General features: G+C 65.0%; 102 protein-coding genes and 2 tRNA genes (2 of these 104 cut by a window edge). 48 read left to right on the forward strand and 56 right to left on the reverse strand.

The window, feature by feature from the left end; all coding sequences use genetic code 11:
- Window positions 1-584: the 5' portion of a LysR family transcriptional regulator gene (locus HV766_RS02350; RefSeq protein WP_175180468.1), read on the reverse strand. 295 nt of this gene lie to the left of the window's left edge; 584 of the gene's 879 nt are visible here — the first part of the coding sequence; its start codon is at window positions 582-584; its stop codon lies off the left edge, out of view.
- A gap of 103 nt (window positions 585-687) precedes the next feature.
- On the opposite strand from HV766_RS02350, the gene HV766_RS02355 reads away from it, so the two are divergent.
- A complete protein-coding gene (locus HV766_RS02355; protein ID WP_175180469.1) occupies window positions 688-1,548 on the forward strand; it encodes an isocitrate lyase/PEP mutase family protein in 861 nt (286 codons plus the stop codon).
- Between the two features lie 10 nt (window positions 1,549-1,558).
- On the opposite strand, the gene HV766_RS02360 is transcribed toward HV766_RS02355, so the two are convergent.
- Together HV766_RS02360 and HV766_RS02365 are read right to left on the reverse strand one after the other, a co-directional pair.
- Window positions 1,559-4,429: a WG repeat-containing protein gene (locus HV766_RS02360; RefSeq protein ID WP_175180470.1), complete on the reverse strand. Its 2,871-nt coding sequence runs from the start codon at window positions 4,427-4,429 to the stop codon at window positions 1,559-1,561.
- Entirely contained in the window at window positions 4,426-7,515 is a 3,090-nt protein-coding gene (locus tag HV766_RS02365; protein ID WP_175180471.1) for a WG repeat-containing protein, read from the reverse strand. The genes HV766_RS02360 and HV766_RS02365 overlap by 4 nt, the downstream gene beginning before the upstream one ends.
- A gap of 314 nt (window positions 7,516-7,829) precedes the next feature.
- Here HV766_RS02365 and HV766_RS02370 point away from each other — a divergent pair, with 314 nt between their 5' ends.
- Window positions 7,830-9,071, forward strand: coding sequence for an MFS transporter (locus tag HV766_RS02370; RefSeq protein WP_175180472.1), 1,242 nt, complete (start codon window positions 7,830-7,832; stop codon window positions 9,069-9,071).
- An 8-nt stretch (window positions 9,072-9,079) separates the two neighbouring features.
- On the opposite strand, the gene HV766_RS02375 is transcribed toward HV766_RS02370, so the two are convergent.
- Window positions 9,080-9,460 carry a cupin domain-containing protein gene (locus tag HV766_RS02375; protein ID WP_054458825.1) on the reverse strand — a complete coding sequence of 127 codons (381 nt, stop codon included), beginning with the start codon at window positions 9,458-9,460 and terminating at the stop codon, window positions 9,080-9,082.
- A gap of 83 nt (window positions 9,461-9,543) precedes the next feature.
- On the opposite strand from HV766_RS02375, the gene HV766_RS02380 reads away from it, so the two are divergent.
- From HV766_RS02380 to HV766_RS02390, 3 genes are all read left to right on the forward strand, one after another.
- Entirely contained in the window at window positions 9,544-9,783 is a 240-nt protein-coding gene (locus tag HV766_RS02380; protein WP_054458828.1) for an Arm DNA-binding domain-containing protein, read from the forward strand.
- The gene (locus HV766_RS02385; protein WP_054458830.1) at window positions 9,780-10,328 is read left to right on the forward strand and encodes an ureidoglycolate lyase; all 549 of its coding nucleotides are present in this window, start codon (window positions 9,780-9,782) and stop codon (window positions 10,326-10,328) included. The genes HV766_RS02380 and HV766_RS02385 overlap by 4 nt, the downstream gene beginning before the upstream one ends.
- 101 nt (window positions 10,329-10,429) lie before the next feature.
- Complete coding sequence (locus HV766_RS02390; protein ID WP_175180473.1) at window positions 10,430-12,091, forward strand: hypothetical protein; 1,662 nt, start codon at window positions 10,430-10,432, stop codon at window positions 12,089-12,091.
- Window positions 12,092-12,112: 21 nt separating this feature from the next.
- On the opposite strand, the gene HV766_RS02395 is transcribed toward HV766_RS02390, so the two are convergent.
- Window positions 12,113-12,700 carry a hypothetical protein gene (locus HV766_RS02395; RefSeq protein WP_125470304.1) on the reverse strand — a complete coding sequence of 196 codons (588 nt, stop codon included), beginning with the start codon at window positions 12,698-12,700 and terminating at the stop codon, window positions 12,113-12,115.
- A 144-nt stretch (window positions 12,701-12,844) separates the two neighbouring features.
- Here HV766_RS02395 and HV766_RS02400 point away from each other — a divergent pair, with 144 nt between their 5' ends.
- Window positions 12,845-14,374 carry a DUF1254 domain-containing protein gene (locus tag HV766_RS02400; RefSeq protein ID WP_054458837.1) on the forward strand — a complete coding sequence of 510 codons (1,530 nt, stop codon included), beginning with the start codon at window positions 12,845-12,847 and terminating at the stop codon, window positions 14,372-14,374.
- Between the two features lie 97 nt (window positions 14,375-14,471).
- Complete coding sequence (locus tag HV766_RS02405; RefSeq protein WP_054458840.1) at window positions 14,472-15,401, forward strand: LysR family transcriptional regulator; 930 nt, start codon at window positions 14,472-14,474, stop codon at window positions 15,399-15,401.
- A gap of 9 nt (window positions 15,402-15,410) precedes the next feature.
- Here HV766_RS02405 and HV766_RS02410 read toward each other — a convergent pair whose 3' ends face one another.
- The 3 genes from HV766_RS02410 to kce are packed head-to-tail and all read right to left on the reverse strand — an operon-like array spanning window position 15,411 to window position 18,415.
- Complete coding sequence (locus tag HV766_RS02410; protein ID WP_119451694.1) at window positions 15,411-16,229, reverse strand: SDR family oxidoreductase; 819 nt, start codon at window positions 16,227-16,229, stop codon at window positions 15,411-15,413.
- A 22-nt stretch (window positions 16,230-16,251) separates the two neighbouring features.
- A complete protein-coding gene (locus tag HV766_RS02415; RefSeq protein WP_054458845.1) occupies window positions 16,252-17,451 on the reverse strand; it encodes an ABC transporter substrate-binding protein in 1,200 nt (399 codons plus the stop codon).
- 28 nt (window positions 17,452-17,479) lie between these two features.
- Window positions 17,480-18,415: a 3,5-dioxohexanoate:acetyl-CoA acetone transferase gene (gene kce, locus HV766_RS02420; protein ID WP_054458847.1), complete on the reverse strand. Its 936-nt coding sequence runs from the start codon at window positions 18,413-18,415 to the stop codon at window positions 17,480-17,482.
- A 338-nt stretch (window positions 18,416-18,753) separates the two neighbouring features.
- On the opposite strand from kce, the gene HV766_RS02425 reads away from it, so the two are divergent.
- The 4 genes from HV766_RS02425 to HV766_RS02440 all read left to right on the forward strand — a co-directional run bounded on the left by HV766_RS02425 (window position 18,754) and on the right by HV766_RS02440 (window position 23,023).
- Window positions 18,754-20,262, forward strand: a complete 1,509-nt coding sequence (locus tag HV766_RS02425; protein WP_175180474.1) for a xylulokinase — start codon at window positions 18,754-18,756, stop codon at window positions 20,260-20,262.
- An 84-nt stretch (window positions 20,263-20,346) separates the two neighbouring features.
- The gene (locus tag HV766_RS02430; protein WP_054458851.1) at window positions 20,347-21,288 is read left to right on the forward strand and encodes an ABC transporter permease; all 942 of its coding nucleotides are present in this window, start codon (window positions 20,347-20,349) and stop codon (window positions 21,286-21,288) included.
- A 19-nt stretch (window positions 21,289-21,307) separates the two neighbouring features.
- Window positions 21,308-22,270, forward strand: a complete 963-nt coding sequence (locus HV766_RS02435) for a sugar ABC transporter substrate-binding protein (protein WP_175180475.1) — start codon at window positions 21,308-21,310, stop codon at window positions 22,268-22,270.
- Window positions 22,271-22,282: 12 nt separating this feature from the next.
- On the forward strand, window positions 22,283-23,023 hold the full coding sequence (locus HV766_RS02440) for an ATP-binding cassette domain-containing protein (RefSeq protein ID WP_175180476.1): 741 nt from the start codon (window positions 22,283-22,285) through the stop codon (window positions 23,021-23,023).
- A gap of 91 nt (window positions 23,024-23,114) precedes the next feature.
- Here the strand turns inward: HV766_RS02440 and HV766_RS02445 are convergent, their stop codons facing one another.
- Window positions 23,115-24,320, reverse strand: a complete 1,206-nt coding sequence (locus HV766_RS02445) for an FAD-dependent monooxygenase (RefSeq protein WP_054458857.1) — start codon at window positions 24,318-24,320, stop codon at window positions 23,115-23,117.
- Between the two features lie 18 nt (window positions 24,321-24,338).
- Window positions 24,339-25,316 carry a Bug family tripartite tricarboxylate transporter substrate binding protein gene (locus HV766_RS02450; RefSeq protein ID WP_054458858.1) on the reverse strand — a complete coding sequence of 326 codons (978 nt, stop codon included), beginning with the start codon at window positions 25,314-25,316 and terminating at the stop codon, window positions 24,339-24,341.
- Window positions 25,317-25,472: 156 nt separating this feature from the next.
- Between HV766_RS02450 and HV766_RS02455 the strand changes: the two genes are divergently transcribed.
- A complete protein-coding gene (locus tag HV766_RS02455) occupies window positions 25,473-26,378 on the forward strand; it encodes a LysR family transcriptional regulator (RefSeq protein WP_175180477.1) in 906 nt (301 codons plus the stop codon).
- A 54-nt stretch (window positions 26,379-26,432) separates the two neighbouring features.
- Here the strand turns inward: HV766_RS02455 and HV766_RS02460 are convergent, their stop codons facing one another.
- The 3 genes from HV766_RS02460 to HV766_RS02470 all read right to left on the reverse strand — a co-directional run bounded on the left by HV766_RS02460 (window position 26,433) and on the right by HV766_RS02470 (window position 29,306).
- On the reverse strand, window positions 26,433-26,714 hold the full coding sequence (locus tag HV766_RS02460; protein WP_006385706.1) for a peptidylprolyl isomerase: 282 nt from the start codon (window positions 26,712-26,714) through the stop codon (window positions 26,433-26,435).
- Between the two features lie 160 nt (window positions 26,715-26,874).
- Window positions 26,875-28,320 (reverse strand): M81 family metallopeptidase, encoded by a 1,446-nt coding sequence (locus tag HV766_RS02465; protein ID WP_175180478.1) that lies wholly within the window; start codon window positions 28,318-28,320, stop codon window positions 26,875-26,877.
- Window positions 28,321-28,331: 11 nt separating this feature from the next.
- Entirely contained in the window at window positions 28,332-29,306 is a 975-nt protein-coding gene (locus HV766_RS02470) for a tripartite tricarboxylate transporter substrate binding protein (RefSeq protein WP_054458863.1), read from the reverse strand.
- Window positions 29,307-29,499: 193 nt separating this feature from the next.
- On the opposite strand from HV766_RS02470, the gene HV766_RS02475 reads away from it, so the two are divergent.
- The gene (locus tag HV766_RS02475; RefSeq protein ID WP_175180479.1) at window positions 29,500-30,420 is read left to right on the forward strand and encodes a LysR family transcriptional regulator; all 921 of its coding nucleotides are present in this window, start codon (window positions 29,500-29,502) and stop codon (window positions 30,418-30,420) included.
- Between the two features lie 32 nt (window positions 30,421-30,452).
- Here the strand turns inward: HV766_RS02475 and HV766_RS02480 are convergent, their stop codons facing one another.
- From HV766_RS02480 to HV766_RS02500, 5 genes are all read right to left on the reverse strand, one after another.
- Entirely contained in the window at window positions 30,453-31,469 is a 1,017-nt protein-coding gene (locus HV766_RS02480; RefSeq protein ID WP_175180480.1) for an amino acid ABC transporter substrate-binding protein, read from the reverse strand.
- Window positions 31,470-31,592: 123 nt separating this feature from the next.
- Window positions 31,593-33,902, reverse strand: coding sequence for a xanthine dehydrogenase family protein molybdopterin-binding subunit (locus tag HV766_RS02485; protein ID WP_175180481.1), 2,310 nt, complete (start codon window positions 33,900-33,902; stop codon window positions 31,593-31,595).
- Window positions 33,903-33,972: 70 nt separating this feature from the next.
- Entirely contained in the window at window positions 33,973-34,629 is a 657-nt protein-coding gene (locus HV766_RS02490; protein WP_175180482.1) for an isochorismatase family protein, read from the reverse strand.
- Complete coding sequence (locus HV766_RS02495; protein WP_054458875.1) at window positions 34,626-35,699, reverse strand: 2,5-dihydroxypyridine 5,6-dioxygenase NicX family protein; 1,074 nt, start codon at window positions 35,697-35,699, stop codon at window positions 34,626-34,628. The genes HV766_RS02490 and HV766_RS02495 overlap by 4 nt, the downstream gene beginning before the upstream one ends.
- Before the next feature lie 51 nt (window positions 35,700-35,750).
- Entirely contained in the window at window positions 35,751-36,587 is an 837-nt protein-coding gene (locus HV766_RS02500; protein ID WP_175180483.1) for an alpha/beta fold hydrolase, read from the reverse strand.
- Between the two features lie 322 nt (window positions 36,588-36,909).
- Between HV766_RS02500 and HV766_RS02505 the strand changes: the two genes are divergently transcribed.
- The 4 genes from HV766_RS02505 (at window position 36,910) to HV766_RS02520 (ending at window position 43,012) form a co-directional block, all read left to right on the forward strand.
- Window positions 36,910-38,067: an FAD-dependent monooxygenase gene (locus tag HV766_RS02505; RefSeq protein WP_054458878.1), complete on the forward strand. Its 1,158-nt coding sequence runs from the start codon at window positions 36,910-36,912 to the stop codon at window positions 38,065-38,067.
- 92 nt (window positions 38,068-38,159) lie between these two features.
- The gene (locus tag HV766_RS02510) at window positions 38,160-38,681 is read left to right on the forward strand and encodes a (2Fe-2S)-binding protein (protein WP_175180484.1); all 522 of its coding nucleotides are present in this window, start codon (window positions 38,160-38,162) and stop codon (window positions 38,679-38,681) included.
- The gene (locus HV766_RS02515; RefSeq protein WP_175180485.1) at window positions 38,678-41,635 is read left to right on the forward strand and encodes a c-type cytochrome; all 2,958 of its coding nucleotides are present in this window, start codon (window positions 38,678-38,680) and stop codon (window positions 41,633-41,635) included. Before HV766_RS02510 ends, HV766_RS02515 begins: the two co-directional genes overlap by 4 nt.
- Window positions 41,636-41,695: 60 nt before the next feature.
- Complete coding sequence (locus tag HV766_RS02520; RefSeq protein ID WP_119451707.1) at window positions 41,696-43,012, forward strand: MFS transporter; 1,317 nt, start codon at window positions 41,696-41,698, stop codon at window positions 43,010-43,012.
- A 28-nt stretch (window positions 43,013-43,040) separates the two neighbouring features.
- Here the strand turns inward: HV766_RS02520 and HV766_RS02525 are convergent, their stop codons facing one another.
- The gene (locus HV766_RS02525; protein WP_054458885.1) at window positions 43,041-43,508 is read right to left on the reverse strand and encodes a MarR family winged helix-turn-helix transcriptional regulator; all 468 of its coding nucleotides are present in this window, start codon (window positions 43,506-43,508) and stop codon (window positions 43,041-43,043) included.
- Between the two features lie 189 nt (window positions 43,509-43,697).
- Here HV766_RS02525 and HV766_RS02530 point away from each other — a divergent pair, with 189 nt between their 5' ends.
- The 3 genes from HV766_RS02530 (at window position 43,698) to HV766_RS02540 (ending at window position 46,843) form a co-directional block, all read left to right on the forward strand.
- The gene (locus HV766_RS02530) at window positions 43,698-44,828 is read left to right on the forward strand and encodes an FUSC family protein (protein ID WP_054458887.1); all 1,131 of its coding nucleotides are present in this window, start codon (window positions 43,698-43,700) and stop codon (window positions 44,826-44,828) included.
- A 178-nt stretch (window positions 44,829-45,006) separates the two neighbouring features.
- Window positions 45,007-45,582 (forward strand): cupin domain-containing protein, encoded by a 576-nt coding sequence (locus tag HV766_RS02535; protein WP_119451708.1) that lies wholly within the window; start codon window positions 45,007-45,009, stop codon window positions 45,580-45,582.
- A gap of 85 nt (window positions 45,583-45,667) precedes the next feature.
- The gene (locus tag HV766_RS02540) at window positions 45,668-46,843 is read left to right on the forward strand and encodes a serine hydrolase domain-containing protein (RefSeq protein WP_175180486.1); all 1,176 of its coding nucleotides are present in this window, start codon (window positions 45,668-45,670) and stop codon (window positions 46,841-46,843) included.
- 6 nt (window positions 46,844-46,849) lie between these two features.
- Here the strand turns inward: HV766_RS02540 and HV766_RS02545 are convergent, their stop codons facing one another.
- A complete protein-coding gene (locus HV766_RS02545; RefSeq protein WP_175180487.1) occupies window positions 46,850-47,485 on the reverse strand; it encodes a TetR/AcrR family transcriptional regulator in 636 nt (211 codons plus the stop codon).
- Between the two features lie 104 nt (window positions 47,486-47,589).
- On the opposite strand from HV766_RS02545, the gene HV766_RS02550 reads away from it, so the two are divergent.
- On the forward strand, window positions 47,590-48,264 hold the full coding sequence (locus tag HV766_RS02550) for a flavin reductase family protein (RefSeq protein ID WP_125470276.1): 675 nt from the start codon (window positions 47,590-47,592) through the stop codon (window positions 48,262-48,264).
- 15 nt (window positions 48,265-48,279) lie between these two features.
- Here HV766_RS02550 and HV766_RS02555 read toward each other — a convergent pair whose 3' ends face one another.
- Entirely contained in the window at window positions 48,280-49,125 is an 846-nt protein-coding gene (locus tag HV766_RS02555; protein ID WP_175180488.1) for a DMT family transporter, read from the reverse strand.
- A gap of 120 nt (window positions 49,126-49,245) precedes the next feature.
- Complete coding sequence (locus HV766_RS02560; RefSeq protein ID WP_175180489.1) at window positions 49,246-50,154, reverse strand: LysR family transcriptional regulator; 909 nt, start codon at window positions 50,152-50,154, stop codon at window positions 49,246-49,248.
- Between the two features lie 96 nt (window positions 50,155-50,250).
- Between HV766_RS02560 and gstA the strand changes: the two genes are divergently transcribed.
- Entirely contained in the window at window positions 50,251-50,856 is a 606-nt protein-coding gene (gene gstA / locus HV766_RS02565) for a glutathione transferase GstA (protein WP_175159778.1), read from the forward strand.
- Between the two features lie 28 nt (window positions 50,857-50,884).
- On the opposite strand, the gene HV766_RS02570 is transcribed toward gstA, so the two are convergent.
- The gene (locus tag HV766_RS02570) at window positions 50,885-51,610 is read right to left on the reverse strand and encodes an SDR family oxidoreductase (protein ID WP_175159939.1); all 726 of its coding nucleotides are present in this window, start codon (window positions 51,608-51,610) and stop codon (window positions 50,885-50,887) included.
- A 121-nt stretch (window positions 51,611-51,731) separates the two neighbouring features.
- Between HV766_RS02570 and HV766_RS02575 the strand changes: the two genes are divergently transcribed.
- Both HV766_RS02575 and HV766_RS02580 read left to right on the forward strand, forming a co-directional pair.
- Window positions 51,732-52,547, forward strand: coding sequence for a LysR family transcriptional regulator (locus HV766_RS02575; RefSeq protein ID WP_175180490.1), 816 nt, complete (start codon window positions 51,732-51,734; stop codon window positions 52,545-52,547).
- A 121-nt stretch (window positions 52,548-52,668) separates the two neighbouring features.
- Window positions 52,669-53,658: a tripartite tricarboxylate transporter substrate binding protein gene (locus HV766_RS02580; protein WP_175180491.1), complete on the forward strand. Its 990-nt coding sequence runs from the start codon at window positions 52,669-52,671 to the stop codon at window positions 53,656-53,658.
- A gap of 442 nt (window positions 53,659-54,100) precedes the next feature.
- On the opposite strand, the gene HV766_RS02585 is transcribed toward HV766_RS02580, so the two are convergent.
- The 3 genes from HV766_RS02585 to HV766_RS02595 all read right to left on the reverse strand — a co-directional run bounded on the left by HV766_RS02585 (window position 54,101) and on the right by HV766_RS02595 (window position 56,093).
- Complete coding sequence (locus HV766_RS02585) at window positions 54,101-54,922, reverse strand: hypothetical protein (protein ID WP_175180492.1); 822 nt, start codon at window positions 54,920-54,922, stop codon at window positions 54,101-54,103.
- Between the two features lie 75 nt (window positions 54,923-54,997).
- A complete protein-coding gene (locus tag HV766_RS02590; RefSeq protein WP_175180493.1) occupies window positions 54,998-55,729 on the reverse strand; it encodes a type II toxin-antitoxin system death-on-curing family toxin in 732 nt (243 codons plus the stop codon).
- Window positions 55,730-55,889: 160 nt separating this feature from the next.
- A complete protein-coding gene (locus tag HV766_RS02595) occupies window positions 55,890-56,093 on the reverse strand; it encodes an antitoxin VbhA family protein (protein ID WP_175180494.1) in 204 nt (67 codons plus the stop codon).
- A gap of 828 nt (window positions 56,094-56,921) precedes the next feature.
- On the opposite strand from HV766_RS02595, the gene HV766_RS02600 reads away from it, so the two are divergent.
- A complete protein-coding gene (locus HV766_RS02600; RefSeq protein WP_175180495.1) occupies window positions 56,922-57,209 on the forward strand; it encodes a hypothetical protein in 288 nt (95 codons plus the stop codon).
- Between the two features lie 131 nt (window positions 57,210-57,340).
- On the opposite strand, the gene HV766_RS02605 is transcribed toward HV766_RS02600, so the two are convergent.
- From HV766_RS02605 to HV766_RS02615, 3 genes are all read right to left on the reverse strand, one after another.
- Entirely contained in the window at window positions 57,341-57,970 is a 630-nt protein-coding gene (locus tag HV766_RS02605; RefSeq protein WP_175180496.1) for an HAD family hydrolase, read from the reverse strand.
- 254 nt (window positions 57,971-58,224) lie between these two features.
- Window positions 58,225-58,309, reverse strand: a tRNA-Leu gene (locus tag HV766_RS02610).
- Between the two features lie 169 nt (window positions 58,310-58,478).
- Complete coding sequence (locus HV766_RS02615) at window positions 58,479-59,867, reverse strand: uracil-xanthine permease family protein (RefSeq protein WP_054459298.1); 1,389 nt, start codon at window positions 59,865-59,867, stop codon at window positions 58,479-58,481.
- 172 nt (window positions 59,868-60,039) lie between these two features.
- Here HV766_RS02615 and HV766_RS02620 point away from each other — a divergent pair, with 172 nt between their 5' ends.
- From HV766_RS02620 to HV766_RS02635, 4 genes are all read left to right on the forward strand, one after another.
- Window positions 60,040-61,443: a DKNYY domain-containing protein gene (locus HV766_RS02620; protein WP_175180497.1), complete on the forward strand. Its 1,404-nt coding sequence runs from the start codon at window positions 60,040-60,042 to the stop codon at window positions 61,441-61,443.
- Between the two features lie 172 nt (window positions 61,444-61,615).
- Entirely contained in the window at window positions 61,616-63,514 is a 1,899-nt protein-coding gene (gene htpG, locus HV766_RS02625; protein ID WP_125470201.1) for a molecular chaperone HtpG, read from the forward strand.
- A gap of 262 nt (window positions 63,515-63,776) precedes the next feature.
- Window positions 63,777-64,046, forward strand: coding sequence for a helix-turn-helix domain-containing protein (locus HV766_RS02630; protein ID WP_119450477.1), 270 nt, complete (start codon window positions 63,777-63,779; stop codon window positions 64,044-64,046).
- Entirely contained in the window at window positions 64,043-65,308 is a 1,266-nt protein-coding gene (locus tag HV766_RS02635) for a type II toxin-antitoxin system HipA family toxin (protein WP_175180498.1), read from the forward strand. Before HV766_RS02630 ends, HV766_RS02635 begins: the two co-directional genes overlap by 4 nt.
- Window positions 65,309-65,347: 39 nt before the next feature.
- Here HV766_RS02635 and HV766_RS02640 read toward each other — a convergent pair whose 3' ends face one another.
- From HV766_RS02640 to HV766_RS02665, 6 genes are all read right to left on the reverse strand, one after another.
- Window positions 65,348-67,465: an acetate--CoA ligase family protein gene (locus tag HV766_RS02640; protein WP_175180499.1), complete on the reverse strand. Its 2,118-nt coding sequence runs from the start codon at window positions 67,463-67,465 to the stop codon at window positions 65,348-65,350.
- Between the two features lie 17 nt (window positions 67,466-67,482).
- Window positions 67,483-68,478 carry an acrylyl-CoA reductase family protein gene (locus tag HV766_RS02645; RefSeq protein WP_054459308.1) on the reverse strand — a complete coding sequence of 332 codons (996 nt, stop codon included), beginning with the start codon at window positions 68,476-68,478 and terminating at the stop codon, window positions 67,483-67,485.
- Window positions 68,479-68,496: 18 nt separating this feature from the next.
- Window positions 68,497-69,660, reverse strand: a complete 1,164-nt coding sequence (locus tag HV766_RS02650) for an acyl-CoA dehydrogenase family protein (protein ID WP_175180500.1) — start codon at window positions 69,658-69,660, stop codon at window positions 68,497-68,499.
- Between the two features lie 3 nt (window positions 69,661-69,663).
- Window positions 69,664-70,635 (reverse strand): tripartite tricarboxylate transporter substrate binding protein, encoded by a 972-nt coding sequence (locus HV766_RS02655; protein ID WP_175180501.1) that lies wholly within the window; start codon window positions 70,633-70,635, stop codon window positions 69,664-69,666.
- Between the two features lie 18 nt (window positions 70,636-70,653).
- A complete protein-coding gene (locus tag HV766_RS02660) occupies window positions 70,654-71,637 on the reverse strand; it encodes a Bug family tripartite tricarboxylate transporter substrate binding protein (RefSeq protein ID WP_119450472.1) in 984 nt (327 codons plus the stop codon).
- A gap of 63 nt (window positions 71,638-71,700) precedes the next feature.
- Complete coding sequence (locus HV766_RS02665; protein WP_175180502.1) at window positions 71,701-72,867, reverse strand: acyl-CoA dehydrogenase family protein; 1,167 nt, start codon at window positions 72,865-72,867, stop codon at window positions 71,701-71,703.
- Window positions 72,868-73,051: 184 nt separating this feature from the next.
- On the opposite strand from HV766_RS02665, the gene HV766_RS02670 reads away from it, so the two are divergent.
- From HV766_RS02670 to HV766_RS02680, 3 genes are all read left to right on the forward strand, one after another.
- Window positions 73,052-73,849: an IclR family transcriptional regulator gene (locus HV766_RS02670; protein ID WP_119450470.1), complete on the forward strand. Its 798-nt coding sequence runs from the start codon at window positions 73,052-73,054 to the stop codon at window positions 73,847-73,849.
- On the forward strand, window positions 73,839-74,612 hold the full coding sequence (locus HV766_RS02675; protein WP_175180503.1) for an IclR family transcriptional regulator: 774 nt from the start codon (window positions 73,839-73,841) through the stop codon (window positions 74,610-74,612). Before HV766_RS02670 ends, HV766_RS02675 begins: the two co-directional genes overlap by 11 nt.
- A 186-nt stretch (window positions 74,613-74,798) precedes the next feature.
- Window positions 74,799-75,998: an MFS transporter gene (locus HV766_RS02680; protein ID WP_175180504.1), complete on the forward strand. Its 1,200-nt coding sequence runs from the start codon at window positions 74,799-74,801 to the stop codon at window positions 75,996-75,998.
- Between the two features lie 79 nt (window positions 75,999-76,077).
- Here HV766_RS02680 and HV766_RS02685 read toward each other — a convergent pair whose 3' ends face one another.
- From HV766_RS02685 to HV766_RS02700, 4 genes are read right to left on the reverse strand one after another with little or no spacing between them, the layout of a single operon-like run.
- Complete coding sequence (locus HV766_RS02685; protein WP_119450466.1) at window positions 76,078-77,388, reverse strand: MFS transporter; 1,311 nt, start codon at window positions 77,386-77,388, stop codon at window positions 76,078-76,080.
- A gap of 42 nt (window positions 77,389-77,430) precedes the next feature.
- On the reverse strand, window positions 77,431-78,579 hold the full coding sequence (gene dgoD, locus HV766_RS02690; RefSeq protein WP_054459324.1) for a galactonate dehydratase: 1,149 nt from the start codon (window positions 78,577-78,579) through the stop codon (window positions 77,431-77,433).
- On the reverse strand, window positions 78,576-79,229 hold the full coding sequence (locus HV766_RS02695) for a 2-dehydro-3-deoxy-6-phosphogalactonate aldolase (RefSeq protein ID WP_054459326.1): 654 nt from the start codon (window positions 79,227-79,229) through the stop codon (window positions 78,576-78,578). The genes dgoD and HV766_RS02695 overlap by 4 nt, the downstream gene beginning before the upstream one ends.
- Before the next feature lie 9 nt (window positions 79,230-79,238).
- Window positions 79,239-80,240 carry a 2-dehydro-3-deoxygalactonokinase gene (locus HV766_RS02700; protein WP_054459328.1) on the reverse strand — a complete coding sequence of 334 codons (1,002 nt, stop codon included), beginning with the start codon at window positions 80,238-80,240 and terminating at the stop codon, window positions 79,239-79,241.
- A 334-nt stretch (window positions 80,241-80,574) separates the two neighbouring features.
- Here HV766_RS02700 and HV766_RS02705 point away from each other — a divergent pair, with 334 nt between their 5' ends.
- The gene (locus HV766_RS02705) at window positions 80,575-81,393 is read left to right on the forward strand and encodes an IclR family transcriptional regulator (protein ID WP_054459330.1); all 819 of its coding nucleotides are present in this window, start codon (window positions 80,575-80,577) and stop codon (window positions 81,391-81,393) included.
- Window positions 81,394-81,410: 17 nt separating this feature from the next.
- Here the strand turns inward: HV766_RS02705 and HV766_RS02710 are convergent, their stop codons facing one another.
- From HV766_RS02710 to HV766_RS02725, 4 genes are all read right to left on the reverse strand, one after another.
- Window positions 81,411-82,031 (reverse strand): glutathione S-transferase family protein, encoded by a 621-nt coding sequence (locus HV766_RS02710; RefSeq protein ID WP_054459332.1) that lies wholly within the window; start codon window positions 82,029-82,031, stop codon window positions 81,411-81,413.
- 16 nt (window positions 82,032-82,047) lie between these two features.
- Window positions 82,048-82,626: a 1,6-anhydro-N-acetylmuramyl-L-alanine amidase AmpD gene (ampD, locus tag HV766_RS02715; RefSeq protein ID WP_119450465.1), complete on the reverse strand. Its 579-nt coding sequence runs from the start codon at window positions 82,624-82,626 to the stop codon at window positions 82,048-82,050.
- A gap of 72 nt (window positions 82,627-82,698) precedes the next feature.
- Window positions 82,699-82,962: a PP0621 family protein gene (locus HV766_RS02720; RefSeq protein ID WP_054459336.1), complete on the reverse strand. Its 264-nt coding sequence runs from the start codon at window positions 82,960-82,962 to the stop codon at window positions 82,699-82,701.
- 1 nt (window position 82,963) lies between these two features.
- Window positions 82,964-83,806 carry a cytochrome C assembly family protein gene (locus tag HV766_RS02725; RefSeq protein WP_054459338.1) on the reverse strand — a complete coding sequence of 281 codons (843 nt, stop codon included), beginning with the start codon at window positions 83,804-83,806 and terminating at the stop codon, window positions 82,964-82,966.
- A gap of 106 nt (window positions 83,807-83,912) precedes the next feature.
- Between HV766_RS02725 and ffh the strand changes: the two genes are divergently transcribed.
- On the forward strand, window positions 83,913-85,319 hold the full coding sequence (ffh, locus tag HV766_RS02730) for a signal recognition particle protein (RefSeq protein ID WP_054459340.1): 1,407 nt from the start codon (window positions 83,913-83,915) through the stop codon (window positions 85,317-85,319).
- A gap of 262 nt (window positions 85,320-85,581) precedes the next feature.
- On the opposite strand, the gene lysM is transcribed toward ffh, so the two are convergent.
- The 5 genes from lysM to trmB all read right to left on the reverse strand — a co-directional run bounded on the left by lysM (window position 85,582) and on the right by trmB (window position 88,649).
- Window positions 85,582-86,028 carry a peptidoglycan-binding protein LysM gene (lysM, locus tag HV766_RS02735; RefSeq protein WP_054459342.1) on the reverse strand — a complete coding sequence of 149 codons (447 nt, stop codon included), beginning with the start codon at window positions 86,026-86,028 and terminating at the stop codon, window positions 85,582-85,584.
- Window positions 86,029-86,071: 43 nt separating this feature from the next.
- Window positions 86,072-86,389: a hypothetical protein gene (locus HV766_RS02740; RefSeq protein ID WP_054459343.1), complete on the reverse strand. Its 318-nt coding sequence runs from the start codon at window positions 86,387-86,389 to the stop codon at window positions 86,072-86,074.
- A gap of 282 nt (window positions 86,390-86,671) precedes the next feature.
- A complete protein-coding gene (gene thiS, locus HV766_RS02745; RefSeq protein ID WP_054459345.1) occupies window positions 86,672-86,872 on the reverse strand; it encodes a sulfur carrier protein ThiS in 201 nt (66 codons plus the stop codon).
- A 14-nt stretch (window positions 86,873-86,886) separates the two neighbouring features.
- Window positions 86,887-87,825: a prolyl aminopeptidase gene (pip, locus tag HV766_RS02750; RefSeq protein WP_175180505.1), complete on the reverse strand. Its 939-nt coding sequence runs from the start codon at window positions 87,823-87,825 to the stop codon at window positions 86,887-86,889.
- Entirely contained in the window at window positions 87,825-88,649 is an 825-nt protein-coding gene (gene trmB / locus HV766_RS02755; protein ID WP_175180506.1) for a tRNA (guanosine(46)-N7)-methyltransferase TrmB, read from the reverse strand. Before trmB ends, pip begins: the two co-directional genes overlap by 1 nt.
- A gap of 185 nt (window positions 88,650-88,834) precedes the next feature.
- Between trmB and HV766_RS02760 the strand changes: the two genes are divergently transcribed.
- A tRNA-Gly gene (locus HV766_RS02760) sits at window positions 88,835-88,908 on the forward strand.
- 71 nt (window positions 88,909-88,979) lie between these two features.
- Here HV766_RS02760 and HV766_RS02765 read toward each other — a convergent pair.
- The gene (locus tag HV766_RS02765; RefSeq protein WP_054459352.1) at window positions 88,980-89,438 is read right to left on the reverse strand and encodes an Lrp/AsnC family transcriptional regulator; all 459 of its coding nucleotides are present in this window, start codon (window positions 89,436-89,438) and stop codon (window positions 88,980-88,982) included.
- A 180-nt stretch (window positions 89,439-89,618) separates the two neighbouring features.
- Between HV766_RS02765 and HV766_RS02770 the strand changes: the two genes are divergently transcribed.
- The 5 genes from HV766_RS02770 to HV766_RS02790 all read left to right on the forward strand — a co-directional run bounded on the left by HV766_RS02770 (window position 89,619) and on the right by HV766_RS02790 (window position 95,032).
- Window positions 89,619-90,578: a LysR family transcriptional regulator gene (locus HV766_RS02770; protein WP_054459354.1), complete on the forward strand. Its 960-nt coding sequence runs from the start codon at window positions 89,619-89,621 to the stop codon at window positions 90,576-90,578.
- 217 nt (window positions 90,579-90,795) lie between these two features.
- Window positions 90,796-92,016 carry a cystathionine beta-lyase gene (metC, locus tag HV766_RS02775; RefSeq protein WP_175180760.1) on the forward strand — a complete coding sequence of 407 codons (1,221 nt, stop codon included), beginning with the start codon at window positions 90,796-90,798 and terminating at the stop codon, window positions 92,014-92,016.
- 40 nt (window positions 92,017-92,056) lie between these two features.
- Complete coding sequence (locus HV766_RS02780) at window positions 92,057-92,992, forward strand: 4-hydroxy-tetrahydrodipicolinate synthase family protein (protein WP_119450446.1); 936 nt, start codon at window positions 92,057-92,059, stop codon at window positions 92,990-92,992.
- Window positions 92,993-93,122: 130 nt separating this feature from the next.
- Window positions 93,123-93,902, forward strand: a complete 780-nt coding sequence (locus HV766_RS02785) for an SDR family NAD(P)-dependent oxidoreductase (RefSeq protein WP_054452198.1) — start codon at window positions 93,123-93,125, stop codon at window positions 93,900-93,902.
- 110 nt (window positions 93,903-94,012) lie between these two features.
- Window positions 94,013-95,032: a Bug family tripartite tricarboxylate transporter substrate binding protein gene (locus tag HV766_RS02790; protein ID WP_225588872.1), complete on the forward strand. Its 1,020-nt coding sequence runs from the start codon at window positions 94,013-94,015 to the stop codon at window positions 95,030-95,032.
- Window positions 95,033-95,116: 84 nt separating this feature from the next.
- Here the strand turns inward: HV766_RS02790 and HV766_RS02795 are convergent, their stop codons facing one another.
- Entirely contained in the window at window positions 95,117-97,435 is a 2,319-nt protein-coding gene (locus HV766_RS02795) for a molybdopterin-dependent oxidoreductase (protein WP_175180507.1), read from the reverse strand.
- Between the two features lie 250 nt (window positions 97,436-97,685).
- Between HV766_RS02795 and HV766_RS02800 the strand changes: the two genes are divergently transcribed.
- Window positions 97,686-98,942 (forward strand): D-amino acid dehydrogenase, encoded by a 1,257-nt coding sequence (locus HV766_RS02800; RefSeq protein ID WP_175180508.1) that lies wholly within the window; start codon window positions 97,686-97,688, stop codon window positions 98,940-98,942.
- A gap of 67 nt (window positions 98,943-99,009) precedes the next feature.
- Here HV766_RS02800 and HV766_RS02805 read toward each other — a convergent pair whose 3' ends face one another.
- The 3 genes from HV766_RS02805 to HV766_RS02815 all read right to left on the reverse strand — a co-directional run bounded on the left by HV766_RS02805 (window position 99,010) and on the right by HV766_RS02815 (window position 101,726).
- On the reverse strand, window positions 99,010-99,972 hold the full coding sequence (locus HV766_RS02805) for a bifunctional GNAT family N-acetyltransferase/nucleoside diphosphate kinase regulator (RefSeq protein WP_175180509.1): 963 nt from the start codon (window positions 99,970-99,972) through the stop codon (window positions 99,010-99,012).
- Between the two features lie 96 nt (window positions 99,973-100,068).
- Window positions 100,069-100,587 (reverse strand): hypothetical protein, encoded by a 519-nt coding sequence (locus HV766_RS02810; protein ID WP_125471274.1) that lies wholly within the window; start codon window positions 100,585-100,587, stop codon window positions 100,069-100,071.
- A gap of 74 nt (window positions 100,588-100,661) precedes the next feature.
- Window positions 100,662-101,726, reverse strand: a complete 1,065-nt coding sequence (locus HV766_RS02815; protein WP_175180510.1) for a GlxA family transcriptional regulator — start codon at window positions 101,724-101,726, stop codon at window positions 100,662-100,664.
- A 91-nt stretch (window positions 101,727-101,817) separates the two neighbouring features.
- On the opposite strand from HV766_RS02815, the gene HV766_RS02820 reads away from it, so the two are divergent.
- The 7 genes from HV766_RS02820 to HV766_RS02850 all read left to right on the forward strand — a co-directional run bounded on the left by HV766_RS02820 (window position 101,818) and on the right by HV766_RS02850 (window position 109,004).
- Window positions 101,818-102,603 carry an alpha/beta fold hydrolase gene (locus tag HV766_RS02820; RefSeq protein ID WP_054452183.1) on the forward strand — a complete coding sequence of 262 codons (786 nt, stop codon included), beginning with the start codon at window positions 101,818-101,820 and terminating at the stop codon, window positions 102,601-102,603.
- Window positions 102,604-102,630: 27 nt separating this feature from the next.
- Window positions 102,631-103,614: a Bug family tripartite tricarboxylate transporter substrate binding protein gene (locus HV766_RS02825; RefSeq protein WP_175180511.1), complete on the forward strand. Its 984-nt coding sequence runs from the start codon at window positions 102,631-102,633 to the stop codon at window positions 103,612-103,614.
- 176 nt (window positions 103,615-103,790) lie between these two features.
- Window positions 103,791-104,771 carry a Bug family tripartite tricarboxylate transporter substrate binding protein gene (locus HV766_RS02830; protein ID WP_054452179.1) on the forward strand — a complete coding sequence of 327 codons (981 nt, stop codon included), beginning with the start codon at window positions 103,791-103,793 and terminating at the stop codon, window positions 104,769-104,771.
- Complete coding sequence (locus HV766_RS02835) at window positions 104,768-106,015, forward strand: CaiB/BaiF CoA transferase family protein (protein WP_175159804.1); 1,248 nt, start codon at window positions 104,768-104,770, stop codon at window positions 106,013-106,015. The genes HV766_RS02830 and HV766_RS02835 overlap by 4 nt, the downstream gene beginning before the upstream one ends.
- Entirely contained in the window at window positions 106,012-107,175 is a 1,164-nt protein-coding gene (locus tag HV766_RS02840; protein WP_175180512.1) for an acyl-CoA dehydrogenase family protein, read from the forward strand. Before HV766_RS02835 ends, HV766_RS02840 begins: the two co-directional genes overlap by 4 nt.
- An 11-nt stretch (window positions 107,176-107,186) precedes the next feature.
- Window positions 107,187-108,194: an acyl-CoA dehydrogenase family protein gene (locus HV766_RS02845; protein ID WP_175180513.1), complete on the forward strand. Its 1,008-nt coding sequence runs from the start codon at window positions 107,187-107,189 to the stop codon at window positions 108,192-108,194.
- A gap of 24 nt (window positions 108,195-108,218) precedes the next feature.
- Entirely contained in the window at window positions 108,219-109,004 is a 786-nt protein-coding gene (locus HV766_RS02850; RefSeq protein ID WP_175180514.1) for a crotonase/enoyl-CoA hydratase family protein, read from the forward strand.
- A gap of 47 nt (window positions 109,005-109,051) precedes the next feature.
- Here the strand turns inward: HV766_RS02850 and HV766_RS02855 are convergent, their stop codons facing one another.
- The 3 genes in view from HV766_RS02855 to HV766_RS02865 are tightly spaced (at most 23 nt apart) and all read right to left on the reverse strand, a layout consistent with a single transcriptional unit that may run on beyond the window.
- Window positions 109,052-109,864: an SDR family NAD(P)-dependent oxidoreductase gene (locus HV766_RS02855; RefSeq protein WP_082400839.1), complete on the reverse strand. Its 813-nt coding sequence runs from the start codon at window positions 109,862-109,864 to the stop codon at window positions 109,052-109,054.
- Window positions 109,865-109,887: 23 nt separating this feature from the next.
- Window positions 109,888-110,973 (reverse strand): CoA transferase, encoded by a 1,086-nt coding sequence (locus HV766_RS02860; protein ID WP_119450433.1) that lies wholly within the window; start codon window positions 110,971-110,973, stop codon window positions 109,888-109,890.
- Window positions 110,966-111,163, reverse strand: partial view of a phenylacetate--CoA ligase family protein gene (locus HV766_RS02865; protein WP_175180515.1) — the 3' end only. The gene runs 1,137 nt beyond the window's last position; the window shows 198 of its 1,335 coding nt (coding positions 1,138-1,335); its start codon lies beyond the right edge, outside the window; its stop codon occupies window positions 110,966-110,968. Before HV766_RS02865 ends, HV766_RS02860 begins: the two co-directional genes overlap by 8 nt.

Below are 111,163 nucleotides of genomic sequence, written 5' to 3' on the forward strand. Positions count from 1 at the left end.
AGGATGAAGCGCTCCTGCTCCAGATCGGCGGGCGCCAGCCTTTTTCGGCGAGCCAACGCGTGCCCCAGCGGCAGCGCCACCACCAGCGGTTCCTGCGCCAGTTGCGTGAACGCCAGGCCGCCATCCAGCGCGAAGGGCGGCCGCACGAAGGCCGCGTCGATCGCGCCGCTGCGTAGTTGCGCCACCAGCGTTTCGCTATCGCCCTGCGACAGCGTCATCTCCACGTCCGGATAGCGCTGCCGGTACTGCCGTATCAGTTCCGTCACCACGCCGCTAAAGGACGCGGATTCCGTGAATCCCAATGTCAGTTCGCCGACTTCGCCGCGCGCGGCCCGCTGCGCCGTGCGCACAGCGGCGTCTGCCCGCTGCAGGATGTCTTGCGCGCAGACCAGGAATGCGCGTCCGGCATCGTTCAGCGCAACGCCACGCCCGGTGCGATCGAACAGCGGCGTGCCGACTTCCTGCTCCAGTTGGCGGATCTGCTGCGACAGCGGCGGCTGCGCCATGCCCAGCTGCTCGGCCGCGCGTGTGAAGTGCTGGGCCTCGGCGGTGGCGACGAAGTAACGCAGGTGGCGCAGTTCCATATTGGTACTTTGAAAGTATTGATTATGAATTTTCCATATATTGGACATTCTATTGCGACGGGCCGATCATGCACACATCGACGACACCCGCAAAGGAATCCGCATGACTGCCCCCATCAAACCCAGCACCCTGTTGCGCCAGCACCTGGCCCGCGACATCGTCGTGGCGCCCGGCGCCTATGACGGCATGTCGGCCCGGCTGGTGGCCGCGGCCGGCTTTTCCGCCGTCTACGCCAGCGGCGGCGCCATCGCGCGCGCAGCCGGCTATCCGGACATCGGCCTGCTCAGCTTCACCGAGGTCATGGATCGCGTGGAAAAGATCGTGGACGCCAGCGGCCTGCCGGTGGTGGCCGATGCCGACACCGGCTTTGGCGGTTCGGCCAACGTGGAGCGCACCGTGCGCATCATGGAACGCGCCGGCGTGGCGGCCTTCCATATCGAAGACCAGTCCTTCCCCAAGCGCTGCGGCCACCTGGACGACAAGAGCCTGGTGGACGCCGAGGAAATGTGCCGCAAGGTGCACATCGCGCGCCAGACGCTGAGCGACCCCGATGCGCTGGTGATCGCGCGCACCGACGCCATTGCGGTCGAAGGTTTCGAGGCCGCGCTTTCGCGCGCCGAGCGCTATCTGAAGGCGGGCGCGGACATGATCTTCGTGGAAGCGCCCGAGACGCTGGAGCAGATCCGCGCCATCGCCGAACGCCTGCCGGGCCTGAAGCTCATCAACATGTTCTACGGCGGCAAGACGCCGCTCACGCCGCTGGCCGACCTGGCGGCCATGGGCTACCGCCTGGCGATCATCCCATCGGACCTGCAGCGCGCCGCCATCCACGCCATGCAGGCCACGCTTGCGGCCATCAAGCAGACAGGCGACAGCAGCGCGCTGGCCGATCAGCTCACCAGCTTCAAGGAGCGGGAGGAGATCGTGCAGACGCGCCGCTACCTGGCGCTGGACACGCAGTAAGCGCGCGGCGCTATCGGGGGCAGCGGCTGGGCAGGCTCAGCGGCCACAGCCGCTGGTTGTGCGAGCCGTACAGCGTGCGAATGCCGCATTCCATTTCCACGCGCGCCACCTGCTTGCCGGTGGGATCGATGATCATCGACTGCTCCAGCGTGGATACCACCGCGCGGCCCTTGCTGAATGGCGCGACCACCCGGTAATCCGCGGCGATCGCGAGCTTGCCCTGCGCATCCACGTAGCCGTAGCCGCTATCGATGCCGACCGGCGCCAGGCCTTCGCGCAGCGGGCCCAGCGCGTCGAATGCCGGGCCGGACAGCGCGCCCTTGCCGTCCAGCGCGCGCATGCCGCGGTTGGACACGCGCGTTACCGCGCGCCCTTCGGAATAGGCTGACGCAAGGCCTTCGACGGAAAGCCGCTTCTTGCCGTCCAGGCCGGTGTAGTCGGTCATCTCCCGGTTGCCCGCGTAGTAATGCCGCAGCAGCATGTCGGAGCCCAGCGGCCAGCGCCATTCGCCGGCGGGCAACGCGGTCACGGTCTTGCCTTGGTCGTCGATCAGGCGCGGACCGTCTTCGCCCGTCAGCAGGGCGCGGGCGGGGGCGCCGCGGAAGGCGCCGGCGACGGCCGAGGACGGCGCGATCTGCCATTGCCCCTGGCTGTCCAGATAGCCTTGGCGCGGCTGGCGGCGCAGCACCGTCCAGTCGCCCATGCGCACGTAGTCCGCATCTTCCATGTCCACCGCTTGCGAGCCGTCAGGCGCAATGGTCCAGCGGTGCTTGTCGTCGCTGGCTGCGATTGAGCCTTCGCTGTCCACGCCGACCGAGAGCTTGGGCCGGAAGGCGGTCAGCGCGCGGCCCTCGGCGTTGAAGACGGCGGCGGGACGTTCGTACTCTTCCTGCTGCGGGCCGGCCTGGCGCAGCTTCCAGATCTTGGCGGTGATGCGTTCCGCGCTGTGGTGGCTGGGCGGCACGATCCACTTGCCCTTAAGGTCGATGATCCCGACGCGATCCTGGCCCAGCGAGGCGACCGCCTGGCCGTCCTGGAAGAGGCCGATGTCCTGGAACGCGGGCGCGGCGATTTCCTTGCCGGCGACGAAGTCGTACAGGCCCCAGGGCGAGCCCTCGGCTGCGGTCTTGAGGAAACGGACCACGCCGGGGGCGACGATCTGCGCTTCGAAGAAGTCGCGGGGCAGGTCGTAGGTCTTGCCGCTGCGGTCCAGCATGCGGCTCACGCCATCGGCGTAGGCCGGTGCGTAACCATGGCGGAACGGCCCGATGTGCTGCTGCGCGGGCAGATCCATGGGTTTGCCCACGGCATCGAGCAGCAGCAGGCCTGCGGCGGTCTGGGCTGCGTAGCGCAGCTGCTCCGCCTTGAGTCCGGCGGCTTCCGCATCCGCCTGCACGCCGTAATCCTCGTCGGATCCGTCCAGCGGGATGATGCTGCGCCAGGCCGGGTCGGACGCAATGCCGCCGTCGGCCAGCAGCAGGCCGGCGCCGTCCTCGGTGCATTGGCAGTGGTCCTGGGCCAGCAGGCCCAGTGCGCTGCCGGGTATGTCCAGCGGCAGCTCCTTGAGCGAGCGGCTCTTGGCGGCTTCCACCGTTTCGGGCTTGAGCAGCAGGCGGCCTTCATCGTCCAGCACGTTGAGCAGTTCGCCTTCCTGCTTGAAGAGCCACAGCTTGCCCTGGCTGACCACCATCCTGCCGGTGTCCTTGAGCCAGGCGGGCGCCGTTTCGCCGTGCAGCCAGTTGCCCATCGGCGTCAACAGGCCAACCGGTACGCGTTCCTCGTTCGAGAACAGCACGTAGCCGTTCTGGTCCTCGGCCACGAACAGGCCCGCGCCCAGCGTCAGCGGCTCCGCGCGCCCCGGAACCAGCGCCATCTGCTTGCCGCCCGAGGGGTAGACGATGGCGTCGCCGTGGCGCTGCGATTCCTGCGCTTCGGCGGACTTGAGCGTAACGACGGGCTTGCCGCCGCTATCCAGCACCACATAGGAACCGCGGCCGAGCTCGGCGCTCCAGAATGCCTTGGTCACGGGCATCAGGCTGCGATAGCCCTGGTCAGCGCCCACGGGCTTGCCATCGAGGTCCAGCAGCAGCGCATCGCCGTCGCCATAGGCGACGGCCATCGAGCCGTCTTCACCCGGCACCGAGATGTCCTGATAGTCGGGCTCGAGCACCCACTTCCAGTCCCGGTCCACCAGACCGTACCGGCCTTCCTTGTTGGTGGCGATGTACAGGCCATTGCCATAGGACTTGATGATGCTGACGCCGGCATCGCTGTAACGGCGTTCGCCGGTGCTGGAGCGGTACTCCGGCTTGTATTCCACCGTCGCCAGCGCCGGCACGCCCGCGCCCACGTGCAAGGACTGCACGCCTGCGTCCAACGGTGCGCCCACCGGCTGGCCCTTGCGGTCTATCAATAGATAGCGGCCGTCCAGTATGGCCACGGTCAGGCCGATCTCGGCGTAGTCCTGCACGGCGTCATAGCGCGGCGGCACCGCCATCCGGCCTTTGGTGTCGATGAAGCCCCACTTGCCTTTCCATTTCACCGCGGCCAGGCCGTGACGGAAATCGCCCACCGCTTCGAAGATGGGCGAAATCGCCAGCCGGCCGTTCTGGTCCAGGAAACCCCAGGCATGGCGGCGCAGCGAATGATCGCGCGGCACGCGGTCGATGTTCACCAGCGCGGACGGCAGCAGCACTGCGGCGCGTTGGTCCGCCAGCGTGCGGATGCAGCCGTTGGCGTAGGGACTGATGTCGTCGTCGGCTGCGACGCTGTAGGGCTTTTCCTCGATGCAGTACGAGTATTGCGCATGCGCCGACAGGGACGCGCCCAGCGCGGCCAGGGCGCAGGCAAGGCGGGTGGTGCGTATCGCGCGTGACTTCATGGTTGTTTCGCTTTGGCGTTGTCGGGGGCGAGTTCGAACTTGTCGGCCACGGGGCAATCCATTTTCTGCTGCGGCCAGGTGATCCTGCCCTGGTCGTCCAGGATGGTCACCGTGTCGCATACCTCGGTGAACGTGGCGATGGGCACGCCCTTGGTATCGATGTACTGCGTGTTCCGGCCCTGATGGTTGCTGCGGACCAGCGCGCGTTCTTCGCTGAAGTTTCCGGCCCAGGTAAAGACGGGCGGAATCGCATAGCGTCCCGTCAGGTCGATGTAGCCATATAGCGTGCCGGAATACTGCAGGCGGCGCGCCACCGCCAGGCCGTTGTTCAGCGGGCCCAGCGTGTCGAAGTGCGGTCCCACGATGCGCTTGCCGTTGGCATCGATGAAGCCGTGCCTGCCGTTGCCCGAGCGGCTGCGATAGGGGGCTACGCCTTCGTTGGCGCTGCGGTCTTCCACGCTGTAGGTGCCGTCGATGCGCGTGATCTCGCGGCCCTGCAGGTCCGTCATGATGCTGACGGAATTTTCCGAGTCGTGGAACACGATGCGCTGCATGGTTGCCAGCGGCGAGCCGTCGCCCAGCTTGCCCAGCACGGTCTTGCCTTCCTGGTCGATCACGCGGTAGTCGGAGCCGTTGTAGGCGCGCGCCAGTCCCTCGGGCTGCGCGAAGAAGGGATTGAACTCGCCGTAGATGGCGGGAACCTTCATGTTGCCGCGGGCATCGATGGCGCCCTCGCGGTCGTCATGTTCGATGTAGAGCCAGTGCTGGTAGAGCTCCGTGCGCTTGGCTCGGCCGTCGGAGACTCGCGTGGCGCCGCCCTTGGCGTCGAACAACATGGTTCCGCCGCCCGCCAGCGCGGCCAGGTAGCGTCCGTCCTTCAGGCGCTCAGGTTTGCCGGTCACGGGCTCGCTGGGCTTGCCGGTGCGCAGGTTCACCAGGCGGTAGGTGGTGTCGAAAGAGCTGCGGGAGCGTTGTCCGGGAGCGTTGTCCTCGACCAGCATGAGGCCGTTGCCCAGGTATTCGAGTTTGTACGAGCTGTCCTGCGTGGCGGGCACCACCCATTTGCCCTCGCGGTTCATGACGCCCCAGCGGTCCTGGTGCTGGACCTTGGTCCAATCGTCTTCGAACTTCTCCATGCTTTCGTACACCGGCTTGACGGCGGGCGCACCCTTGGCGACATTCCAGATGCCCCAGCGGTTCTCGCGGTTTTCGTCCGGCGCGCGGTACTGGATTAGTTCGCCGTCGAAATACCTGGCGCCGTCCAGTATCTCGGCAGGGACCGCGACGGCCTTGCCTCGGGCGTCGATCAACTGGTCGCCGTCGCTGCGGCTGCGCCCCGCGCCCGCCTGCGCGTAGCCGCCGCGGAACGGATGGATGACGCTGTAGCGCGGCTGCACAGCCCAGTTGCCGTCGGCGTCGATGGCGCCATACTTGCCGTTGGCGGCGCGCACCGGCAAGGGCATGGTCACGTCGTAGCTGGACATGTCCTCCCAGTCCGGGTTAGTCACGATCTTGCCCTTGGACGTCAGTATGCCGAGAGGCTGCGTATAGTCCAGGGGCCGCAACAGGGCCAGCGGCAAGCTGTCCGCGAAGGCCCGGCCGTGTGCGGACTCGCGCGCGGAAAAGGCCCTGATGTCGTAGTCCTGCAGGCGTGCGACGGTGTCGGCGTCGAGCAGCGGCTTGCCTTCGCGCGTATAGATCTGCAGCAGGCCGCCGCCGGTGTCGGGCGAGGCATCCGCGCTCGTCGCTTGCGCGGCGGCGTCCACTGCGGCGGCGGCCACGTCCATTGCGGCAGGCGTGGCGACGTCGACGGCCACGGTCTCGGCTTCCGAGGCCGCGGCTGCCGCGGCGACCGCCTCCTGCGCCGCAATTGCGGCGTCGGCCGAGGCCTCCACCGCCTCTCCGGGACCGTCGTCAGGGTCCGCGGCGGCGCCGGCCGCTGCGGCATCGGCTGCCACTGCCGCGGCCTCGGCCGCGTCGACCGCCATATCCACGGCGCGCGGCGGCAAGGAAGCCGTCACCCAGGCCAGTCCGTTGCTCAGCTGCACGCGGCCATGGCGCGCGTCTATCTTGCGGAAATTGCCGGCGGGATCGATCAGCAGCACGGCTTCGTCATCGATCATGACGCGCCAGCCCTCGCGTTCATCCAGGCCGATGTAGTTGCCCTTGAATGCATGCTGGACGCCGAGCTTGGCGTTCAACAGCAGCGCCTTGCCCGCGCCTTTCCGCTTGACCAGCCATAGCCCAGGCCCCGCCAGTTGCACGTGCTCATAGCGCTGCTTGTGGATGGTCTTGCCGCGCGGATCCACGAACGTCCAGCCTGCGTCGCGGCTCACCGCCAGCACGTCGCCGTCGCGCAATGCGGGCTCGCGGGCGCGCAACACGTCCGGCGCGATCGCCCAGCGGGCCTGCTCGTCCAGCAGCCCCCACCAGCCGCTGTAGCGCGAATCGCGCAACTGGGCGGGCAGGTAGCCGCCGCTGGGCGCGGCCAGCGCCATGACGCCGGCAGGCAGCGTCGCCGCCTTGCCGGTTGCGGTATTGAACAGGCGCGGCGGCATGGGCATCTCCATCGATGCCAGCTTCTGCCCCCGCTGGAAGCCCCACGAGCGCGTGCCCAGCTCGAAGGTCTTGATGATGTTGCCCTTGCGGTCGATCAGCACATCGTGCCCGTCTTCCTCGGCCAGTGCGGAACCCTCGGCGTTAAAGCCCGTTGCCTCGGAAAAGCGCGGCTTGATCGCCCATTGCCCTTGCGTATCGATATAGCCCCATAGCCCATCCTGGTTCACGGCGGCCAGGCCGTTCTGAAAGGACTTGGCCTCCTGGAAGGACGGCGAGATGGCCATGCGGCCTCGCTTGTCGAGATAGCCCCAGCGGCCGGCGTCGTCATCGGCCGATCCGGTCAGCACGGCGGCCAGCCCTTCGTGGAAGGCCTGCTGGCATTCCAGGTTGGCGCCGTTGTATTCGTTGTAGCCAGGGGCGCACTGGTCGATCCAGTTGGACCTGGCCTGCGCCGCGCCGGGCACGACGGGCAGGGCGGCCAGCGCCACGGCCAGCGCCAGGGGTTTGAGGGCGAGCGGGGTCTTCATTGTGCAGCGGCGCGGGCTGCAACCGCGCAAGCGTAAAGGCCGGGCTGGGCGTGCCACATGGTCGTATGCCTGCCAAGAATGATGGGAAAGGCAGCACTGTAACCAGCGTCAGCGGGCAATTGCGCGGCAAATGTAACTGTAGAAAACAAACCGTTAACAACACTGCCGCCGCTGTCCGGAAAGGGGCAGCGCTGGCATTCCCGCCATGCATGCAGCGGACAAAAAATAATCGGTTGATGCGCGCGTCGTGCGGCCCTGTAATGGACGCCGGTGCCTGCTCGCACGCAGGCGACGTTCCACTGCCGAGGTCCGCCATGCCCGTCCTGCGCAAGTCTTCACTGGATGCTTCTCAGCTATTGCTGCTGGTGCTGGCCGGCGGCGTCATCATGGGCCTGGCGCTGGGCGTGCGCCACGTGCAGGGCCTGTTCCTCCTGCCCGTCACGATGGACCGGGGCTGGAGCCGCGAGACCTTCGCCATGGCGCTGGCGGTGCAGAACCTGACCTGGGGCGTGGTCCAGCCCTTTACCGGCATGATTGCCGACCGCTACGGCTCGGCCAAGGTGATCGCGGGCGGGCTGGTGTTCTATGCGCTGGGGTTGGTAGGCATGGCGCATGCCACTACGCCCGCCGGGTTCCTGTGGACCGCCGGGGTATGCATAGGCATCGCGCTGTCCGGCACTGCGTTTGCCGCGATCTACGGCGCGCTCAGCCGGCTGGTGGCGCCCGAGCGCCGCAGCTGGGCGCTGGGCGTGGCGGGCGCCGTCGGCGGCCTGGGCCAGTTCACCATGGTGCCGGCCGCGCAATGGCTGATCAGCGGCTGGGGCTGGATCGCGGCCCTGCTGTCGTTCGCGCTGGCGTTGGCCGTGCTGCTGCCCCTGGCTTGGCCGCTGCGGGAGTCTCCCGGCCGGGAGCAGGGCGCGTCCGCGGGCGAGGCGGGGCTGTCCATGTCCGCGGCCATACGCGAGGCCTTCGCCCAGCCCGGCTTCTGGTTGCTGAACCTGGGTTTCCTGGCCTGCGGTTTCCAGCTGGCCTTCATCGGGACGCATTTGCCCGCCTACCTGATGGACAAAGGCCTGCGCGCGTCCGACGCGGTGGCGGCGTTGGCCATCATCGCGCTGACCAACGTCATGGGCACTTATGTCTGCGGCGTCCTGGGCGGACGCCACCGCCGCAAGTACCTGCTGGCCGGCATCTACCTGCTGCGCACGGCCGCCATCGCGCTGTTCGTGCTGCTGCCGCTGTCGTCGTGGACCGTATATGTGTTCGCGGCGGTCATGGGCTTTGTCTGGCTGGGCACGGTGCCGCTCACCAACGGGCTGATATCCCAGGTGTTCGGCGTGCGCTACATCACGACCCTGTTCGGCTTCGTGTTCTTCGGCCACCAGCTCGGTTCCTTCCTGGGCGTGTGGCTGGGCGGCGTGGTGTTCGAGGCCACGGGGTCCTACGACCTGATCTGGCTGGGCGCGATGGCGCTGGGCGTGCTGTCGGCGGCGCTGCATTGGCCGATAGACGACCGCGAGATTCCCCGCGTCCACACCGCGGGCGCGCCCGGATAGCGGGTGGCCTACAGCGGCCGGTGCTGCGTGCCCGCGCCCATGGTGATGTGCAGCATGCGGCAGGGACCGGCCACCTTGAGCGTGTGCCAGATGCCCTTGGGGACCACATAGGCGTCGCCCGCCTGCATCCGCACGGCCTGCTCGCCCGTCGGCCATTCCAGCCGCAATTCCGCGGCGCCTTCGATCAGGCGCAAGACCTCGTCGGCCTGCGGGTGCATTTCCCATTGCGGCCAGTCCTTTTCGAAGGCGTATTCGGACACCAGCCAGCCGCGGCCGAACCGCTCCAGTTCCTCTTCGGGCTGCGACCAGAAGGCGTTGCCGCCTTCGACGGCACTACAGGCGCCTGAGGCGTCCAGCAGGAGATAGTGCGACGACAGATTGGTAGTCATGTTGCGCTTCCTGGGGTGAGAAGTGTCGGGCCAGTGTAAAGCGATATCATGTGCATCTTCATCGGCTATAACAGGAGAGGGCGATGCGCCAGGGATTCGACGGGGTCAGGCCCGCGTCCGAGTCTTCCATCGAGATCGGCTTCTTCTATGAAGGCCGGCATTGCGTCGAACGCATCCGGGCCAAGCCCACCGCCGCCAACCTCAAGCGCGCCGCCGACAGGCGGGCCGCCATTCTCGAGGCCATCGCGCGCGGCGAATTCGACTACGACGCCGAGTTTCCCAAGCGCGGCGGCGCGACCAAGCCACCACAGGGTTCCGCATGACGAGCGACAAGCAGCTGGACATCAACGATCTGACGCCGGACGCCTTCAGGGCCTACGGTTGGATGCTGGGCAAGCCCATGCCGGACGGCAATGGCGTGCCGCTGTTCTCCAATCCGGATACTGACTTCTGGCAGGAGCATCTGTTCAACACCGGCGCCGGCGGCGACGCCGAGCTGCTGTGGGTCAACTACCGCAGCCAGTCCTTTGAAATCTCCAGCCTGGAAAAGCATCTGCTGACGCAGCAGGCCATCGTGCCGCTGACGGGCGAGATCATCCAGGTCGTGGCGCGCAGCGCGGCTGACGGCAGTCCGGACCTGGCCACGCTCGCGGCATTCCGCGTGCCGCAGGGGCAGGGCGTCTGCATGCGCCCGGGCTGCTGGCACGCCACGCGCGTCACGGACGAGGAAGTCACCTGCCTGATGCTGACCCGCCGTTCCACCACAGTGGACCTGATCCAGCACCTGACCACGGATGCTTCCGCCAGCGAAAGCGCCATTGTCGCGATTCCGGTCCAACGGCTCGAAGCCCAGGCCCAGGCCGCCTAAACGCTGATCTTCGCCGCTAGTCGCGGCGTATTCCCGCTTACCGGCAGGCAGGCGGGATGGCAGACTGCCGCCTCCGGTCATAGCAACCCAAGAATTCCCCCATGAGTGAAGTATCGATCGAGGCGCTGAGACGAAATCTCGCAGCCAAGATAAAGCAGGCCACCCAAACACCCAATCCGCCGCCCACCCGCTGGCAGCGCCTGCGCCAGCGCTTCCTGACTCGCGATCCCAAGGCCCGCGGCCTGCGTGTCCTGACCGTGGTCACGCTGCTGTATCTCTACATCGAATTCAGCTTCAGCGCCTGGCTGCTGGACGTGATGTCTGAAAACGCCAGCAACCGCGTGGACACGGCCGAGGCATGGGGACGCCTGATTTCGGGCTTTGCCGTGGCCCTGCTGGTCTGGCCCGTCATTTTCGCGCGCACCCGCCGATGGCGGATCACGGTGCCGTTGTTGATCGTTGTGTCGCTGGCCATCATCACCGCGGTGTATCAGGGGGAGCGCAAGCTGATCGACTCCCTGGTGGACAGCTCCACCGCTGAAAGCCGCGCCGCCGCCGTCACTGGCGCCTTGCTGCGTCAAGGGCTGGCCACCGGCACCGTAAGCGCCAGCATGCTCGATGGGCTATGGGCCGACGAGAACGCACAGTCGGTGGCCGGCAAGGCTTTCGTGGGCGTGGTGTCCTACATGGCCGCGCAATCCGACGCGGCGCGCCGGCAGACCATGGCGATCGCGCCCGAGGTGGTGCGCGCCGTGATCGAACAGAACGTGGGCGGGCGGGACGCGGAGTACCAGCGTTTCGTCGACAGCCAGGAAGATATCCGCGGCCGCCACAAATACTTCTACGAGCGCGGCATCCAGAACCACCAGAAAGAACTGGCGCGAATCCCGGCGCGCGCCGAGCGCGATTGGGAACACTACCTGGACCGGCTGGACGCCAAGAACCGCAAGTGGGGCCGCGCCCGCCTGCGCGACCGCAGCGGCGAGCTGGTACCCGGCTTCGTGGCGCCGCGCGTGCGGGACGAAGTGCGCAAGATGGGGCTGGACGTGCCCGATTCCTGGCGCACCGGCGACAAAGCCTACTTCGTGCGCCTGGCGCAGCAGAAGTACCGCAAGCAGATGGACGAGGCGCTGCAACGCGAACTGGAAGGCATGCCGCCCAACCTGGGGCTGGAGGCGTTTGCCGCGCATCCGGTCGTGCAGAAGAAATGGCGCATAAGCCTGGGCTATCCGGACAAGGTGGCGCGCCTGACGCTGGCCGTGATCTCGGCGGACGAATTCAACAAGCGCTACTACCAGCCGGTGCTCGCCGGCCGCACCATGGACCGCCTGCAGGACTACCGCAGCCAGGCCCGCGACTACGGCGCCGGCGGCAAGCGCGAGGCCGAAGGAAAAAAGGCCTATGAAGCCATGATCGCGCCCGTGTTTGCCCTGACGCTGTCGCTGCTGGGCGCCCTGGTCCACATCGGCAAGATCAGCCTGCTGCTGGCGCAGCTTGCGAGCGGCTGGCGCTTCAGGAGTCCGCTGGTCAAGGCGGGGGCGCTATTGGCCGCGGTGCTGCTGGTCTGCCTGCTGGCGCGCGCGGCCATCAGCACGCCGCTGACCTCGCATCCCACCTACCAGGCGTGGACGCAAGCCGCGGGCGGGCAGCCGGTGTTGACGGCGGTGCTGGACACCATGATCAAGATGCAGTCGCTGGCCTACCCCGTGTTCGACGTGGCCAGGCAGGGGCTGGAATTCGTGGCGGGCAAGGCGTCCCGCTAGAGTGCGGAGCCGCCCTCGCCGTCAATCCGCTTCGCTGTATTCGTAGCCCAGGCGGGCGAACAGCGGCCACTTGTTGCGGTAGTTGGCTGTCCAGCACATGCCGTAGTAGGCCCCGAATGGCTCTTCCACCTTGTGGACCTGGATTCGCGCGGCCGCCTCGGCGTCCGCGGGGCTGAAAGCCTGGCCCGGTGTCGGGTATAGATCGCCCTCCCATATCGGCTTGCCGCAGTGGGCGCAAAAGTTGGTCCATTGCCCTTGGTTGTCGGGGTTCTGGCGGTAGTGGGGAGACAGTGCCTGCATGGCCTGCGCCACCGCGGGCGACAGCAGCCCGGTCTGGGAAATCAGCGCGGGATCGGCAATATCCAGCCATTGCGGCGGGCTGAACAGCCACGTGCTGAAATCCGTGGGGCTCAGCCCGGGGCTGTCGGCATCGGCTTCGTCCAGCTCGATGTCGGCTTCCGTGCATTGATGGCCGGGCGGCACCGCCAGGGCGTGCACCGGCGTTTCTTCGCCGCAGCGCGTGCACGCATGCGTCGCCTGCAGCACGAAGTAAGAGGACGCGCGTATGTTCATCTGCGGGTATTCCGCGGCCGGATCTTGCGTATGCATGGGCTGGTGCTGTTCCTGTTCTGGCTCGCTGTTTCTTCTACATCGCCAGGAAATATGCCAGAATTCCCCGGACTTTACGCTTTGAATGCGATGCCGGCCGCATGGGCGTCGCCAACCTCACGCAGTGTTGTGTTGGAGCACCGGATGCGCGATAGCCAGAGTAGCACTGGATTTTCCTCCAAGGTCCGCGGCAGCGGTCCCGCGCTGATGGCGGCGCGCCTGATGGTCGCGGCCGCGCTGGCGGGCGGACTGGCGGGATGCGCCTTCAACTCCCATGATTCGAGCGGTTCGCAATCGGTAGGCATCGACGGCGTCACCGCGCAGCAGGCGCGCGCCATCGCCCGCGAAGCCTATCTCTACGGCACGCCCATGGTCGCAAGCTACCAGACCATGCATGCCTTCAGCATCGACAAGAACAACCCCCAGTACAAAGGTCCGTTCAATACGGTCAACAACGTCGCGCGCGTCTTCACGCCCGAAGACACCGCCTTCGTCACGCCCAACGCCGACACGCCGTACACCTTCGCGGTGCTGGACCTGCGCGCCGAACCCGTAGTCATCACCGTGCCCGCCATGGAGCCGCGCCGCTACTTCGTGCTGCAGCTGATGGACCTGTACACCTACAACTTCGCCTACATCGGCAGCCGCAGCACGGGCAATGGCGGCGGCCGGTTCCTGGTGGCCGGCCCGCGCTGGAAGGGCAAGGCGCCGGCAGGCATCACCAAGGTAATCCGGTCGGAGACCGATCTGGTCAATCTGGTCGGGCGCACCCAGCTCTTTAATGCGGGCGACCTGCCCAACGTCAAGCGCATCCAGTCACGCTACAAGATCCAGACGCTGTCCGCCTACCGCAAGCAGCGCGCGCCGGAACCGGCGCCGGCGGTGGACTGGATAGCGCCCGAGCCGCCCGCGCAGATGCGCAGTTCGCTGGAGTTCTACAACCAGCTTGCCTTCCTGCTGCAGTTCGCGCCGACCCATTCTTCGGAACAATCATTGCGCGAACGCTTTGCCAGCATCGGCCTGGAACCCGGCCGGGAGTTCGACTTCAACAGCATGAACCCCGCGTTGCGCCGCGCCTTGCAGGAAGGCATGCACGACGGCCAGAACGATATCGACAAGAACCGCGAGGCCCTGAATGGCAAGACCGATCGGCTCTTCGGGGACCGCAATACGCTGAAGAACGATTACCTCGCGCGCGCCACGGGCACACAGGTCGGCATCGGCGGCAACAGCCGCGAGGAAGCGCTCTATCCCGTGTTGGAAAACGACAGCACAGGCCAGCCGCTGGACGGCCGCAACAAATACACCTTGCGCTTCGCCCCGCGCAGCCTGCCGCCCGTCAACGCATTCTGGTCCATGACCATGTATCGCCTGCCCGAACAGCTGCTGGCGTCCAATCCGCTCAAGCGGTACCTGATCAATTCGTCCATGCTGCCGTCGCTCAAACGCGATCGCGATGGCGGCATCACGATCTACATCCAGTCGGAGTCGCCCGGCAAGGGCAAGGAGTCCAACTGGCTGCCCGCGCCGGCGGGGCCCTTCATGGTCACGTTGCGGTACTACTGGCCCAAGCCCGCGCTGCTGGAAGGCAAGTGGACTTCGCCGCAGATTGAACGGGCCAGACAGGCGCCGCAGGCGCGGTCCGCGCCTTCCCCGCTCCAGGTTCGACACTAGCGGCGGTCTGGGCTACAAGAAGGCCTCGCGCAGGCCGGCCATCGACGTCCGGCCGGGCGCAGTCGGGCAACCGACCACCCAGGGAGGCTCGCGCCGCATGAAGCGCAATTTCAATATTCACGACCTGCGCATTTTCTACGCGGTGGTCATGACCGGATCGACCCGGCAGGCCGCGCAGTCCATGCACCTGACGCAGCCGGCGGTCAGCCACGCGATATCCCGCCTGGAAGGCGCGACCGGCGTGCAGCTGTTTGACCGGTCCCACAAGACCTTGCGTCCGACCGAGGCCGGGCAGTACCTGTACAGCGAGGCCAAGTTCGTGCTGGACGAGCTGGTCCGCATCGACGAGGCCCTGCACAGCATCGAACAATTCGGCGGGCGCGGCCTGCGCATCGCGTCTTCGCCCGCGCTGGCGCTGGGCTACGCGCCCGACGCGGTGCGGCGCTATCTGGACGCCAACGGCACGCGGCCTTTTTCCATCGACATCGAATCATCCGTGCAGGCCATCAGCGCGGTCGAAACCATGCGCGCGGACTTCGGCCTGGGCGCGGTGGAGCGCGACAGCGCCCGCCTGGCGTTCACGCCGTTTCTGCGCGCCGACGTCATGGCCATCGCGCATCGCGACCACCCCTTGGCTGGGCGCGACACCATCGCGGCGGCCGATATACCGCCAGACACCTATGTGAAGCCCTTGTGGTCCGACTATGTAGTGGCCCAGGGCGACATCGCGGACACGCTGTTGCTGAGTTCCGGCATGCGGGCGCACATGTCGCTGCTGCCCGGCACGGTGCGGGCGGTCCGGGGCATCAGCCTGGTCAATGCGCTCTCCGCCTGGGACATCGTGGCGGCCTATCCCGATCTGGTCGCCCGGCCCCTGGCGTCGCGGCAGTGGTTCGATTTCTATCTCATCACCCGCAAAGAAGAGCGCGGCCAGGACCTGGCCGAGCGGCTGCTGGACGCCCTGCGCGCCACGGCTCAGGACCGCCGCCAGGGCGTCTATGCGCATACGGTCCAGTTGCTGGAGTAGACGGCGGCCTTACTCCGCCGGCGGCTGCCAGGGCAGCGATTGCAGGTCGCCGTCTATGCTGATCGCCTGCCCGCTGATCATCGCTCCGAACGGGCTGGCCAGGAACAAAGCCATGTTGGCGATGTCGGCGGCCCGCACGAACTGCCGCAGGCTGACGCCGGCCAACTCCAGCCGGGTCTCTTCTTCCACGGTCAGGCCCATGTTCCGGGCACGCGCCTCGATCACGCGGTCGATCCGCGGCCCCGCCACCAGTCCGGGCAGCAGCGCGTTGACGCGGATGCCATGGCCGCCCAGTTCGACCGCGAGCGAACGCGTCAAGCCCACCACGCCCCATTTGGTCGCTGCGTAGGGCGTGCGCATGGGGATGCCCATGCGGCCCGCCACCGAACTGATGTTGATGATGCTGCCGCCGCCCGACGTACGCAGCGCCGGCAGCGCATGCCGCACCGTGTGGAATTGCGATGCCAGGTTGATGTCCAGCGTGGCGTCCAGTTCCTGCGGCTGGATGTCCGCGATCCCTGCCGTGGGGCCGGCGATGCCGGCGTTGTTGACCAGCACGTCCAGGCCGCCCAGCTGCGCCAGCGCTTCCTGCATATAGCGGTCGATCTCTTCGCGCCGGCTCACGTCGGCGCGCGACCAGGGGTGAGGGCAGGCCGCCAGCGCCTGCCCATCCACATCGCAGACGTGCACCTTGGCGCCGCGGTCCGCGAATGCGGCGGCGATTGCCGCGCCGATACCGGCGGCGCCCGCGGTCACGATGACGCGCTTGCCGGACAGATCCACGGGCAACGCGGAAATGTCCCCCGGAACAACGTTCTTCATAGTCATGCCAGATCCTTGTCGCTACGGCTCAGGGCTTCATCAAACGGCAGGTCGATTCCGCCGGCGAGGTATAGACCTGATCGCCCGGCACGCGGGCCACCAGCTTGTAGTAGTCCCAGGGCGCCTTCGACTCCGACGGGCTCTTCACCTGCATCAGGAACATGTCGTGCACCATCAGGCCGTCGGCGCGGATCTTTCCGTCCTTTACGAAGAAGTCGTTGACCGGATTCGCCTTCAGCCATTTCATGATGGTGTCGCCATCGGTGCTCTTGGTGGCTTCCACTGCCTTCAGATAGGTCGTGGCGGCGGAATAGTCGCCGGCTTGCAGCATCGACGGCTTTTTCTTCATGGTGGCTTCGAAGCGCGCGGCCCACTTGCGCGAGGCGTCGTCCTGGTCCCAGTACCAGGCCGTGGTCAGATACATGTTCTGCGCGGCTTGCAGTCCCAGCGCGTGCACGTCCGTAATCAATACCAGCAGGCCCGCGATCTTCATCTTGGGCGTCAGGCCGAATTCATTGGCTGCCTTGACGGCATTGCTGGTGTCGCTGGCCGAGTTCGCCAGCCCCAGCACCGATGCGCCGGATGCCTGCGCCTGCAGGATGAAGGAAGAGAAATCCGCCGCGTTCAGCGGGTGCCGGACCCGCCCCTTGACGTTGCCGCCGTCGGCCTGCACCACCGCTGAGGCATCGCGCTCCAGCGCGTGTCCGAAGGCGTGGTCCACCGTCAGGAAGTACCAGTCCTTGTTGCCTTCCTTCATCATCGCGCGGGCCGTGCCGCGCGCCAGCGAAACCGTGTCGTACACATAGTGCACGGTGTAGGGCGTGCATTGCGAATTCGTCAGCTCGGAGGCGCCCGCGCTCACCACGAAGAACGGCGTCTTCTTTTCTTCGGCCACTTTCGCCATCGCCAGCGCTGCCGCGGAATTGGCGCCCGCAATCAGCATGTTCACGCCCTTCTGGTCCAGCCATTCGCGCGCCCTGGACGAGGCGATGTCGGCCCGGTTCTGGTGGTCTGCCACCAGCACCTCGACCTTTTTCCCCGCCACCACGCCGCCCAGGTCCGCCACCGCCATTTTGATCGCCTCGGCTCCGCCCGGGCCGTCGGCATCCGCCGACAGGCCGGACATGTCGGTGATGAAGCCGATGCGGATCACGCCGTCGTCTGCCTGCGCCATGCCGGCCGTCCCCAACAGCGTCGCGAGCGCGGCTGCGCACAATGTCTTTTTCATGTCTGTCTCCCCACTGAATGGATCTGGTTCAGAACGCGACGTTGTCGCGGCCCTTCAATTGCAGCGTTTCGCGCGCCTCGTCGGGCGTGGCAATCTGTAGCGAAAGGTCTTCCAGGATGCGGCGGATGCGCCGCACCTGGTCCGCGTTCGAGTGCGCCAATTCTCCCGGCCCGTCCCAAAGCGAGTCCTCCAAGCCCACGCGCACGTTGCCGCCCAGGGTGGCCGCCATGGTCGCCAGCGGCGTCTGCTTGCGTCCGGCGGCCAGCACCGACCAGATGTAGTCGTCGCCGAACAGGCGGTCCGCGGTGCGCTTCATCATCATCACGTCTTCGGGATGCGTGCCGATGCCGCCGCGTATGCCGAACACGGACTGGATCAGGAAGGGCGGCTTGAGCAGCTTGCGGTCGACGAAATGCGCCGCCGTGTACAAGTGCCCGATGTCGTAGCACTCGATCTCGAAGCGCGTGCCGTTGTCGCCGCACGAGGTCAGGATGCGCTCGATGTCCTTGAAGGTGTTCTTGAAGATCAGGTCATTGCTGCCTTCGAGATACGGACGTTCCCAGGCGTGCTTGAACTCCTTGAATCGCTCCAGCAGTTCATACATGCCGAAGTTCATCGAACCCATGTTCAGCGAGGCTACCTCGGGCTTGAATTGCAGCGCGGGCGCCATTCGGTCGGCAAGCGGCAGCACGGGCGAGCCGCCCGTGGTGATGTTGATCACCACGTCCGAAGCGTTCTTGATGCGGGGCAGGAACTGCGCATACAGCGCGGGGTCCTGGGTAGGCTGCCCGGTATCGGGCTGGCGCGCATGCAGATGCACGATGGCGGCGCCGGCCTTGGCTGCATCCAACGCGGACTGCGCGATCTCATCGGGCGTGACGGGCAGATGGGGCGACATCGACGGCGTATGGACCGATCCGGTGATGGCGCAGGTAATGATGACCTTGTTCCTGGACTTTTTCATGGGCCTCGGGCTGCGCGCTTGCGCATGCGTTCTTGATGGTTTTCATGGCCCCGGTTGTCTCCTCCGGGTGTGGGCCATTCTGTCCCACGCCCGCGGCCCGTGTCACCTGAACAGAAATAATCAATTGATAGGATTTCCGGTGCTGCGGTGCAGCGACGCTGGATGCCAGCGCTGCGCGCGAGCCCTGACAGGACTACAATTTGCCTATGCCGGAACGCCCGTTCCGACGGCCATCCGATCACGCAGAAGCCGCCTCCCATGCTTGATATCCAGACCCTCCGCCCGCTGCGGGCCATGCAGCCCGGGCGCGGCCAGATCCGCCTGATGCAGGTGCCGGCATGAGCTACGTCCTGGCGGTGGATCTGGGTGGCACGCGCTTTCGCGCCGCGTTGGTGGACGATCGCGGCGGCATCGCGCATTCGTGTTTCATCGAAAGTCCGGCGCGTGCCAACCCCGCCGCTCATCCTGGCTGGGACGAGATCGACGCCGATGCCTGGTGGAACGGGCTGCAAGCCCTGACCGATGCGCTGGCGGCGCAGGCGGACGCCGCTTTCAGTGCGGTAGAGGCCATCGCGATCTGCGGCGTCACGCGCACGCAGGTCTTCATCGATGCGCACGGCGCTGCCATCCGGCCGGCGATCACCTGGCGCGATACGCGCGCGGCGGCGGACGTGGGCGCGTGGCTCGCGTCCATGCCGTCCTCCCATCCCGAGCATGGACAGATCAACGCCTTCCATCCCTGGGCGCGCGTGGCCTGGCTGTTGCACGCAGAGCCAGAGCACGCGGCGCGGGTGCGGCTGGTGCTGGAACCCAAGGATTATCTGAATTTCCGCCTGACCGGACGCACCGTGAGCGACACCGTGTCGATGGCGCGCCTGGCGGCGGCCGCCACGGCCGGACCGGACTGTGCCGACCTGCTGACGGCGGTGGGGGCCAATCCGGCCTGGGTACCGCGTCTGCTCGATCCGCTGGAGGTCGTCGGCGTCGTGCAAAAGGGTCTATCGGGCGCGTTGGCGCGTCTGTCGGGACGTCCTGTCGTGGCTTGCGCCAACGACACCTGGGCGGCCGTGGCCGGCCTGGGCGCACTGCGGCCGGGTTACGCCTACAACATCTCCGGCACCACCGAAGTTTTCGGCGCCGTGGGCGCCGAGCCGGTGCAGGCGCAAGGCCTGATGACGGTGGACTGGGGCGGCGGACATCATCAGATCGGCGGGCCAGGCCAGAATGGCGCGGATACGGTGGCGTGGCTCTTGCCGCTGCTGGGCCGCCTGGGCGACGAAGGCATGGCCGGGGTGGGCGAGGCCATGGACGCCTTGCTCGATGCGCCGCGCGATCCGCAACCGGCGCTGTTCCTGCCCTATCTGCAAGGCGAACGGGTGCCGTATTGGGATCCGCACCTGCGCGGCGCTTTTCTGGGCTTGAACCGTCGCCACGGCCCCGGCGACTTGGCCTGGGCCGTGCTGGAAGGCGTGGCCTTTCTCAACCGCATCGTGCTGGAGCGCGCCGAAAGCGCACTGGGCAGTCCTGTGGAAGAGATCCGCTTCGGCGGCGGCGCGGCGTCCAATGCCCAGTGGTGCCAGGTCAAGGCCGATATCTGCGAACGCGCTCTGGTGGTCGGCCAGGCCGAACAGCCCGGCGTACTGGGCGCGGCGGTCGCCGCCTGGACGGGCCTGGGACGCTACGGCAGCTTCGCGGCCGCCCAGGACGCGCTGGTGCGCGTGGCGCAACGCTACGAGCCCCAGGCCGAGCGGGCGCACGCCTATCGCCGCATGTACCGCCAGTTCCGCGCCGCGGAAGCCGCGCTGGCGCCAGTATCGCGCGCGCTGGCCGGCATCGACATGGGCTGATGGCCCAGGTATAAACTACCTCGCCATCAGCGGGGCGCAGCGACGCGCCCACATAACAAGCAAAACGCAGCAAGGGTTGAGTCGATGCGCGGCATCCTGGAAAAGTACGGCACGGCAATCGCGGGATTGGTCCTGGTGGTTTTCTTCGCGTTGGCAGCCCCGAATTTCGCGGCGCCCAATAATCTTCTGAACATCGCCAAGGAAACCAGCTTCCTGGCCATCATTGCCATCGGCTTCACGCTGGCGCTGGTCACGGCCGAACTGGACCTGTCGGTGGCCGACGTCGCCAGCCTCGCGGCGGTCGTCACGGGCGCCCTGGTACATACCGGCCAGCCGGTGCTCCTGGCCATAGGCGCGGGCCTGGGCGTAGGCCTGCTGTGCGGCCTCGTGAACGGCATCGCCGTCACGCGGCTGCGCGTGCCCTCGCTGATCGCGACGCTGGGCATGGCAGCCATGGCGCGCGGTTTCGCCTTCATGCTGACCGACGGCGTGTCCTATGTGGGCCGCTGGCCCGCCGCCTTCACCGACCTGGCGCGCGGCAAGCCCTTCGGCATTCCTGCCCTGGTGCTGTGGATGCTGGGCGCCGTGCTGCTGGCGTTCTTCCTGGTGAAATGGACCCGCACCGGGGCCCGCATGACCGCCACCGGCGAGGCCGGCGAATCCGCGCGGCTGGCCGGCATCAACATACGTGCCATGAAAAGCATAGGCCTGGCGCTTTCCGGCCTGTGCGCGGGGCTGGCGGCCGTGCTGCTCACGTCCAGCCTGTCTTCGGCCGCGCCGAATATGGCCGGCGACTACTTCCTGTACGCCATCGCCGCGGTGCTGCTGGGCATGACCATGTTCAACCCCGGCCATGCCAACATACCCGGCACGCTGGTCGCCGCGCTGATCCTCAAGGTGCTGGGCAACGGCCTGGTCCTCATGGGTGCGCCGTATTACGTGCAGGACATCGTTTTGGGCTTCATCATCATCGCGTCCGTCGCGGTGTCATCGGCCGTGCTGAAGAAAGCGGCCTTCAAATTCTGATCGGAAGGGGAAGAGAACCATGCGTAAATCCTTGATGCGCAATCTGCTGTTGGCCGTGTTTTCGGTGCCGGCCCTGGCCATGGGCGCGGCGGCGCACGCCTTCGACGTGGGCATCGTCGCGTTCCAGATGTCTTCGGAAACCCACGCGCGCGTCGCCAACGCCGCTGCCGAAGCCGCCCGCTCCAAGGGCTGGACCGTAACCCAGCTGAACGCCGAAGGCTCGCTGCCCAAGCTGGCCGAACAGCTGGACACCCTGGTCAACAAGAAGGTCGACGCCATCGTCATCGCCATGGGCAAGCCCGTGGAAACCGACGCGCAGCTGCAGGCCGCCAAGGAGAAGGGCATACCCGTCGTCGGCGTGATGTCCGGCGCCAGCCCCCACATGCTGTTCGACGTCGAGGTCAACGAATACGCCACTGGCGCCCAGTCCGTCCTCTATATGCTGGGCAAGATGGGCTACCAGGGCAACATTCTGTCCGCCCGCTTCGACGGCAACTCCGGCACCCGCATCCGCGGCAAGATGCTGGACGCCGTCCTGACCGAGAACACCGCCGTCAAGGACCTGGCCAAGTTCAGCATGGCCCGCACCCAGAGCTGGCGCGACGATGTGCGCAACGGCATGCAGGCGCTGCTGCTGCGCCATCAGGGCCAGTTCAAGGGTATCTGGGCCTCGTTCGACGGCCAGGCCTATGTCATCGACGATCTGTTGCAGGCCCAGGGCATGAAAAAGGGCGACATCACGCTCGTGTCCGTCGACGGCAGCCCGGAGACCTACCGCCGCATCGCCGATCCCAACAGTCTCATCACCGCGACCATGATGATTCCCTTCGAGCAGATGGGCACCAAGGCCATCTACGCCATCGACCGGATCGTCGTAAAGAAGGAACCCAGGGAAAGCATCGCCGCCGGGCCCTACCTCTTCATGGACTCCGTCCTGGTCGACGCCAGCAATGTCCAGAAATTCCTGCAAACCGCCAAGTAAGAGCCAAGAGCCATGACCGCCGCGTTGTCGCTACGCCAGATCAAGAAGTCGTATGGCGCCGTCGAAGCCCTGAAGGGCGTGGACCTGGACGTGCCCCAGGGCAAGGTCATGGCCATCTGCGGAGACAACGGCGCGGGCAAGTCCACGCTCATCCGCATCATCTCAGGCGCGCAGGAACCCAGCGCCGGCGCGATGAGCCTGAACGGGCAGCAGATCGCGTTCGGATCGCCCCACGACGCCCTGGTGCAAGGCATCGCCACCATCTACCAGGATCTGGCGCTGGCTCCGCGCTTGTCGATCTGGGAAAACATCTTCATGGGCGCCGAACTGGTGCGGCGCGTGGGGCCGCTCAGCATCCTGGATAAACGCCGCATGGCGGAGGATGCGCGCGGCTACCTGCAACGCCTGTCCGTGCCCATCGATGACATGGACCGGCCCGTGGAGCGCATGTCCGGCGGCCAGCGCCAGGCCGTCGCCATCGCCCGCGCCCTGCGCTGGGACGCCCGCGTCGTCATCATGGATGAACCCACCGCCGCGCTGGGCGTCAAGGAAACGGCGCTGGTGCTGAACCTGGTGCGCAAGCTGCGCGAAGAGGGCCGCACTGTGATCCTCATCAGTCACAACATGGCCGACGTGGTGGCGCTGGCGGACAGGGTGGCGATCCTGAAGAGCGGAACCAAGGTCATCGAGCGCGACGTGGCCGGGCTGGATGCGGACGCGTTGGCGCATATGGTGATGACGGGCAAAGAGTAAGGCCGCGCTTGGCCCCAGCGGCCATGCGAATGAAAAAGGCCGCCGCCAGCGATAGACCGGGCGGCGGCCTTTTTTTCATGTGGCGGCAGAGTCAGACCGGCGCTTCATCCGCGTTATAGCTGAACAGCCATTCATAGCGTTCACGCACGCGCGTTTCGTTCCACTCGCGGTCCACGTAGTCGGCGGCGCCTTGCGCGTGTGCCAGTGCCGGATTATGGAAGCGCCGAGCGTTCTCGGCCGAGCCGCGCACCACGCGCGATGCCCGTTCCACGCGCGCCGCTTCGTAGCGTTTGAATGCCTGGGGAACATCGTCCGGCTGCGCCTCCAATGCGCGCGCCAGTACATAGCCGTCCTCGATTGCCATTGCCGCGCCCGAGGCCAGCATGGGCAGCGTCGGATGGCAGGCGTCTCCCAGCAGGGTCACGCGGCCCTGCGACCACTCAGGCAGCGGTTCGCGCAGCATCAACGCCCATTTGTAGGGTTCGTCCAGCGCCTGGATCAGTGTCTGCACATCCTCATGCCAGCCCGCGAAATCCCGCGCGCATTCCGCTACGCTACCGCGCTCGGTCCAGGACTCCACCTGCCAATCGTCGCGCTCCAGGATGCCCACGAAGTTCACCAGTTTTCCCTGCCGCAGCGGATAGTGGATGACGTGGGCGCCCGGGCCTACCCAGTTGCAGGCATAGGGCTCGCGCAGATGCGCGGGCAACTTTTCGGCCGGGATCACGCCGCGCCAGGCGACGGTGCCAGAAAACGCCGCGGCGTCCGCGCCGAACAGCGCGGCGCGCACGCGCGAGTGCACGCCGTCGGCGCCGATGAGCGCCGCGCCTTCGATTTTTTCGCCCGACTCCAGTACGGCGGTGACGCCTGTGTCGTCCTGCGTGAACCTGGTGACCTTGGCGCCCAGCGTGATGGCTCGCGGGTCATTGGCCTGCACCGCCTGCGCCAGAATCCGGTGCAGGTCGGCGCGATAGATCGTCAGGTACGGATAACCATAGCGGGCCACCGATTCCGCACCCAGGTCGAACAGTGGCCAGGTTCGTCCGCTGGACCACAAGCGGATACGCTTTCCGGCCGTCGGGCGTGCGACCTCCGTCAGGGCGTGTTCCAGACCCAGTTGATACAGCACGCGGTTGGCGTTGGCGCTAAGTTGGATGCCCGCGCCGACTTCGCGCAGCTCCTGTGCCTGCTCCAGCACGCGCACGCGCAAGCCGCGCCGCTGCAGGGCCAGCGCGGCGGTCAGGCCGCCCAGGCCCGCGCCGGCGATGAGATATAGGGGGGAGGCGTTGTGAGACATATGTTGCGGGGGTGTGGGTTAGTCAGGCTTGATGCCGGCTTGCTTGACGACCTGGGTCCATTTGTCCAGGTCCGTGCGGATCGATTGCGCGAATTGCTCCGGCGTATCGCCCACAGGCTCCAGGCCCAGGTCGGCCAGCTGGCGCTTGACCTCGGGATCGCGCGCTGCGGCGGCCAGCGCCTTGGTCAGGCGCTCGATGACGGGCTGCGGCGTGTGGGCGGGCGCCATGAGACCGAACCAGGAATAGGCTTCGAAAGGTTTGCCCAGCACTTCAGCCACGGTGGGAACGTTGGGCAGTTGCGGGTAGCGCTGCGCGCCGGTAACGGCATAGGCGCGTAGCTTCTGCGCCGCGATCTGCGGATACAGCAGAGTCACCGTGTCGAACAACAGATCAACTTGGCCGCCCAGCACGTCGCTGAGCGCCGGCGCGCCGCCGCGGTAAGGAATGTGCAGAATGTCCACGTTCGCGCTGCGATCGAACAGTTCGGCCGTGAGATGGCCGACCGAACCCGTGCCGGCCGAGGCCACCGTCAGCGGCTGGCGCCGAGCAAGGTCGAGCAGCGCCTTGAGGTCAGCACTGGGCAGGGCGGGGCGGCTCACCAGGATTAGCGGGCCGCGCACCGCCATGCCGATAGGGGTGAAGGAGGCGATGGGGTCATAGTCCAGCTTGGGATAGAGCGCGGGCGCCACCACCATGCTGCTGGTGCCGCCCCATAGCAGCGTGTAGCCGTCAGGCTGCTCGCGCGTTACCGACGTGGTGCCCACCGAGCCGCCCGCGCCTGCACGGTTCTCCACGATGACCGGCTGGCCCAGCTGTTCTGCCATGGTCTTGCTGAAGAGGCGCGCGCTCGTGTCGGTCGGGCCACCGGGCGGAAATGGCACCACTAGCCGGATCGGCTTCTCGGGGAAGTCCGCAGCCTGGACGGCGGGCGCCGGCGCAAGGGCCGCGCACGCGATGGCGAATGCCGAGGCAATTCGCAGGGGGAATCGGAACATGCTTGTCTCCTGTAGGCGCATTTGCGCTTTTGTTCTGGGCCCATCCGGACGGAAGGCAGCGCATTTCGCAATTGCAACGCAAACGGATAAACAAGTAAAACTGCGTTATCTTGTCTATTAACAAAGAAGTTTTATTAATTATCTGGTAGTCCACGCGTGAATTTCTCCCTGCGCCAACTGCGCGGCTTCCTTGCCGTAGCCGAACATGCCAGCTTCACCAAGGCCGCGGCCCAACTGCACCTGACGCAGGCCGGCCTGAGCGCCATGGTGCGCGAATTCGAACAGAGCATAGGCAGTCGCCTGTTCGAACGCAGCACCCGCGCCGTGTTGCTCACCGATGCGGGACGAACGCTCCTGCCCGTCGCCCAGCGCATGGTCGATGAACTGGGCGGCACGCTGCGTCAACTGGCCGCCGCTAGTACGCCGCAGGCGCGCGTGCTGCGCGTGGGCGTCACCCCGCTCATCGCCAGCAGCATCCTGCCGCAGGTGCTGCGCGCCTGCTCGGCAGCACAGCCGGAATGGCGTGTCGAAGTGGCCGACATGGACCGCAGCCTGATCCAACAGGGTGTCGAAGACGGAACCCTGGACGCCGGTTTCGGCGCCTTCTTCCAGAAGGCGGCTGGCCTGCGCCGCCGCGGGTTGTTCCCCGCCGAACTGGTGCTGGCGCAATCGGCCGAACATGCCGCCCGGACCCGCCGCGCTCCCTTGCCCTGGCAGCGGCTCGATCCCGCCAGTCTCATCGTGCTGCCTTCCAGCAACCCCATCCAGCAACTGATAGACCGGCACGTTCCTCGCATGCCCGTTGTCGCGAACCTCCCGCCGCGCCGCGTCTACAGCCACCTGGAAACTATCCTGGCCATGGTCGAGTCCGGGCTGGGCCAAGCCGTCGTACCCTCGTTTGCCGCCTTGACCGGCACGCGCTGGCGCGTGCAGCTCCGGGCCCTTACGCCCCGCGTCGCGCTGGACTACGCCATCGTCACCCGCAGTGGCCGCCGTGACAGCGCCGGATTGACCGCGTTCGTGGACTGCCTGAGAGCGGCGGCCCAGATGCGCGAGCCATAAAGAAAGCCGCCGCCAGTTGCCTGGCGGCGGCTTTCTTTGAGACTGCTGCTGGACTTAGTCCTTGCGGCTGGTCACTTCAACCAGGTGGTAGCCGAACTGGGTCTTCACCGGACCCTGGACCTCGCCGACCGGGGCGCTGAACACCACGGTGTCGAATTCCTTGACCATCTGGCCCGGACCGAACGTACCCAGGTTGCCGCCGTCGCGCGAGGACGGGCAGCTGGAGTTTTCCTTGGCCAGCTGAGCGAAGTCGGCGCCGTTCTCGATGGCGGTCTTCAGTTCGTTGGCCTTGGCTTCGGTGGAGACGAGGATGTGGCGGGCGGAGGCTTGTGCCATTTGGGGCTCCTTGCGGACTTGAATTGGGGAGGGGGAGAGTAACGCATTCAGCGGACTGGCGCTGGCTAGGCTAGGGTAACTCGCGGATGATGAACCACTGACGACTGTTGTGTATCCCTTCAATACAAGACGTCCGGGGGCCAGTGTTCCGGAAATTTTGTCACATATCGATCGGCCACTTTGGCCTATGAATATGCTTATACGGCAGGTTCCTCTGGTCCAGCGTCGCCGACCCCGGCGCATCCGCAAAGATCACATGCCGCGCTACTTTCGAGAACGACGCCTGGAAATGCTGCGCCGACTTCACCACGATCAGCGCTTTCTCCTCCAGCCGGCACCCCAACTGCGTGAACACATCGATATCCATGGCCTGGGCCCGCACCGTGATCAGCACGATCTCGATACCATCTGCTTCGACCAGCGCGGAGTTCCCCACGACAGCCGGCGATCCGGACAACCCCGTCATGACCATGTCCGGCACCAGCGCCTTGACCGTACACATCAAGTCCAGCGGTTCCCCTGACAGGGGGCTGATCTTGCCCCCGATGCGCAAGGGCAAGCGCGCGCCGACGCCAGCGCTGAAAGCGATGCGGACGGCGATGGGATCCCACATGGGGCCTATCGCCGCATTGCGCACGCCCCGTTCCAGCAGGCGCCGCAGCAGGAAGGTGGAGTCGCCCGCACCCCCGCCGCCGGGATTGTCAGCGGCATCGGCAATGACGACAGGCGTTGCGCCATATGCCAGAGCCTGGTCGATGGCTTCGTCCGGTTTGGGGTAGACGGGCATCAACACTTCGCGCATGCCTATGAGCTCGTCAGCCAGGCGCCGCGCAAGCTGCTGGGCGGCCTGGGCGTTGCCGTCGGCATAGACCAGCAGCTTGGTCCCCATGTCGGGCACGTCGCCCCAGGCGAAGCTGTGCACCACGGAAATGGAGAGTATGCCGTTGCTGCCTTCCAGCGCGCTGATGCGGTCGATATAGCTGCGCGCCGGTTCCTGTGGCGTGCGGATGGTGACGACCATCTCGCAGTCGGCCACGGCGGCAACCGGGGCGATGCGCCGATCGACGATTGCCGCGCAGAAGTCCACCAGTTCCAGCGCGCGTTCGCGGATGTCGGTGTGGGGATATTCCTTGTAGGCGACCAGCATGTCGGCGTTGGCGACCATGGCGTCCGACAGATGGCAATGCGGATCCAGCTCCGCGCCGACGACGACCTCGGGACCGACGATGCCGCGGACGCGCGCCAGCAGATCGCCTTCGCAGTCTTCGTAGCCGTCGGCCACCATGGCTCCATGCAGGCCCAGCACCACCATGTCGACGGGCAAGGCCTGTCGCAGGTCGCGCAGCAGTTCATCGCGCAAAGTCTCGTAGGCATGGCGCGTAGTAATGCCGCCGGGTTGGGCGCCGGCGGCCATGCCTTCGATCACGGTCCAGCCGTGTTGCGCGCCGCGCTGGCGCGCTGCCCACAGAGGTCCGCTGAAGATGGTCATCTCGGGAGGATGGGTGCCTGCGGGGTAGTAGCCCCGGTCGGCAAAATCATCCAGCGAGGTGGGCAGCGGAGCGAACGTATTGGTCTCCGTGGACAGCGAACCGGTGAAAACGCGCATGGTACGAGTGCTTAGTCCGCGGTGGCGCCAGAGGCCTTGACGACGTCGGCGTACTTGGCGATTTCGGAAGCGACGTGCTGGCGCAGTTCTTCCGTCGTGCCGCCGCCGGGCGTGGCGACCATGCCGGCGAGCTTCTCCTGGATTTCCTTCTCTGCCAGGATCGCGTTGACTTCCTTGTTCAGCTTTTCCACGATGCCGGCGGGCGTGCCGGCAGGCGTGAACAGCGCGTACCAGGACGTCATCTCGTAACCCTTGACGGTGGCGTCGATGGTGGGGATCTCGGGCGCAAAGGGCTGGACGGTAGCGCTGGTGACGCCCAGTGCGCGCAGCTTGCCGCCCTGGATGAGCTGCATGACCGAAGGCGCGGTGTCGAACATCACCTGGATGCGGCCGGCCATCAGGTCGGTGAGGGCGGGCGCGCTGCCCTTGTACTGCACGTGTTCCATTTCCACGCCCGTCATCATCTTGAACAGTTCAGCCGACAGGCGGGTCGACGAGCCTGCGCCGGACGAGGCGAAGAAAATGTTCTTGGGGTTGGCCTTGGCGTAGGTGATGAACTCCTGCACCGTCTTGGCCGGCACGGTGTTGTTCACCACCATGATGTTGGGAAAGCGCGTCAGCAGCGCCACCGGCGCGAAGTCCTTCTGGAAGTCGAAGGACAGTTCCTTGTACAGCGACACGTTGATGGTGCTGGCGTTCGAGCCCAGCAGGATGGTGTAGCCGTCGTTGGGCGAGCGCGCCACGGTCGCGGCGGCGATGTTGCTGGCGGCGCCGGGACGGTTCTCGACCACGAAGGTCTGGCCCAGCTTGTCCGACAGGCGGCCGGCGATCAGCCGCGCCACGGCGTCGGACGAGCCGCCCGGCGCGTAGCCGACCACGACCTTGACGGGCTTGCTCGGGTAGGCAGCTTCCGGCGAGGCGAAAGCGGCCTGTTGACTGAATACGCTCAGGGTTGCGGCAGCGAGGATCGAAGCGAAGAGTTTCATGCTTAAAGGCTCGAAATGGGCGTTACCTCGCATTGCCGCCGCCGCTGGCTTCCAGCTTGCGGCTCGCAACCGAGCGGATTTGAAAGTACGCGCATTATTCGCAATCGCAGGCCTGTAAATCAATGTAAGCTGCGAGGGAGTTTGTTGCCAAAAAGGCAACGATTTAGAGAAATCGTAGAAAAAGGGGACAAGCATGGACGGGGGGCTGAGCGCGCGGCGCCTGCAATACTTCTTCGAGGCGGTGACGACCGGATCGGTGCGCGGCGCCGCCGAGCGCCTGGGGGTGGAGCCTTCCATCGTCAGCCGTCAGATCCAGTTGCTGGAGACGGAGCTGGGCGTGGCGCTGCTGGAGCGCAAGGGCCGGGGCATCGTGCCCACCGACATGGCCTCGATTGTGATGGACCACTGCCGCGACCGGCAGGCCAGCGAGCAGGCCTTGCGGGCCCGGCTGGACGAGGTCAATGGTTTGCAACGCGGCGATATCCAGATCGTCACCAGCGAGGGCTTCGTCGATATCCTGATGAGCGGCGTGGTGGATGAATTCTGCCGGCGGCATCCTGGCGTGCGGGTTTCGCTGAAAGTGGCCGGCGCTTCCGACGCGGTGCGCGCCGTGGTGCACGACGACGCCCATATTGGCGTGGTGTTCGGCGCGCCGGCGGACCCCGGCATACGCGTGGTTCACACGCGCAACCATCCGCTGTGCGTGATCGCGTGGCCGGATCATCCGCTGGCGCGGCAGCGCAAGCGGCCGACGCTGAAGGACGTGGCGCGCTATCCGATTGCGCTGATGGGGCCGGGCTTCGGCTTGCGCCAGCTGATCGAGATGGCGGAACTATCGGAGAACATCGTGCTGTCGCCCAGCTTCATCGCCAACTCGGTGGTGACGCTCAAGCGCTATGTGGAAAGCCGCCTGGGGCTGACCTTCACGTCGGCGAACTCGGTGGTGAAGGAGGTGGCTCGGGGTGAGTTGGTGGCGCTGCGCACCACCAATCCCATCTTCGAGGCGGCGCAGACGCGGCTGATCGTGCGGGCGAATCGGCCGTTGACCAGCGCGGCTAGAGGCATGCTGGAAAGAATCCAGGCATCGCCGCTGTTCCACGGCGCGAAGCCGTAGCGGGCGATGCCTGGCGTGGTCCTGCTGTGACTTTAACGCACCGGCCAGCCGTACATCAGCCCGCCATCGCGGTACGAAGCGTTCAGGCCGCGCGGCAGCTTCAGCGGGCTGCTGGGGCCGAGGTTCTTCTCAAAGCTTTCGCCGTAGTTGCCGATGTTCTTGATGATGTTGTAGGCCCACTTGTCGTCCACGCCCAGGTTCTTGCCCATGCCCGGCGTCACGCCCAGGAGGCGCTGCACGTTGGGGTTGGTGCTCTTGAGCATTTCGTCGACGTTCTTGGACGTGATGCCGTATTCCTCGGCTTCCAGCATGGCGAACATGGTCCAGCGCACGACGTTGAACCATTGTTCGTCGCCTTGGCGGACCATGGGGCCCAGCGGTTCCTTGGAGAAGTTCTCCGGCAGGATGTCGTACTTTTCCGGGTTCTCCAGGTTGCTGCGCGCCGCGGCCAGCTGCGACTTGTCGCCGGTGAAGGCGTCGCAACGGCCCACTGCGAAAGCGCGGATGATCTCGTCCAGGCGCTCGACGACCACGGGCTTGAAGACGATGTTCTGCGAGCGGAACCAGTCGGCCAGGTTCAGTTCGGTGGTGGTGCCGGGCTGCACGCAGACCGTGGCGCCGTCCAGCTCCTTGGCGCTTTTCACGTTCAGGGACTTGTTCACCATGATGCCCTGGCTGTCGTAGTAGTTCACGCCCACGCCGATCAGGCCCAGCGTGGTGTCGCGGGTCAGCGAGAGCGTGGTGTTGCGGGGCAGCACGTCGACTTCGCCGGACTGCAGGGCGGTGAAGCGTTGCAGCGCGCTGACCGCCATGATCTTGGCCTTGGAGGCGTCGCCGAACATGGTGATGGCCAGTGCGCGGCACAGGTCCACGTCCAGGCCGATCCAGCCGCCCTTGCTGTTGTTCACCGAGAAGCCGGCGACGCCGGTGGACACGCCGCATTGGACGAAGCCCTTGTTCTTGACCGCCTCGAAAGTCGCGCCGGCGTGGGCGGTCAAGGACGAAATGAGTAAGGCGGTGCCTGCCGCGGCCAGTTTGAGTGCTTTCATGGGTGTCTCCGCGCCATCCGGCGCATTTGTAGCGATCAGCCGAAGGCTGAGGTGCGGCGAATGGTAGCCAGCGGGCCGGAGCGGGAGTATCAGGGAATTCCCGTTAAATCCATGAGGCGGAATTTACGCGTCGCGAGCCGCCGGGAATAGCGCGGCATGCACGGCTTCAGGAGTGAAAGGCGCTTCGTAGAAGCGCAGCCCCGTCGCGTCGAATAGCGCATTGGCAATCGCCGCGGGGCCGGGAACCGACGCGGATTCGCCGGCGCCCATGGGCGGCTCGTCCTGGCGCGGCATCAACAGCACGTCGATGGCAGGCAGGTTCTTGAAGCCGATGATGGGGTATCCGCCCCATTCCCGGCAGGCCACGCCGGCGTCGTCGAAAACGACCTTCTCCAACAGGCTGCGGCTTAGCGTCTGATTGACGTTGCCATGGATCTGGTGGCGGACGCCGTCGGGATTGACGACCATGCCGGTATCCTGGCCGACGACGATGCGCTCGACCTCGATGCGCCCGCTTGCCGGATCCACGCTCAGGTCGATGACCCATGCGGCCCAGGCGGCGCCGAAACCGGGGAACTTGCTATGCACGTAGCGCGCATAGGCGACGCCCCGGCCATGCAAGCGGCCATCGGCGCCGGGGCGGCCCCGGCTGCCTGGCGTCATCGGGCGCCACTGCGCGCGGGCGGCCGTGGCTTGCAGCAACGCGATGGCGCGCGGATCCTCCAGATGGCGCAGTCGGTACTCGACAGGATCAGCGCCGGCCGCGTGCGCCAGTTCGTCGATCATGCACTCATGGGCAAAGGAGTTGGGCAGGGCCGACACCCCGCGCAACCACGATGCGCGTACCAGCGGCGCCATGTCGTGGCAGACGATGCGCCGGTTGGGATAGCGATAGGGCGGCGCGGCCGTGCGGTCGCCCATTTCGAGCGTGCGAGGTTCGGCGGGAATGGCGCCAGTCAGCAGCAGGGCCAGCAATGGCGCGTCGTTGGAGGGGTAGCGGACGCCGAAGTCATAGGCCAGCAGTTCGCCGTCGGCATCGATCGCGGCGCTCACGTCCATCAATTGGCCTGTGCCCTTGGGTTCCCACTGATGTTCCTGTTCGCGCGCGAGCTGTACGCGGACCGGGGCGCCGACGGCGATCGACAGCAGCGCTGCGTCGGCGCAGACGTCGTCCGCGCAGTTGCGGCCATAGCAGCCCGCGGCCTCCAGGCGGATCAGGTCTATCCGATCCTCGCCCAGCTTGAGCAAGCGGTTCAAGTCGGCGCGCAGCATGTGGGGATTCTGCGTGCCGGTCCAGACCGTCAGGCGGCCGCCGCTGAAGTCGGCGACAGCGCAAGACGGGCCGATGGAGGCATGCATTTGATAGGGCCAGACGTAGCTGCGGCGCAGATGCGTGGCGGCGCGGGCGCAGGCCGTATCGATGTCGCCTTCCTCGATCAGCGGCCGGGCGGTCGATGGATTGGCGCGGATGGCTTGCTCGAGATCATCCAGGCGCGGCGCGGGCGGAACAGGCTTCCAGCGTACTTTCAGCGCACGCATGGCGGCGATCGCCTGTTCCTCGCGATCCGCGACCACGCCGATGAAATCACCCTGCGCCACCACCTGCACGTTGCCCGGCAGGTGGGCGACGGAGTCGCGGTCCAGATCGGCCAGGCAACGGCCGATGAAGCTGCCGGCGTCGCGCCCCGGATGGGGAGGGCGGATCACGCGGCCATGGCGCATGCCGGGCACGCGCACGTCGTGCACGAAGCTGAGTTCGCCGGTGGCCTTGGCGGGAATGTCGACGCGGGCGACGCCCTGTCCCACGATCTTGTATTCGTGGGCGGGCTTGAGGCGGACCTCCTGGTCAGGGGGCGCCAGGAGCAGCCGTATGTGCTGGCCGCGCAGCAGCTGTCCATAGTGCAGCTGCCGCGGGTCGTTGGCGTCGGCGGGCCGGATGACGCCCTCGCGCACCCGCAAGGCATCGCGCGGGATGTCCCATTGCCGAGCCGCGAGCATCAGCAGATGTTCGCGGGCCTGGGCCGCGGCGCGTCGCAGCGGTACCGCCGATATCTGGATGCTGGCGCTGGCGATGGTGGGCCCCTGGTTCGGAGCGGCATTGGTGTGCCCCAGCACCATCTCCAGGCGCGACAAGGGAACCTCGAGTTCTTCCGCGACGATCTGGGCCAGCGAAGTGCGGATGCCGGTGCCCAGGTCCACGTGGCCGTTGAAGGCGAGCACGCGCCAGCCGGCGGACGCGGTGTCCTGGAATGGCTGGCCGCTGTCGCCCAGCAACGCAATGAAGATCTCCGGCGTAGCCTGGACATAGTCCGACGCGACACCGGGCTGGCCGGGCGCGGGGCGCGGCGGGGCCGTGGGTTCGCGCACGACCAGCAAGGCGTCGGTATGGGCGAGCAGCGCGCCAGGCATTTCTTCAGGTTGAGGCAGGTTCATGGGGCTGACAGAGTCCGGGCCGGTGGATGATTATGCCGGCATTACCGGACGCCAAGGGCTGGGCCGCCGTTCATGGCCGCGTGTCGGTTATCGCCTGGTCCATGGGCATGACGGCGGCGTACTTCTGCGCCATGTCGAACAGGTTGGCCTCGTGCGGCCCCAGCGCGCGGTCGCCGCAGCAATCGGACACGACCAGCGGCCGGAACCCCGCCTGCATGGCGTCCACCACGCTGGCCCGCACGCAGCCGCTGGTGACGCAGCCCGCAACCAGCAGGGTCTGAACGCTGCGCTGCGCCAGCCATGGCGCCAGCATGGTGCCGAAGAAGGCGGACGGGGTGCTCTTGCGCACCACATACTCGCCGGCGGCAGGGGCCAGTTCCGGCACGATGGCGCTGTTGTGGCTGTGTTCTTTCAGCGCCAGCATGGCCGGTACCTTCAGGCAGAAGATATTGCTGTCGGCATCGTCGTCCGAGAACACGATGCGGCTGTGCGCTACCGGCCAGCCTTGCGCGCGGGCGTGGGCCAACAGATGGCGCGTCTGCGAGATGGCTTCGGGGATGTTTCCGCCGCCCAGAACGGCCGGGTCGGCGAAGCCGTTGACGAAGTCGATGATCAGCAGCCCATAGGGGGCTTTGAGCGGCAGCGGAGTGCCGAAACCCTGCCGCGCATAAGCGGAGATGTCGCCGGCTGTGTCATCGATGCGGGCGGGTTGCTGGGGCGCGTTCATTTGAGCTCTCCTCGGCGCGCAGCGCGGGCCAGTCCCGGTGCATCCTGCACGACTCCGTTAATTACGACTGGCTGGCCGTCCAGGGCGACGCTGCAGCGGCGCATCGGGATGTCGATGTGGCAGGCGGTAGTACGGCTGCCGCCAGCTTCGTTGTTGGGGCCCATGGACCACAGGAAATTGCCTTCGAAGGCGCGGGCGTCCATGCCGATATGGGCTTCCTTGTTGTAGTGCGCCAGCATGGACCACTGGGCGCGCGGCTGCAGGCCCCAGCCTATGTGGGATACGGCATAGGCCTCGGGATCTTCATACGCGGCCATGTATTCCTTGAGAATGTCGGCCTGCAGCCCGCCATTGATGCGGGTGACGTAGCCATTTTCGACCACGAGCTCGATCGGATCGGTCACGTAATCCTTCATAGGCAGCAGGATGTCTCCGCGATCCAGTACTACGCGGCCTTGGCTATGGCCCTCGTTGGGCCAGGTCAGCACGAAGCCGCTGGGCCAATGATCCCAACGGCCGGGCTGGTCCACGAAACCATATTCGGAAATGGCGGGGAAGTCGCCCAACTGGCAGCGCAGATCGGTGCCGGCCGCCGACGTGATGTGCATCTGGCGCGATGCTTCGATCAGGCGGGCGGCGGCCTGCACGCGGGCGCGGTCCGCCTCGTTCGGCACCAGCCGGCACAGCACTTCGGGCGGCTCGATCGCCAGCAGGATCTTGGTGCCGGTCTGCAGGATCTCGTGTTGTTCGGGGGAGAACAGCAGTGTCATCAGGTCCAGCACCAGGTCGCTGGCGGTCAGTGCCGCGATGGCCGCGGCATTGCCGGTAAGTGGCGTAGCGCCCAGATACGCCAGGGCGTCGCGGCTGATGGACTTGTCGGCGTTGACGGGCGGCAGGTCCAGCCGGGTGACGCGCGCGCCCATGTCGGTGGCTGCGGCGATGGCGCAACGCAGGGTCTGCGGATGCGTGTCGGCGCCGGTAAGCACGGTGACAATCTGGCCGGCTTCCAGCCGGGAGAGGGTGAGCACCTGTTTCCAGGCATGGATCAGATCGGTATCGCTGACGGACATGAGGGTTCCTTGAAGCGGCTGAATGGAGGCGTGCAGGTCCCGTGCGCGGTATCAGTCCACGGCGTGGCCAAGGAAATCGCCGAAGGCGGCGTAGAAGCCGGCTTCGTTGTCCCACGGAATCATGTGGCCGGCGCCCGACACCCGGACGTGCTGCGTCTGCGGCGCCAGGCCTTGCCATTCGGCGACGTCCTCATCGCTCACGACGCCGCCCCGTTCGGCGGTCATCAGCAGCAGGGGCAAGGCGATGCCAGGCAGGTCGGCGTGTATGTCGTCGCGGCCGAAATCCTCGAAGCTCTGGACGATGGCGGGTTCATGGCAGGTGTGCAGCCACTGGGCGCGCAACTGGCGTTGCGGTTCGGTCCAGGTCGGGCAGAACGCCCGCATGTCTTCGGCGGTCATGCCGCGCGTCGCTTGCCGGATGGAGTCCACGTACCACGCCAGGTTGGCGGGGTAGGCGCGGCGGCCCGGGCCCGAGACGGGCGGGTCGACGATGACCAGGCGCGCCAGCCCCTGCGGCTTCTTGCCCGCCGCGCGCACGGCGATGCGGCCGCCCATGGAATGACCGACCAGCGCATAGCGCTCCAGTCCCAGCGCCTGCGCGAACGCCGTCACGTCGGCCGCTTGCGCGTCCAGGCCATAGTCCAGGTCAGGCCTGGACGCCGACAGCCCGCGTCCGCGCACGTCCAGCACATAGGTGTCGAATTGGCGGCCCAGGCGTTCGGCCACGAAGCCCCAGGTGACGGCGGGGCTGGTGATGCCGGGAATGATGATGACCGCGAGGCGTTCGGCGCGTTCGCCCTCAGGGCCGCCATAGCGCAGGTAGTGCTGGCGGATGCCGTTCGCATGGACCTGGCCGCCGTAGAGATAGGTGCTGGAGTTCGTCGTCATGGGGGTGCCTCGAGAATCGGACCTAGGGTTTCCGATAAATTCAAAATAAAGCGTATACGCTCTATTCTTGCAAAGAGTGAGGCCGGTAGCCAACCTGGTTTTAGTAGTGGTTTTCACCTAATAAGGTGAAAAACATACGATATTTTTGATTTCGATTTTCGGAATTGCGAGCGAGTTGAAATTCTTGATATCAAAAAATGAAGTGTGTACTTCATAAATTTTCAACTCCAGCGCCTGGCGGCAGCATCTTCGTAAGCCGGCCGGCAACGCGTTCGCGCAATCACTTGTCCAGTCATTCATCATTCAGCAAGGAGTAGCCCCCGTGTCCAAATCCCCTCGTATCGCCATTGTTGGCGCCGGTCTTGGCGGCGCCGCAACCGCTGCGCTGCTGCTCAAGGAAGGACTGAACGTCCGTGTCTACGAGCAGGCGTCGGGGTTTTCGCGGCTAGGGGCTGGCATCCATGTGGGGCCGAACGTCATGAAGATCCTGCGGCGGATCGGCGTCGAAGATGCGCTGAATGCCCAAGGCTCCCACCCGGACTACTGGTATAGCCGCCATTGGGAGACGGGCGATATCCTGGCGCAGATCCCGCTGGGCGACTACGCCGTCAAGAACTACGGCGCGTCCTATCTCACCGTGCATCGGGGCGACTTCCACGCGCTGCTGATCGATGCCTTGCCGAAAAGCGCCGTCGCCTATGGCAAATCGCTGACCAAGGTCGAGGACCGGGGCGATGTGGTGGTGATGCACTTTGCCGACGGTACGTCCGAAGAGGCCGATATCGTGATTGGCGCCGACGGCGTGAACTCCCGCATCCGCGAAGAGTTGCTGGGGCCGGAACTGCCTAAGTACGCGGGCTATCTGGCGCACCGCGCGGTGTTCCCCACGCCGCCGGTCAAGAACGGCATGCTGCCCTTCGATTCCTGCGTCAAGTGGTGGAGCGACGACCGCCACATGATGGTCTATTTCGTGACAGGAAAGGCCGACGAGCTCTATTACGTGACCGGCGTGCCGGTAGAACACTGGGACTTGAACGACCGCTGGCTGCCCAGCAGCAAGGATGAAATGCGCGAGGCTTTCAACGGCTGGCATCCCACGGTGCAGGCGCTGATCGACGCCACCGTCGAAGTGACCAAATGGTCGTTGCTGGAACGCGATCCGCTGCCGCTGTGGAGCCGCGGGCGCATGGTGCTGTTGGGCGACGCCTGCCATCCGATGAAGCCGCACATGGCGCAGGGCGCAGCCATGGCGATCGAGGACGGCGCAATGCTGGCGCGCTGCTTCCGGGAAGTAGGCGTAGATAAGCATGAACTGGCGTTTGCACTGTATGAGGCGAACCGCGCGGAACGCGCCAGCAAGGTGCAGCGCATTTCGCACGACAACACCTGGCTGCGCACCAATGAAGACCCTTCGTGGTGCTTCGGCTATGACGTGTTCAACGAACCGTTGGTCGAACCCAAGGCGCGAGCCGTGGCGTAAGGGTTTGCGCTGCGTGGGGAAAAATGGACTTGATCCCCGGCCTGCGTAGCGGCAACCTTCCTACCTTTCAAACTCAGCCACGTGCCACGCCCATGGGATCCACCGTCTATCCAAGCAGCGCCCCGCAGCCGATCCGCCTGGTGGTGAATGGATGCGCGCACGATGTGCCGGCTGCGCCCGGCACGGCGCTGCTGCACGTGCTGCGCAATGATCTCGAACTCAATGGCCCGAAGTACGGCTGTGGCCTGGGCGAGTGCGGGGCCTGCACGGTGTTGATAGATGGCGTGGCGGCGCGGTCCTGCGTGATTCCGGTCAAGGCCGCGCTTGGACGTGCGATCACCACGCTGGAGGGCCTGGGTACGCGGCAACGGCCCGGGCCAACCCAGCAAGCCTTCATCGAGTGTCAGGCGGCGCAATGCGGTTACTGCCTGAACGGGATGATCATGACGGTGGAGGCGCTGCTGCGGCGCAATCCCTGCCCCACTGAAGCAGCATTGCGCAGCGAGTTGCACCACAACCTGTGCCGCTGCGGCACCCATGTAGAGATCATGCAGGCGGCCGTGCGCGCCGTGCAATTGCGCACGGCTGGCGTCGCGGACGATCCCGCCCCATGAGCGCGCACGTTTTCGGGGCCCCGCCGGCAAATGGCGGCCTGCCGACGGTTTTGCCCGCCGACGTATTGCATGGCATTGCGCTGCGGCCGCCTGAACTGGCGTGGGACGGCCTGCGCTACCGCGGGAGCCGGCTGCTGAGCGCGAGACTGGCAGAGGCCGGAGCCCTGGCTGGCGTGGTGGCGACGACGCAGCGTGCGCAGTTCATCGGCGTGGTTGCGGTGACCCTGCTGTATGCCCGGCAAGCCGCGGCAGAGTTGGCCCCCGTGTGGCAATCGGCTGATGCGGGCGAGATACCACGCATGTCCACGTCCGGCTCGGAGCAGATCCGTTACGGCTTGCGCCTGCCGTCGGCCGAGCCGCAAGCCGGCGTTCGCGTCACGGCTTGGAGCGTCGATGGGTATGCAGGCGTATGGCTGCCGGCGTGTGCGCCTGGCGTGCAGCATATTCTGCGGCGTGAGCTCGCGGCCTTGCTACAGCTGCCCGAGGCGGCGATACGGCTGAACATTGTTGACGCCAATGGTGCGACCGCAGTCCACCAGAACATGCCGCATCCGCTGGATCTGATGGATGCGGCTGCGGACGCTGCCTTGCTGTCGCAGGCCGTGGGCCGGCCTGTCTGCGTGGCCTGCCGCGCAGAGGCTGCGGACGAACTGGTGTTGCAAGCCCCTCAACCAGCGGTAGCGCCGGAACCTGCCTCGAACCCGCATGCAACGACGCCTGGCGTCGAGAGCACTCGCGATCAGCCCGCGATCCTTTGGGCGGACGCATCCTGGGCCATGCGCCCGAGCCTGGCGCGCTTGTTGAGCCAGCCCGGGCACGCGCGCGCGTCCGCCCAAGCGACGGTGCGCAGCGATTTCGCCGTGCAGGCCGGTACTCGGGCGGCGCTTCCCCTGCGCGCCAGCGTGGACGAATTGAATGCGGCGCAAGTGTTTGCCCAGGAAAGCCTGTGGCATGAGCAGGCTTTGGCCCGCGGCGAGGAACCGCTCGCGTGGCGCCTGCGGCATTTGCCCGAAGGACCGGGGCTGGAACTCGCGCGCCAGGTGGTGGAGCGGGCGGAGCTGTCCAGGGACGACAACGACGCGCCGCGCATCGGCGCGTTGCGCGGCACAGGCTTCGCCACGGCGCAGGTGCAGTGCGAGGACGAGACGGGCGCCGCGCGGACGGTATGGAGCGCCTGGGTGGCCGAGGTCACCGTACAGCCTCTTACCGGTCAGGTCGATGTGACGCGGGTGGTCGCCGGGCATGACAGCCAGCACTTGCGGCAGGCCCAAGGCGCGCCGATACGTGCGGCGATCGAGCATCAGACGCCCCGGCTGCTGGCCAATGCCCGTCGCCTGCTGGCGGGGCCGCCAGTCTTCGATGACTGGCGCAGTCCAGCGCCGGATGCCGAAGACGAACAGCACGGCGCATTGAGCCTATACGAAGGACACGATGGCCTGTCGCGCCGTGATGCAACCGAGGACGGCGTGTTGGTCCAGGGACAATTGGGCATGGATGGCGTGGTTACGCTGCCCGCCGCAGCCGCCATTGCCAACGCCATCCAGGACGCAACGGGCGTGCGCCTGCGGCAGGCGCCTTTCGATTCCGAGCAGTTGCGGCTGGCGCTCGCCAGCCGTCGCCGCGAGCGCATGCGCAATCCGCTGAGGCGCGGCTGGGTCTGGCTGGCGGCAGGCATGGCGGGCGTCGCCGGCATGGCCGCCGCGCTCTGGCCTGTCAAACCGGCGCTGCCGTTGACGGCCGGTCCCGACGTGTCGCTGTATTCGTCACGCGCGATCGAGCGCGGTCGCCTGGTGGCGGCGGCGGGCGATTGCATTGCCTGCCACACCGCGCCGGGCGGCAAGGCCAATGCCGGCGGCCTGGCGCTGGACACGCCATTCGGCACGATCTACACCACCAACATCACGCCCGACAACGAGACAGGCATCGGCCGGTGGTCATACACGGCGTTCGAGCGCGCCATGCGCCAAGGCGTGCATCAGGACGGGCGCCAGCTGTACCCGGCCTTTCCGTACACGGCCTACGCCAAGCTGAGCGACGCCGACATGCAGGCGCTGTACGGCTATCTGATGTCGCAGCCCGCCGTGCGCGCCGAGCCGCCAAAGACGCAGCTGGCCTTCCCCTTCAGTTTCCGTCCCTTGCTGGCAGGCTGGAATGCGTTGTTTCACGACGCCACGCCGTTCACGCCCGATGCGTCGCGCAGCGCGGAGTGGCTGCGGGGAGCCTATCTGGTGCAGGGGGCCGGACACTGCGCGGCATGCCACTCGCCGCGCAACCGCCTGGGGGCGGAAAAGACGGGCGTGCATTACCTGGCTGGCGGCGAGGCCGAGGGCTGGACCGCGCCCGCGCTGAACCAATTGGCCGCGGGCTCGCGGGCCTGGACGGGAGAGGAACTGTTCCAGTATCTGCGCACGGGGTACTCGCCCCGCCACGGTGTGGCGGCGGGTCCGATGGCGCCGGTGATCCAGGGGTTGGCCGAGCTGCCGGACAGCGACGTAAGGGCCATCACCACGTATTTGCTGGATCTGCCGCAAGCGGCGGGCTCTGCCGGGGCCAAAGCTGCTGAGGCCTCGCCGGCTCCCGCGCCGATCGCAGCCACGATCCAATCCCTACAGGGCCGGCGGGCAAACGGCGAACGCGTCTACCAGAACGCATGCGCGGTCTGCCACGAGGCAGGCAGCGGCCCGACGCTGTTTGGCGTGAAACCCCAATTGAACGCGAACACCAATCTGCACGCCGCTACGCCCGACAACCTGATCCAGGTGATTCTCAACGGCATCCAGAATCCGGCCAATGACGAGCTGGGCTACATGCCGGGATTCAAGGACAGCCTTGACGACAGACAGATCGCGGACCTGGTCGGTTATTTGCGGGAACGCCACGCGCCAGGGAAAGACGCCTGGCCAGACACGACGAACATGATTAGCAAGCTGCGCGAGCACGCGGAGCTGAACTAAAGGAAGCGCGGCCACAACGCGTGCGGCAGTTTGTGTTGATCACAACAAGGGGTTTCATCTATGTCAGCTTCATTGGTTTCAGTGGACAAGGCCATTTTGGTGGCCGGCGTCGGCAAGTTCCAGTATCGGCTATTCGTGATTTTTGGCCTGGTCTGGATGGCCGATGCCATGCAGGTGCTGTCGATCGGCTTCAGCGCGCCGTCGATCGCCAAGACCTTTGGCATTACGGTGCCGCAGGCACTGCAAAGCGGCACGTTCTTCTTCATCGGCATGCTGATTGGCGCGTTCGTGTTCGGACGCATGGCCGACCGCATTGGCCGCCGCCCTGTCCTGATGATTGCGGTGATCATCGACGCTTGCGCCGGCGTGGCGTCGGCCTTTGCGCCTGAATTCACCTGGCTGCTGTTCCTGCGCTTCCTGACCGGCATCGGCGTGGGCGGCACGCTACCGGTGGACTACACGATGATGGCCGAGTTCCTGCCCAGCGACCGCCGCGGCCGCTGGCTGGTGCTGCTGGAATCGTTCTGGGCCGTGGGCACCATTCTTCTCGCGCTGCTGGCGCTGGCGGCGACGTCGTGGGGCGACGACGCATGGCGCGTGATCTTCTTCGTGACCGGCCTGCCGGCGCTGGTCGGGGTGGCCTTGCGCTTCTATATCCCCGAATCTCCCATGTACTTGAACCGCAACGGCAAGTCGGACCGGGCGCGCAAGGTGCTGGAAAGGGTGGCGCGGGTCAACCGCCGCGATGTGGACATGCCCCACTTGCAGCCCGAGACGCCGGTGCATAAGTCCATGTTCGCGCTGTTCTCGGGCAACTATCGGCGCCGCAGTATCGGGCTGTTCCTTGCATGGGCGCTGATCTCCATCGCGTACTACGGCGTTTTTGTCTATCTGCCGGTGAAGCTCAGCACTGAAGGCTTCGCATTCATGCGCGGGCAGGAGTTCCTGGTGGTGCTGGCGCTGGTGCAACTGCCCGGCTTCGCGCTGTCCGCCTACGGCGTGGAGCGCTGGGGACGCAAGCCCACGCTGGTCGGATTCCTGTTGCTGAGCGCGGTGGGATGCATGCTGTACAGCCTGGGCACGTCGCCGTTCGTGGTGATCGGATCTACCCTGCTGATGAGTTTCTCGCTGCTGGGAACGTGGGGCGCCTTGTACGCGTTCACGCCGGAGGTGTATCCGACCGACCTGCGTGCCAGCGGCATGGGCATGGCGGGAGCCGTGGCGCGTTTCGGCGGACTTTTCGCGCCGGCCATCATCGCGCCCATCATGGCCAGTCACTTCACGCTGTCCTTGGCCGTGCTGTCCAGCATGCTGGTCGCAGGCGCCATCGCGATCTGGTCGGTCGACGTGGAATCGCGTAACCGCGCGCTGGACTGACCTTCACCTGACGAACGGCGGCGAACAGTCAACCCTGTTCGTCGCCGTTCAGCATTTTCGTCAATAGATAGTTCAGCGCCAGGCGTTCGGCAGGATTCAGGTTGCCGTACGTGCTTTCCGTGATCTGCTTGGCGAACGGCTCCATCTGCTGCACCAGTTCCTGGCCGATGGGCGTCAGGTTGATGACGACTTTGCGGCGGTCGACGGGGTCATGGTCCACCTGGACCAGTTCACGCTGCTTGAGCCTGTCGACCACGCCGCGCACAGTGGCCTGGTCGATGACCGTGGCCTTGACCAGATCGGCCAGCGAGCTCGCGCCCTTGTCCCGCACCGAACACAGCACGACGAACTGCGCCGCGGTGAGTTGGGAATCGGGAATGTACTGCTGGAATAGGGCGGTATGCCGCTGGTACACGCGCCGCAGCAGGTGACCGACTTGATCAGAAAACAAATAGCCATCCGTATTGGACGAGGACTTGCCTTTTATATTGCGCATAAGCCTATCCGAAGCAATGCAATGAGCATCATGATTTTTGTCAACGGCACACGCATTGGACGTGCTGAACGTACGGACTGAGCACGGATTTTACTGTGATGCCGCCGGTTGGGCGTCCTTGCCGCCTCTATCCACATTGCAGCCCGGCGGCGACAATGGCAAGCATGGAATTTCCGATCGGGCCTGTACATGAACAATAGCGATGAGCCGCAGGGCGGCGGCGGCCGTCCCGATTCCTGGCGTTCATTCGCCTTTGCAAAAGCGCGCCTTTTGGGCGTGTGGCGCGAACTGATCCGGGTCAACGCCAGCGACCGGCCCTGGGAAATGCCCTTGGCCGCGGCCCTGTCCTCTGGGCTGCCCTTGCTGGTGGGTGCCTATTTCGGCCGCATGGACTACGGCCTGATGTCGAGCCTGGGCGGCATGGTGTTCCTAAGCCTGCCCAATTCCTCGCTACAGCACCGCATGATGATGCTGTTGGCGGCGTCCTTCGGCATGGTGGCCTGCTATGCGGTGGGCGCGCTGACGCAGTTCTGGCCTGCCGTCATGCTGGTGGCGTTGACCTTCATCGCCATGGTGGTGAACATGGTCTGCCGCTGCTACCGGCTGGGGCCGCCGGGCAGCCTGTTCTACATCATGGCGACTGCGATCGCGGCCTACACGCCGGGGAGCGTGGAAGAAATCCCCACACGTGTCGGCATGGTGGCCTTGGGCAGCCTGGTCGCGTGCCTGGTGGCGTTTGTGTATTCCCTGCACATGACGCGGGTCGCGCCGCCGCCGCCCGAAACCGCGTTGCCCAGGCCCACGTTCGACTTCGTGGTCTACGACTCCGTAATCATTGGCCTGTTCGTGGGCGTGTCGCTGTTGGTGGCCGAGTTGTTGCAACTGCCCCGGCCTTACTGGGTGCCCGTCAGCTGTTTGGCGATCATTCAGGGCGCGACCCTGATGGCGGCCTGGAACCGTCAGCTGCATCGCATCCTGGGCACCGCCGTGGGCTTGTGCGTGGCATGGGCCTTGTTGAGCCTGCCGCTGAACGTATGGACCCTGAGCCTGGTGATGATGGCGCTGTCGTTCGGCATAGAAACGCTGGTGGTGCGCCATTACGCCAGCGCCGTGGTGCTGATCACGCCCTTGACGATCTTCCTGGCCGAGGCGCCGCACCTGGGACAGGGCTATCCCGCGGCCGTCATCGAGGCCCGCTTCCTGGATACGGTGGTCGGCGCGTTCATCGGCGCCGTGGGCGCCGTGCTGCTGCACAACCAGCGCATCCGGCCGCGCCTGTCGCGCTGGATGCGGGCGGTGCTGCCCAAGCGCGTGAACTGACGGCGCCAGCCGCTACGCCCCGTTTCATCTCCGCCTGATCCACGGATCCGCCCCCGCGCTACGCGAGCCGGGCGAGGGGTCCCGCCTGCGCGTTTTCCCGGGCCGCATTGCTGTTGACACCCGTTGGGCCAGTCCCTATAGTTCGTTTTACACAGTCGTGTAAAAAAGAGGAGACAACATGGCATACATGGACAGCAGGTTCCTGGGTGAAACCGTTCCCGTCGTACCGGTGGAGGCGATGGAACGCGATTGCGTATTCCGCGCGGAAAACGAGGAAGGGTCCGATCTCTGTTTTCTCGATCAGCGCATTCCGCGGTATCAGCGGGAAATCATCAACGTGATCGGAATGGGTGTGACCGAGAACGTCAAGGAGTCCGCCCTGGCGCCGAAACTCGCCGGTGGCGCGCATGGCTTCGCAATCGCCTACGTGCGCGGCGTGCGTCGCGGCGATGGAGCAGCCCTGCATCGCCATCCCACGGAAGAAATATTCGTGGCGATAAGCGGTGCGTGGCGCGTGGTGTGGTTGGAGGGAGATGAGGAGCGATCCATCCTCTTGAACCAGGGCGACCTCGTGGCCGTGCCGCCCGGCGTCTTCCGCGGATTCCGCAGCGCCAACGACGACCAGAATTCGCTGTTGATGGCGATCGTCGGCGGCCCCGATGCCGGGCGCGTGGATTGGCATCCGTCCGTGATCGTCGAGGCGCGGGACACCGGGCTCTCGGTCGATGACCGCGGCAACCTGCTGATCAACTGAGCAGGGGTTCTCGCCGTTTCAATGCCGCCCGAACGCGTGCATCGAGACAGCCTTTGAAACACCGGCAAACAATACTGAGGAAACCATGGCGCGCTGGCCTGAGCTGGATAGTTACATTGAAGATGCCGTCTCCTGGGGAGTGCCGCAACTCGCGGTGGCGGTGGTCGGACCCGACGGGCTCATTTACCGAGGATCCCGGCAACAAGGAGCCGACGGTTCCCCAACCCGGTCGTCCGAGGCGCCAGCGGTTTACTGGCTGGCATCGATGAGCAAGCTGGTGACTGCCATCGCCGTTCTCCAGCTTTGGGAGCGGGACTTGTTGCAATGGGACGCGCCGGTTGCCACATGGTTGCCTGAGCTGGCGTCGCCGAGCGTGCTCGAAGGGTTTAGCGGGCAGGAGCCGGCGCTTCGGCCCGCGGCAAGCCCGATCACGCTACGCCAGTTGATGACGCACCAGTCCGGTCTGGCATATCCCATCTGGCAAAACGATATTGCGCGCTACATAAGTCAGCGCGGCATACCCATGCCGGGCAGCGGCAAGATCGAATCGTTGGCCTTGCCGCTGGTGTTCGATCCAGGAACCAGCTGGATGTATGGGATAGGCCTGGATTGGGCTGGCCAAATCGTCGAGCGCGTTTCCGGGAAAACGCTGGAGGATTACTTTCAGGAAGCGATCTTTCAACCGCTGGAGATGCGCGACACGAGTTTCCTCGTAAACGCCTCCATGCGTGAACGAATGGTCGATCTCATGTCCAGGTATGACACGGGCGCGATGGCTCCAATAGAGCGATCATTCCCCACGCCCGAGACGTTCATGGGCGGATCCGGGCTGTACGGAACCGAAGATGATTTCTCCAAGCTGCTGACGGCGCTGCTGCGAGGCGGCGAGCTGGCAGGGCGGCGGATACTGCGCACTGAAACGGTAGCCCTGTTGCTGCAGCCTCAGGTAAGCGGGACGCACATCGGCATCCTGCGTACTGCGATGCCTCGCGTTGCGGCCGACGTCGACCTGCATGCCGGCGCGGAAAGCGGATGGGCGCTGGGCGGATTGGTCAATTTGCAGGTCGGCGCCGCCGGGCGCTCGGCGGGCAGCGTGGGGTGGGCGGGCGCCGCCAATACGTTCTTCTGGATTGATCAGAAACGAGGCGTGGCCGTGCAGGTGATGATGCAGATTCTGCCATTCGCCAATCCCCTGGCGCTGAAGACCCTGGCGGGCGCGGAGGAACTGATCTGTGGAATTTTGGACAACCTGCCTGGTTGAGTGCCGTCAGCTGGACCGGGACAGCGACTCGAACACGCCCGCCGCAACGAAGTCCACGATATAGGCGACGCGTTGCTCCAGGTTCTTGGCCGCATCGCCTTCGGACAATCTGATGGCTTGCCGTGCGTTCACGCCCAGCGTCAGCAGCAAGGTAATCATCGATTGATAGGCGTAAGCGATGTCCGAATTCGATGCCTGTGGAAACACCTGGCGCAGCTTGCCGATGAACACGCGGGCCGAAGGATCGAAGTACTCCTTGATGATGCCGCGCTGTTCGCTCTCGGGGTCATAGTATTCGCGGGCAAGCAGGCGGATGAAGCGCGCGCCGCCGCGTTTTTTCGTCAGCAGCAGCGAAGGCGCCACCCAGACTTGCACCAGTGCATGAGTCCAGGCCCGCTTGTCTTTATCGGGGGAGATCAGTTCGATTCCGGACAGCCGCTCGTCGGTCACCGAGCGGTAGCGTTGCTCAAAAATGCTTCTGTAAAGAGATTCTTTGGTACCGAAGTAGTACTGGACTAGCGCCGAATTCACGTCAGCCGACTTCGAGATGTCTCGTATGGACACGCCGTTGTATCCGTGGAGGGCAAATAGCGACTCTGCGGCTAGGAATATCCTGTCCCGGCGCCGCGTTTCCTTGGTCAATTGAAGCTCCTCTTTGAGGCTTCAAATTGTAGTGGATTTCCCCAGGGGAACGGCATCGCGCGAGCAAGGGCGACGGGATCGGGATTAAACGATCAGGAGAAAACATGTACTTTCCCATGGCCGAACTCAGCGGCGATCAACGCAGCAAAATCATGCATTCGACCGTGCTTCCGCGGCCGATCGCATGGATCACATCCACCGACCCCGAAGGAAACGTCAACGCCGCGCCCTTTTCCTTCTTTAACGTGATCTCCGGGAACCCGCCGCTGCTTTGCGTCTGCATCGGAAAGAAGGATGGCCGTCCGAAGGACACGGCGCACAACATCGCCACGACCCGCGAGTTTGTGGTGAACCTTGTTTCCGGGGCGTTGGTGCATCGCATGGTGGCCACCTCCATCGAATTCGAACCAAAAGTGGACGAATCCGCCGAGGCCCAGTTGTGTCTGGCTGCGTCGCGGCTGGTGCAGCCGCCTCGTATCGAGGACAGCCCCGCGTCTTTCGAATGCCGGGTGCGCGAGCTGTTCGACATCGATGGGGTGCGCAGCCTGGTGCTTGCAGACGTGCTGGCCGTCCATGTGATGGATGCCGCCGTGCTCAATGCCGAGCGCATGCATTTCGATCCGAATCCCATGGATTTGATCGCGCGGATGCAGAACCCTGGTTGGTATGGCCGTATCGGGTCGGCCTTTCAGGTCGGCACGCCCAGCGTGGAACAATGGGATGCGATGAAGCGCGACGGAGACGCCAGCGCCTACCTGGAACGGCAGGCAGGCGATTAGCGAGGCATCGCGCCGTCAGGCCGGCCGCTTGACCAGCACCACCAACGCGATGCCGAGCAGGATCAGCACCGACGCCGTCACCAGGATTCCGGTCACGGGCTCATCCAGGAACAGGGTCCCGCCAAATGCCGTCAACACTGGCACGCTGAGCTGTACGGTGGCGGCGTGAGTCACTTTCAGGCCTTTGAGCGCGGCATACCAGACGACATAGCCCAGGCCCGAGGTCACCGCGCCGGAAGCCACGGCATATGCCACGCCCGCAGCGTCGTAGCCCACGCGTGAGCTCAGCCCGTGCAGCAGGAATAGCAACAATGCGACAGGCGTGGCGCGGATGAAGTTGCCCGCCGTCGCCGACGCCGCGTCCCTGGCGCTGCGGCCCAGCAGCGAATAGGCGCCCCACGCGACGCCGGCCGCGATCATCAGCAAGGCGTGGAACAACGGCGGGGCGCTGACGCTGGGCAACATCAGGATCACCAGACCGGCCACCGCCAGGCCTATGCCCAGCCCCTGCGTGATGCTCAGCCTCTCGCCGATGAAGAATCCATACAGGATCATGCTGATCTGGATCGACGCGAACAGCAGCAAGGCGCCGGTTCCTGCCGGGATCTGGGTGTAGGCATAGGCGAAGGCCACGGCATAGGCCAGCAGCGCCAACGCACCATGCCAATTGCCTTCCAGCTGTTTGGCCGGCTTGCGCATGCGCAATACCAGCCACAGCACCAATGCGCCGGAAGCGATGCGGATGGCGACGAAGGTGGCCGGATCGATCGCGGTCTGCTTGAGCGCAAGGCGGCACAGCAGCGAGTTGCCGGCGAAGGCAAGCATGGAGAGCAGGGTGAGCGCGTACAGGCGGGGTGTCATGGCGCGGTGTTTCCCTTGGGCAGCGCTTCGGCGATCGTGTCCGGAAAAAGCGGGGTGGATCGATGATCAGATCGTAGCGCGGAGTTTCGGCTGGCGGTTGGGATACGCGTGCGATTCGTCTCAGTGGGTACGTACTTTGGCCGAAGCTTTTGAGCTGAGGGCATGGGCGGCATGCTGCCACAGCGCGCCCACTGCCGCGGATTGCCGTCCAGCGGCAGAGCGCACCAGCCCGAACTCCCGGCGCGCCGCCGGGCTCAGCGGCAAGGCGCGCAACTGGCGCATGTCCGCGGGCAGCGTGGACTCGGGAACCACCGCGACCCCCATGCCCTCGCGCACCAGCGCGCAGGCGCTGGCCCAGTCGCGGACCGTGACGCGGATGTCGTTGAGTTCCAGTCCGGCCTTGCGCGCCAGGCTCAGGCCATTCACGGCGCAGCCGCCGGTCGCGAGAATGAACGGTTCATCGGCCAGCTCGGCCAGTGCGACGCCCCGCGACGACGCGCGGCGGCTGAGCGCATGCATGCCGGGCAGCAGCGCCATCCAGCGATCGCGGCCCAGGATCAGGGCTTGCCTTTGCGTTGCGGGGTTCATCACCACGCCCAGATCGATGGCGCCGCGCGACAGCCATTCCTCGACCTCTTCATCCGTGCCCTCCAAGGCCACCACCTCGATGCCGGGGTGGCGCAGCCGGAAGCCGTGCAGCAGGGGCGGCAGCAGCGTCGAGATGACCGAGGGAAAGCTGCCCAGCCGAATGCGGCCCTGGCTCAGTCCCTGGCTGTCGTCGGCCAGGGCGCGGATGGACTCCAGGTGAGACAGCATCGCGCGGGCGTGATCGATGACCTGTGCGCCCAGCGCCGTTACCGCCACTTCCTTGCGGGAACGGGTGAAGACCTGGAGCCCCAGCGACGCTTCCAGCTGCGCAATGGCCTGGCTGGCGCCGGACTGGGTGATGCCCACGCGCTCGGCGGCGCGGGAGATGTTGCCTGTGTCGGCCGTCGCGACGAGCAGGCGCCAATGTCCCAGGTTCAACATATTAAGTAGCTGAGCTAATGATAAGGAATTAGAGCATTAATTTTACCGGTGCACCGTGGCGCGAGAGACTGCCCTCTGTTGTTTCCCGGAGATGTCATGAAACTCTACTACGCCCCGCATACCTGCTCGCTATCGCCGCATATCGTCTTGCGCGAACTGGAGCTGCCATTCGAACTGGTCAAGGTAAACAACCAGACCAAGCAGACCGCGGACGGCCGCGATTTCCGCACCATCAATCCCAAAGGCTATGTCGCCGCGCTGGAGCTGGTAGATGGCGATGTGCTCACTGAAGGGCCGGCCATCGTCCAGTACCTGGCCGACCTGCGTCCTGGCATGCAGCTGGCGCCACCCAATGGCACGCGCGAACGCACGCGGCTGCAGGAATGGCTGAACTTCCTAACCAGCGAGATCCACGCAGGATCGGCGCCCTTGTTCCAGTCGGCCTTGCCCGAAGCCGCCAAGGCGCATTTCCGCGAACGGCTCTTCAAGCGCTTCGACTACCTGGACGGCATCCTGGCCGAAAGCACCTACTTGATGGGCCAGCAGTTCAGCGTGGCCGATGCCTATCTGTTTACCGTGCTGGGATGGTGCAGGTTCTTTGCGATCGACCTGGATCGCTGGCCATCCCTGGCGGCATACGCGGCCCGCATCGGAGAGCGCCCTGCGGTGCGGGCCGCGCTGCGCGCGGAGGCGCAGGGCTGAACGTCATGCGGCCACGGCAACGGATGCATTAGGCCTGTTGACGCGTGGCCGCCAGCACGATTTCCCGCACGCAAACCCCGTCCGGCTGCGCATAGGCGTAGTGGATGGCGTTGGCCACGTCCTCGGCGGCCAGCACCTTGCCGCCCATCTCGGCCTTCCAGGCCTCGTAGCCCGTCTTGATGTCCGCATCGGTGGTATGGCCCAGCAGCTCGGTTTCCACGGCGCCCGGTGCGATGGTGGTCACGCGCACGTTGTGCGCCGACAGTTCCTCGCGCAGGTTTTCCGACAAGCCGTGCACGGCGAACTTGGTACCCACGTAGGCCACGTGATTGGGGAAGGTCTTGCGCCCGGCCACCGAACTGATGTTGATGATGCTGCCGCGCTTGCGTTGGACCATGCCGGCCGCGACCGCATGCACGCCGTTCAGCACGCCTTTGATGTTCACGTCCAGCATCCGGTCCCATTGGTCCGGGTCCTGGCGCGTGATGTCGCCCAACAGCATGACGCCCGCATTGTTGATGAGCGCATCGGCCGGCCCGAAGCGCGCTTCGCCTTCCTGCACGGCGGCGGCCAGCGCGGCGCGGTCGGTCACGTCCACGGACAGCGCCAGGGTGTCGGGCAGGTTCAGCGCCTGCATTTTTTCCAGCCGGCGGGCCAGCAGCAGTAGCGGGTGGCCGTGAGCCGAGAACAGGCGGGCGGTGGCCAGGCCGATGCCGGAACTGGCGCCCGTGATGATGACCAGCGGTTTCTTCATGGTTGATATGGTGGGCTCCTGATATCGGTTTTATGTATGCTTGAGTGGTCGGAAATCATTCTATTCCCGGGGATTCTCCCTGAGAAATGGTTTATTCCTTTGGAAGAAATCGGAAAATCTTATGGATGGCCGCCAGCTCAAGGCCTTTGTCGCTGTCTTCGAAGAGCGCAACATCACGGCCGCCGCCCGTCGCCTGCACCTGAGCCAGCCGGCTCTGTCCGGCACGATCAAGAGCCTGGAGGACTTGCTGGGCACGCAATTGTTCGCACGCCAGGCGCGGGGCGTGGCCGTGACGGAGGACGCCCGCATCCTGTATCCACAGGCGCGGCGCATCCTGTCGCAGACGGACTCGATGACGCATCAGTTCCGCCATGGTTCGTCTGCGTCGCGCATCGAGATCGGCGTGGAGGCGGATATCGCAGGGCCGGGCATTGCGGCCTTCATGCGCGCGGCACAGGAAGTCGTGCCGGGGCTTTTCGTGAATCTGCTTGAAGGATGCCAGGGCGATGCCCGACTGGCGACCGAAGACGAGCGTTGCGAGGACGAGCTGTTCTTGCCGCTGTCCGTCGACCCCTATGTGCTGGCCCTGCCCGCGGGCAGCGGCGCCGACGCGGCATTGCCGTGGATTGTGTGCCCGAGCCACCCGACGCATCAGCGCCTGCTGCCCTTCTATGGCGCCGGTGCAAATACGCCGGCCGCGCACGCCGGATCGTTGCGCCTGGCCTTGGCGTTGACGGCCGCCGGCGCGGGCATGTGCGTGGCGCCGGAATCCCTCGCCCGTAGCCAGGCCGGCGTGGCGATCAGGCCGCTGGAAGGACTGGAGATGTCGCGGCGCATCGGACTTTGCTATGCAGTGCAATCGTTGGACAAGTCGGTGGTGGCAACGCTGGTGGAGCGGCTCGGGGATCCTGCGGTCCGGGCCAGGCATACAACATAGAGAAACCTTTCAACGCCATCGATAGGCTGGGCCAGCCTGCAACTTCACTCGTTAAGTTGTAGTCTTGCGCCTTTCGCCAATAAACATGGCCGCGCTGCGGCCGATCAGGGAGGAGATAACTATGACAACGCGATCCGGCGCCAAGCTGGGCAAGGCGGTACTGGGGATGACGCTGGCTGCCGTGGCGTTTACCGCATCGGTTTCCAATGCGCAGGCGGATGACTACCCTTCGCAGCCGATCAAGTTGATCGTGCCCTTCGCCGCCGGAGGCGGCAATGACGGGATTGCGCGTCTTCTGGGGCAGCTGCTGTCCGATGGCCTGAAGCAGCCCGTAGTGGTGGAGAACCGCCCCGGCGCAGGCGGCAAGCTGGGTGTGGAGCAGGGCCTGAAGGCAGCACCCGATGGCTACACCCTGACCTTGATTTCCAACAGCTATTCCGTCAACCCCAGCCTGTACAAGCTGCCGTTCGATCCGGTCGAGGACATGACGCCGATCGGCATGATCGCGCGTGCGCCGTTCTTCGTATCGGTCAATCCCAGCGTGCCGGCGGATAGCCTGGGTGATCTGGTGGCTTTGGCCAAGAAGAAGCCCGGCGGGTTGACTTATGCATCGTCCGGCACGGGCGGCATATCGCATCTGGCGATGGAGGCCTTCTTGAAGACGGCCGGTATCACCATGGTCCATATCCCGTACAAAGGGTCCGCGCCGGCTCTGACGGACACGGTCTCAGGCCAGGTCAACGCGATGCTGACCACGGCCGGCTCGACCCTGCCTTACCGCGAGGACAAGCGCCTGAAGGTGCTGGCCGTGACCTTGCCGCAGCGCGTGTCCTCGGCGCCGGACATCCCGACGGTGCGTGAGGCTGGCGTGCCGTATGACGTGACGGTGTGGTACGGCATCATCGCGCCCAAGGGCGTGCCGCCGCAGGTGCAGGCCAAGCTCAACGCCGCGATCAATGCGGCCGTCGTGAAGCCCGAGATGGCCGATCGTTTGAAGGCGACCGGGGAAGAGGCTGCGCCGGGTAGCCCGCAGGATTTTCGCGATCAGATCGTGAAGGAGATTTCTTTGTGGGGCGATGTGGTGCGTGAGGCGGGCGTGACCGTGAATTGATCGACTCGCGCGGAACTGGGCACAGGACTGTCAGCACCCCAAGATTGTTTACAGCGGTCCGTGCCCAAGTCGAACAAGAAAAAAGCCGCTGACGGTAAACGCCAACGGCTTTTTGAATTCTGGTGCCCGGGGCCGGAATCGAACCGGCACGCCTTTCGGCGGGGGATTTTGAGTCGGTGATTTACAGTGTTTCTACAGGGAAAAGGGGCGAATTCTAGCGTAGGCTGAAATAGGTAAAACCAGTTTCAAATCAGTAGGTTAGCGTATTTTACCTGAATTGGTGAAAACTGGTCACTGTACCTGTACCTGTACTGTACCGAAATTTCGGTACAGTACAGATCGAGAATCTGATTAATTTTCAGTGGCGATGAGATTATTAAATAATAAAAATCTCGGTTTATGTTAGATGGTCTATCAAGCTGTATATATCAGTTCTAGAAAATCAGGACAAGAATAAACCGAAATACCTTTTTACGAACACTTCCATATCATGCGCAACTTGAACTAACTCTGTTGATGACAATGGAACCTGTTTTCCAAGTGTTGCTGAGATGTCGCCAGTTTTATCCAAATAATCTGAGTCCACTACGCCAAGGGAGTGAGCGAATAAATGACGCTTCTGAAATGCCTTGAGAAATAGAGGCCAGTCGTTGACAGTAGAAGCCATATCAATATATGGAAGTAATTTAGTTCTGGCCGATGAGATATTTTGAAATGATGAAATTTTCGGATGTGCCTGGCTCCCCGTTACATGATGGTTTCGAACTGCTATGGCGTTGGCCCGTCTCATTACCCCATCAAAAGTACTAATTAGTAAACTGAGGTAGTTTATGAGGTTTTCTCTGGGTGTGTTCGCAGTGCAGTTCTCTTTTATTTGTTCCGAGAGTGTGTGCATCACCTCTCTAGGGTTTTCAATCGCACAAACGGGGCAACGAAAGATTACGCCATTTACTGCGAATTTAGCCCCATCCCTTGGGCATTCCCTCTGAATGTCAAAGTGCGAAAGATTGGAGCGCGGATTAGGATTTGGTTTAAATGACGATATTTCGTAGTAAGCGCCGCATGCCGCTGGACAGCAAATAAATATTGGGTTTGTTGAGTACCGCTTCTCTGCGAGTCGTATCCATGCATTGGCTTTACAGTCAGGGCAGGTAACAGTTACTCCGTCCCCATGTGGATCGAAGAGTTTGAGTTCCGAAAGATATTTTTCATCTTCGACTTTGATGTGAGCAGCCCAACGCTGTGCACGGTCGTTTGTACTCATAGAAAAATCTATACCTTCAAGAGCGAAAGTACTATTATAAATGGGGAATGCGATGGGGGAGGACGGGGAATAAGATTATATTTTTGCCAGCCGCTTCATTACTTCAAGGCGCATTTGCATGAATTGATTGAGGTCTTCTGCAATTCCCTTTTGACCGTAAAATCGGCCACTATCCACTCCTTCATCCACTGTTAGGCTAAGTCGTTTTCTCAGTTGGAAAATATATTGCGGGTCATAATCTTCAAATCCTTGCGTGCCCTTTTTTAGAATGGTTTCAACCACTTCTCCTAAGTCGTCTATAACCTCAAAACGGTAGCCGCGGTCGCGGAGTTCGTACCCAAAACGCCCAAGAGCTTCGCGAAGATCTTGAAGCTTAAGTGGCTTTTCACCTTTTTGTTGTTTTCTTGAGTTCCGTTCTAACCAGGTGGCGATTGTAGAAACCTCGTCATTCCTATTTTCGCAAATCTCGTGGGCTGCAATTTGTCGAGTATATTCATACATTTCATCATCATCGCAGCGATCAAGCCAGTAATTATGCTCACTCAAAAAAAACAGTGTTGAGAGCAGGGCGGCTCGCTTATTTCCATTATGAAAAGAATGGTTTCCTGCGATGCTGTGGAAAAGTGATGCAGCCTTTAGAAAGACCGTAGGGTAGGCGTCTTGGCCTCCTGCGGTGGAATATGGTCTTGCCGCTGCGGATTCAAGGCTATCAATATTCTTGATACCGGGGGGACTGATCGGATCTTCCTTGTCAACAAAGAACTCTGTCAGGTATTCGTGAATAAAAGTAATTGTTGATGCATCCATGTGGACTCCAAGTGAACTTATTTAGGATATCTCTCTTATGAGGCCATACGGTGTCTAAAGTGTCGAACTGCGTGACACAAAAACCGGCGACAGCCTATCCTGCACTAGCTTCAACCACCTATATTTTCTTCGTCATGACTAAGCTTTTGGGCTTGCCAAGTCACTTACGCGGCTGCACAAACTCTTCGAGTTCAATGTCCCCATTGATGAACCGTTGAGCATGCTCTTCATCTGCTGCACTGAGCGAGAATCCTTCCAAACCGACTGATGCGCGTGCGTAATTAACGGCTGCTACACGCCGGTCGCGCTCGTCACCGGATATCGTTTTAGTTAGTTCCGTTTCGTGCGAACCCATCTCAGCCATGGTTGTCTCCCGTGCTTTAGGTAACGCTATTTTACAAGGTGTGGGTTTTTTTTGGTGCTTTGTCGAGAAATCTGGGAAAAGGTTTCACGCAGAAATTGTCTTGTTTTTGTGGTTATCAATAGGTTTTCCCGATTGACGGCGGTATTGGCTGCCATGCGTGATGGACACTTCCCAAAGAGGCTTTGCCTCTCTGGACTCTCCACCCTCGCCGGCGGGACCTCGGGGGCAGGGGTTACGGGCCGATGGCCCTGAACGCCTCCCCCGGGCGCAGCGTGTGGGCACTCCTGCCGCGTCAAGGGGCCGTGTCCTCGCCCGAGGGCTGCGGGCCGCACCAACCCCTTGACCCGTCATCCGCGCTGTCTAAGGCCCGATTCGATATGTAGGCGGTGATTCTGGCTGGAAGAGGTGTCAAGGGCGGGACCGGAGGCCGCAGCCCGGAGCAAAGCGTAGGGAACGGGTGAGGATGCCGGGCGCAGCCTTCACCCTTGACGCATCTGGAGGCCATGTAGCCTGTCGGCAAGGGGTAGGAACAAGGCAAAGCCGCTGGGCCTGCCCCCGCAGCCAGTCCGGCAAGAACGGACGCGGGATGCAACCGAAGAGGTTGCCCAAGCGAAGCGCGGAGAGATTAACAGCGGTTAGGTAATGGAAGGGCCCCACCGCTGGTGAGGCCGCTGCGGACAGCTACACGTACATCACTTGCCGTCAACTGAGCCACCGGACGCTGGTCCCCAGTGCTTACCCATGTTCTGCAAGACGTGCTGACGATAAGCCGGGTTCCACATCGTGTTGCCTGCAATCATGTGGTTGGTTCGGCCAGCAGTAACCATCATGCCCGACTGCATATCGCGGCGAGTCGTCTTAGGATTCACCACGTTGCCAATACCCTGCGCCATGCTCCTGAATGTCACAGCGTCAAAGGCGATGCCGCCAGCTAGTCTTGCCAACTACACCACTCGTTTTTCTCTGCGCGAAGAAGATGATCAAGGCAAGAACGATGATTTGCATAAACGAGCTGATGGGATTGTCCGTGTGCTTACTACTCGGTCGGACAGCGCCTTGAATAGCGCCAAACCGACAGACACAACAACCATTGTGATGGCAATTTCAAAGATGTAGGCCAGTGCCTGCTCGAACCATTTGCCGAACCAGGATTAAAGGCGTCAGGCTTCAATTTCCCAGAAGAGCTATCGGCAAATCCCGAATGCCATCGTCAGAATCCGCTTTCTCTATCTGTCGCGGGCAATTCATCAATGGCGAGCAGCCAGGATAGTGAGCACGTCATTCAGCGAGTCCACAGATTCAGTTGAACTCGTCGCCGTCGCGTGTCTGTCCAAGTGGTACCCATGTATGCCAAATTTCCGGGGCCCGACCATATCGGCTTCAATGGTGTCGCCGATCATAAGTATTTCTTCGGGCCGGCACCCAATACCATCGCAGAGGTATCGGTAGATTTCAGGCTTTGGCTTCACGGCGCCGGCTTCGTATGACCAAGCGCAAAAGTCCGGTTGGATGGGCAGCAAGTCCAGCACCGGAGGTCCGTATGGCGCTGCGAGGTTGGAGCAAAGCGCTATTTTGATTCCTTGATCCTTCAAGGCGGCCAGAGTTGGGGCTGCATCAGCGAACAGCGTGATGGATTGGATTTCTTCATGCAGTTCGGCTTCCAGAGAGCGCAAGCTCTCTTCGCTGACCATGCCGCCGAACATGCTGGCTGTCTGTCTCAGGCCTACCGCATTGCTCATCGCCCGGATGCCGTCATCGCTCTGGCGGCGGCGGCCTGCCTCATGCAGCAGGCGGACCAGCTTTCGGAATGGGCGAGTGGGCCGTTCTATGCGGACCAATGTTCCAAAAACGTCGAATGCTACGGCCTTGATTGCCATCGAACCTCCAGCTTGTCAGAGTAGGCTTGCACTGCGCGGTGGGGGGCGGGACCAACCTTGTTGCGAGGAAATTCTAACGGCCGCAATTTGGTCCAAGTTCCGATATCGTCCGCTAGCTTGGGGCGTATACATTGCACGCATTTGAGAGCGCCCGTTGCGCGGGGAGCATTGAAATGAACGTGTGCGAAGGCCGCCTGCGGCATTTCGTCATGAAAAAAGCCGTTGACGGTAAACGTCAACGGCTTTTTGAATTCTGGTGCCCGGGGCCGGAATCGAACCGGCACGCCTTGCGGCGGGGGATTTTGAGTCCCCTGCGTCTACCAATTTCACCACCCGGGCTAGGAGGTCGCGGACACGTCCAGATGACGGTCGCGGGAGAAGCGAAGACGGCGATTATATGCGGTCTGGGAAAAATTGTCAGGCGGCCCTGGATCCAGCCATCTGACGGGGGCCAGTCCCTCCGCACACAGGCGCAGGCCGGGACCGGCTTTCCGAGGAATCCGCTGCCTTACTTCTTCTCAGGCAAAAACCAGTTCATCACCAGCGCGCAGATGCCGCCGGTGGCGACGCCCGACTCCAGCACGTTCTTCACGGCATGGGGCAGGTGCGACAGGATTTCCGGCACTTGCGACACGCCCAGGCCCAGGGCCAGGGACACGGCGATGATCAGCAGGGCGCGGCGGTCCAGGTGGATGCCGGCCAGGATGTTGATGCCGGACGCGGCGACCGCGCCGAACATGACCATGGCGGCGCCGCCCAGGACGGGTTCGGGCACGGCCTGCAGGATGCCGGCCACGGCCGGGAACAGGCCCAGCAGGATCAGCATGCCGGCGATCCACACGCCGACGTGGCGGCTGGCGATGCCGGTCAACTGGATCACGCCGTTGTTCTGCGCGAAGACCGAGCTGGGGAAGGTGTTGAAGACCCCGGCCAGGAGCGAATTCGCGCCGTTGACCAGGACGCCGCCCTTGATGCGCTGCATCCACAGCGGGCCTTCGACGGGCTGCTTGGAGACCTTGCTGGTGGCGGTGACGTCGCCGATGGCTTCCAGGGACGTGACCAGGTAGATGATCAGCATGGGCACGAACAGCGCCCACGAGAAACCAAGGCCGAAGTGCAGCGGGGTGGGGATCTGGAACAGGGCGGCTTCGCGGGCGCCGGTGAAGTCCAGGCGGCCCATGTAGGCGGCGGCGATGTAGCCGACGGCCAGCGCCAGCACCAGGGCGGTGCTGCGCACCCACACGACCGGCACGCGGTTCAGCAGGATGATGGTGCCCAGGACCAGGCCGGACAGGGTCAGGTTCTCGGCGCTGGCGAAGGTGCCGTTGCCCATGGCGCTGTAGCCGCCGCCCATGCTGATGAGGCCGACCTTGATCAGCGTCAGGCCGATCAGCAGCACCACGATGCCGGTGACCAGCGGGGTGATCAGGCGCTTGACGAAGGGCAGGATGCGGCTGATGCCCATTTCAACGAAGGAGCCGGCGATGACCACGCCGAAGATGGCGGCCATGACGGCTTCGACCGGGGTGCCTTGCTTGACCATGACCGAGCCGCCAGCGATCAGCGGGCCGACGAAGTTGAAACTGGTGCCCTGCACGATCAGCAGTCCGGCGCCCAGGGGGCCGAAGCGCTTGCACTGGACGTAGGTGGCGATGCCGGAGATGACCAGCGACATGGACACGATCAGGGTGGTGTCGCGGGTGCTCACGCCCAGGGCCTGGCAGATCAGCAGGCCGGGGGTGACGATGGGAACCAGGATGGCCAGCAGGTGCTGCAGGGCGGCGACAAAGGCCACGGGAGGCGCGGGACGGTCGTCGGGGCCGTAGACCAGGTCAGGGCTGGGGTCGGCGTCGGATGAGCCGTGGGGGGCGGGTTGGGTCAGGGAGGCGGGTTGCATGGCGGATGGGCCGGCCAGGGATGGGTAGGGGAGGAAAGTGCGGGATTTTAGCGGGGAAGGCCCCGTGCCGTCCGGGGACGGACCGGGAGGGGGGCGCAGGCGCGGGCCGGGATCTCCGCCGCTGGTTAGAATCCCTGGTCGCCAATCAACGGCAGGTCAGCCCCGCCACTCCATGCAAAAACGCGCCAAATGGGCCTTGATCACGCTGGTTCTGATCATCGCCGCGCTGCCGATGTTCCTGTTGTTCTGGTTGATGGACGGCGACGACTTCGCGGCCGTCGACCGTGGGCAGTCTTACGGCAACAGCATCTATAAGAATTATCAGGGCGGCGTTTACGCCGCGGTCCCCAGCAACGGCTATTACCGCATGGACGAGGCCGATCCAGCCAGTTTCGCGGCCTTCGATACCGGGGCTTTCGATGGCAGGCAGGCGGCCAGGGACCAGCGGCACGTGTATTGCGGCAACCAGGTCCTGCCGGACATGAAGCCGGCGTCGGCACGCTACCTGGGCAACAGCTATTTCAGCGACGGCGCGGTTACGGTTTTCTGTTCGATGCACAGTGTGCGCAACGAGAAACTGGGCATGCTGGACGAGTTCTGGCAGAAGATCCAGTACCAGGCGGATGCCGGCCCCAAGCCGCAGACCTACCTGTATCCGTTCGTCGTCCTGCCGGCCAGCGCCCGGCCCTACCGGCCGTTGCTGGACCGCGAGCTGGCCACCGACGATGTACGCGTGTACTACCGCGGCCGCGAAATGCCGCAGGCGGCGCCCGCTTCGCTGCGCCGCCTGCCTGCAGGCCGGGATGGCGACGTGCGTTCCAGCGACGATTTCTTCGCCGATGGCCGCCGCGTCTATTTCCACGAACAGTTGCTGCCGCTGTCGGATGATCCCGCGCTGTACACCTTCATGGTGGGCGACCTGTACCGCCAGCCCTATCTGCAAGACCCCCGCGACGGCATGGTGTATGTGGGCGCGCAGCCCTTCGACGCGGCGCATGCGCCGTACCGCCTGCTCAACGAGCACGGCCGGCATGTGTACCAGGCGCTGTTCCGCAGCAAGGACGGTATCTTTTTCTACAACACGCAGACGCGGCAGGTGGAACGGGCGGGTGACGACCCGTTGGCTTCGGGCACATACACCGCGCTGTCGCCATACGTGTACACGGATGGCAAACAGACGTTGTTCCTGCAGGCGCAGGAAGTTTGGGCCCGCAACTCGCGGGGCGGGGGCGGCGGGCTGGTATCCCGTTCCACGCTGGTCAACCAGCTGGCGGATGCGCCGGCTGGGGAATGGATCAAGCGCGGCGTGGTTTATCACAACTTCGGCACGGTCTGGCAGAAGGGAGAGAAGCTCTATTACCTGGATGAGCTTGGACCCTCGCAGCTGATTTCCCATTCGATCTATCAGATCATGGACCGCGGCGCGGCGGATTTCCTGCTGAGTTCGCAAGAAACACGGCAGATCACGGCTGCCGACATACGCAAGCTGGTCCGGGCCGGCAAGCTGGCGGTGCCGCAGTATGAAGCCGTGCTGGAAGCGAAGACACGTTACCGCAAGGTGTTCTCGATTTTCTGAGGCGCTGCCGCCACTCCCCAAAAGGGGAGGCTAGAACCTGCGGGGGTTTTTTTGCCCGCCCTTGAAAGTGCGCCATTGGCCCCCACATCAGTAGGGTTTCCCGGCGGCCGCGCGGGCCAGATGTCCCGGCAGCCAATAACCGTCCCTAATTTTTACCTAGCCACGTAGAACTATGAGCCAAACCGCCACGCCTTCCACGTCCGAAACCCTGGGGTTCCAGGCAGAGGTGAAGCAGCTGCTGCACCTGATGATCCATTCGCTGTACAGCAACAAGGAAATCTTCCTGCGCGAGCTGGTGTCGAACGCATCGGATGCCTGCGACAAGCTGCGCTTCGAGGCCATCGACCAGCCCGAACTGCTGGAAGGCAATGGCGAACTGGCCATCACGGTCAGCTACGACAAGGCCGCCCGCACCATCACGATTTCCGACAACGGCATTGGCCTGTCGCGTGAAGAAGCCGTGGCCAACCTGGGCACGATCGCGCGCTCCGGCACGCGGGAATTCTTCTCGCAGTTGACCGGCGACAAGCAGAAGGACGCGCAGCTGATCGGCCAGTTCGGCGTGGGCTTCTATTCGTCGTTCATCGTGGCCGACAAGGTCACGGTGGTCAGCCGCCGCGCCGGCGCCACGGACGCGATCCAGTGGGAATCCGACGGCCAGGGCGAATTCACCATCGCCGCTGCCGAGAAGGCCACGCGCGGCACGGACGTGACGCTGCACCTGCGCGCCGACGAAGACGAATTGCTCAACGGCTGGAAGCTGCGCGAGATCCTGCGCCGCTACTCGGACCACATCTCCCTGCCCATCCGCATGGCCAAGGAAGAGTGGGACCAGGAAAAGGGCGAGCAGGTCAAGACCGAAGAACTGGAAACGGTGAACCAGGCCAATGCGCTGTGGGCCCGCAGCAAGTCGGACGTCACGGAAGAGCAGTATCGCGAGTTCTACAAGACGGTGTCGCACGACTACGACGACCCGCTGGCCTGGACCCACAACCGCGTCGAAGGCCGCAGCGAATACACGCAGCTGCTGTACGTGCCCAAGCATGCGCCCATGGACATGTGGGACCGCGACGGCCGCCACGGCGTGAAGCTGTACGTGAAGCGCGTCTTCATCATGGACGACGCCGACCAGCTGCTGCCGTCGTACCTGCGCTTCGTGCGCGGCGTGATCGACTCGGCCGACCTGCCGCTGAACGTGTCGCGTGAAATCCTGCAGGAAAGCCGCGACGTGCGCGCCATCCGCGAGGGCTCGGCCAAGCGCATCCTGTCGCTGCTGGAAGACATGGCGGAGAACAAGCCGGAAGACTACGCCACGTTCTGGTCGGAGTTCGGCCAGGTGCTGAAGGAAGGCGCGGGCGAGGACTCGGCCAACCTGGAACGCATCGCCAAGCTCATGCGTTTCGCCTCGACCCACACGGGCGACCAGGCCCAGACCGTGTCGTTCGCCGACTACGTGTCGCGCATGAAGGAAGGCCAGGACAAGATCTACTACGTCACGGCGGATACCTTCGCCGCGGCCAGCAACAGCCCGCATCTGGAAATCTTCCGCAAGAAGGGCATCGAAGTCCTGCTGCTGTCGGACCGCGTGGACGAATGGATGCTGTCCTATCTGCGTGAATTCGACGGCAAGTCGCTGGTGTCGGTGGCCAAGGGCGGCCTGGACCTGGCCGAGCTGGCCGACGAGGAAGAAAAGAAGCACCAGGCCGAAGTGGCCGAGGACTTCAAGCCGCTGGTCGAGCGCCTGCAGAAGACGTTGGAAGACCAGGTCAAGGAAGTGCGCGTGACGCTGCGCCTGGTGGACTCGCCGGCGTGCGTGGTGGTGGGCCAGAACGAACTCAGCCCGCACCTGCTGCGCATGCTCAAGGCCGCCGGCCAGGAAGCGCCCAACGTCAAGCCGGTGCTGGAAATTAACCCGGAGCACCCGCTGCTGGCCCGCATCCGCGCTGCCGAAGACGGCGAATTCGACCAGTGGGCGCGCCTGCTGCTGGATCAGGCGCTGCTGGCCGAAGGCGCGCAGATCGCCGACCCGGCCGCGTTCGTGAAGCGCTTGAATGCGTTGCTGCTGAAGTAAGCGGCGCATCCGCTTGAAGAAAGAAAGGCGCCCCTTGGCGCCTTTTTTCTTTTGGGAGACGTTTCACAAGCAGTGATTAAAAAATTACCGATCGGTAATTTCGTACAAAAAATCCGCTTGGATAGAAAAAAATATTCCCGTTCGGTAATTTTTTCGCCGTAGAAAAATGTGCTGCGGCAAATTTTTCCCGCTCGGTAATTTTTTTCCTACGCCAATCAAATTTTTATCCTAAAATTACCGATCGGTAATTTTGGAGGCGGCCATGCCCTCGCAAGATATTCCTGCCGAGCTCGCAGGCGGGGCCGGCGTAACGATCCGCACATCGACCGAACTGGGCGAATTGGTGAAGGCCGTGCGGCGCTCGCAGGGCTTGCTGCAAGCGGACTTGGCTGGCCTGTCTGGCACCGGCAACCGCTATGTGGTGGATCTGGAGCGCGGCAAGCCCACGCTGCAATTGCAGAAGGTGCTGGACATGCTGGATCTGCTGGGCCTGGAAGTGCAGGTAGCGCCCAAGCGCCCGAGGCTGCCATGACCGTCGCTGACGCGCTGGACCTCTATCACGCTGACCGCAAGGTCGGCCGCTTGTTCGACGAGCGGCCGTTGCGCTTCGTGTACGAAGATGCCTGGCTGAATTGGTCTGGCGCGCATGCCATTTCGCCGTCGGTGCCTCTGCGCAGCGGCGATCATGCGGGCGATGCCGTGCATGCTTTTTTTGAAAACCTGTTGCCCGAAGGGCATGTACGCAAGTTTCTGCAGGTCAGCCGCCATGCCACCACGGTCTTCGGTCTGCTGCGCAGCGTGGGCGGGGATACCGCCAGCGGGTTGACGATACTGCCGCAAGGGGAGCGGCCCGCGCCGGCGCGCCACCGGGTTGCTACATGGCAGGACGTGACAAAGCGTCTGCAAAACGTGGCCGTGCCCGCGCTGGCGGCGGAGAACGCCGAGGGCGCCCGCATTTCTCTGGCCGGGGCGCAGGACAAGCTTCTATTGACGGTCATGCCCGATGGTTCGCCAGCGATACCCGAGGGGGCTGCACCGTCCACGCATATTCTGAAGCCGGATATTCGCGGCCTGGATGGCGTATGGTCATCGGCCCTGAACGAAACGCTGGTCATGCAGTTGGCCGCCAGAATGGGCCTGGGCGTGGCGGAAGTCCGCTATCAGCCCGATACGCGCGCATGCCTGATTACCCGGTATGACCGCAAGCCTGACGGCAAGGGTGGTTTGCTGCGGCTGCATCAGTTGGATCTCTGCCAGCTGGCTGGCAAGCCGTCCGACGTGAAGTATGAGTCCGATGGCGGTCCGTCGCTGCAGCAATGTCGGGAGCTGTTGGGAAGCATGGGCATCGGCGCGGCGGATTTGAAGCGATTCCTGCAATGGATATTCTTCAACTTGTGCGTCGGCAACAACGATAGCCATGCCAAGAACCTGTCCGTGCTGCAGACGCAAGATGGCCGATACCGGCTGGCGCCCTTTTATGACCTGATGTGCACGGGCATGTACTCCGGGCTTGCTCGCAATTTCGCGTTTGCGATCGGCGGTGAAGTGAAGCCGGGCAGCATCGGTGCGGAACATATCGCTACCATGGCTAGGGAGTTCGGTTTTGCCCTGCGCTACGTCAGGGCAGCAGGGGAGTCGCTGGTGGATGCGCTTCCCGTCGCCTTGGATGAGGTGCAGGCAGGACTGCTGGCGCAGGCGCCGGGGGGCGCGGAGCGCACGTTGATCGAGCGCTTGGGGCGTTGGATCAAGACCAACACCCGCAAGCATGCCAGGCGGTGGGGGATGGACGCGTAGCCGCCCGCGGCCGCATCGGCGCCACCGTCTGGGTGGCACCTAGCCCCGCATCACCACCGCATCCAGTGCCACCACCCCTTGTCCCTCGGGCAGCGCCAGCAAGGGATTGATCTCCATTGAACTGAAGTCCTCCCGCCGCGCGTGGGCGTAGCGGGATAGCGCCGCCAGCGCGTCAGCCAGCGCATCGACGTCGCAAGGAGGCGCGCCGCGCGCGCCTTGCAGCAGCGCGTAGCCCTTGATCTCGCGGATCATCGCCAGGGCTTCCTCGCGACCGAAGGGGGCCAGGCGGAAGCTCACATCCTTGAGCACTTCGACGAAGACGCCGCCCAACCCGAACATGACGACCGGGCCGAACACCGGGTCGCAATGCACGCCGGCGATGCATTCCACGCCCTTGGGCGCCATGGGCGCGACGAGCACGCCGTCGATGCGGGCGTCGGGCCGGTGCTGGCGCACGGCGGCCATGATGTCGGCATAGGCCTGCCGCACGGCGGCTTCGCCGCGGATGTTGAGCTTCACGCCGCCTACGTCGCTCTTGTGCGTGATGTCTGGCGATACCACCTTGAGCACGACGGGAGCGGCGTCGCCGTCCGTAGCAGCCAGCTCGGCGACGGCGCGCACTGCCGCGTCCACGTCGGCGGCCAGCGTGCAGGGCGAGGCCGGCAAGCCGGCCTGGCGCAGCAGCGCCATGGCCTGGACTTCGTTGTAGGCGTCCAGCAATGGCGGTGTGTGCGCCGCGGGCATCGTGAGAGCATCGTCAACCACGTCGCTACCCGTATGAGCAGCCAGCCCGGCCACCGCGCCTATCGTGCGGATGGCGGCGCTGGGATCAGTGAACACCAGGCAGCCCAGTTGCTCCAGTTCCTGGCGGCGCGCGGGCGGGAACAGCGCGCTGATGGCCAACGGCACGTCCGGATGGCGGGCCTGCATCTGCCTTGCGAAAGCCTCGAAGGTAGGCCACAAGGCTTCGGAGGATCCAGCGGCGGCCAGGAAGACGGCCAGCGCGTCGTAGCGTCCATCGGCCAGCATGTCGTCGGCGGTGGCCAGCAGCAGCCCGGGTTCGGACACGGCCTGGCCGGTGACGTCGACGGGATTGCGGCCGCTGGCGAAGGGCACGCGCTCCAGCAGGCGGGCTTGCGCTTCGGCGGCGGGCTCGGGCAGCGCCAGGCCAGTGTCGTCGGCCTCGTCGGCCATCAAGGCGCCCACGCCGCCAGAGATGGTGAAGATCCCCAGCCGGCGGCCCTGCGGCGGCTGTTTCCAGGTGTCCAGCGCATAGCCCAGGTTGAAGAATTCCTCGATGGTGCGCGCGCGCAGGGCGCCGTATTGGCGGAACAGCGCGTCGTAGACGGCATCATCGCCGGCCAGCGCAGCGGTATGCGAAGCCGCGGCTTGCGCGCCGGCCTGGGTACGGCCGATCTTGGTGACGACGACGGGTTTGCCGGCCGCGCGCGCCGCGGCCAGGGCGAGGCGCAGCTTGGCGCCGTCGCGGCAGCCTTCCATGTAGGCCATGATGACGCGCGTATCGGCGTCACGAGCCATCCATTCGATGCAGTCGGCCACGTCGATGTCGGCCTCGTTGCCGGTGCTGATCCAGTGCGACAGGCCCAGGCCGCGCTCGCGCGCCATGCTGTAGGCGTAGGCGCCGAATGCGCCGCTCTGCGACACCATGCCAATGCCGCCGGCGGCGACGATGCCGTTGGCGGGGGCGGGCGAGAACGTTGCGTAGACATTGCGCCGCACGTTCATGAAGCCCAGGCAATTCGGCCCCAGCAGGCGGATGCCGCGCTCGCGCGCGATGGCGCAGAGCCGTTCCTGTTGCGCGGCCCCTTGCGCGCCGGTCTCGGAAAAACCCGAGGTGAACACCACGGCGGCGCCTACCTGGCCGGGCCGGGCGCGTTCCAGCGCCTGCGCGGCATGAGCGGCCGGCACGGCCAGAATGGCCAGGTCCACCTCCGCGTCCAGCGCGTCCAGGCCGGGTACGGCCGGCAGGCCGGCGATGGCGTCTGCGCGCGGGTTGACGGGGATGATGCGGCCGCCGTAGCCGTGCTGGAGCAGCAGCTTCACCGGCATCGCGCCGATCTTGCCGGGCGTGGCCGAGGCGCCGACGATGGCGATGCCTTGCGGATTGAAGAGGCGGGACAGGGAAGAGTCAGTCATGATGTGGCGATGAAAGATCAGGAGTAGCGCACGACGCTGCGGCCCGTGCTGCCGCGTTCGAGCATGGCGGCCAGCGCTTGCGGCAGCTGGCGGGGTTCGATGACGCGCGCGATCAGGTCCAGGTGCGCGGGGCGGTATTCGGCGGCGAGCTTGTTCCATACCTGGCGCCGCAGCGGCATGGGGCTGTTGGCGTTGATGCCCAGCAGCTTGACGCCGCGCAAGATGAAAGGGATGACGGTGGTGGGCAGTTCCGCGCCGCCGGCGTTGCCGAAGGCGGCGGCCACGCCGTCCGGCTTCAGGCTGGCCAACGCGTGGGCCAGCAGCGGCCCGCCCACGGAGTCGACCACGCCGGCCCAGCGCGCGCTCATGAGCGGTTTGATGCCGGCCGACAGGTCGGGCGGGGCAATCACCTCTTGCGCGCCCAACGAGCGCAGATAGTCCGCCGCATCCGGCTTGCCGGACATGGCGCAGACGCGATAGCCGCGCTGGCTCAGGATGTCGATGGCGACGCCGGCAACGCCGCCGGTTGCGCCGGTGACCAGGACCTCGCCTTGTTCCGGCGTCAGTCCGCAATGCTCCATCCAGTGCAGCGAGAGCGCCGCGGTGTAGCCCGCAGCGCCCAGCACGGCCGCATCGCGCAGTCCGATGCCGGCGGGCAGCGGCAACACCCAGTCGTGGCGCACCCGCGCATACTCGGCATAGCCGCCGTCGCAATCCACACCGATGCCGAAGCCATGCACCACGACCTCCTGGCCGGGCGCGAGCGCAGGGTCGGCGGAATGCACAACGGTGCCAGAAAGATCAATGCCGCCGATGCGTGGATACTCGCGGATGATGCCACCGCGCCCGGCCTGGGCCAGCGCGTCCTTGTAGTTCAGGCCGGCATAGGCCACCTTGATGAGCGTGTCGCCCGCGGACAACTGGTCCGCGGTCAGCGTGTCGAAACGGCCCTGCGGCGGTTCGCCCGCCGCGCCTGCGTGCAGGCGGTAGGCCTGGAATTCGGGATTTTCCATGTTCGTCTCCTTAAGGGATCAGGCCAGCAGCCGGCGCGCCAGCGTGGCGCGGTGCAGTTCGTTGGCGCCGTCATAAATGCGGAAGGGGCGCATCTCCTGCCAGACCATGGATACGGGCGTGTCGTCCGAGAGGCCCGATGCGCCCATCATCTGTACGGCGCGGTCGGCCACGCGGTTCACGGCCTCGGACACAAAGACCTTGGCCATGGCGCTGTGCTGTTTCACCGACAGGCCTTCGTCCATGCGGGCTGCGCAGTCCAGCGTCATGAGGCGGCTGGCATGCAGGTCGATGTGGGAGTCCGCGACCATGGCCTGGATCTGTTGCAGGTCAGCCAGGCGCGCGCCGAAGGATTCGCGCCGCACCACATAGGCCTGCGCCGTCTCCAGCGCGCGCCGGGCGCGGCCGATGTAGCGCATGCAATGGGACAGCCGGGCAGGTTCCAGCCGCAGCTGCGCATATTCCAGGCCGCGGCCGGGCTCGCCCAGCACGGCCTCGTCACCGACCTCGCAGTCTTGCAGCAGGATTTCGGCGTGGCCGCCGATCTGGTAGCCCGTCACCATGCCGATGTCGCGCACCACCTGGTAGCCCGGCGTGTCCGCCGGCACCAGGAACAGCGTGGCGCCGGTATCGGTGCGCGCCAGCACCAGCGCGAAATCCGCACCCACGCCGCCGCTGATGAATTGCTTGTGGCCGTTGAGCACCCAGCGTCCGTTGCGCCTTTCGGCGCGCGTGCGCAGCATGGACGGATCGGAGCCGGCGCCGGGGGCGGGCTCGGTCATGGCGAAGCAGGCGCGCTGTTCGCCGCGCACCAGCGGCGCGAGGAAGCGCTCCTGCTGGGCGGTGTCGCCCAGGCGCAGCAACGTCAGCATGTTGGGCTGGTCGGGCGCGGCGCAGTTCAGCGCGGCGGGGCCCAGGAAGCCGCGCCCCGCTTCTTCCAGCACCTGTGCCAGGGCGCGCCAGCCCAAGCCCAGTCCGCCCCATCCCTGCGGCAACTGGGGCGCATACAGGCCGGCCTCGCGGGCCTGTACGCGCAATTGGGCGACGCAGCGATCCAGCGCGGCCACGTCGCGGGCAATGGCGGGGGACTCGGCCGGTATCGCCACCTCGTCGACGAAGCGGCGCACGCGCGCGCACAGGTCTTGCAGGGCGTCGCCGCCGTTGCGTTCTGGCTTGGACTGCATGGTTTATTCCTCGATCTTGACGCCGGCCTGCTTGACCACGGCGCGCCATCTGTCGGTTTCGTCGGCGATGTGCCGGCCGAACGCTTCGGCCGTGCCGCCCGTGGCTTGCATGCCCAGCCCGCTGAAGTAGCTGCGCACTTCCGGATCGGCCAGCACGGCGTTGATCTGCCGGTTCAGCAGGGCGACCACGTCCTTGGGCGTACCGGCGGGCGCCATCACGCCCCACCAGGACGAGGCCGACATCGGCACGCCCAGTTCAGCCAGCGTGGGCACGTCGGGCAGCTCGGGATTGCGCGTTTGCGAGGCGATGGCGACGGCGCGCAGACGTCCCGCCTTGACCTGCGCATACACCGGCGGCAGGTTGTCGAAGCTCATCTGGACCTGGCCGCCGACCAGCGCGGTGGCGGCTTCGCTGCTGCCCTTGTACGGGATGTGCCGCAGCGCGATGCCGGTCTGGTGCGCGAACTGTTCGCCTGCCAGATGGGGGATGCTGCCCGTTCCCGCAGTGGCGAAAGTCAGCCCCTGCTGCTGCGCGGCAGCGCGTTTCAAGTCTTCCAGGCTGCGTATCGGGCTGGCTGCGGGAAGCAGCAGGTAGACCGGTACGTCCGTGGCCCAGATCACTGGCGTCAGGTTCTTCTTCACGTCATAGGGCAGCTTGGCGTACAGCACACTGTTGGTCGCCAGGTTGGCGGTGCCCATCAGCAAGGTGTAGCCGTCGGGCGCGGCGCTGGCGACAAAAGCGGTGCCGATCTGCGTGGCGCCGCCGGGCTTGTTTTCGACCACCACGGGCTGGCCCAGCAAGGGCGCCAGCTTGCGGGCGATCATGCGCGCCGCGGTGTCGGTGCCGCCGCCGGCCGCGTAGGGCACGATCAGGCGCACCGGTTTGTCGGGGTAGGCGGCGGCCTGCGCCGCCCCGGCCGCGCCCAGCAGGGCCACGGCGCACAGTGCGCGCAGCGTTCGGATCAAGGCTTGCATGGCGGTCTCCCGGCGGGTCTACTGGATGCGGGTGCCGGTGGACTGCACCAGCTTGCCCCACCAGGCGGTTTCGTCGGCGATCTGCTTGGCGAACTCGGCGGGCGTGCTGGCCAGCGGTTCCGCGCCCAGCTCCTGGAAGCGGGTGCGCAGCTGCGGGTCTTGCAGCGCCTTGACCACGGCGGCGTGCAGCCGTTCGATCACCGCGGGGTCGGTGCCGGCAGGCGCCATCAATCCCTTCCAGGCCATCACCACAAAGCCCTTCTGGCCGGCTTCATCGAAGGTGGGGATGTCGGGCGCGGCGGTGGCGCGCTGGTCGCTGGGCACCGCCAGCGCGCGCAGGCCACCCGCCTTGACCTGCGGCAGCAGCGCCGGCATGTTGTCGATCATGAAATCGATGTGGCCGGCCACCAGGTCGGTGATGGCGGGGCCGGTGCCTTTGTAGGGCACGTGCTCGGCCTGGATGCCGGTCTGCTGCTTGAGCAGTTCGCCAGCCAGCTGCGCGGGCGAACCGTTGCCGGGAGAGCCGAACGACAGTTTGCCGGGGTTGTTGCGCGCGTACTGCAGGAACTCCTCTAGCGTCTTCACCGGCATGGACTTCGTCACCACCATCAGGTTGTGTTCGCGTTCCAGGCAGGTGATGGGCGCCAGGTCCTTGGCCGGATTGAACGGCATGTTGGCGTACAGGCTGGGATTGATGACGGTGGGACCGGCAGCGGCCAGCAGCAGTGTGTAGCCGTCGGGCGCGGCGCGGGCCACGAAATCGCCGCCGATGTTGCCGCCAGCGCCGGGCTTGTTCTCCACAATGACCGGCTGGCCCAGGATGGGATGCAGCGCCTCGGCCAGCAGGCGGCCCAGGATGTCGGTCGAGCCGCCCGGGGCGAAGGGCACGATCAGCCTCACGGGCTTGTCGGGATAGGCGGCCGCGGCTTGCGGCGGCAGCGCCGCGCAGGCGAAGGCGGCGGCCATGGCGCCGATCCACTTCGGCAGGTGCTTGTGCAGCATGATGGAAGTCTCCTTTGGTTTGGCGGGCCGCCGGCTTCTTGCGGCTGCGGTCCCTGTATTGCCCTAGCGGCCGGGCGTGTAGCCCGCCTGGCTCAGCGTATGGCGGGCGATGTTCAATTGATGGATCTGGCTGGTGCCCTCGTACAGGCGGAACAGGCGCACGTCGCGGTAGAAGCGTTCGATGCCGTGATCGGCGATGTAGCCGTACCCGCCATGCATCTGCACACATCGGTCCGCCACGCGGCCACACATCTCGGACGCGAAGTACTTGCAGATCGAGGCGTTCAGCGTCACGTCCTCGCCCGCATCGCGCTCGCGGGCGGTTTGCAGAACCAGCGCGCGGGCGGCCTGGATCTCGGTCTGGCAGTCGGCCAGCATGGCCTGGATCAACTGGAAGTCCATCAGCGGCTTGCCGAACTGCTGGCGCTCGGCCACGAAGCGCAACGTGTCGTCCAGCATGCGGATCGCCGGGCCGATGCACAGCGCGGCCAGATGGATGCGCTGCTTGTTCAGCACCTTCATGGCCGTCTTGAAGCCCACGCCTTCCTGGCCGCCGATGATGCAGTCTGCCGGCACGCGGCAGTCCTCGAAATGCACGGCGGAAACCGGCGATCCGGCCTGGCCCATCTTGTCGTAGGGCTGGCCGGTGGACAGGCCCGGCGTGCCGCGCTCCACGATGAATGCGGTGATGCCCTTGGCGCCAGGCGCATCGGGATCGGTGCGCGCCATGACGGTGAACAGGCCCGCCAGCGGGGCATTGGTGATGAAGCACTTCTCGCCGTTCAGCACGTAGTGGTCGCCGTCGCGCACGGCGGTGGTGCGCAGCGCAGTGGCGTCGGAACCCGCCTGCGGCTCGGTCAGGGCGAAGCAGCCGGTCAGTTCCCCGGAGGCCAGCCGCGGCAGGTAGCGGGCCTTCTGCGCGTCGGTGCCGTCCGCCACCAGCGCCTCGGAGCCGATGCCCGTGTTGGTGCCGACCCGGGCGCGAAACGCCACCGAGCATTGCGACAGTTCCATGGCCGCCAGGATCAGCTCCTCGGTCGTCATGCCGTCGCCGCCGTATTGCTCCGGGATGGAATAGCCGAACAGTCCCTGCGCGGCCATGCTGGCGACCAGGTCCTGCGGCACCTCGTCCAGGCGGGCGACCTCGGCTTCGCGCGGCGCCAGTTGCTCTCGCACGTAGCGGCGCAGCGATTCGAGGAATTGCGGGAATCCGTCAGGGTCCCTGATCATGGCTAGTCTCCGTTTCATCATGGGCGCTGATGCGTGCCGCGCCGTGTTGAATCCAGGCTAGCAAAAGGCCGCGGGATTTGAGACAAGTGTTTTGATATCTTGAACGCATGGCGGGCCGTCGCTGCTCTATGATCGGCAGGGACAGACCGCGCATTCCGCGCGCGCCGCGCCCAGGACCTCCACCATGACCACCCGCCCCGGCGAGCGCCATGCCGACCCCGCCTTCGCCACCACGCTGGCGCACGGCTTGTCAGTGCTGCAGGCGTTCCGGCATGGCGAACCCGCGCTCAGCAACCGCGAACTGGCGGACCGCACCGGCCTGTCCAAGGCCACGATTTCACGCTTGACTACCACGCTGATGCAGCGCGGCTTGCTGCGCTACGACGGGGGCTTGCGGCGGTACCGGCTTGGTACGGCGGTGTTGTCGCTGAGCTATCCGCTTCTGGCCAGCATCAAGGTTCGCCAATTGGCGCGCCCGCTGATGAAGCGCCTGGCCGATGCGGCGGGCGGCTCGGCCTCGCTGGGCATGCATCACGGCCTGAACATGGTGTACGTGGAAACCTGTCGCGGCCATGACGCCGTGTCGTTCCGGCCGGACATCGGCGCCTTGCTGCCGCTGCTGCCTTCGGCCATGGGGCGCGCCTGGCTCGCGCAGGCGCCGGCGGACGAGGCTGAGCCCTTGCTGGCGGCGCTGCGGCGCCAGGACCCCGCCGTCTGGCGGCGTCACGCGCCGGACTGGGAGCAGGCTCAGCGCGACTACGCCGAGCATGGCTATTGCGTGGGGCAGGGCGACTGGCACTCGGACGTGCACGCGGTGGCGGTACCCATGCGCACGCGGGTCGACGGCCAGGCGCTGGTGTTCAACTGCGGCGTGCCCGTGACGCGGCTGCGGCCGGGCGACCTGCGCGGCCGCATCGCGCCGCGTCTGCTGACGCTGGTGGCGCGCGTGGAAAAAATGCTGGAGCGCCAGAATGACGCATGACCAGGACCGGGAATTCACCACCACGCTGGCGCGCGGCATCGATATCCTGGCGTGCTTTCGCGCCGACCGCCCGGTGCTGGCGAACAAGGACTTCGCGCAGCAGACCGGCCTGTCGCGCAGCGCCGTGGCGCGCTTGACACATACGCTGGTTGAATTGGGTTTTCTGCAACGCGAGGGCGAGCCGGCGCGCTACCGGCTGGGCGCCTCGGTGCTGGCGCTGAGCTATCCCTTGCTCGCCAGCATGCAGATCCGGCAATTGGCGCGGCCGCTGATGAAGCAACTGGCCGACCACGCGCGCGGCGCCGTGTCGCTGGTGGTGCGTGACCGCCTCCAGATGGTGTACGTGGAGACGGCCCGCTCCAACGAAGCCTTGCAGACGCGGCCCGATATAGGCGCGGCGCTGCCGCTGTTGTCCAGCGCCGCCGGCAAGGCTTGGCTGGCGCGGGTGTCGGATGAGGAGCGGGCGGTCGTCCTGAACCAGCTGCGCGTGGCGGATCCCCGGCACTACGAGGCCCACTTCCCCAGCCTGGCGGCCGCGCGCCGCGATCTGGAGCGCAAGGGATATTGCGGCAACAACCTGGAGTGGCGGCCGGACGCCTATGGCTTTGCCGCGCCGCTGGGCAGGCCCTATCAGTCGTTGCTGTACGTCTTCAATTGCGGCGTGCCGGCGCAGGACGGGCCTTACCGCGAGCGCGCGGCCGACATCGGCCCGCGCCTGGTCGCCCTGGCGCGCGAGACGGAAAGGTTGCTGGGACTGGCCTGAGACGAATCGGCCCCTTTTCCGGATTCATGACTCCAGGTCAAAAGTGTTTCGCTGTTTCCTGCCTTTTTTCGCAAGGATGACGGCGGCATACTGGACGCCTGTCTTCCGATCCGGGTTTTCCCGCGTGCCGGCCCCTTTGCGCCGGCCCGCTCTCCCGGTCGGCGCAATCGAACCCAAGGAAACCAGATGAATCCCCAGGACTCCCAGCCGGTGAAGGCCGGCCTGCCATTGCTGGCGCTCGCCGTCGGTGCCTTCGGCATCGGCGTGACCGAGTTTTCTCCCATGGGCCTGTTGCCCGTCATCGCCGAAGGGGTGGACGTGTCCATACCCAGCGCCGGCATGCTGATCAGCGCCTACGCCATCGGCGTGATGGTGGGCGCGCCGCTGATGACGCTGGCGCTGTCGCGCTGGTCGCGCCGCAACGCCTTGCTGGTGCTGATGGCGATCTTCACGGTGGGCAACGTGCTGTCCGCGCTGTCGCCCAACTACACGACGCTGCTGTTGGCGCGCCTGGTCACCAGCCTGAACCACGGCGCCTTCTTCGGCCTGGGTTCGCTGGTGGCGGCCAGCCTGGTGCCGCGCCACAAGCAGGCCAGCGCCGTGGCCACCATGTTCCTGGGGCTGACCATCGCCAACGTCGGCGGGGTGCCCGCAGCCACGTGGCTGGGCCAGGTCATAGGCTGGCGCATGTCATTCGCCGCGACCTCGGTGCTGGGCCTGATCGCGATGCTGTCGCTGTGGTTCGCGCTGCCGGCCGGCGAGGCCGGACGCCGTCCCGACATCCGCCGCGAGCTGGCCGTGCTGAAGAGCCCGGTGGTGCTGGTGGCCCTGCTCACCACGGTGCTGGGCGCGGGCGCGATGTTCACGCTTTACACCTACGTGGCGCCGACCCTGGCCGAACTGACGGGCGCATCGCCCAACTTCGTCACGGCGATGCTGGTGCTGATCGGCATCGGCTTCACTATCGGCAATACGGTGGGCGGGCGTTTTGCCGACCGTTCGCTGGATGGCAGCCTGATCGCCTTCCTGGTGCTGATCATCGCCGACTTGCTGGCATTCCCGTGGCTCGCTACGACGCAGACCGGCGCCGCCATTGGGCTGCTGATCTTCGGTTTCGGCACGTTTGCGGTGGTGCCGCCGCTGCAGATGCGCGTCATGCGCGCCGCCACCGATGCGCCGGGGCTGGCGTCGTCAGTGAACGTGGGCGCCTTCAACCTGGGTAACGCGGTAGGCGCCGCAGCGGGCGGGGGCGTGATCTCGGCGGGCATGGGCTATGCCGCGGTGCCGGTCGCCGGCGCAATCATCGCCGCAGCGGGTCTGGGCCTGGTGCTGTGGCAGCGCGCCAGCAACCAGCGCCAACGCAAGCTGGCGATGCAGGGCTGTTGAAGCCGCGACGCGCAGCAAGTAAACAGGGCGCCTGTGCATGCAGGCGCCCTTTCTTCATGCAGGGAAATCGCGGCGTCGCTCAGGCCTCGATCCGTTCCACCTTCCCCACCAGCAGGATGTACGACAGCGCACCCAGCAGGGCCAGCGACGACACGTACACGATGGCGGGCGCGAAGCTGTCCTTCGTCACCAGGAAGCCGATGACGATGGGCGTGCAGATCGACGACAGGTTGCCGACGAAATTGAACACACCGCCCGTCAGGCCCAGGAGGCGCACCGGCGCCAGCGTGGACACCAGCGACCAGGTGATCGACGCCAGGCCGTTGCCGAAGAAGGCTACGGCCAGGAAGAAGATCACCCAAGGCGTGGAGTCGGTGAAGTTGGCGCCGATCATGGACGTGGATATCAGCAGGCCCAGGATGATGGGCAGCTTGCGCGCCAGGCCGACGGTGGCGCCGCGGCGGATCAGGAAGTCGGACAGCACGCCCGAGCACAGCACGCCGATGAAGGCCGCCAGGAAGGGCACCGACGCCAGGAAGCCGGACTTGATGAAGTCCATGCCGCGGTACTTGACCAGGTAAGTGGGGAACCAGGTCAGGAAGAACCACAGCGTGGACGTCAGGCAGAACTGGCCCAGGTACACGCCCCACAGCTTGCGCTTGCTCATGACCAGGCCCAGGTCGTTCCAGTTGAACGGGGCCTTCTTTTCCTTGACGCTGCGGTCCAGGTCGACCACGCCGCCGCCTTGCTGGATCAGCTCGATTTCCGCCGCGTTCGCGCCCTTGAACTGCCGCGGCTCGCGGTAGATCATGAACCACAGCACGCCCCACACGATGCCCAGCAGGCCGGTGCTGACGAACACCATATGCCAACCGTAGTGGTGCTGCAGCCAGGCCAGCACCGGCGTCAGGAACGCCAGGCCGACGAACTGGCCCGAGGTATAGAAGCCGATGGCGGTGGCGCGTTCGCGTTCCGGGAACCAGGTGGTGACGACGCGGTTGTTGATCGGATAGGCCGGGGCTTCCAGCGCGCCCACGGCCAGGCGCAGCACGAACAGGATGACGAAGCTGCCGGCAAAGCCCATGAAGAACGTGGCTGCCGACCACAGGATCAGCGCGGCCGCGTACAGCACGCGCGGCGACACGCGGTCCACCAGCCAGCCGCCGGGGATCTGCATGGCGGCGTAAGTCCAGCCGAAGGCCGACAGGATCAGGCCTTCATGCACGGTGTCCAGGCCGAACTCGTCCTTGAGCGCGGGTGCTGCGATCGACAGGTTGCTGCGGTCCAGGTAGTTGATGACGACGGTGATGAACAGCATCACCATGATGAGGTACCGGCTGCGCGTGGGGCGCTGGGCGCCCTGCAGGCCGGCGTGGGTGGCAGTGGACAAGGGATGTCTCCTCTTTCTCTCTATCGGCTGATTTTTATCGGCTTACCATTCGGCGAAGCTGCCGTCGGCGTGGCGCCAGATCGGGTTGCGCCAGCGGTGGCCCACGGCGGCGCGTTCCTTCACGTATTCCTCGTTGACCTCGATGCCCAGGCCCGGGCCTTGCGGAATCGCGACCATGCCGTCTTCGTAGGCGAAGACTTCGCGGTTGCTGACGTAGTCCAGCAGGTCGTTGGCGGCGTTGTAGTGGATGCCCAGGCTTTGTTCCTGGATGAAGGCGTTGTAGCAACCGGCGTCGATCTGCAGGCAGGTGGCCAGCGCGATCGGGCCCAGCGGGCAGTGCAGCGCCAGCGCCACGTCATAGGCTTCGGCCATGGCCGCGATCTTGCGGGTCTCGGTGATGCCGCCGGCGTGCGACGGGTCAGGCTGGATAATGTCCACATAGCCTTCGGACAGCACGCGCTTGAAGTCCCAGCGCGAGAACAGGCGTTCGCCCAGCGCGATCGGGGTGGAGGTCAGCGGAGCCAGTTCCTTCAATGCTTCGTAGTGTTCGCTCAGCACGGGTTCTTCGATGAACATGAGCTTGAACGGGTCCAGCTCCTTCATCAGCACCTTGGCCATGGGCTTGTGCACGCGGCCATGGAAGTCCACGCCTATGCCTACGTTGGGGCCGACCGCGTCGCGCACGGCGGCCACGTTCTCCAGGCACTTCTCGACCTTGTCGAAGGAATCGATGTACTGCAGTTCCTCGGTGCCGTTCATCTTCACGGCGGTGAAGCCACGCTCCACGGCGCTCTTGGCGGCCGCGGCGGTGTCGGCCGGGCGGTCGCCGCCGATCCACGAGTACACGCGGATGCGGTCGCGCACGTTGCCGCCCAGCAGCTGCGACACGGGTACGCCCAGGTCCTTGCCCTTGATGTCCCACAGGGCCTGGTCGATGCCGGCCAGCGCGCTCATGTGGATGGCGCCGCCGCGGTAGAAGCCGCCGCGGTACAGCACGGTCCAGTGGTCTTCGATGTTGCGGGGGTCTTTGCCGATCAGGTAGTCGGATAGTTCCTCGACGGCGGCGGCGACCGAATGGGCGCGGCCTTCGACGACCGGTTCGCCCCAGCCTACGATGCCGGCGTCCGTTTCAATCTTCAGGAAGCACCACCGCGGCGGCACGATGTAGGTGGTGAGCTTGGTGATCTTCATGCTTGGGTCTCCTGGGCGGGATAGGCGCGTTGCCAGGCCGCGATGAATGCGCGCGCGTTCTGGCCGACTTGGGCGGCCGACAGGCCGGGTTTGTACAAGGCGGAGCCCAGGCCGAAGCCGCTGGCGCCCGCCTGGGCGTAAATCGCGATGTTGTCGGGCGTGATGCCGCCCACGGGCGCCAGCGCGATCGGCGGGCGCAGCACGGCGCGCCAGGCCTTCAGCACGACGGGGCCGAGTTGTTCGGCCGGAAACATCTTCAGCACGTCGGCGCCGGCCGCCAGTGCGGCGTAGGCTTCGGTGGGCGTGGCCACGCCGGGGCAGGAGGCCATGCCTAGCGCCTTGGCCGCGCGGATCACTGCGGCGTCGCTGTGCGGCATGACGATCAGTTCGCCGCCGGCCTGCTGCACGCGGGCGCAGTCCTCGGGATCCAGCACGGTGCCCGCGCCGATCAGGCAGTCGGTGGGCAGCGCCGCGCGCATGGCGCGGATGCTGTCCAGCGGATCGGGCGAATTCAGCGGCACTTCGATCAGGCGAAAGCCCGCGGCATAGAGTTCCTGCCCTATGGCTTCGGCCTCGGCGGGCTTGATGCCGCGCAGGATGGCGATCAGGCCGCAATGGGCCATGGCGGTTTGCAGACCGGGATGGTTCATGTTTGGTTCCTATTCCGTGGGGGGCGAGGCGATCAGCCCGGCGCAGATGGCCAGGTGCCACAGGCCGCGCTCGGTGGCGTTCTGCGCCTGTTCGGGCGTGCCCAGGCCGTAGTGCTGCATGGCCTGGATGTAGCGCCGGCACAGCGCGGGGTCGCCGCAAAGCACGATGCGGGGCAGTTCGCCCTGCTGCTGCAGCATGTCGGCAAGCGCCGCGATTTCATGGCCGATGAGCAGGCCCGACAGATAGTCAGCCTGCGATTCGGGCGCCAGTTCGCCGGTCAGGCCGAGCGCGCGCGTGCTGAAGATGGTGGACAGCACGCCCGCGCGGCCGGCGGGCGCGCCGGCAACTTTCAGGCCGCGCTCGAAGGCGGCCATGTCGGCGCTGGCGGCGTCGGCCATGGTCCGGCCCAGGATGGTGTGGCCGCGCAGCGCCGCGTAGACCTCGCCGGTCATGAAGGTGTCGAAGTGGGTGACGCGGCCGCGGCGGGCGCTGACCCACTTCGAATGCGTGCCGGGCAGGCCTATCAGGACGCTGTCGGCGCTGCGGGTCGCCTGGTCCGCCATCACGCCGACGACCTGGGTTTCTTCGCCGCGTATGACGTTGGGCAGGCCATGGCGCTGGATCAGGCCGGGCACGATGTGCAGGGCAGGACCGTCCTCGCGTTCGACCTTGGTCAGCAGCGTGCCGATGCGCTGCAGGTCGACCGGCACGTCTAGGTAGGCGGCTTCCTTCCAGCCCTGGGCGCTGCCGACCATGCCGCAGGCGATCACAGGCAGGGCCGGTTCGGCGCGCAGCCAATCGCCGCAAGCCTGTTCGAAGGCCAGCTCGAAGCCCGACAGGGCGGTGGTGGCGGCGCCGTCCTGCAGCGGCTGCGGCAGGCGCATGATGCCCCAGGGCAGATGGCGCGTATCCAGCGTGCGGCCGGCGGCATCCAGACGGTAGGCGCGCAGCGAGGAGGTGCCCCAATCCAGCGCGATAAGCGCCGCGCGGGCGGGAGATCCGGTAGTCATCAGAAGCTGTCTCGTTTCCGGCCGCAAACCGGGCTGCGGACGCGCGGTGAGGCTGGCGCGGGGGCAGGGCTCTGCGGACCTTGTTGTCTCAGGCCCGCCGGATGTTCGTGAGCACGCGGCGGGCGATGGGAAAAATTCTAGATCAGCGCTTGAAAAATCTCAAAATATAGAATTAAATCCCACATACAGGGAAAGGACGGTGATGAGGCGCGCTCCCTGCGCCTGGAGCATCCTCCGGGCATATCGCCCGGAAAGCGCGCCTTTTCCCCGCATCTCGCCGCGATGGTGGCGGTTATGCTTGCAATCGTTCTCTTTGTCGCCCGGCCCCGCTTTCATGACCTCTACGCAGACTCCCGACCGTACGCCCACCCTGGACCCCGATGGCGCCGCGCCCGCCGGCACGCAGACGCTGATGCGCGGCCTGGCGGTGGTGCAGGCCGTGTCCGGCGGCGCGCGCGACCTGAAGGAAATCTGCGCCCGCATCGGCGTGGCGCGCAGCACCACGCACCGGCTGGCCAGCTGCCTGGTGCAGGAACGCTATCTGCGGTCCCTGCCCGGCGTGGGCTATGTGCTGGGGCCGAAGCTGATCGAACTGGGTTTCCAGGCGCGCGAAGCCTTTCCGATGGCGACGCTGGCGCGTCCTTATCTGGACAGCCTGGCGGAACAGACGGGCGACACCATCCACCTGGCCGTGCGCGACAACGACGAAGTCCTGTACCTGGAAAAGATCCCCGGCAAGAAGGGGCTGGAGATGCGCTCGCGCGTGGGGCACCGCATGCCGCTGGCCGCCACGGGCGTGGGCAAGGCCTTGCTGCTGGATACCGAAGAACCGCAGTGGAAAGCGCTGTACCGTGTCGGCGCGCCGGTGTCGTCGCGCGCGGGAGGCGGCAGCCAGACCTGGGAGGCCTTCCGCGACCGTATGCGCGACTATGCCGCCCACGGCTACGCGTTCGACCTGGAAGACAACGAACCGTCGATCCGCTGCGTGGCGGCGCCCGTGCGCGACGCGTCCAGCGGCATCGTCGCCGCCATCAGTGTGTCCAGCACGGTGCCCTATATGTCGCTGGATCGCATGCGCGACATGGTCGCCGTGGTGCAGGGCGCCGCAGCGGGGATTTCAGCGGAACTGGGATGGAAGGTGGACCGCGGCTGAGGCCGCGGCCCTGTGTCTTATTCCAGCGGCAGCGTCAGCACGCCCTGCGGGGCCGGACGCATCATGACGCGGCGGTACCAGGCCGACAGCGCCGGCGTGTCCGGCCGTTCGATCGGCAGGGCCAGCCAGCGGTGGGCGGAGCAGACCAGGGCGATATCACCCATGGTCAGTTGGCGGCCGGCGATGAACTCGCGGCCCTGCAGGGCCTGGTCCAGGATCAGGGCACGGGCATTCGAACGCTTGACCGAGTTCTCGATGGCGGCGCGGTCGCGCTTTTCCTCGGGCGTGCGGATCAGGCCCAGGAACGCCGGACCCATGACGCCCTGCCATTCGGTGGCCTGCCAGTCCATCCAGCGGTCGGCGTCGGCGCGCAGGCACACGTCTTCCGGCCACAGGCTGCCCACGCCGTAGCGCGCGGACAGATAGCGCACGATGGCGTTCGATTCCCACAGCACGAAGCCGCCGTCGTCGATGACGGGGACCGTACGGTTGGGATTCAGCTTGGCGAATTCGGGCGTATCGACCACGCCGAACGGACCGCCAGCCTGCGTGAAGGAGTGCGGCAGGGCCAGTTCGCGCACCGCCAGCATGACTTTCTGAACGTTGACGGAAGTCAGGCGTCCCCAGATCTTCAACATAACCATTCCTTTAGTGTCAGACGGGCGGCAGCTGCCGCCGTGCAAAGCCGCTGTCGCGCGAGAAGCGCGTCCAGTTGAAAGCGGGTCCGGGATCGGTCTTGCGGCCCGGGGCGATGTGTTCATGGCCCCAGGCGGCGGCCAGCGGATGGCGCGCGCGCAGAGCCGGCGTCAGCTTGCGCAGCGCCAGGTATTGCTCTTCGGCATAGGGCAGGGTATCCGTGCCCTCGAGCTCGATGCCGATGGAAAAGTCATTGCAGCGTTCGCGGCCGGCAAAACGCGACACGCCCGCATGCCAGGCGCGTTCGTCGGTGGACACGAACTGGATGATGCTGCCGTCGCGGCGGATGAAGAAATGCGCCGACACGCGCAGGCCGCGCAGCCGTTCCAGCCAGGGATGCGAACCGTAGTCCAGCGTATTCAGGAACAGCCCCGCGACTTCAGGGCCGCCGAATCGCCCCGGCGGCAGGCTGATGTTGTGCAGCACCAGCAGCGACGCCTGCGCGCCGGCAGGGCGCGCGTCGCAGTTGGGGGAGGGCATGAGCGAAACACCCGGGGCTGGCGCCAGCCAGCCATGACGATCCAGAAGCAAGGCCATGGGAAGAGAGCATGCGTGTGGTTTCCAACACGCATTATGCCGTGCAGGGCGGCAAGCCTCTAATCAGGCGGATCAGTGCCGGGCCGGGCCCAGGCGCGCGTGTTCCGAGCTGCACCAGGTCTGGCCGTTCTGCTGCAAGGCCTCGGACCGGGGCAGATGGATGCCGCAGTGGGCGCAGCGCACCATGGACTCCAGCGGCTTGGGGCCGCGCGCATCGGCCTTGGGCTTTTTCGCGTCCTGCTGGCCGGCTTGCCGCGCCGCGGCCATGCGGCCCGCCAGACGGGCCACGAACAGCACCAGGATGATCAGAACAATCCAGAACAGCAACTTGCCCACTTCAACCTCGATGCAGAATCATTTCCAGCACGAACCGGCTGCCGGTATAGGCCAGAATCAGGAACCCGAAACCCGTAAGCGTCCAGCGCAGGGCGACGCGGCCGCGCCAGCCCCAGACGTGGCGGCCGGCCAGCAGCACGCCGAAGGTCAGCCATGACAGCAGCGTGAACACGGTCTTGTGGTCGAAGGGCAGGATCTTGCCCGTCAGCTTCATGGACGCCACCGAACCCGTGCCCACGGCCAGCGTCAGCACGATGAAGCCGATCCAGATGATGCGGAACAGCAGCTGTTCCTGCACCAGCAGCGGCGGCTGGGAGTCCAGCACGCGGCCGACGATGCTGCGTTCGGCGGGAGCTTCCAGCGGGCGATGCAGATGGCGGTCCAGCAGCGCCATCATCATGGCGTGCAGCGCGGCGATGGTGATCAGGCCGTAGGCCGCCAGGGCGATCAGCAGGTGGACGCGCAGCCACGCGTCGTTGGCATGGGGCACGAATTGGCCCTGGGGAAAGATTGCGGCCAGGCCGCTGGCGATGGTGGCTGCCGGCAGCAGCAGCAATTGCAGGCCGTCTATGCGCACCAGCAGGCTTTCCAGCCAGAACACCACCATGCCCAGCCAGATGGCCGCGGACAGGGCCAACGCCCACCCGATGAACAGATGCTGGGCCCCCAGCATCGATTGTTGCAGCCCGATTCCATGGAGAACCAGGGCACCCAGCAGGCACAGGCGGGCGATTTTGCCGGTCTGTTCCACGCCGCCGCCACGGGCCAGGCGGATCCAAAGCGACCCTCCCAGCACCGCGTACGCCAAGGCAGCCGCCGTGTGAAATACAATGCCTAGTGACATAGAAACCGTTGTCTGGATGGGGCCTTGGGGCGCATGCCGCCCGAAAGCGCAGAATCCGCGCCTGCGGCCACCGTTCAATCAACTAGTTTAAGCGGAAACGCCTCTCATGCTCGATAACCTAACTCAACGCCTGTCGCGCGTCGTCAAGACGCTGCGCGGGGAAGCCCGCCTGACCGAGGCCAACACCCAGGAGATGCTGCGCGAAGTGCGCATGGCGCTGCTGGAAGCCGACGTGGCACTGCCCGTCGTGCGCGAGTTCGTCGCGCGCGTGAAGGAAAAGGCGCTGGGCGAAGAAGTCGCCAGCAGCCTCAGCCCGGGCCAGGCCCTGGTGGGCGTGGTCCACAAGGAACTGACCGCCCTGATGGGCGGCGACCTGGGCGCCGACTCCGGCGAACTGTCGCTGGCGGTGCAGCCGCCTGCCGTCATCCTGATGGCAGGCCTGCAGGGCGCCGGCAAGACCACCACCACCGGCAAGCTGGCGCGCTGGCTCAGCGAAGGCCAGCACACCCAGCACGGCCGCAAGACCGGCAAGAAGAAAGTGCTGGTGGTGTCCGCCGACGTCTACCGCCCGGCCGCTATCGATCAGCTGAAGAGCGTGGCAGCACAGGTGGGCGTGGACTTCCTGCCGTCCGACCCCAGCCAGAAGCCCGAGGACATCGCCCGCAACGCGGTGGACCACGCGCGCCGCCATCACTATGACGTGCTGATCCTGGACACGGCCGGCCGTTTGGGCATCGACGAAGCCATGATGCGCGAAATCCGCGCGCTGCATGACCTGGTCAAGCCGGTGGAAACGCTGTTCGTGGTCGACGCCATGCAGGGCCAGGACGCGGTCAACACCGCGCGCGCCTTTGCCGAAGCGCTGCCCCTGACCGGCGTGGTGCTGACCAAGCTGGACGGCGACGCCCGCGGCGGCGCGGCCCTGTCGGTGCGCCACGTTACCGGCAAGCCCCTGAAGTTCGTCGGCGTCTCGGAAAAGCTCGATGGCCTGGAGCCGTTCTATCCCGAGCGCATGGCGCAGCGCGTGCTGGGCATGGGCGACATCGTCTCGCTGGTCGAACAGGCCCAGAAGAACATCGACATCGCCGAAGCCCAGAAGCTCGCCGCGAAGATCAAGTCGGGCAACAAGTTCGACCTGAACGACTTTCGCGACCAGCTTGGCCAGGTGAAGAAGCTGGGCGACATGGGCTCGCTGCTGGAAAAGCTGCCCGCCCAGTTTCAACAGGCTGCCGGCCAATTGCAGGGCGGCCAGGCTGAAAAGCAGCTGCGCCGCACCGAAGGCATCCTGAACTCCATGACGGCGGCCGAACGCGCCAAGCCCGAACTCATCAAGGCCTCGCGCAAGCGCCGCATCGCGGCCGGCTCCGGCGTGCCGGTGCAAGAGGTCAACCGCCTGCTGGCACAGTTCGACCAGATGCAGGGCATGATGAAGCAGATGAAGAAGGGCGGCATGGCCAAGATGATGCGCGCCATGGGCGGGATGAAGGGCTTGGGCCGCTTCGGAATGAAGTGATGCCCCCACGGCGCGCGCACTGCGTGCGCTGGCGGTGCCCCCCAAAAGGGGGCGCTTTTTCCCTAGGCAGCCCTGCGGAAAAGACCCTTCTTGCGCCGGACCGGAATGCCCCTGTTGGGGCATTTTTCATTGGAGAGACGGGCGAAAAAAATGGCCAGACATTGCGTCTGGCCAAGTAATCGCGGCTAGCAGGGGGCGCCTGCCGCGATGCAAGCCGGAAAGCGCATGGGTGCCTTCCAGCCTGTCCGATTTACGGCAATGATCAGGACAGGGGCGGGATACGCAGCACCTGGCCCGGGTAGATCTTGTCGGGGCTGGTCAGCATGGGCTTGTTGGCTTCGAAGATCAGGTTGTTCTTCGCGCCCTGGCCCTTGCCGTATTGCGCTTCGGCAATCTTCCACAGGTTGTCGCCCTTTTGCACCGTGTACATCTTGGCTTCCGGGGTGGCCTGCTTCACCTTCAGTTGGTTGTCCACCTGGGCCACGCCCACGGTGTTGCCCAGCGCCAGAGTGATTTTCTCCGCCGCTTCAGTGCTGAGGGCCTCGCCCGCCACCGTGACCTTGTCGCCATCGACCGAGATCTGCAAGCCGTCGGCATTCAGGCCGTGCTTATCGAGCTCTTTCTTCAATTCGTCCGCCGTCGCGGCCTTGGCCTCGCTGGCGCCGAAGAGCTTTTCTCCAACGTCCTTGATGAAATTGAGCAGACCCATAGTGTTTCCTTTATCTATGTTGCGGTGAGAGAAACAAGTGCCATCAGGGCTTTTGGCCCATGAACATTTTGCGCACGATGCCGGCGATCAAGGTCAGCACGGCGCCACCGACGCCGCCGCCGACCACGCTGCTGGCGATCGCGGAAAGATCCAGTCCCGTATTGCCTGCTGCAACCGCGTTCGCTCCGGCGGTGATCATCGGAGCCAGCCAGGAACCCCCTGCCAGGCCGCCGATGGCGCCTGCGATGGTATTGCCCAACGGACCCAGATTGAACTGCTGGAGCATCTTTCCCAAGCCATTGCCTGCGGCAGCGCCGGCGACAAGCTGGATGATCAGGTTGATGATGACTGCGGTGTTCATGATGCCTCCTCTGCCCCGCGAGGGCGATGTGCAACGCTAGAACAACAGCAAGACGAACGTACGAAACCAGCAGGAACGATTATGACTCGCACATTCCCCGGGCGACGAGGGGTTAACGTGTAACAGGTTGCTAGCCTGTTGGCAGACTACGCAAGAATGCTGGTCAGTTTGCAGGGAATGCGCCGCGATCGGTCTAAACCGCATCGGGCGCGCGGCTACATGCGACAAGGGCCGCTATCGCAGCGGCCCTTGTCTTGGCTGTCTTTCAGCGCGGCGCTGGTGTCAGCCGCCGCCCACGGCCACCACGATTTCGATCTGGTCTCCGTCCGTCAGCGCAGTCTGCGCGTGCTGGCTTTTGGGCACGATTTCGCCGTTGCGTTCCACGGCCACGCGCTTGCCGGCATAGCCCAGGGCTTCCAGCAGCTCGTTCACGGTCGTGTCCAGGGGAAACTCCCGTGCGTCTCCGTTCAGGGTGATGTGCATGCAGGTCTCCTCAGTTATCGCGCATAGCCGTCGGTGGCGGCGATCAGCCGCGCCAACGTGCCGGGTTCGTCAAACGCATGGCCCGCATCCGGGACCAGGTGGAATTCGGCTTCGGGCCAGGCGCGGTGCAGATCCCAGGCGGTGCGCGCGGGCGTGCAGACGTCGTAGCGCCCCTGCACGATGGTGCCCGGAATGCCGCGCAGCTTGTGCGCATCGCGTATCAGCTGGCCTTCTTCCATGAAGCCGCGGTTCACGAAGTAGTGGTTCTCGATGCGCGCGAACGCCAGCGCGGCGCGGTCGGCGGCATGGCTTTGCTGGTGGCGCGGGCTGGGCAGCAGCGTGATGGTGCTGTCTTCCCATTTGCTCCAGGCCTTGGCGGCGCGCAACTGCTCGGCCGGGTCGTCGCCCGTCAGGCGCTTGTGATACGCCGCGACCAGGTCGCTGCGCTCGTCTTCCGGAATCGGCGCCAGGTACTCTTCCCAGCGGTCGGGGAACAGCCACGACGCGCCTTCCTGGTAGAACCAGTGGATCTCCGCGCGCCGCAGCCCGAAAATGCCGCGCAGCACCAGTTCGCTGACGTGGGACACGTGCGTTTCCGCATAGGCCAGCGCCAGCGTCGAACCCCAGGACCCGCCGAACACCAGCCACTTTTCCGCGCCCATGACCTCGGTGCGCAGACGTTCGATGTCGGACACCAGATGCCAGGTCGTGTTGTTCTCCAGGCTGGCGTGGGGCTGCGAACGGCCGCAACCGCGCTGATCGAACAGCAGCACGTTGTAGCGCTGCGGATCGAACAGCTGCCGGTGCACGGGCGAGCAGCCGCTGCCGGGGCCGCCATGCAGGAACACGGCGGGCTTGCCCTGCGGATTGCCGCAGAGTTCCCAGTAGATCTGGTGGCCGTCGCCGGTGTCCAGCGTGCCTTGGCGGTAGGGTTCGATGGGCGGGTATAGCATCAGGCGACTCGCTTGAAGATCAGGTCCCAGACGCCGTGGCCCAGTCGCAGGCCGCGGTTCTCGAATTTGGTCAGAGGGCGGTAATCGGGGCGCGGAGCGTAGCCGTCCGCGGTATTCGCAAGCTGCGGCTCATTGCCCAGCACTTCCAGCATCTGCACCGCGTAGTCTTCCCAATCGGTGGCGCAATGGATGTAGCCGCCCGGCGCGATGCGGCTGGCCAGGAGCGCGATGAACGCGGGCTGGATCAGGCGGCGCTTGTGATGGCGCTTCTTCGGCCACGGATCGGGGAAATAGATATGCACGCCGGCCAGCGAATCGGGGGCGATCATGTCGCGCACCACTTCCACCGCGTCGTGCTGGATGATGCGCAGGTTCGGGATATTGGAGTCTTCAATGCGGCGCAGCAGCGAGCCCACGCCAGCGTTGAACACCTCCACGCCCAGGAAATTGTCGTCCGGGCGCGCCAGCGCGATCTTCTCGGTGGTCTCGCCCATGCCGAAGCCGATTTCCAGCACCGTCGGGGCCTGCCGGCCGAAGGCGGCGGCGGGATCCAGGCGGCGCGGCGCATAGGGAATGGACCATTGGCCCATCAGGCGCTCGAGCGCGGCCAACTGGCCCTGGGTGATGTGGCCGCGGCGGTGCACGAAACTGCGGATATGGGTCGCGCCCGGGCTGTTGGGAGCGTGGGCGGTACTGGCCAGCGCCGCCTGAGTTTCCGGGGAGACGGCGGCAGCCGAGGGCTCGCCGCCAGGCGTCGCGGGGGCGCTTGCGGCAGCCGGGGCCGAGGCGGCTGCGGGGTTGTTTTCGGGGGTGTTCGTATTCATAGCCCGAATTGTAGTGGCAGCCCCGGCATGCCGCTGTCGCCCAGATGCACTAAATTGGGGACATATTTACAACCTTGAGGCTGAGGGCCTGTTGCAGCAGGGCGGCGGCGGCCAGCGGCGATGAAAAAAGGCGCGCTATAATCGCCGCCTCTGCTTCGGCTTTGCGCCGAGGGCACGACACCCGAGCGGGTGTAGTTCAATGGTAGAACGGCGGCTTCCCAAGCCTCAAGCGTGGGTTCGATTCCCATCACCCGCTCCAATTACGCGCCACGTCCAATTCCTCGGTTTGGGATGCAATTCCCTCAGACTGGGGCTTGTCGCGCCTGCGCATCAAAGATGATCAAGCGGCAACGCCGTGGTGTACTTGAGTTCCTCCATCGCAAAACTCGAACTGACGTCAAACAGTTCGGCGACCTGGATGAGCTTCTTGTAGACGAAATCGAACCCGGCGATATCGGGCACCACCACCTTGAGAAGGTAGTCGGTGTCGCCGGTCATCCGATAGAACTCCATGACTTCGGGCATATCCTTGACGCCGAGCGAGAATTTCTCGAGCCAATTCAGGTCATGGCGGTTCGTCTTTATCGACACGAACACAGTCACGCCCAGCCCCGCCTTGTTGTTGTCCAACAGGCAAACCTGGCGGCGAATAAGGCCGGACGCCTGCAGATGCTGAATCCGCTTCCAGCATGCGGTCGGGGACAGGTGGACCCGTTCGGCGATTTCATTGTTCGAGAGGCGCGCATCAGTCTGAAGCAACGCGAGGATGCAGCGATCTTTCTTGTCCATGGCTCACTCAACTTACCCTCCCTTTTGCGCAGCGTACATACCTGTATGCCGTTGCCGCCGCGCGGTTCGGAGGCCAAACCTGAGGTCGATGTTATAGGCCGCTACCCCCCGGGGGCGATACAATTCATCGAGCCAAACCTACAAGAAATTTTATATTTGAGCCGGCGAGCCGGATGCGCGATGCAAGAGGTGGACCTTACTCTCACGCAGACTTTTTTCCTTGTCGCACAGGAGGGCACGTATTCCGCCGCGGCGCGCCGGCTGAACATCACCTACCAGTCGGTGGCCAATCACATCCGGCGCCTCGAGCAGCGCGTCGGCGAGAAGCTGGTGGTGGCTGGGCGCGGCGCCAAGTCGATCAAGCTCACTCCGCGCGGCACCAGCCTTTACCGGCTGTTGGCGCCGGAATTCGACGTCATGCTGACGCGCCTGGGCAACCTGATCGACAAGGAACGGCCAGTCATTCGTATCGGGATGCCGCACGCGATCTTCTACTACCTGCTGCCGCCGGTGCTGACGAAGTTTCGGCGCATGTATCCCAACGTCGAGATCGTCGGCTACGAAAAGGACGTCTCGCTGCCGGAGCTGATCCGCAACGGCTCGCTGGATGTCTGTTTGAGCGAGCGCTATTTTGGCGACACCGTGATTCCGCAGCGCGTTATCTGCCACTACCAGCCGGCGCTGGCGTTCCCGTCGAGCTGGCCGGCGCCAGCCGATGAGACGGCTGTTCCGGAATGGGCGCTTGGGCGGCCGCTGGTGACATATGAACCGGGCCAGATGCTCCGCAATATCGCATTGGACTATTTGTCGGTCGGCAACGAGCAGCCCAAGGTCGCGGTGTCTACCTCGACCAGCATGAGCGTCAAGCGTTGCGTCGATGAAGGCCTGGGTTTCGCATTGCTTCCCACGTGGTGCATTGACGAGTCGGATCGGCGCCTGAGCTGCATCGCGCTTCCCAACGCGCCGAGGATTCCCATCTATTTCGGCGAAGCCATGTTCCTGAAATCGAATCCATTCGTGCGTTCGCTTCACAAGCTTTGCCTGGAGATTTTTCCCTCCACCATCGAAGAACGCGCGGGCCGGTGGAATTCCCTTGACGCAAGCAGGCCGAGACGCGCGCGCGCCGCTGCCCGAAGCTGAGGCCTTTCCTCCCCCGGGTCTGAGCTGACCCGGCTTAGCCAGTCCGCCTTCGCCAGATTGTCAGGATTCGGCGGTGATTATTTTTCTCTTTTTGCCTCCGGAAGGGGTAAAAAATCGAAGAGTTTTCACCCACTCTCCTCATAGACTTGATCACGTCATCAGTGGTCATCGACTTCCCCTGGAAGCGCTGGCCGTGCATCCACGGAGATTGAAGTTCATGAGGCAAAGCACTCAACTCGTCAGCGCAGGCCGGCATCCGGAACGTTTTGGCGGCCTGGTGAATACCCCCATCTGCAGGGCATCGACGATACTCGCGGGCAGCATGGCGGAATGGGAAGGAATGAAGCGCGCCCGCGCCGCGCAAGAGCCGGGCGCCACCACCTATGGCCGCTATGGAACCGCCACCACCCACGCGTTCGAGGAGGCCATGGCCACCCTGGAAGGCGGACACCGCTCCCTGGTCTTTCCCTCGGGCCTGGCGGCCATCGCCACGACGCTCACCGCTTTGCTCAAGGCCGGCGACCATATCCTGGTTTCGTATAGCGCCTATTCCCCGACCCGCTCCTTCCTCGATCGCGTGCTCAGCCGCTTCGGGGTTGAGGTACAGGTCTACGACCCTGCTTGCGGCAAGCGCATCGAATCGCTCATGCAGCCCAATACGCGCGTCGTATTTGTCGAATCGCCGGGTTCCGAAACGCTCGAAATCCAGGATATTCCCGCCATCGCGGCGGCCGCGCACGCGCACGGCGCCTTTGTCGTCATGGACAACACCTGGGCCACGCCATTGTTCTTCAAGGCTTTTGAGCATGGCGTCGATGTGTCCATCCATGCCGCGACCAAGTACATCGTGGGTCATTCGGATGCCATGCTGGGCGTGGTGACCTGCAACCAAGCCACCTGGCCCAAGGTCAGGGAGACGACGCAGGAAATGGGCCAGACGGCCAGTCCCGACGATATCTTCCTGGCATTGCGCGGACTGCGCACCATGGACGTGCGGCTGCAGAAGCATATGGCGTCGGGAATCCGCGTGGCCCAGTGGCTGGAACAACAAGCCGAGGTCGAGGCCGTGGTGCATCCCGCGCTGCCGTCGCATCCGGGCCATGCCATCTGGAAGCGTGATTTCAAGGGGGCAAGCGGCCTGTTCACGGTAGTCCTGCGCGCCAGCGACGACGAATCAGTCGCCGCCTTTGTCGATGCCTTGCATCATTTCGGAATCGGCGTGTCCTGGGGCGGATATGAAAGCCTGGCGATACCGTTCACTCCGGGAAAGCACCATGGTGATCGCTGGCCTCACAAGGGCAAGGCAGTACGCATGCATGTGGGACTGGAAGACCCGGAAGACCTGATCGCCGACTTGAAGCAAGGTTTGGCTGCGATGGTTGCCTGCCAGGACGCGCAGCAGCAAGATACTCAGAAAGAAGTCGCCCGCTCGGTTTGAGCTTCCACCATTTTTGACTCGTCCATTACTGGAGATACACATGAGCAAGATGAAGATCACCGGGTCCTTCGTGGCCCTGATTACGCCCTTCAACAAGGATGGCAGTCCCGATTACGAAGCCTTCCGCGAACTGCTGAAGTTCCAGGAAGACAACGGCACCAGCGCCGTGCTCATCATGGGATCCACGGGCGAGGTTTCCATGCTGTCGCAAAAAGAGCGCCAGGACATCATCGTGGAAACCGCGAAGATGAAGACCGGCAAGATGAAGCTCTTCTATGGCTGCACCGGCAACAACACCGAGGCCACCATGGATTACCTGCGCTTTGCGCGGGCCAACGGCGCCGATGGCGCCATTCTGGCAGCGCCTGCCTACATCTGCGCCTCGGAAGCGGACATCGAAAGCTATTTCCTCGAGATAGCCGACGCCACCGATCTGCCGCTGGGCATCTACAACAATCCGCCGCGGGTCAAGAGCGATTTGCACTGGGATCAGCTGCTGCGCATCTTCAAGCACCCGAACTACGTGGTCCACAAGGAATCCACCACGCGCGTGGGCCAGGTGGCGCAGGTGCTATACGGCGCGCCCGACGTATCCGTGATGTGCTGCGATTCGCCCAATCTGGGCCTGGTCGTGCCGACCATGAGCCTGGGTGGCCATGGCACGGCCAACATGACCGGCAATATCGCGCCGGCAGAGTTGACGGAAATTTCCCAGCCCTGGACCTCGCCCGAGGTCAGCTTCAGCTTCCGCGAATCCTATTTGCGCAATCTGCAATTGCTGCACTACTCGTACTCGGCCATCAACCCCGTGGCCATCAAATCGCTGATGAAGGCCGTGGGCCTGCCGGCAGGCGAACTGCGCAAGCCGCTGCGCGCACTGGAAGGAGAGCCTCTGCTCAAGGGCCTGCGCGCGGTCAAGGCGCTGGGGCTGGACAAGAAGTACGGCTGGAATTCGCTGCAACTGAAGGCCGCCTGATCCCTTGCAGGATGGGGCCGGAAAGAACGCGCGCCGGGAGATTGTCCGCCTTGCGGCTTCCTGCTGACTGAATTCCTTTCCGGCCATTTCATGTCATGGATCGGGCTGCGCCTTTGCAATAGGAAACGCTATGGATTTGGGAATTCGAGGCCGCCACGCGCTGGTTTTCGGCGGCAGCAAGGGAATGGGCCGCGCCTGCGCCCATCAGTTGGCAAGCGAAGGCGTCAACGTGACCATCGCGGCGCGCACGGAAAGCACGCTGGCCCAGGCCGCTGAGGAAATCACGGCGGCCACGGGAACCCGGGTCCGATACGCAGTTGCCAATATCACCACGGATGAAGGGCGGGAGGCGGCGCTTGCGGCGTGTCCCGCGCCCGATATTCTGGTCAATAACGCAGACGGCGCGCCGCCCGGCGACTTCCGCCAGTGGACCCAGTCCGACTGGCATGCGGCCCTTGATGCCATGGCCCTCGGGCCGATCGACATGATCCGGCGGGTCGTCGACGGCATGATGGAACGCCGCTTCGGCCGCATCGTGAACATCGTTTCACGCAGCGTCAAAACCCCGCAGCTTGAACTCGGCCTTTCCAATGGTGCGCGCTCCTGCCTGGTGGGCTTTGTCGCGGGCCTGGCCCGCCAGACGGTGCGGCACAACGTCACCATCAACAACCTGCTTCCGGGCGTCTTCGCCACCGATGCGCAGCGGCATCACATAGAAGGAATGCTGGAGCCAGGCGGCAAGAGTTTTGAACAGCTGTGGACGGAGCGCGGATCCAACAATCCTGCCGGCCGCTACGGCGAGCCCGAGGAATTGGGCGCGCTTTGCGCATATGTCTGCGCGGCCCAATCCGGCTATATATGCGGCCAGAATATCTTAATAGACGGCGCAGCCTATCCAGGCACCTACTGATTCGCCTACGATCATCCCCGCTTTCCACGCCGGCCTTTTTTCATGTATTGCGGGGCCGAAGAGGGGGGGCGGTATTCGTTGCCCAACCATTTTCAATGAGATCGTTCGTCATGCGTAATACCCCTATTCGTTCTCGCCGCCTTTGCATGAAAGGCATTGCGGCAGTTGTCGGTGGATTGGCCGTGCTGGGTTCGGTACAGGCGCAGTCGAAGGCGGATGCCTCCTATCCCAGCCGCCCGATTACCATCGTGGTGCCTCATCCTCCTGGCGGCTCCGTCGACGGCCTCGCCCGCATATTTGCCGTGAAGCTGGGCGAGGAGCTGAAGCAATCGGTCATCATCGACAACAGGGCAGGCGCGTCCGGGATGGTGGGCGCAGGCGTGGTCGCCCGTTCGGCGGCAGATGGCTATACGTTGTACCTGAATGCCTCGATCCACAACATCAACCCGCTGCTCTATGGGAAGAAGATGACCTTCGATGCGGTGAAGGATTTCACCCCCATCAGCGGTCTGGCGCAAGGCGCATTGATATTCAGCGTGAACAACGATGTCCCTGCGAAGACCGTGCAGGAGTTCGTCGGTGTGGTGAAGGCAGCTCCCAACAAATACAATTTTGCAACCACGGGCTTTGGCTCGGCGGGGCACCTCGCCATCGCGCAGTTTGCATATGAAGGCGGTCTTTCCGATCTGAAGATCCCGATCGTCCTCTACAAAGGCGGCGGTCCCGCCTTGACCGATCTGATCGGCGGACAGGTTCACGCGCTGGCCGATCCAATGCTCTCCTCGCTGCCGATGGTCAAGTCAGGCAAGATACGCGCGTTGGCGGTAACCGGCGACAAGCGCAGCCCCTTGCTTCCGGACGTTCCCACGATGCGCGAAGCCGGGCTGAAGAATTTCGAGTTTTATTCCTGGTATGGCTTGTGGGCGCCAGCCAAGTTGCCGGAGCCGATACTCAAGAAGCTGGAAGTCGCCACGCAGAAAGTCATGACGTCCGCCAGCATGAAGGAGCAACTCGACAACCTCGGCTTTGAAAGCTCCTACCGGAACAGCGCGGACTTCGCGCAGTACATCCAGGCCGAGACGGACAAATACAGCGCCATCATCAAGCAGGCCAATATCACCGCGGAATAAGGCGTTTTCCCAAGAACCAGAGCGCCCCATCGAGGGGCGCTCCGGGCGCTTGGGAAAAGCCGTGTCCGGACCCGGGCCAGACGGCTATGCGGCACGATCCAATTTGGCAATTGCCGGCACCTCCAGGGCCCGGACCGAAGGCGCGGCTTCTTCCCAGCGCATTACCTCCACCAGCGCGGACTGGGCACTGCTTCCCTGAGTCAAGCGGGAAGTGCCCACGTCTATCGTCAATACGTTGGGGTTGCCGTGTATCTCCAGCTCCTCGTCGGCAGCGTCAAACCATGCTCCCGTAGGCAGCGCCACCACGCCAGGCTTGAGGTCGGCGTCGATAAGCGCGGTTGCAAGGCACGCGCCACGGTCGTTGTAAATCTTGACGAGATCATGCTGGCCGATGCGGCGCGCTTGCGCATCCAACGGCGAAATGCGCAGGGCCTCCCGGCCATTGACCTTGAGGTCCACCGATGCCTTGCCGCCATCCATTTGGGAATGGAGCTTGCCCGCGGGCTGCGGCGTGAGCAGATGCAGCGGCCACCTTGCAGCCTTGGGTGATCCAAGCCATTCGTCCGGCGTCAGCCAGCTGGGGTGGGGCGGGCAATCGGCGTAACCGAATCCGGCGATTTTTTCCGAATACAGCTCGATGCGTCCGGACGGTGTACGCAGTGGATGTTCCTCGGGGTCGCGACGGAACTCTTCGAACAGCACGAATGGCTTTTCAGGCTCGGGAATTTCCACGAACCCGCGGCTCCAGAATGCATCGAAATCAGGGGCCATATGGCCGCAGTCGCGCCATTCCTTGGCCATTGATTCGTAGATATGCCGTACCCACTCCATCTCGCCTCGGCCTTCGGTAAAACCATGCTCGTAGCCGCCCAGCGCGGCCAGTTCCCGGTATATGTCGAAGTCATTGCGGCTGGAGCCGATCGGCGCGAGGGCCTGATGCATGGCGAACACGTGACGATCGCGCGTCGATCCGCCGATGTCATTTCTTTCCAGCGTGGTGGTGGCCGGCAGCACAATGTCCGAGCGCCGCGCCATGGGTGTCCACCAGATCTCATGGGCGACTATCGTTTGCGGCCGGCTCCACGCCCGGCTGAAGCGGTTCAGGTCCTGCTGGTGATGGAAAGGGTTGCCGCCGGCCCAGTACACCATCTTGATGTCTGGATAAGTACCTTCCCGCCCATTGAATTCATAGTGCTGGCCAGGATGCAGCAGCATGTCGGTGACCCTGGCAACAGGAATCACCGAGCCGGTCGGGTTGCGTCCCGATTCCATGGCCGGTCCCGCGATCTCCATGCGCGGGTTTCCCGCGCCATTCATGGACGCATGCCCAAACGCAAACCCCCCGCCAGGCAGCCCGATATGCCCCAACGCAGCGGCTAGCGCAATGCTTGCCCAATACGGTTGTTCGCCGCGATGAGCCCGTTGCAACGACCACGCGCAAGTCAGCATCGTGCGAGTGTTGCGTGCCTGACGCGCGAGTGCGCGGATAGTCTCGGCCGGCACATCGCAGATCGCCTGGGCCCATTCCGGCGTCTTCGGGATTCCGTCCGTACTGCCTTCGAGATAATCGCGCAAGGCCGGAAATCCAACGCAGTGGGTCTGGAGGAACTCTTCGTCGTGGACGCCATCAACGATCAGCGCCTGGATCATTGCCAGCATCAAGGCCGCGTCCGTGTTGGGACGAATGGGAATCCAGCGCGCACGCACTCCGGCAGGGACATCTCCCCTGGTCGGGCTGATGACCACAAGCTCCATGCCAGCGGCTACCGCCCGTTCGAGCTGCCCGGGCACGGGATGGTCCCCGGCGCCGCCCGATGTGATCTGCGTGTTGCGCAACGGCATGCCGCCGAATGCGATCAGCAGCCGCGTATGACTGGTGACACTGTTCCAGTCCGTCACACGGCCGGTAACCGGCGTATAGGTGCCGATCACATGGGGCAGCAGGAACTGCGCGGTGCCCCAGCTATAGTTGCCCGCTTGATTCGTAAAGCCGCCGCCGGCGTTCAGGAAACGGTGCGTCTGGGTGCGCGCATGGTGCAAACGGCCCGCCGATGACCAGCCATACGAGCCGCCAAAGATGGCCTCGCTGCCATGCTCTGTCCTCACTCGCTGGAGTTCCGAATGGACCGCCGCAAGGGCCTCGTCCCAACTGACCTCAACGTAGTCGTCACGTCCGCGCTCGCTCCCGTCGCACAAGTGCCGGTCGCGCAGCCATCCCTTCCGGATGGCTGGCCGGTTCACCCGTAGCGGCGAGTGGACCATGGCAGGCATCGATTGCAGGATGCCCGAGGGAGCGCTGTCGCGGGCGAACGGTTCGCAATCGATCAGCCGGCCGCCTTGCGTGACCGCGGTGAATGCGCCCCAATGAGAGAGCGAGGGGAAGCGGCGAATCTGTTCAGACATGATTTGACGAGGTTCCGGCCCAAGGCCGCGCATATCAAAGGCGCGGACCGATTGCGAATGTTCAGCACGCCATTAATGCTAGCAATACAGCTGGTGAATTTTCTTTCCATTCGCGCGGATTGGCGTCAAAACAATGAAATAAATTTCACTCCGGCACCCTTTATTCTTGAATCCGGTCCGGCCTGGCATCGCCGGGCAGCGCCTTCCGGCTACGCCGCAGACATCACGATCGACCAAGACAACCACGCCCATGAAAGTTCTCATCCTCGGATCCGGCGTAGTCGGCGCCACAACGGCCTACTATCTCTGCCGCGAAGGCCATGACGTCGAAGTTGTGGAACGCCACTCGGCGGCGGGAATGGAAACCAGCTTCGGCAATGCGGGCGGTCTGTGCCCGAGCTTTGCGGCGCCATGGGCCGCGCCGGGAATGCCGATCAAGGTATTGAAGATGGCGTTGCAAGCCGATGCCCCGGTGCGCTTTTCGCTTTGGCCCGAATTTGAAAGGCTCCGTTGGACCAGGCGATGGCTGATGGAATGCAATGCGCCGCGGTTTCGCGTCAACAAACTGCGCATGCAGCGCGTGGCTCACTACAGTCTCGCTTGCCTGAAGCAGCTCATGGCCGAGACGCCGATCGCGTTCGATTTTCATGCGGGCGGCGTGTTGCAGCTGTTCCAGACCGTAGCGGAGTGCCGGTATGGCGATATTGCCGCCAGCGCACTGAGGGAATTCGGCATTCGCCACAGTGTGTTGAACGGGCGCGATGCGCTGGCGGTCGAGCCGGCCTTGCGAGACGCCACCGCCAGGATCGCGGGCGGCCTTCATTTGCCGTCCGATGCCTCGGGCGATAGCCACATTTTCTGCCAGGCATTGACCGCCTGGCTTCAGCGTGCGGGCGTGAAGTTTCGCTTCGACACCGATGTGCGGCGATTGCTGCATGAGGGCGGTCGGGTGGTGGGCGCAGAGACCGCTGGCGGCATACTGAAGGGCGATGCCACGGTTGTCGCCTTGGGCAACCAGGCTCCGGCACTGCTTGCGCCGCTGGGGATCAAGCTTCCCGTATATCCGCTCAAGGGCTATTCGATTACCGCGCGGGTGACCAATGCCGATCAAGCGCCCAATATGTCGGTCATGGATGAACACAACAAGGTCATGATTTCACGGCTGGGCAATAGAATCCGCGCGGCGGGCATGGCCGAACTGGTCGGCCACGACTTGTCATTGAAGGCGGCCCGTAAGGATGTGCTGGTCCGGGCGGTGCGCAGCCTGTTCCCACATGGTATCGACTACGCCAACGCTACCTTCTGGGCGGGTCTGCGCCCCATGACGCCAGACGGCCCCCCGATTCTCGGAGTCTCTGGTTGGGGCGGGCTGTTTCTCAACAGCGGGCATGGCTCGAACGGCTGGACCCAGGCTTGCGGAACGTCCCGGATCGTGGCAGATCTGGTCTGCGGCCGCAAGCCTGAAATCGACCTCGAGGGACTCACGATCGAGCGTTTTCGAAGGTAGCATTGACGGCACGCGAAGTTTCGCCATCCCTGTCGAGGTTGTTCACGCCAGACAGACGAACGCCGATCTACAGATGGAAATCGCCCGCGGCTTCCGGCTGGTAAAGCACTTTCCTGATCCCGATCCGGCGGGTCCGGTCCGAAATCCGCCAATCGATGGAATCCCCCTCCTGGTAGCCCAGGATGGCGGCCCCGACATCGGAACAGACAGAGAGCTTTCCTGCGCTGCTGTCGGCGTCTTCAGGGTAGACCAGGGCCACTTCCATCTCTTCGTCGTCCAGCTGCAGCAAGGCACGGGAGTTCATCGTGACCACGTCCCGCGCCACTTGCTGCGGCTTGACGACAATGGCTCGCTCCAGCTCGTGCTCGAGCTCGACAATAGTCGGACCCTGCTCGAGTTCTATCAGCCTCTTGAGCCGGGCCTTGTCGATTTCAGTGATGTAGATATCGGTGGAGTCGACAACGGCGCCTTCGCGCAACAGTCGTAGATAACGCCCCGCAGTCATGGAAAACGACTTCAGCGTCGGTGTTTCGTTTTCAAGCAGAAAGCCGCTGCGCAGAAAGGTCTTCAGCGAACGCGCGTTGTCCGGGTGGATCTTGGCGATGAGCTTTTCGGCCCGCATGTCGAGGAAGGCCAGCTTCATGCCTTCGCGGATCGTGCTGGCGCCCAGGTTCCGGCCCCAGTTGTCGCAGTCTCCGATCACCAGGACGATCTCGCAATCCGGGCCGGTCTTGACGAGGCGCACGAAGCCCACCGGGGCGTCATGCCTGTCATAGGCCATGAAGAACCGGCCGCCCTGGTTGAACAGATGGGTCAGGATCGGCAGCTGGGTCCGATCGATGGCTTGCTCGATGAAACGGGAGACATTGCGCGAATCGCTCAGATAGCAGGTCACGCGCTCATCTTCCAACCAATCCATCAGCGTCAGCGCGTGCGTCCGGGTGATTTCCGGGCACAGCGAAATGAAAGGCTTGTTCATCTTCACCACACTCATTCGTAAAGGATGAAAGCCCTTCATGGCGATGGCCATGACGGTTCTTTCGGCAAACCGCGCATTTTAGGACGGAATGCGGATGAGTGCAGGGCGGGCCGGGAACGGGCGCCGCTTGCAAGGCCCGGGGCCGTGTCAGATCGGATGAACCCTGCGCCTGCGCATGAGCCACTGCCAGAAATCCGCGAACAGTTTTGCTGACACGGAAAAAGCGATCAGCACGGCCGCGCCAGCAAGCGTGGGCCATCGATCAGCCCAGGCTTGCTCGAATACCAGGAGGACAAACATGTGCCCCAGCGCGGCCATCAATGGCGCGCCGATCAACCATCCCGCGACAAACCAGCAATCGTGGCGGGTAAAGACCTTCGTGAAACTGAGGTGATAGGCCGCGCGTGCCACGTAATAGGACAGCACCAGGGTCAGGAAAATGAGTGCGATGCCAGCAAGCGTAAAGTCTTCGGATACGCGGACCTTGTGCCAGCTTTGAAGTATCGGGTCGCCGATCAGAATCCACTGGTCTACCGGCGGATCGTAGTGCGCGATCGGAATGATTCCGACACCGCGTGCAAGCCACGACAATCCGTGGAAGCAATACCAGGCAAAGATGATCGAAGCTGCTGCGCCGAACAGCATACGCAGCTTGTGGCTAGCCATTGCAGTAATTCCCATCGCGCTCGAAGTTCCCTGAGTATTCCACGCATGTTCCTGGCGTTCTCGGCAGCCAGTCTCTAAACCTCTCTTCCATACTGCTCCATTTTCCACCGAGCCCGCGGCCCCCGCTGCGTGTACTCGCGCCGGTAATCCGCCGGCGTTACGCCGAACTTCCGCTTGAAGGCGCGACGGAAGGCCGCCACGTCCAGATAGCCGCAGTCATTGGCTATGTCCTCCACGGAGCGCAGCGTCACTTCCAGCCACATCTGGCTCTTTCTCATCCGTATATCGGTGAGGAATTCATGCGGTGTGATCGCCAAGTGCGTCCGGAAAAGGCGTGCCAAGGTTCTTTCGCTGACGGCCGCATGCTGTGCGGCGTCGCCTATCGTTATCGCTTCCTGGGCATGTGCCAGCAACCACTGGACGGCCCTGTACAGCGGGCTGTCGCGTGTGAGACCGCTGACCTTCTCTATGGGCAGCGTCGACGCGATGATCTGCCGCGCGGGATCGAAGACGAGCTTGTCGCGCGATGCGCCGGCCAGTCCGGCGATGCCCGTGCGGTCCATCAGATCGAGCACGCAGTCATAGGCCAATGAAGGCGTCCCGGCAAGCAGGATGCGCTCGCTGGCCCAGACAATCGGATCGTTGGCGATGGCCAGGTCCGGATGGGTCCGCGCGAAGCCCGACTGGTACGCCCATTGCACCGGCGTCTGCATCTTGTCCAGTACGCCTGCCGCCGCGACCAGCCAGACGCCGGTGCCCACCGCGCAGACGTAGCGCCCGTCCGCCACCGCGCTGCGGATTTCGTGCAGCACGGCGTCGTTGTTTGCCACGCTGGCGCGCAGTTGCGGCACCGAGACCGTTTCCAGGGGCGGCACAAAGATGGCGCGCTCCATTGCCGAATCCGGCGCGCCCGGCGGCATGAAGCTCAGATGTTCGGACGCCGAGTCCGTTTCCGCCGAAAGGGCTGCGCCCACGCAGCGCCACGTCACCACATGGCCGCTCGCTTGCCCGCTGCGGCTGCGGGCAATGCCGTTGGCGGTGCGGAACGTATCGATCGCGGCATGGATGGGGCCGTTCAACCTGCCGGCGGGCTGCAGCAGTTCCACATGCAGAGGGTAGTTGTCTGGAGCGGCACCCATGATGTCTGTTTGGAGCGCGGTCTTTCCGCAGAGGATCGAACAAAATCAACACGCAAATATTAGATCAACCGCGCCCTCCAAGGAGCCATCCGTGCCATACGCAACCGCGTCCGACGACACCCGCATCTACTACGAAACCTATGGCGACGGCGCGCCCGTCCTGTTCATCCATGGCGGCGGCGGCAACACCATATGCTGGTATCAGCAGGTGCCTTTCTTTGCCAGGAAGTACAAGGTCATCGTGATGGACTTGAGGGGCTTCAAGAACTCTCCCTGCGTGCCGGAACGCAACCATCCGCGCCACTACCCCGCCGATGTGCTGGCCATACTGGAACAGGAAGGCATAGGAAAAGTAAACCTCGTGTGCCAGTCGCTGGGCGCATGGGCAGGCTTGCCGCTGGCGGTGAAGCATCCGGAGCGCGTCCAGACGCTCTTCATCAGCGGCTCGCCGACGCCGGCCTATTCGCCCGAGACCTGGGAAATTCTGCGCAAGGCCGGCAAGACCTTCGATGACGGCCGCCACGATCTGCGTAGCAAGAGTATCGGCTGGAACCGCAAGAACGTCGAAGCCCGGCCCGAGATGCTGCATCTGTACGGCTGCATCAAAGCGCTCAATCCCAAGGGCTTCCTGGCGCTGACCATGCAGGCCGACGACGTCAAGATCCATCCCGCCGAGTTCGAGGGCTACCGCGTGCCGACCTTGATGACCGGCGGCAGCCACGACGATTTCCTGACCCCGGAAAGCCACCATCTGGTCGCGAAGCTGCTGCCGGGCAGCCGCAAATACACCTTTGAAGATTCGGGCCATTCTCCTTATTTCGAAACGCCGGACGAATTCAACCGCGTGGTGCTTGAGTTCCTGGACGCGCACAACTAGTTCCTGATCCTGCAAGAAGGAGACAACATGGCTGCCATCAAAAAAACACTGGCATTCGGGCTGGCTGGCGTCATGGCGCTTGCCAGCGTCGCCGCCATGGCGCAAACCGATTATCCGAACCGGCCCATCCGCTGGATCGTTCCCTCGCCGGCGGGCGCGCCTATCGACGCCATCGGACGCAAGCTGGGCGAACTCATGTCCGCGCGGCTCGGCGCGCCCGTCGTGATAGAAAACAAGCCCGGCGCCGGCAGCACCATCGGCGCCACCGAGGTCGCGCGGGCCAAGCCCGACGGCTATACCTTGATGCTGAGCGTGGGCGACGCGCTCATCTCTTCGGTCGTGACCATGAAGGTGCCTTATGACCCGCAGAGCGACTTCACGTTGATCAGCAAGATAGCCGCGTCAGGTCCCGTGCTCATCGCAAACAAGTCGATGCCGGCCGGCGACCTGGCCGGGGCGGTCAAGGAGGCCCGGGCGGCGCAGGTTCCTCTGGCCTATGGGTCGTACGGTCCGGGCTCGTACCCGCAACTGATCATGGAGAGCCTGGCCACGCAGTCTTCGGTGAAGTTCATCGAAGTCCCCTACAAGGGATCGCCGCCGGCGATGACCGACCTGCTGGGCGGGCAGTTGGCATTTACCTTCACATCAACCAGCATTGCGGCGCCCATGATCGCGGACGGCAAGGTCAAGGCCATCGCCGTTATCGGCGACAGGCGCTCGGCGCTGCTGCCTGGGGTCCAGACCTTCGCCGAAGCGGGATACGACGCCTTCATATTCAAGAACAAGGCCTGGGTCGGCTTGAGCGGCCCCGCCGGCATGCCTGCGGACGTGGTGCAGAAGCTTGCGGCGGCGGCTCAGCAAGTGGTGCGGGATCCGGAGTTCGGCAAGTATCTGGAGAACATCGGCTTCGACGCCGTGGGCAATACGCCGGAGGAGTTCCTGAAGGAGTACCGGGAGGAGTATTCGGTCGTGCCGGGGCTGATCAAGGAGCTGGGCGTGGCGGCGCATTGATCAGCGGGCTTATTTGATGGCGGGTGGAAATCGATGGTTCCTGATATTCATTCGATATCAAATCTCAAATTCTTAATATTAGACAGCCCCATCAAGCACGCCTAAAGTCATCCGCTGGACCATATGGCCAGGACCGCCGCCTAGAGCGGCCGGCCATCCACGCAAAGGAGACTTCCATGCAACACCGCAGAAAGATGCTGACGGCCATGTTGGCCGTGGCCTTGCTTGGCGCCGCCGGCCATCAGGCCGTCGCGCACGCCGAGACCTTCCCCTCCCGCCCGATCAAGTTCGTGGTGCCGTTCGGCCCAGGCAGCGGCACCGATACCTCGGCCCGCTATTTCGCCCGCCAGCTGCAGGAACTTACCGGTCAGCCGGTAGTAGTGGAGAACAAGCCGGGCGCCAATGGTTTCATCGCGGTGAAGAACGTGTTGTCGGCGCCGGCGGATGGCTACACGGTGTTCATCGGCAGCAATTCGACGCTGGCGGTCAATGCGGCGCTGTTCAAGGCGCTGCCTTACGATCCCGTCAAGGATTTCGCGCCGCTGACCATGATGATGCGCTCACCCGCCATGCTGGCAGTCAGTCCGCAGGCGCCGTACGGCACCCTGAAGGATCTGATCGCCTACGCCCAGGCCAATCCCGGCAAGGTGAATTTCGGCGCGGGCTCTGCCGGCTACCAATTGATGGGGGAGTTGCTGAACGACAGCGCAGGTCTGAAGACGGTACATGTGCCGTTCAAGGGCGCCGGCGATGCCATCATGGCTGTGGCCGGCGGCACGGTGGACTACACGTTCGCCGAGGTGACAGCGGTGCAGGAGCTGGCCAAGGACGGCCGCGTGAAGGTGGTGGCGGTGGCGTCGGACCAGCGTGTCGGGACTTCACCCGATGTGCCGACGGCGACCGAGGCCGGCCTGCCCGGATTCGAAGCCTATACCTGGGTGGGCGCGATGGTCAGCGCCAAGACGCCGGCCGAACAGACCGAGCGCCTGGCCGAGCTGTTCACGCGCATCTCCAAGATGCCCGAAACCCGCGCCTTCTATGAACGCCTGGGCGCCACGCCGATGACGGGAGGTCCTGCGCAGATGCACGAATTCCAGCAGAAGGAAATCGCGCTGTGGCAGCGCATCGTCAAGAAGGCGAACGTTCCCCAACAATGAAGGAAGAGGCGAGCATGACGTCGCAAGCCCTGCAGAATGTGAAGGTGCTCGATCTGTCGCGCGTGCTGGCCGGCCCCTGGGCCGCCCAGACACTGGGCGACCTGGGCGCTGAAGTGATCAAGGTGGAGCGGCCGGGCACGGGCGACGATACGCGCGCCTGGGGGCCGCCCTACGTGACCGATCCGGCGGGGCAGCCCACGGGCGAGTCCGCCTATTACATGTGCGCCAACCGCAACAAGCAGTCGGTCAGCATCGATTTCACCAAGCCCGAGGGGCAGGAACTGGTGCGGCAGCTGGCGCGGCAATGCGATGTGCTGATCGAGAACTTCAAGACCGGGGGCCTTGCGCAATACGGGCTGGACTATGCGTCGCTGAGCGAGCTGAATCCCAGGCTGGTGTATTGCTCGGTCACCGGCTTCGGCCAGGACGGTCCGTATGCGCATCGCGCCGGCTACGACTTTTTGATCCAGGGCATGGGCGGCTTGATGAGCATCACGGGGCATCCCGACGGCATGCCCGGCGGCGGTCCCATGAAAGTGGGCGTGGCGTTGACCGACATCCTGACGGGACTGTATGCCAGCACCGCCATCCTGGCCGCGCTGCAGGCGCGTGCGCACACCGGGCGCGGCCAGCATATTGATCTGGCCTTGCTTGACGTGGGCGTCGCCTGCCTGGGCAATCAGGCGATGAACTATCTGTACGGCCAGCAGGCGCCGCGCCGCATGGGCAACGCGCATCCGAATACGCTGCCGTATCAGGATTTTCCGACCGCCGACGGGCATATGATCCTGGCCGTCGGCAACGATGGACAATTCGCCCGGCTGTGCGTCGCCATAGAACGGCCGCAATGGGCCGAGGACGAGCGCTTTGCGCGCAATGCGGCGCGGATTGCCCATCGTGAGGAACTGATCGAAGGCTTGCGCGCCATCACCGTCACCCGCAGCACGCGCGACTGGGTCGCGCTGCTGGAGCAGCACGGCGTGCCTTGCGGACCCATCAACACCGTCGCGGACGTATTCGAAGATCCGCAGGTCCAGGCGCGCGGCCTGCGCATGAGCATGCAGCACCCGCAGGCGGGCGAAGTGCCGCTGGTCGCCAGCCCCATCCGCCTGTCGGACACGCCGGTGAGCTACCGCCACGCGCCGCCGCAACTGGGCCAGCATACCGATGCAGTCCTGGCCCGCCTGCTGGGCTTGAGTGCGGAGACCCTGCATACACATCGAATCAATGGAGTCCTGGGATGAGTAGTTTGAATTCACTGGCGTTGCCGCTGACGCGCATTCCTCCCGAGGACGAGGCCCTGCGTCCCGCCGTGCGCGCCTTCCTGCAGGAGGCGGTGCGCGACATGCCGGCGTATATCCGGGCGCGTTCCTGGGGCGGCTACGACACCGCGTTCAGCCGGCGCGTGGGCGAGCGCGGCTGGATCGGCCTGACGCTGCCGCGCGAATACGGCGGGGGCGGACGCAGCGCCTTTGCGCGCTATGTGCTGGTAGAGGAATTCCTCAATGCCGGCGCGCCGGTCGGGTCGCACTGGATCGCAGACCGGCAGAGCGCGCCGCTCATCCTCAAATACGGCACGGAAGCGCAGAAGCGCTTCCACGTTCCCCGCATCTGCCGCGGCGAGTCTTTCTTCTGCATAGGCATGAGCGAGCCCAACTCGGGGTCGGACCTGGCCAGCGTGCGCACGCGCGCGGCGCCGAACGACCGCGGCTGGCTGCTCAACGGCCAGAAGATCTGGACCACCAACGCCCATCACTGCCAGTACATGATTGCGCTGGTGCGCACCTCGGGCGGGCCGGAGGATCGCCACAAGGGCCTGTCGCAGGTGATCGTCGACCTGTCCCTGCCCGGCGTGACGGTGCGGCCGATCGAGGACCTGTCGGGAGACAGCCACTTCTGCGAAGTGTTCTTCGATAACGTGCAGTTGGACGCCGATGCGCTGGTGGGCGACGAAGGGCAGGGCTGGGAGCAGGTCACGGCCGAACTGGCGTTCGAGCGCAGCGGCCCGGAACGGCTGTATTCCAGCATCGTGCTGTTCGACCAATGGCTGGACTATGCGCGCCTGCCCGCCAATCGCACGCCCTCGTCCCGGCGGTTGGCCGGCAAGGTGCTCGGCCAGCTGACGCCGTTGCGGGCCATGTCGGTGTCGGTGCAGGAGAAGCTGACGCGCGGCGCCAGCCCCATCGTGGAGGCGGCGCTGGTCAAGGAGCTGGGCACCACGCTGGAACAGATGATTCCGGCCTGGATTGCGGAAGACCTGTACTCGCGCGAGGCCGAGGACATTCCGGTGGAACTGCTGATGACCTTGAAGTACGTGACGGAGGCCTCGCCCTCGTTTTCCCTGCGGGGCGGCACCCGCGAGATTCTGCGCGGCATGATCGCGCGCGGCCTGGGCCTGCGCTGAAGGAGCATGACATGAGCGATAACGATCTTTACGCCGATGCCGCGCGCCAGGTGCTGGCGGACCATTGCACGCCGCAGGCGGTGCGCGATATCGAAGCGGGCGGCGACGCCGCCGGCAGGCTCTGGCAACAGCTGGAGGACACCGGCCTGGCCGACGCGCTGGTCGGCGAGGAAGAGGGCGGTTCCGGGCTGAGCCTGGAGCAGGTGTTCGGCGTGCTGGAGCAATGCGGCGCTCATGCGCTGCCCTTGTTGCTGGGCGAGACCATGATCGCGCGCGCGCTGCTGCCGGCGGCGCAGCGGCCTGCTGGCAGCATTGCATTGGCACGCGGCGTGCAACAGGCGGATGGCGCCTGGCATTGCGCGCTGGTGCGCGGCGGCGCGGTGGCTGACAGTGTGCTTGTGCAGACGGGCGATGCCTGGCGCCTGCTGGACGCCGCGCAGGCGCATAGGGAGCCGCAGGCGCTGGCATTGGACGCCGCCCTGAGCTGGACCCCGGCCCAGGTCGCGGCTGCGCCGTTGGCGCCGATGGACGCGGCTACCGACGTCCGCACCATGCAGGCCTGCGTGGTCGCGCCGCAGATGGCGGGCGCGCTGGGCAGCGTGCTGGAGCGCACCCTGCAATACGCCAATGAGCGCCAGCAGTTCGGCCGGCCCATCGGCAAGTTTCAGGCCATCCAGCATCAGCTGGCCGTCATGAGCGAGCATGTCTGCGCCGCACGCATGGCGGCGCAGCTTGGCTGCCATGCCGACGGCGTGGCGCCGGACCGGCTGCGGGTGGCGGTCGCCAAGGCGCGCTGCAGCGAGGCGGCGCTGGTGGTGTCCGAGCTGGCGCACGCCGTGCATGGCGCGATCGGCTTTACGGAAGAATACGATTTGCAACTCTACACGCGCCGCCTGCATGCCTGGCGTCAGACCGCGGGCAGCGAAGCCTACTGGCATGACGTGGCGGGCGAGGCGCTGCTCGCGCATGCAGGGCCGACGCTGGACCTGGTGCGTAAGATTACCGACGTCCCGGCCTAAGCCCGGCTCTCAGGAGAAACTTGCATGGCTTTTCTGCAGATAGAACGCGAGGACGGCATCGTCGTCGCCACCATGAACCAGCCGGAGACACGCAATGCGCTGACCGGCAACACCGCCGTCGAAGAGATCGTGCAGCTATGCGCGGACATCCGCCAGGACGCCAGCGTGAAGGTGCTGATCCTGACCGCCGCCGGGCCCATTTTCAGCTCGGGCGGCAACGTCAAGGACATGCGCCGCTTTTTCGACGATGCGCTGACTCCCGAGCGCATCTGCGAGGAATACCGGCAGGGCATCCAGCGCATTCCACTTGCGCTGCATGGCCTGGATGTGCCCGTCATCTGCGCCGTCAACGGTCCGGCCATCGGGGCGGGACTGGACATCGCCTGCATGTGCGACATCCGCATCGCGGCCGACACGGCCACGTTCGCCGAGAGCTTCGTGCGTGTGGGCATCGTGCCGGGCGACGGCGGCGCCTGGCTGCTGCCGCGCGCCGTGGGCATGGCCCGCGCCAGCGAAATGGCCTACACGGGCGAGGCCATCAGCGCGCAGGACGCGCTGGCGTGGGGCCTGGTCAGCCGGGTGGTGCCGGCGGCGGACCTGCTGCCGACCGCCAGGACCCTGGCCGCAAAGATCGCCGCCAATCCCGGCGGCGTCATGCGCATGACCAAGCGCCTGCTGCGCGAAGGCCAGCACAGCAGCCTGGCGTCCTTGCTGGAGCTGTCGGCCAGTTATCAGGCGCTGGCCCACAAGACTGCTGAACATCGCGAGGCGGTCACCGCGTTCATCGAGAAGCGCGCGCCGAAGTTTTGAAGGGCGGCGCTGCCGATGCATTTGCGCATCGGCAGCGCCGGATGGCGTCAGTGCGCGTCCATCATGTGCAGGCCGCTGCCCAGATGCGCAGCGCCATCGATCTGGAGCAGCTGGCCCGTCATCAGGTGGCCAGCCGGCGTGGCCAGGAAGGCAACCAGCTCCGCGACTTCTTCGATCGATGTGGCCCGGCCCATGGGCGTGGCGGCGACCAGGCGGTCCAGCATGGCCTGCGCAGCCTCGCCGGCCAATCCTGGCGTGATCACCGCTCCGGGGCCGATGCAATTGAGCGCGATGTCATCAGCAGCCCATTCCAGGGCCAGGGTCCGAGTCAGGCCCAGCACGCCGGCGCGTGCGGCGATGGAATGGGCAATTCCCATGGAGCCGCGGTCCACGCCCGAGAGCGAGATGTTCACCACCGTGCCCTGGCGAGCCTTGAGGAAGGGATAAGCTGCCTTGGTTACGACAAACACGGCGTTCAGATTGGTGTCGATCACCGCATCCCAACCTTTGCGGCTGATCTGCGCGGCGGGCGCGAAGAATTGGCCGCCGGCATTATTCACCAGCAGGTCGATGCCCTGGCGTTCGCCCACTTCGGCGATCAGCGCCTCGATGGCGGCGGTGTCGCGGATGTTGGCGCAGGCATAGCTGAAGTCGCCGGTCAGTTTTTCGGCCATTCCGGCGGTCTCCGCCAAGGGATCTTCGCGCCGTCCCACCCCGAACACGTCCATGCCCAGCGCCAGCAAACGCAGGGCGATGCCACGACCGATGCCAGAGCCGGCGCCAGTGACCAGTGCGCTGCGGCCGACCAGAACGCCGGGCCGCATGACCTGGGTGGATTCCATGCAAGTTTCAGATTTCATGAGGTTCACCTGGAAGTAGGAATTCAAGAGACCTGCCGCCGCCCGCCGCCGATGGCCGGCGTGGGGCTGCGGGGGATGCGTTGACCGTCGAACAGGGCGGGAAAGGCCGGCACGTGTTCGCCGTTGGCGAGTTCCTGCGATACGGCCCCAGGCCGCAGGCCGCGGATGAGCGTCAGCGCTTCGGCCGGCGCCCGGACGTTGCCGGCCGGGATCTGCATGTCCCGCATCTGCCGGAGCACGGCTTCGCGGGTCTGCGGCAGGGTCCAGGCTTCCACCTGGGCGTCGAAGTGCGCCGCGCGGCGGATGCGTTCCTTGATGGGTGCATCGTCCGCGCCGATCAGCGGGCGCAGGCGCGCCCAATAGCTGTCCAGCCCGCCCAGGATGTAGACATGGCCGTCTGCGCAGCGATATATGCTGGAAGGCGCCGACGCGCGGTCGCGGTTGCCCATGGGCGGATCCAGTGTTTCGCCTTCGCTTAGCGCCAGCGCCGCCGGCCCCAGCAGCATTGCGGACGCCACCTCCATCATGGAGAGATCGATCAAGCGCCCGCGGCCTTCGAGCATCGCCATCGCGCAGGACAGTCCCGCGTACATGCCGCTGAACATGTCCACGGGCCAGCTCGTGGTCAGGCGCGGCGAGCCATCCTCGTCGCCGTTCAAGAGGGCGAAGCCGGATTCGCATTGCGCGATGGTGTCCATGCAGATGCGGTCGTCCTGCTGTCCATAGCCGGAGATGAGCACGACGGTCAGGCGGGGATGGCGTGCGCATAACGCCGGGCCTTGCAGGTCCAGACGGGCGAGCGATCCTGGCGCCAGATTGCAGATGAAGGCGTCGGCCTGCGCCAGCAGCGTCTCCAGTGCTTCTCGTCCGTCCGGCGCGGCCAGGTCCAGCACCTGGCTCCGCTTGCCGGTGTTGAAGCTGCGAGCGTAGAAGCTGCCGAAGCTATTTCCCGGCAAGGTACGCACGCCATCGCCGCGCGGCGGCTCCACCTTGACCACGTCGGCGCCGAAATCCGCGAGGTACTGCGCGGCGGTAGGGCCGGCGATGAACTGCGACAGCTCGATGACGCGCTTGCCGGCAAGGGGGCGTGGAGTGTCGGCCTCAGGCATGGATCACCCGCTTGGCTTTGTGGACGGTGCGCGGCAGGGTGCCGTTTTCCACCACTTCCACGTGAAAGCGCACCTGCAGGCGATCGCGCAGCAGTTGCGACAGCCTTTCGCCAAGGTCGGCGCTGGCGCCGGGTTCGCGTTCGACGCGCAGCTTCACGCCGGTCAGGAAGCCCGTGCTCGGATCCTTGAC

Origin of the sequence: Achromobacter aegrifaciens (assembly GCF_902859735.1) — a bacterium.
Lineage (GTDB): Bacteria > Pseudomonadota > Gammaproteobacteria > Burkholderiales > Burkholderiaceae_B > Achromobacter > Achromobacter aegrifaciens.

What these genes read in the sequence shown, in the direction of transcription:
- HV766_RS02355 (WP_175180469.1), top strand. Translation starts at nt 688, where the DNA reads ATGACTGCCCCCATCAAACCCAGCACCCTGTTGCGCCAGCACCTGGCC.
- HV766_RS02360 (WP_175180470.1), bottom strand. Translation starts at nt 4,429, where the DNA reads ATGAAGTCACGCGCGATACGCACCACCCGCCTTGCCTGCGCCCTGGCC.
- HV766_RS02365 (WP_175180471.1), bottom strand. Translation starts at nt 7,515, where the DNA reads ATGAAGACCCCGCTCGCCCTCAAACCCCTGGCGCTGGCCGTGGCGCTG.
- HV766_RS02370 (WP_175180472.1), top strand. Translation starts at nt 7,830, where the DNA reads ATGCCCGTCCTGCGCAAGTCTTCACTGGATGCTTCTCAGCTATTGCTG.
- HV766_RS02375 (WP_054458825.1), bottom strand. Translation starts at nt 9,460, where the DNA reads ATGACTACCAATCTGTCGTCGCACTATCTCCTGCTGGACGCCTCAGGC.
- HV766_RS02380 (WP_054458828.1), top strand. Translation starts at nt 9,544, where the DNA reads ATGCGCCAGGGATTCGACGGGGTCAGGCCCGCGTCCGAGTCTTCCATC.
- HV766_RS02385 (WP_054458830.1), top strand. Translation starts at nt 9,780, where the DNA reads ATGACGAGCGACAAGCAGCTGGACATCAACGATCTGACGCCGGACGCC.
- HV766_RS02390 (WP_175180473.1), top strand. Translation starts at nt 10,430, where the DNA reads ATGAGTGAAGTATCGATCGAGGCGCTGAGACGAAATCTCGCAGCCAAG.
- HV766_RS02395 (WP_125470304.1), bottom strand. Translation starts at nt 12,700, where the DNA reads ATGCATACGCAAGATCCGGCCGCGGAATACCCGCAGATGAACATACGC.
- HV766_RS02400 (WP_054458837.1), top strand. Translation starts at nt 12,845, where the DNA reads ATGCGCGATAGCCAGAGTAGCACTGGATTTTCCTCCAAGGTCCGCGGC.
- HV766_RS02405 (WP_054458840.1), top strand. Translation starts at nt 14,472, where the DNA reads ATGAAGCGCAATTTCAATATTCACGACCTGCGCATTTTCTACGCGGTG.
- HV766_RS02410 (WP_119451694.1), bottom strand. Translation starts at nt 16,229, where the DNA reads ATGACTATGAAGAACGTTGTTCCGGGGGACATTTCCGCGTTGCCCGTG.
- HV766_RS02415 (WP_054458845.1), bottom strand. Translation starts at nt 17,451, where the DNA reads ATGAAAAAGACATTGTGCGCAGCCGCGCTCGCGACGCTGTTGGGGACG.
- kce (WP_054458847.1), bottom strand. Translation starts at nt 18,415, where the DNA reads ATGAAAAAGTCCAGGAACAAGGTCATCATTACCTGCGCCATCACCGGA.
- HV766_RS02425 (WP_175180474.1), top strand. Translation starts at nt 18,754, where the DNA reads ATGAGCTACGTCCTGGCGGTGGATCTGGGTGGCACGCGCTTTCGCGCC.
- HV766_RS02430 (WP_054458851.1), top strand. Translation starts at nt 20,347, where the DNA reads ATGCGCGGCATCCTGGAAAAGTACGGCACGGCAATCGCGGGATTGGTC.
- HV766_RS02435 (WP_175180475.1), top strand. Translation starts at nt 21,308, where the DNA reads ATGCGTAAATCCTTGATGCGCAATCTGCTGTTGGCCGTGTTTTCGGTG.
- HV766_RS02440 (WP_175180476.1), top strand. Translation starts at nt 22,283, where the DNA reads ATGACCGCCGCGTTGTCGCTACGCCAGATCAAGAAGTCGTATGGCGCC.
- HV766_RS02445 (WP_054458857.1), bottom strand. Translation starts at nt 24,320, where the DNA reads ATGTCTCACAACGCCTCCCCCCTATATCTCATCGCCGGCGCGGGCCTG.
- HV766_RS02450 (WP_054458858.1), bottom strand. Translation starts at nt 25,316, where the DNA reads ATGTTCCGATTCCCCCTGCGAATTGCCTCGGCATTCGCCATCGCGTGC.
- HV766_RS02460 (WP_006385706.1), bottom strand. Translation starts at nt 26,714, where the DNA reads ATGGCACAAGCCTCCGCCCGCCACATCCTCGTCTCCACCGAAGCCAAG.
- HV766_RS02465 (WP_175180478.1), bottom strand. Translation starts at nt 28,320, where the DNA reads ATGCGCGTTTTCACCGGTTCGCTGTCCACGGAGACCAATACGTTCGCT.
- HV766_RS02470 (WP_054458863.1), bottom strand. Translation starts at nt 29,306, where the DNA reads ATGAAACTCTTCGCTTCGATCCTCGCTGCCGCAACCCTGAGCGTATTC.
- HV766_RS02475 (WP_175180479.1), top strand. Translation starts at nt 29,500, where the DNA reads ATGGACGGGGGGCTGAGCGCGCGGCGCCTGCAATACTTCTTCGAGGCG.
- HV766_RS02480 (WP_175180480.1), bottom strand. Translation starts at nt 31,469, where the DNA reads ATGAAAGCACTCAAACTGGCCGCGGCAGGCACCGCCTTACTCATTTCG.
- HV766_RS02485 (WP_175180481.1), bottom strand. Translation starts at nt 33,902, where the DNA reads ATGAACCTGCCTCAACCTGAAGAAATGCCTGGCGCGCTGCTCGCCCAT.
- HV766_RS02490 (WP_175180482.1), bottom strand. Translation starts at nt 34,629, where the DNA reads ATGAACGCGCCCCAGCAACCCGCCCGCATCGATGACACAGCCGGCGAC.
- HV766_RS02495 (WP_054458875.1), bottom strand. Translation starts at nt 35,699, where the DNA reads ATGTCCGTCAGCGATACCGATCTGATCCATGCCTGGAAACAGGTGCTC.
- HV766_RS02500 (WP_175180483.1), bottom strand. Translation starts at nt 36,587, where the DNA reads ATGACGACGAACTCCAGCACCTATCTCTACGGCGGCCAGGTCCATGCG.
- HV766_RS02510 (WP_175180484.1), top strand. Translation starts at nt 38,160, where the DNA reads ATGGGATCCACCGTCTATCCAAGCAGCGCCCCGCAGCCGATCCGCCTG.
- HV766_RS02515 (WP_175180485.1), top strand. Translation starts at nt 38,678, where the DNA reads ATGAGCGCGCACGTTTTCGGGGCCCCGCCGGCAAATGGCGGCCTGCCG.
- HV766_RS02520 (WP_119451707.1), top strand. Translation starts at nt 41,696, where the DNA reads ATGTCAGCTTCATTGGTTTCAGTGGACAAGGCCATTTTGGTGGCCGGC.
- HV766_RS02525 (WP_054458885.1), bottom strand. Translation starts at nt 43,508, where the DNA reads ATGCGCAATATAAAAGGCAAGTCCTCGTCCAATACGGATGGCTATTTG.
- HV766_RS02530 (WP_054458887.1), top strand. Translation starts at nt 43,698, where the DNA reads ATGAACAATAGCGATGAGCCGCAGGGCGGCGGCGGCCGTCCCGATTCC.
- HV766_RS02535 (WP_119451708.1), top strand. Translation starts at nt 45,007, where the DNA reads ATGGCATACATGGACAGCAGGTTCCTGGGTGAAACCGTTCCCGTCGTA.
- HV766_RS02540 (WP_175180486.1), top strand. Translation starts at nt 45,668, where the DNA reads ATGGCGCGCTGGCCTGAGCTGGATAGTTACATTGAAGATGCCGTCTCC.
- HV766_RS02550 (WP_125470276.1), top strand. Translation starts at nt 47,590, where the DNA reads ATGTACTTTCCCATGGCCGAACTCAGCGGCGATCAACGCAGCAAAATC.
- HV766_RS02555 (WP_175180488.1), bottom strand. Translation starts at nt 49,125, where the DNA reads ATGACACCCCGCCTGTACGCGCTCACCCTGCTCTCCATGCTTGCCTTC.
- HV766_RS02560 (WP_175180489.1), bottom strand. Translation starts at nt 50,154, where the DNA reads ATGTTGAACCTGGGACATTGGCGCCTGCTCGTCGCGACGGCCGACACA.
- gstA (WP_175159778.1), top strand. Translation starts at nt 50,251, where the DNA reads ATGAAACTCTACTACGCCCCGCATACCTGCTCGCTATCGCCGCATATC.
- HV766_RS02570 (WP_175159939.1), bottom strand. Translation starts at nt 51,610, where the DNA reads ATGAAGAAACCGCTGGTCATCATCACGGGCGCCAGTTCCGGCATCGGC.
- HV766_RS02575 (WP_175180490.1), top strand. Translation starts at nt 51,732, where the DNA reads ATGGATGGCCGCCAGCTCAAGGCCTTTGTCGCTGTCTTCGAAGAGCGC.
- HV766_RS02580 (WP_175180491.1), top strand. Translation starts at nt 52,669, where the DNA reads ATGACAACGCGATCCGGCGCCAAGCTGGGCAAGGCGGTACTGGGGATG.
- HV766_RS02585 (WP_175180492.1), bottom strand. Translation starts at nt 54,922, where the DNA reads ATGAGTACAAACGACCGTGCACAGCGTTGGGCTGCTCACATCAAAGTC.
- HV766_RS02590 (WP_175180493.1), bottom strand. Translation starts at nt 55,729, where the DNA reads ATGGATGCATCAACAATTACTTTTATTCACGAATACCTGACAGAGTTC.
- HV766_RS02595 (WP_175180494.1), bottom strand. Translation starts at nt 56,093, where the DNA reads ATGGCTGAGATGGGTTCGCACGAAACGGAACTAACTAAAACGATATCC.
- HV766_RS02600 (WP_175180495.1), top strand. Translation starts at nt 56,922, where the DNA reads ATGCCCGACTGCATATCGCGGCGAGTCGTCTTAGGATTCACCACGTTG.
- HV766_RS02605 (WP_175180496.1), bottom strand. Translation starts at nt 57,970, where the DNA reads ATGGCAATCAAGGCCGTAGCATTCGACGTTTTTGGAACATTGGTCCGC.
- HV766_RS02615 (WP_054459298.1), bottom strand. Translation starts at nt 59,867, where the DNA reads ATGCAACCCGCCTCCCTGACCCAACCCGCCCCCCACGGCTCATCCGAC.
- HV766_RS02620 (WP_175180497.1), top strand. Translation starts at nt 60,040, where the DNA reads ATGCAAAAACGCGCCAAATGGGCCTTGATCACGCTGGTTCTGATCATC.
- htpG (WP_125470201.1), top strand. Translation starts at nt 61,616, where the DNA reads ATGAGCCAAACCGCCACGCCTTCCACGTCCGAAACCCTGGGGTTCCAG.
- HV766_RS02630 (WP_119450477.1), top strand. Translation starts at nt 63,777, where the DNA reads ATGCCCTCGCAAGATATTCCTGCCGAGCTCGCAGGCGGGGCCGGCGTA.
- HV766_RS02635 (WP_175180498.1), top strand. Translation starts at nt 64,043, where the DNA reads ATGACCGTCGCTGACGCGCTGGACCTCTATCACGCTGACCGCAAGGTC.
- HV766_RS02640 (WP_175180499.1), bottom strand. Translation starts at nt 67,465, where the DNA reads ATGACTGACTCTTCCCTGTCCCGCCTCTTCAATCCGCAAGGCATCGCC.
- HV766_RS02645 (WP_054459308.1), bottom strand. Translation starts at nt 68,478, where the DNA reads ATGGAAAATCCCGAATTCCAGGCCTACCGCCTGCACGCAGGCGCGGCG.
- HV766_RS02650 (WP_175180500.1), bottom strand. Translation starts at nt 69,660, where the DNA reads ATGCAGTCCAAGCCAGAACGCAACGGCGGCGACGCCCTGCAAGACCTG.
- HV766_RS02655 (WP_175180501.1), bottom strand. Translation starts at nt 70,635, where the DNA reads ATGCAAGCCTTGATCCGAACGCTGCGCGCACTGTGCGCCGTGGCCCTG.
- HV766_RS02660 (WP_119450472.1), bottom strand. Translation starts at nt 71,637, where the DNA reads ATGCTGCACAAGCACCTGCCGAAGTGGATCGGCGCCATGGCCGCCGCC.
- HV766_RS02665 (WP_175180502.1), bottom strand. Translation starts at nt 72,867, where the DNA reads ATGATCAGGGACCCTGACGGATTCCCGCAATTCCTCGAATCGCTGCGC.
- HV766_RS02670 (WP_119450470.1), top strand. Translation starts at nt 73,052, where the DNA reads ATGACCACCCGCCCCGGCGAGCGCCATGCCGACCCCGCCTTCGCCACC.
- HV766_RS02675 (WP_175180503.1), top strand. Translation starts at nt 73,839, where the DNA reads ATGACGCATGACCAGGACCGGGAATTCACCACCACGCTGGCGCGCGGC.
- HV766_RS02680 (WP_175180504.1), top strand. Translation starts at nt 74,799, where the DNA reads ATGAATCCCCAGGACTCCCAGCCGGTGAAGGCCGGCCTGCCATTGCTG.
- dgoD (WP_054459324.1), bottom strand. Translation starts at nt 78,579, where the DNA reads ATGAAGATCACCAAGCTCACCACCTACATCGTGCCGCCGCGGTGGTGC.
- HV766_RS02695 (WP_054459326.1), bottom strand. Translation starts at nt 79,229, where the DNA reads ATGAACCATCCCGGTCTGCAAACCGCCATGGCCCATTGCGGCCTGATC.
- HV766_RS02700 (WP_054459328.1), bottom strand. Translation starts at nt 80,240, where the DNA reads ATGACTACCGGATCTCCCGCCCGCGCGGCGCTTATCGCGCTGGATTGG.
- HV766_RS02705 (WP_054459330.1), top strand. Translation starts at nt 80,575, where the DNA reads ATGACCTCTACGCAGACTCCCGACCGTACGCCCACCCTGGACCCCGAT.
- HV766_RS02710 (WP_054459332.1), bottom strand. Translation starts at nt 82,031, where the DNA reads ATGTTGAAGATCTGGGGACGCCTGACTTCCGTCAACGTTCAGAAAGTC.
- ampD (WP_119450465.1), bottom strand. Translation starts at nt 82,626, where the DNA reads ATGGCCTTGCTTCTGGATCGTCATGGCTGGCTGGCGCCAGCCCCGGGT.
- HV766_RS02725 (WP_054459338.1), bottom strand. Translation starts at nt 83,806, where the DNA reads ATGTCACTAGGCATTGTATTTCACACGGCGGCTGCCTTGGCGTACGCG.
- ffh (WP_054459340.1), top strand. Translation starts at nt 83,913, where the DNA reads ATGCTCGATAACCTAACTCAACGCCTGTCGCGCGTCGTCAAGACGCTG.
- lysM (WP_054459342.1), bottom strand. Translation starts at nt 86,028, where the DNA reads ATGGGTCTGCTCAATTTCATCAAGGACGTTGGAGAAAAGCTCTTCGGC.
- HV766_RS02740 (WP_054459343.1), bottom strand. Translation starts at nt 86,389, where the DNA reads ATGAACACCGCAGTCATCATCAACCTGATCATCCAGCTTGTCGCCGGC.
- thiS (WP_054459345.1), bottom strand. Translation starts at nt 86,872, where the DNA reads ATGCACATCACCCTGAACGGAGACGCACGGGAGTTTCCCCTGGACACG.
- pip (WP_175180505.1), bottom strand. Translation starts at nt 87,825, where the DNA reads ATGCTATACCCGCCCATCGAACCCTACCGCCAAGGCACGCTGGACACC.
- trmB (WP_175180506.1), bottom strand. Translation starts at nt 88,649, where the DNA reads ATGAATACGAACACCCCCGAAAACAACCCCGCAGCCGCCTCGGCCCCG.
- HV766_RS02765 (WP_054459352.1), bottom strand. Translation starts at nt 89,438, where the DNA reads ATGGACAAGAAAGATCGCTGCATCCTCGCGTTGCTTCAGACTGATGCG.
- HV766_RS02770 (WP_054459354.1), top strand. Translation starts at nt 89,619, where the DNA reads ATGCAAGAGGTGGACCTTACTCTCACGCAGACTTTTTTCCTTGTCGCA.
- metC (WP_175180760.1), top strand. Translation starts at nt 90,796, where the DNA reads ATGAGGCAAAGCACTCAACTCGTCAGCGCAGGCCGGCATCCGGAACGT.
- HV766_RS02780 (WP_119450446.1), top strand. Translation starts at nt 92,057, where the DNA reads ATGAGCAAGATGAAGATCACCGGGTCCTTCGTGGCCCTGATTACGCCC.
- HV766_RS02785 (WP_054452198.1), top strand. Translation starts at nt 93,123, where the DNA reads ATGGATTTGGGAATTCGAGGCCGCCACGCGCTGGTTTTCGGCGGCAGC.
- HV766_RS02790 (WP_225588872.1), top strand. Translation starts at nt 94,013, where the DNA reads ATGCGTAATACCCCTATTCGTTCTCGCCGCCTTTGCATGAAAGGCATT.
- HV766_RS02795 (WP_175180507.1), bottom strand. Translation starts at nt 97,435, where the DNA reads ATGTCTGAACAGATTCGCCGCTTCCCCTCGCTCTCTCATTGGGGCGCA.
- HV766_RS02800 (WP_175180508.1), top strand. Translation starts at nt 97,686, where the DNA reads ATGAAAGTTCTCATCCTCGGATCCGGCGTAGTCGGCGCCACAACGGCC.
- HV766_RS02805 (WP_175180509.1), bottom strand. Translation starts at nt 99,972, where the DNA reads ATGGCCATCGCCATGAAGGGCTTTCATCCTTTACGAATGAGTGTGGTG.
- HV766_RS02810 (WP_125471274.1), bottom strand. Translation starts at nt 100,587, where the DNA reads ATGGCTAGCCACAAGCTGCGTATGCTGTTCGGCGCAGCAGCTTCGATC.
- HV766_RS02815 (WP_175180510.1), bottom strand. Translation starts at nt 101,726, where the DNA reads ATGGGTGCCGCTCCAGACAACTACCCTCTGCATGTGGAACTGCTGCAG.
- HV766_RS02825 (WP_175180511.1), top strand. Translation starts at nt 102,631, where the DNA reads ATGGCTGCCATCAAAAAAACACTGGCATTCGGGCTGGCTGGCGTCATG.
- HV766_RS02830 (WP_054452179.1), top strand. Translation starts at nt 103,791, where the DNA reads ATGCAACACCGCAGAAAGATGCTGACGGCCATGTTGGCCGTGGCCTTG.
- HV766_RS02835 (WP_175159804.1), top strand. Translation starts at nt 104,768, where the DNA reads ATGAAGGAAGAGGCGAGCATGACGTCGCAAGCCCTGCAGAATGTGAAG.
- HV766_RS02840 (WP_175180512.1), top strand. Translation starts at nt 106,012, where the DNA reads ATGAGTAGTTTGAATTCACTGGCGTTGCCGCTGACGCGCATTCCTCCC.
- HV766_RS02845 (WP_175180513.1), top strand. Translation starts at nt 107,187, where the DNA reads ATGAGCGATAACGATCTTTACGCCGATGCCGCGCGCCAGGTGCTGGCG.
- HV766_RS02850 (WP_175180514.1), top strand. Translation starts at nt 108,219, where the DNA reads ATGGCTTTTCTGCAGATAGAACGCGAGGACGGCATCGTCGTCGCCACC.
- HV766_RS02855 (WP_082400839.1), bottom strand. Translation starts at nt 109,864, where the DNA reads ATGAAATCTGAAACTTGCATGGAATCCACCCAGGTCATGCGGCCCGGC.
- HV766_RS02860 (WP_119450433.1), bottom strand. Translation starts at nt 110,973, where the DNA reads ATGCCTGAGGCCGACACTCCACGCCCCCTTGCCGGCAAGCGCGTCATC.